Annotated in this window: 100 protein-coding genes, 1 tRNA gene, 1 other RNA gene and 1 pseudogene (1 of these 103 running past the window's edge); 69 read left to right on the plus strand and 34 right to left on the minus strand. The window is 74.7% G+C overall.

Annotated elements, in window-relative coordinates; translation table 11 throughout:
• Positions 1–232 precede the first annotated feature (232 nt).
• The 6 genes from ACI79G_RS10445 to ACI79G_RS10470 all read right to left on the minus strand — a co-directional run bounded on the left by ACI79G_RS10445 (position 233) and on the right by ACI79G_RS10470 (position 6,993).
• Positions 233–1,642, minus strand: a complete 1,410-nt coding sequence (locus ACI79G_RS10445; protein WP_456881062.1) for an acyl-CoA carboxylase subunit beta — start codon at positions 1,640–1,642, stop codon at positions 233–235.
• A gap of 138 nt (positions 1,643–1,780) precedes the next feature.
• Positions 1,781–3,022, minus strand: a complete 1,242-nt coding sequence (locus ACI79G_RS10450) for a beta-ketoacyl-[acyl-carrier-protein] synthase family protein (RefSeq protein WP_456881063.1) — start codon at positions 3,020–3,022, stop codon at positions 1,781–1,783.
• A 100-nt stretch (positions 3,023–3,122) separates the two neighbouring features.
• Complete coding sequence (locus tag ACI79G_RS10455; protein WP_012949533.1) at positions 3,123–3,362, minus strand: acyl carrier protein; 240 nt, start codon at positions 3,360–3,362, stop codon at positions 3,123–3,125.
• 75 nt (positions 3,363–3,437) lie between these two features.
• The gene (locus ACI79G_RS10460) at positions 3,438–4,406 is read right to left on the minus strand and encodes a beta-ketoacyl-ACP synthase III (protein ID WP_456881064.1); all 969 of its coding nucleotides are present in this window, start codon (positions 4,404–4,406) and stop codon (positions 3,438–3,440) included.
• Positions 4,403–5,614: an acyltransferase domain-containing protein gene (locus tag ACI79G_RS10465; RefSeq protein WP_456881065.1), complete on the minus strand. Its 1,212-nt coding sequence runs from the start codon at positions 5,612–5,614 to the stop codon at positions 4,403–4,405. The genes ACI79G_RS10460 and ACI79G_RS10465 overlap by 4 nt, the downstream gene beginning before the upstream one ends.
• Positions 5,615–5,814: 200 nt before the next feature.
• Positions 5,815–6,993 carry a PucR family transcriptional regulator gene (locus tag ACI79G_RS10470; protein ID WP_456881066.1) on the minus strand — a complete coding sequence of 393 codons (1,179 nt, stop codon included), beginning with the start codon at positions 6,991–6,993 and terminating at the stop codon, positions 5,815–5,817.
• A 46-nt stretch (positions 6,994–7,039) separates the two neighbouring features.
• On the opposite strand from ACI79G_RS10470, the gene ACI79G_RS10475 reads away from it, so the two are divergent.
• The 5 genes from ACI79G_RS10475 (at position 7,040) to ACI79G_RS10495 (ending at position 15,320) form a co-directional block, all read left to right on the plus strand.
• Positions 7,040–7,744, plus strand: a complete 705-nt coding sequence (locus ACI79G_RS10475; RefSeq protein ID WP_456881067.1) for a phosphatase PAP2 family protein — start codon at positions 7,040–7,042, stop codon at positions 7,742–7,744.
• A gap of 19 nt (positions 7,745–7,763) precedes the next feature.
• Positions 7,764–8,309 carry a pirin family protein gene (locus ACI79G_RS10480; protein WP_456881068.1) on the plus strand — a complete coding sequence of 182 codons (546 nt, stop codon included), beginning with the start codon at positions 7,764–7,766 and terminating at the stop codon, positions 8,307–8,309.
• A 19-nt stretch (positions 8,310–8,328) separates the two neighbouring features.
• Positions 8,329–9,534 (plus strand): M20 metallopeptidase family protein, encoded by a 1,206-nt coding sequence (locus tag ACI79G_RS10485; RefSeq protein ID WP_456881069.1) that lies wholly within the window; start codon positions 8,329–8,331, stop codon positions 9,532–9,534.
• A 102-nt stretch (positions 9,535–9,636) separates the two neighbouring features.
• Positions 9,637–11,742, plus strand: coding sequence for a CHAT domain-containing protein (locus ACI79G_RS10490; protein WP_456881070.1), 2,106 nt, complete (start codon positions 9,637–9,639; stop codon positions 11,740–11,742).
• Positions 11,739–15,320, plus strand: coding sequence for an nSTAND1 domain-containing NTPase (locus ACI79G_RS10495; RefSeq protein ID WP_456881071.1), 3,582 nt, complete (start codon positions 11,739–11,741; stop codon positions 15,318–15,320). The genes ACI79G_RS10490 and ACI79G_RS10495 overlap by 4 nt, the downstream gene beginning before the upstream one ends.
• Here ACI79G_RS10495 and ACI79G_RS10500 read toward each other — a convergent pair.
• From ACI79G_RS10500 to aceE, 4 genes are all read right to left on the minus strand, one after another.
• Entirely contained in the window at positions 15,296–16,636 is a 1,341-nt protein-coding gene (locus ACI79G_RS10500; RefSeq protein ID WP_456881072.1) for an alpha/beta hydrolase, read from the minus strand. The genes ACI79G_RS10495 and ACI79G_RS10500 overlap by 25 nt on opposite strands.
• Before the next feature lie 30 nt (positions 16,637–16,666).
• The gene (locus ACI79G_RS10505) at positions 16,667–18,091 is read right to left on the minus strand and encodes a hypothetical protein (protein ID WP_456881073.1); all 1,425 of its coding nucleotides are present in this window, start codon (positions 18,089–18,091) and stop codon (positions 16,667–16,669) included.
• A 62-nt stretch (positions 18,092–18,153) separates the two neighbouring features.
• Positions 18,154–19,074, minus strand: a complete 921-nt coding sequence (locus ACI79G_RS10510) for an FAD-dependent oxidoreductase (protein ID WP_456881074.1) — start codon at positions 19,072–19,074, stop codon at positions 18,154–18,156.
• 86 nt (positions 19,075–19,160) lie between these two features.
• Positions 19,161–21,974: a pyruvate dehydrogenase (acetyl-transferring), homodimeric type gene (gene aceE / locus ACI79G_RS10515; RefSeq protein WP_217636253.1), complete on the minus strand. Its 2,814-nt coding sequence runs from the start codon at positions 21,972–21,974 to the stop codon at positions 19,161–19,163.
• A 354-nt stretch (positions 21,975–22,328) separates the two neighbouring features.
• Here aceE and ACI79G_RS10520 point away from each other — a divergent pair, with 354 nt between their 5' ends.
• From ACI79G_RS10520 to ACI79G_RS10535, 4 genes are all read left to right on the plus strand, one after another.
• Positions 22,329–22,754: a DUF3052 domain-containing protein gene (locus tag ACI79G_RS10520; RefSeq protein WP_012949524.1), complete on the plus strand. Its 426-nt coding sequence runs from the start codon at positions 22,329–22,331 to the stop codon at positions 22,752–22,754.
• Between the two features lie 194 nt (positions 22,755–22,948).
• Positions 22,949–23,410 (plus strand): peroxiredoxin, encoded by a 462-nt coding sequence (locus ACI79G_RS10525; RefSeq protein ID WP_456881075.1) that lies wholly within the window; start codon positions 22,949–22,951, stop codon positions 23,408–23,410.
• Between the two features lie 77 nt (positions 23,411–23,487).
• Positions 23,488–23,562: transfer RNA gene (locus ACI79G_RS10530), tRNA-Val, on the plus strand.
• Between the two features lie 319 nt (positions 23,563–23,881).
• Positions 23,882–24,151 (plus strand): hypothetical protein, encoded by a 270-nt coding sequence (locus ACI79G_RS10535; protein WP_456881076.1) that lies wholly within the window; start codon positions 23,882–23,884, stop codon positions 24,149–24,151.
• Positions 24,152–24,414: 263 nt separating this feature from the next.
• Here the strand turns inward: ACI79G_RS10535 and ACI79G_RS10540 are convergent, their stop codons facing one another.
• Both ACI79G_RS10540 and ACI79G_RS10545 read right to left on the minus strand, forming a co-directional pair.
• On the minus strand, positions 24,415–24,741 hold the full coding sequence (locus ACI79G_RS10540; protein WP_456881203.1) for an alpha/beta fold hydrolase: 327 nt from the start codon (positions 24,739–24,741) through the stop codon (positions 24,415–24,417).
• 131 nt (positions 24,742–24,872) lie between these two features.
• Positions 24,873–25,667 (minus strand): esterase/lipase family protein, encoded by a 795-nt coding sequence (locus tag ACI79G_RS10545; RefSeq protein WP_456881077.1) that lies wholly within the window; start codon positions 25,665–25,667, stop codon positions 24,873–24,875.
• A gap of 185 nt (positions 25,668–25,852) precedes the next feature.
• On the opposite strand from ACI79G_RS10545, the gene ACI79G_RS10550 reads away from it, so the two are divergent.
• Complete coding sequence (locus tag ACI79G_RS10550) at positions 25,853–26,767, plus strand: alpha/beta fold hydrolase (protein WP_456881078.1); 915 nt, start codon at positions 25,853–25,855, stop codon at positions 26,765–26,767.
• Positions 26,768–26,882: 115 nt separating this feature from the next.
• On the opposite strand, the gene ACI79G_RS10555 is transcribed toward ACI79G_RS10550, so the two are convergent.
• The 4 genes from ACI79G_RS10555 to ACI79G_RS10570 form a co-directional block, all read right to left on the minus strand.
• Complete coding sequence (locus tag ACI79G_RS10555) at positions 26,883–27,881, minus strand: NAD-dependent epimerase/dehydratase family protein (RefSeq protein ID WP_456881079.1); 999 nt, start codon at positions 27,879–27,881, stop codon at positions 26,883–26,885.
• 78 nt (positions 27,882–27,959) lie between these two features.
• Positions 27,960–29,363 carry a WS/DGAT/MGAT family O-acyltransferase gene (locus ACI79G_RS10560; RefSeq protein WP_456881080.1) on the minus strand — a complete coding sequence of 468 codons (1,404 nt, stop codon included), beginning with the start codon at positions 29,361–29,363 and terminating at the stop codon, positions 27,960–27,962.
• 142 nt (positions 29,364–29,505) lie between these two features.
• A complete protein-coding gene (locus ACI79G_RS10565) occupies positions 29,506–30,420 on the minus strand; it encodes an alpha/beta fold hydrolase (protein ID WP_456881081.1) in 915 nt (304 codons plus the stop codon).
• Positions 30,421–30,449: 29 nt separating this feature from the next.
• Positions 30,450–32,432 carry an FUSC family protein gene (locus ACI79G_RS10570; protein WP_456881082.1) on the minus strand — a complete coding sequence of 661 codons (1,983 nt, stop codon included), beginning with the start codon at positions 32,430–32,432 and terminating at the stop codon, positions 30,450–30,452.
• Between the two features lie 25 nt (positions 32,433–32,457).
• On the opposite strand from ACI79G_RS10570, the gene ACI79G_RS10575 reads away from it, so the two are divergent.
• The 7 genes from ACI79G_RS10575 to nadA all read left to right on the plus strand — a co-directional run bounded on the left by ACI79G_RS10575 (position 32,458) and on the right by nadA (position 39,071).
• Positions 32,458–32,949, plus strand: coding sequence for a GNAT family N-acetyltransferase (locus ACI79G_RS10575; RefSeq protein ID WP_456881083.1), 492 nt, complete (start codon positions 32,458–32,460; stop codon positions 32,947–32,949).
• A 65-nt stretch (positions 32,950–33,014) separates the two neighbouring features.
• Positions 33,015–33,836, plus strand: coding sequence for a Nif3-like dinuclear metal center hexameric protein (locus tag ACI79G_RS10580; protein WP_456881084.1), 822 nt, complete (start codon positions 33,015–33,017; stop codon positions 33,834–33,836).
• A 65-nt stretch (positions 33,837–33,901) separates the two neighbouring features.
• Positions 33,902–34,177: a DUF3311 domain-containing protein gene (locus ACI79G_RS10585; protein WP_456881085.1), complete on the plus strand. Its 276-nt coding sequence runs from the start codon at positions 33,902–33,904 to the stop codon at positions 34,175–34,177.
• Positions 34,178–34,180: 3 nt separating this feature from the next.
• On the plus strand, positions 34,181–35,824 hold the full coding sequence (gene mctP, locus ACI79G_RS10590) for a monocarboxylate uptake permease MctP (protein ID WP_456881086.1): 1,644 nt from the start codon (positions 34,181–34,183) through the stop codon (positions 35,822–35,824).
• Between the two features lie 136 nt (positions 35,825–35,960).
• Complete coding sequence (locus ACI79G_RS10595) at positions 35,961–36,701, plus strand: zinc ribbon domain-containing protein (protein WP_456881087.1); 741 nt, start codon at positions 35,961–35,963, stop codon at positions 36,699–36,701.
• Positions 36,698–37,792 (plus strand): bifunctional RNase H/acid phosphatase, encoded by a 1,095-nt coding sequence (locus tag ACI79G_RS10600; RefSeq protein ID WP_456881088.1) that lies wholly within the window; start codon positions 36,698–36,700, stop codon positions 37,790–37,792. The genes ACI79G_RS10595 and ACI79G_RS10600 overlap by 4 nt, the downstream gene beginning before the upstream one ends.
• 247 nt (positions 37,793–38,039) lie before the next feature.
• On the plus strand, positions 38,040–39,071 hold the full coding sequence (gene nadA, locus ACI79G_RS10605; RefSeq protein ID WP_456881089.1) for a quinolinate synthase NadA: 1,032 nt from the start codon (positions 38,040–38,042) through the stop codon (positions 39,069–39,071).
• A gap of 34 nt (positions 39,072–39,105) precedes the next feature.
• Here nadA and ACI79G_RS10610 read toward each other — a convergent pair whose 3' ends face one another.
• Entirely contained in the window at positions 39,106–39,318 is a 213-nt protein-coding gene (locus tag ACI79G_RS10610) for a hypothetical protein (RefSeq protein ID WP_456881090.1), read from the minus strand.
• Positions 39,319–39,437: 119 nt separating this feature from the next.
• Positions 39,438–40,193, minus strand: coding sequence for a sulfite exporter TauE/SafE family protein (locus tag ACI79G_RS10615; protein ID WP_456881091.1), 756 nt, complete (start codon positions 40,191–40,193; stop codon positions 39,438–39,440).
• A 24-nt stretch (positions 40,194–40,217) separates the two neighbouring features.
• On the opposite strand from ACI79G_RS10615, the gene ACI79G_RS10620 reads away from it, so the two are divergent.
• The 3 genes from ACI79G_RS10620 to ACI79G_RS10630 are packed head-to-tail and all read left to right on the plus strand — an operon-like array spanning position 40,218 to position 42,372.
• Positions 40,218–40,577, plus strand: coding sequence for a DoxX family protein (locus ACI79G_RS10620; protein ID WP_456881092.1), 360 nt, complete (start codon positions 40,218–40,220; stop codon positions 40,575–40,577).
• Positions 40,574–41,365 carry an alpha/beta fold hydrolase gene (locus tag ACI79G_RS10625; RefSeq protein ID WP_456881093.1) on the plus strand — a complete coding sequence of 264 codons (792 nt, stop codon included), beginning with the start codon at positions 40,574–40,576 and terminating at the stop codon, positions 41,363–41,365. The genes ACI79G_RS10620 and ACI79G_RS10625 overlap by 4 nt, the downstream gene beginning before the upstream one ends.
• Positions 41,362–42,372 carry a methyltransferase domain-containing protein gene (locus tag ACI79G_RS10630; RefSeq protein ID WP_456881094.1) on the plus strand — a complete coding sequence of 337 codons (1,011 nt, stop codon included), beginning with the start codon at positions 41,362–41,364 and terminating at the stop codon, positions 42,370–42,372. Before ACI79G_RS10625 ends, ACI79G_RS10630 begins: the two co-directional genes overlap by 4 nt.
• Positions 42,373–42,398: 26 nt before the next feature.
• Here ACI79G_RS10630 and ACI79G_RS10635 read toward each other — a convergent pair whose 3' ends face one another.
• A complete protein-coding gene (locus ACI79G_RS10635) occupies positions 42,399–42,872 on the minus strand; it encodes a nucleoside deaminase (protein ID WP_456881095.1) in 474 nt (157 codons plus the stop codon).
• A gap of 52 nt (positions 42,873–42,924) precedes the next feature.
• Here ACI79G_RS10635 and ACI79G_RS10640 point away from each other — a divergent pair, with 52 nt between their 5' ends.
• The 6 genes from ACI79G_RS10640 (at position 42,925) to ACI79G_RS10665 (ending at position 50,559) form a co-directional block, all read left to right on the plus strand.
• Entirely contained in the window at positions 42,925–43,845 is a 921-nt protein-coding gene (locus tag ACI79G_RS10640) for a hypothetical protein (protein WP_456881096.1), read from the plus strand.
• Positions 43,846–43,894: 49 nt separating this feature from the next.
• Positions 43,895–44,614: a PIG-L deacetylase family protein gene (locus ACI79G_RS10645; protein ID WP_456881097.1), complete on the plus strand. Its 720-nt coding sequence runs from the start codon at positions 43,895–43,897 to the stop codon at positions 44,612–44,614.
• Between the two features lie 175 nt (positions 44,615–44,789).
• Positions 44,790–48,860: an nSTAND1 domain-containing NTPase gene (locus ACI79G_RS10650; RefSeq protein ID WP_456881098.1), complete on the plus strand. Its 4,071-nt coding sequence runs from the start codon at positions 44,790–44,792 to the stop codon at positions 48,858–48,860.
• A gap of 237 nt (positions 48,861–49,097) precedes the next feature.
• Positions 49,098–49,319, plus strand: a complete 222-nt coding sequence (locus ACI79G_RS10655) for a hypothetical protein (RefSeq protein ID WP_456881099.1) — start codon at positions 49,098–49,100, stop codon at positions 49,317–49,319.
• Between the two features lie 30 nt (positions 49,320–49,349).
• Positions 49,350–49,753, plus strand: an RNA gene (gene rnpB / locus ACI79G_RS10660) — RNase P RNA component class A.
• Between the two features lie 239 nt (positions 49,754–49,992).
• Positions 49,993–50,559 carry a dihydrofolate reductase family protein gene (locus tag ACI79G_RS10665; protein ID WP_456881100.1) on the plus strand — a complete coding sequence of 189 codons (567 nt, stop codon included), beginning with the start codon at positions 49,993–49,995 and terminating at the stop codon, positions 50,557–50,559.
• A gap of 282 nt (positions 50,560–50,841) precedes the next feature.
• Here the strand turns inward: ACI79G_RS10665 and ACI79G_RS10670 are convergent, their stop codons facing one another.
• The 3 genes from ACI79G_RS10670 to ACI79G_RS10680 all read right to left on the minus strand — a co-directional run bounded on the left by ACI79G_RS10670 (position 50,842) and on the right by ACI79G_RS10680 (position 53,668).
• The gene (locus tag ACI79G_RS10670) at positions 50,842–51,528 is read right to left on the minus strand and encodes a M15 family metallopeptidase (RefSeq protein WP_456881101.1); all 687 of its coding nucleotides are present in this window, start codon (positions 51,526–51,528) and stop codon (positions 50,842–50,844) included.
• A gap of 44 nt (positions 51,529–51,572) precedes the next feature.
• Positions 51,573–52,442: an SAM-dependent methyltransferase gene (locus tag ACI79G_RS10675; RefSeq protein ID WP_456881102.1), complete on the minus strand. Its 870-nt coding sequence runs from the start codon at positions 52,440–52,442 to the stop codon at positions 51,573–51,575.
• A gap of 320 nt (positions 52,443–52,762) precedes the next feature.
• On the minus strand, positions 52,763–53,668 hold the full coding sequence (locus ACI79G_RS10680) for a LysR family transcriptional regulator ArgP (protein ID WP_456881103.1): 906 nt from the start codon (positions 53,666–53,668) through the stop codon (positions 52,763–52,765).
• A gap of 72 nt (positions 53,669–53,740) precedes the next feature.
• Between ACI79G_RS10680 and ACI79G_RS10685 the strand changes: the two genes are divergently transcribed.
• Positions 53,741–54,373 (plus strand): LysE/ArgO family amino acid transporter, encoded by a 633-nt coding sequence (locus ACI79G_RS10685; RefSeq protein ID WP_456881104.1) that lies wholly within the window; start codon positions 53,741–53,743, stop codon positions 54,371–54,373.
• A gap of 62 nt (positions 54,374–54,435) precedes the next feature.
• The gene (locus ACI79G_RS10690) at positions 54,436–55,311 is read left to right on the plus strand and encodes an MOSC domain-containing protein (protein WP_456881105.1); all 876 of its coding nucleotides are present in this window, start codon (positions 54,436–54,438) and stop codon (positions 55,309–55,311) included.
• Positions 55,312–55,812: 501 nt separating this feature from the next.
• Here ACI79G_RS10690 and ACI79G_RS10695 read toward each other — a convergent pair.
• Positions 55,813–56,487: a response regulator gene (locus tag ACI79G_RS10695; protein ID WP_456881106.1), complete on the minus strand. Its 675-nt coding sequence runs from the start codon at positions 56,485–56,487 to the stop codon at positions 55,813–55,815.
• Between the two features lie 108 nt (positions 56,488–56,595).
• Between ACI79G_RS10695 and ACI79G_RS10700 the strand changes: the two genes are divergently transcribed.
• Positions 56,596–57,036 carry a response regulator gene (locus ACI79G_RS10700; protein WP_456881107.1) on the plus strand — a complete coding sequence of 147 codons (441 nt, stop codon included), beginning with the start codon at positions 56,596–56,598 and terminating at the stop codon, positions 57,034–57,036.
• Positions 57,037–57,063: 27 nt separating this feature from the next.
• Here the strand turns inward: ACI79G_RS10700 and ACI79G_RS10705 are convergent.
• Positions 57,064–58,629: pseudogene (locus tag ACI79G_RS10705) on the minus strand (sensor histidine kinase); the annotation flags it as partial.
• A gap of 217 nt (positions 58,630–58,846) precedes the next feature.
• Positions 58,847–59,452, minus strand: coding sequence for an ERCC4 domain-containing protein (locus tag ACI79G_RS10710; RefSeq protein WP_456881108.1), 606 nt, complete (start codon positions 59,450–59,452; stop codon positions 58,847–58,849).
• 407 nt (positions 59,453–59,859) lie between these two features.
• Here ACI79G_RS10710 and ACI79G_RS10715 point away from each other — a divergent pair, with 407 nt between their 5' ends.
• Positions 59,860–61,323, plus strand: coding sequence for a protein adenylyltransferase SelO (locus tag ACI79G_RS10715; RefSeq protein ID WP_456881109.1), 1,464 nt, complete (start codon positions 59,860–59,862; stop codon positions 61,321–61,323).
• A 30-nt stretch (positions 61,324–61,353) separates the two neighbouring features.
• Here the strand turns inward: ACI79G_RS10715 and ACI79G_RS10720 are convergent, their stop codons facing one another.
• Complete coding sequence (locus ACI79G_RS10720) at positions 61,354–61,791, minus strand: alpha/beta fold hydrolase (protein WP_456881110.1); 438 nt, start codon at positions 61,789–61,791, stop codon at positions 61,354–61,356.
• Between ACI79G_RS10720 and ACI79G_RS10725 the strand changes: the two genes are divergently transcribed.
• From ACI79G_RS10725 to ACI79G_RS10755, 7 genes are all read left to right on the plus strand, one after another.
• Entirely contained in the window at positions 61,697–62,626 is a 930-nt protein-coding gene (locus ACI79G_RS10725) for an NAD(P)/FAD-dependent oxidoreductase (protein ID WP_456881111.1), read from the plus strand. The two genes, ACI79G_RS10720 and ACI79G_RS10725, sit on opposite strands and share 95 nt — an antisense overlap.
• Before the next feature lie 104 nt (positions 62,627–62,730).
• Positions 62,731–64,008 (plus strand): multidrug effflux MFS transporter, encoded by a 1,278-nt coding sequence (locus ACI79G_RS10730; RefSeq protein ID WP_456881112.1) that lies wholly within the window; start codon positions 62,731–62,733, stop codon positions 64,006–64,008.
• A 45-nt stretch (positions 64,009–64,053) separates the two neighbouring features.
• Positions 64,054–65,301: an MFS transporter gene (locus ACI79G_RS10735; protein ID WP_456881113.1), complete on the plus strand. Its 1,248-nt coding sequence runs from the start codon at positions 64,054–64,056 to the stop codon at positions 65,299–65,301.
• Positions 65,302–65,366: 65 nt separating this feature from the next.
• On the plus strand, positions 65,367–67,700 hold the full coding sequence (locus tag ACI79G_RS10740; RefSeq protein ID WP_456881114.1) for a lysylphosphatidylglycerol synthase domain-containing protein: 2,334 nt from the start codon (positions 65,367–65,369) through the stop codon (positions 67,698–67,700).
• 275 nt (positions 67,701–67,975) lie between these two features.
• Entirely contained in the window at positions 67,976–72,262 is a 4,287-nt protein-coding gene (locus ACI79G_RS10745; RefSeq protein ID WP_456881115.1) for a PKD domain-containing protein, read from the plus strand.
• 300 nt (positions 72,263–72,562) lie between these two features.
• Complete coding sequence (locus tag ACI79G_RS10750) at positions 72,563–73,795, plus strand: hypothetical protein (RefSeq protein WP_456881116.1); 1,233 nt, start codon at positions 72,563–72,565, stop codon at positions 73,793–73,795.
• A 78-nt stretch (positions 73,796–73,873) separates the two neighbouring features.
• Positions 73,874–76,063 (plus strand): PKD domain-containing protein, encoded by a 2,190-nt coding sequence (locus ACI79G_RS10755; protein WP_456881117.1) that lies wholly within the window; start codon positions 73,874–73,876, stop codon positions 76,061–76,063.
• Between the two features lie 85 nt (positions 76,064–76,148).
• Here ACI79G_RS10755 and ACI79G_RS10760 read toward each other — a convergent pair whose 3' ends face one another.
• Positions 76,149–76,442 carry a hypothetical protein gene (locus ACI79G_RS10760; protein WP_456881118.1) on the minus strand — a complete coding sequence of 98 codons (294 nt, stop codon included), beginning with the start codon at positions 76,440–76,442 and terminating at the stop codon, positions 76,149–76,151.
• Between the two features lie 138 nt (positions 76,443–76,580).
• Here ACI79G_RS10760 and ACI79G_RS10765 point away from each other — a divergent pair, with 138 nt between their 5' ends.
• The 9 genes from ACI79G_RS10765 to ACI79G_RS10805 all read left to right on the plus strand — a co-directional run bounded on the left by ACI79G_RS10765 (position 76,581) and on the right by ACI79G_RS10805 (position 84,374).
• Complete coding sequence (locus tag ACI79G_RS10765) at positions 76,581–77,252, plus strand: prepilin peptidase (RefSeq protein WP_456881119.1); 672 nt, start codon at positions 76,581–76,583, stop codon at positions 77,250–77,252.
• A gap of 214 nt (positions 77,253–77,466) precedes the next feature.
• Positions 77,467–77,712 carry a Flp family type IVb pilin gene (locus ACI79G_RS10770; RefSeq protein WP_456881120.1) on the plus strand — a complete coding sequence of 82 codons (246 nt, stop codon included), beginning with the start codon at positions 77,467–77,469 and terminating at the stop codon, positions 77,710–77,712.
• Between the two features lie 99 nt (positions 77,713–77,811).
• Positions 77,812–78,207 carry a TadE/TadG family type IV pilus assembly protein gene (locus tag ACI79G_RS10775; protein ID WP_456881121.1) on the plus strand — a complete coding sequence of 132 codons (396 nt, stop codon included), beginning with the start codon at positions 77,812–77,814 and terminating at the stop codon, positions 78,205–78,207.
• The gene (locus ACI79G_RS10780) at positions 78,195–79,160 is read left to right on the plus strand and encodes a pilus assembly protein TadG-related protein (protein WP_456881122.1); all 966 of its coding nucleotides are present in this window, start codon (positions 78,195–78,197) and stop codon (positions 79,158–79,160) included. The genes ACI79G_RS10775 and ACI79G_RS10780 overlap by 13 nt, the downstream gene beginning before the upstream one ends.
• 9 nt (positions 79,161–79,169) lie before the next feature.
• Positions 79,170–79,904, plus strand: a complete 735-nt coding sequence (gene cpaB, locus ACI79G_RS10785; protein WP_456881123.1) for a Flp pilus assembly protein CpaB — start codon at positions 79,170–79,172, stop codon at positions 79,902–79,904.
• Positions 79,901–81,091, plus strand: a complete 1,191-nt coding sequence (locus ACI79G_RS10790; RefSeq protein ID WP_456881124.1) for an AAA family ATPase — start codon at positions 79,901–79,903, stop codon at positions 81,089–81,091. Before cpaB ends, ACI79G_RS10790 begins: the two co-directional genes overlap by 4 nt.
• A 60-nt stretch (positions 81,092–81,151) precedes the next feature.
• Positions 81,152–82,558, plus strand: coding sequence for a CpaF family protein (locus ACI79G_RS10795; RefSeq protein ID WP_456881125.1), 1,407 nt, complete (start codon positions 81,152–81,154; stop codon positions 82,556–82,558).
• The gene (locus ACI79G_RS10800; protein ID WP_456881126.1) at positions 82,558–83,487 is read left to right on the plus strand and encodes a type II secretion system F family protein; all 930 of its coding nucleotides are present in this window, start codon (positions 82,558–82,560) and stop codon (positions 83,485–83,487) included. Before ACI79G_RS10795 ends, ACI79G_RS10800 begins: the two co-directional genes overlap by 1 nt.
• Complete coding sequence (locus tag ACI79G_RS10805) at positions 83,487–84,374, plus strand: type II secretion system F family protein (RefSeq protein ID WP_456881127.1); 888 nt, start codon at positions 83,487–83,489, stop codon at positions 84,372–84,374. The genes ACI79G_RS10800 and ACI79G_RS10805 overlap by 1 nt, the downstream gene beginning before the upstream one ends.
• A 100-nt stretch (positions 84,375–84,474) precedes the next feature.
• Here the strand turns inward: ACI79G_RS10805 and ACI79G_RS10810 are convergent, their stop codons facing one another.
• Positions 84,475–84,837, minus strand: a complete 363-nt coding sequence (locus tag ACI79G_RS10810) for a hypothetical protein (protein WP_456881128.1) — start codon at positions 84,835–84,837, stop codon at positions 84,475–84,477.
• Between the two features lie 152 nt (positions 84,838–84,989).
• Here ACI79G_RS10810 and ACI79G_RS10815 point away from each other — a divergent pair, with 152 nt between their 5' ends.
• Genes ACI79G_RS10815 through ACI79G_RS10845 form a run of 7 tightly spaced genes read left to right on the plus strand, consistent with a single transcriptional unit; the run spans position 84,990 to position 88,848 of the window.
• Positions 84,990–86,123, plus strand: coding sequence for a baeRF2 domain-containing protein (locus ACI79G_RS10815; protein WP_456881129.1), 1,134 nt, complete (start codon positions 84,990–84,992; stop codon positions 86,121–86,123).
• Between the two features lie 10 nt (positions 86,124–86,133).
• Positions 86,134–86,391: a DUF2795 domain-containing protein gene (locus ACI79G_RS10820; RefSeq protein ID WP_456881130.1), complete on the plus strand. Its 258-nt coding sequence runs from the start codon at positions 86,134–86,136 to the stop codon at positions 86,389–86,391.
• Position 86,392: 1 nt separating this feature from the next.
• Positions 86,393–86,623 carry a hypothetical protein gene (locus ACI79G_RS10825; protein WP_456881131.1) on the plus strand — a complete coding sequence of 77 codons (231 nt, stop codon included), beginning with the start codon at positions 86,393–86,395 and terminating at the stop codon, positions 86,621–86,623.
• 26 nt (positions 86,624–86,649) lie between these two features.
• Positions 86,650–87,012 carry an acyl-CoA thioesterase gene (locus ACI79G_RS10830; protein ID WP_456881132.1) on the plus strand — a complete coding sequence of 121 codons (363 nt, stop codon included), beginning with the start codon at positions 86,650–86,652 and terminating at the stop codon, positions 87,010–87,012.
• 1 nt (position 87,013) lies between these two features.
• Positions 87,014–87,898 (plus strand): alpha/beta fold hydrolase, encoded by an 885-nt coding sequence (locus ACI79G_RS10835; protein ID WP_456881133.1) that lies wholly within the window; start codon positions 87,014–87,016, stop codon positions 87,896–87,898.
• Between the two features lie 48 nt (positions 87,899–87,946).
• Positions 87,947–88,396, plus strand: a complete 450-nt coding sequence (locus ACI79G_RS10840; protein WP_456881134.1) for a cupin domain-containing protein — start codon at positions 87,947–87,949, stop codon at positions 88,394–88,396.
• 29 nt (positions 88,397–88,425) lie between these two features.
• Positions 88,426–88,848, plus strand: coding sequence for a ChaB family protein (locus ACI79G_RS10845; protein WP_456881135.1), 423 nt, complete (start codon positions 88,426–88,428; stop codon positions 88,846–88,848).
• Between the two features lie 37 nt (positions 88,849–88,885).
• On the opposite strand, the gene ACI79G_RS10850 is transcribed toward ACI79G_RS10845, so the two are convergent.
• On the minus strand, positions 88,886–89,068 hold the full coding sequence (locus ACI79G_RS10850) for a hypothetical protein (protein WP_456881136.1): 183 nt from the start codon (positions 89,066–89,068) through the stop codon (positions 88,886–88,888).
• Between the two features lie 695 nt (positions 89,069–89,763).
• Between ACI79G_RS10850 and ACI79G_RS10855 the strand changes: the two genes are divergently transcribed.
• The 8 genes from ACI79G_RS10855 to ACI79G_RS10890 all read left to right on the plus strand — a co-directional run bounded on the left by ACI79G_RS10855 (position 89,764) and on the right by ACI79G_RS10890 (position 102,493).
• Positions 89,764–89,901, plus strand: coding sequence for a hypothetical protein (locus ACI79G_RS10855; protein ID WP_456881137.1), 138 nt, complete (start codon positions 89,764–89,766; stop codon positions 89,899–89,901).
• A 43-nt stretch (positions 89,902–89,944) separates the two neighbouring features.
• Positions 89,945–90,607, plus strand: a complete 663-nt coding sequence (locus ACI79G_RS10860) for a lasso peptide biosynthesis protein (protein ID WP_456881138.1) — start codon at positions 89,945–89,947, stop codon at positions 90,605–90,607.
• Positions 90,604–92,385, plus strand: coding sequence for an asparagine synthase-related protein (locus tag ACI79G_RS10865; protein ID WP_456881139.1), 1,782 nt, complete (start codon positions 90,604–90,606; stop codon positions 92,383–92,385). Before ACI79G_RS10860 ends, ACI79G_RS10865 begins: the two co-directional genes overlap by 4 nt.
• 479 nt (positions 92,386–92,864) lie before the next feature.
• A complete protein-coding gene (locus ACI79G_RS10870; protein WP_456881140.1) occupies positions 92,865–93,812 on the plus strand; it encodes an SIR2 family NAD-dependent protein deacylase in 948 nt (315 codons plus the stop codon).
• The gene (locus tag ACI79G_RS10875; RefSeq protein WP_456881141.1) at positions 93,809–97,390 is read left to right on the plus strand and encodes an nSTAND1 domain-containing NTPase; all 3,582 of its coding nucleotides are present in this window, start codon (positions 93,809–93,811) and stop codon (positions 97,388–97,390) included. The genes ACI79G_RS10870 and ACI79G_RS10875 overlap by 4 nt, the downstream gene beginning before the upstream one ends.
• A 225-nt stretch (positions 97,391–97,615) precedes the next feature.
• Positions 97,616–99,757 (plus strand): CHAT domain-containing protein, encoded by a 2,142-nt coding sequence (locus tag ACI79G_RS10880; RefSeq protein ID WP_456881142.1) that lies wholly within the window; start codon positions 97,616–97,618, stop codon positions 99,755–99,757.
• Between the two features lies 1 nt (position 99,758).
• A complete protein-coding gene (locus tag ACI79G_RS10885) occupies positions 99,759–101,216 on the plus strand; it encodes a lipase/acyltransferase domain-containing protein (protein ID WP_456881143.1) in 1,458 nt (485 codons plus the stop codon).
• A gap of 290 nt (positions 101,217–101,506) precedes the next feature.
• A complete protein-coding gene (locus ACI79G_RS10890; RefSeq protein ID WP_456881144.1) occupies positions 101,507–102,493 on the plus strand; it encodes an SDR family oxidoreductase in 987 nt (328 codons plus the stop codon).
• Here ACI79G_RS10890 and ACI79G_RS10895 read toward each other — a convergent pair.
• Both ACI79G_RS10895 and ACI79G_RS10900 read right to left on the minus strand, forming a co-directional pair.
• Positions 102,423–103,784 carry a M24 family metallopeptidase gene (locus ACI79G_RS10895; RefSeq protein WP_456881145.1) on the minus strand — a complete coding sequence of 454 codons (1,362 nt, stop codon included), beginning with the start codon at positions 103,782–103,784 and terminating at the stop codon, positions 102,423–102,425. The two genes, ACI79G_RS10890 and ACI79G_RS10895, sit on opposite strands and share 71 nt — an antisense overlap.
• A 56-nt stretch (positions 103,785–103,840) precedes the next feature.
• Positions 103,841–104,977, minus strand: a complete 1,137-nt coding sequence (locus ACI79G_RS10900; protein WP_456881146.1) for a diguanylate cyclase domain-containing protein — start codon at positions 104,975–104,977, stop codon at positions 103,841–103,843.
• Positions 104,978–105,094: 117 nt separating this feature from the next.
• Here ACI79G_RS10900 and ACI79G_RS10905 point away from each other — a divergent pair, with 117 nt between their 5' ends.
• The 3 genes from ACI79G_RS10905 (at position 105,095) to npdG (ending at position 106,934) form a co-directional block, all read left to right on the plus strand.
• A complete protein-coding gene (locus ACI79G_RS10905; protein WP_456881147.1) occupies positions 105,095–105,568 on the plus strand; it encodes a cupin domain-containing protein in 474 nt (157 codons plus the stop codon).
• Between the two features lie 319 nt (positions 105,569–105,887).
• Positions 105,888–106,073, plus strand: a complete 186-nt coding sequence (locus ACI79G_RS10910; protein ID WP_448619962.1) for a hypothetical protein — start codon at positions 105,888–105,890, stop codon at positions 106,071–106,073.
• A gap of 165 nt (positions 106,074–106,238) precedes the next feature.
• Positions 106,239–106,934, plus strand: coding sequence for an NADPH-dependent F420 reductase (gene npdG, locus ACI79G_RS10915; protein ID WP_456881148.1), 696 nt, complete (start codon positions 106,239–106,241; stop codon positions 106,932–106,934).
• Between the two features lie 106 nt (positions 106,935–107,040).
• On the opposite strand, the gene panB is transcribed toward npdG, so the two are convergent.
• The 3 genes from panB to ACI79G_RS10930 form a co-directional block, all read right to left on the minus strand.
• Complete coding sequence (gene panB, locus ACI79G_RS10920) at positions 107,041–107,871, minus strand: 3-methyl-2-oxobutanoate hydroxymethyltransferase (RefSeq protein WP_456881149.1); 831 nt, start codon at positions 107,869–107,871, stop codon at positions 107,041–107,043.
• Positions 107,872–107,944: 73 nt separating this feature from the next.
• Positions 107,945–109,780 carry an NAD+ synthase gene (locus ACI79G_RS10925; RefSeq protein WP_456881150.1) on the minus strand — a complete coding sequence of 612 codons (1,836 nt, stop codon included), beginning with the start codon at positions 109,778–109,780 and terminating at the stop codon, positions 107,945–107,947.
• 52 nt (positions 109,781–109,832) lie between these two features.
• Entirely contained in the window at positions 109,833–110,666 is an 834-nt protein-coding gene (locus ACI79G_RS10930) for a slipin family protein (RefSeq protein ID WP_456881151.1), read from the minus strand.
• A gap of 165 nt (positions 110,667–110,831) precedes the next feature.
• Here ACI79G_RS10930 and ACI79G_RS10935 point away from each other — a divergent pair, with 165 nt between their 5' ends.
• The 5 genes from ACI79G_RS10935 to ACI79G_RS10955 form a co-directional block, all read left to right on the plus strand.
• Positions 110,832–111,518: a helix-turn-helix transcriptional regulator gene (locus tag ACI79G_RS10935; RefSeq protein ID WP_456881152.1), complete on the plus strand. Its 687-nt coding sequence runs from the start codon at positions 110,832–110,834 to the stop codon at positions 111,516–111,518.
• 120 nt (positions 111,519–111,638) lie between these two features.
• Positions 111,639–111,770, plus strand: a complete 132-nt coding sequence (locus tag ACI79G_RS10940) for a hypothetical protein (RefSeq protein ID WP_456881153.1) — start codon at positions 111,639–111,641, stop codon at positions 111,768–111,770.
• Positions 111,771–111,874: 104 nt separating this feature from the next.
• Positions 111,875–113,215 carry a type I glutamate--ammonia ligase gene (gene glnA, locus ACI79G_RS10945; protein ID WP_456881154.1) on the plus strand — a complete coding sequence of 447 codons (1,341 nt, stop codon included), beginning with the start codon at positions 111,875–111,877 and terminating at the stop codon, positions 113,213–113,215.
• A gap of 103 nt (positions 113,216–113,318) precedes the next feature.
• Entirely contained in the window at positions 113,319–114,059 is a 741-nt protein-coding gene (locus ACI79G_RS10950; protein WP_456881155.1) for a type 1 glutamine amidotransferase, read from the plus strand.
• On the plus strand, positions 114,056–115,343 hold the 5' portion of the coding sequence (locus ACI79G_RS10955) for a bifunctional [glutamine synthetase] adenylyltransferase/[glutamine synthetase]-adenylyl-L-tyrosine phosphorylase (RefSeq protein WP_456881156.1). 1,841 nt of this gene lie beyond the right edge of the window; 1,288 of the gene's 3,129 nt are visible here — the first part of the coding sequence; its start codon is at positions 114,056–114,058; its stop codon lies off the right edge, out of view. Before ACI79G_RS10950 ends, ACI79G_RS10955 begins: the two co-directional genes overlap by 4 nt.

Here is a 115,343-nt window from a genome sequence, read left to right on the forward strand (position 1 = left end):
GCTGACGATGGCGTCGAAGAAGTCGGCCGCGAACGGCAGTGACCGGGCGTCGACGTGCAGCGGGTACACGCCGTCGGCCACCCCGGCGTCCTGGATGGGGGGGGGGGGGTGTGGGGGGGGGGGGGGCCCGCGGGGGGGGGGCCCCCCCCCCCCCCCCCCCCCCCCCCCCCCCCCCCCCCCCCCCCCCCCCCCCCCCCCCCCCCCCCCCCCCCCCGCCCCCGGTCGCGTGCGCTCACAGCGGGATGTTGCCGTGCGCCCCGCGGCCGGACGGCGCCGCTGCCAGGGCGGCCACCAGCCGCCGCCTGGTCCGCGCGGGGTCGACGACCTCGTCGACCACGCCGATCTGCAGGGCCCGGTTCACGCCACCGGCGATCCGCTCGTGCTCCGCGGCCAGCTGCGCGTGCAGCGCCTCGCGCTCGCCGGGCGGGACGGCGGCCAGCTCCTTGCGGTGCAGGATGCCGACGGCGGCCTTGGCGCCCATGACCGCGACCTCGGCCCCCGGCCAGGCGAAGACCGCCGTCGCGCCGAGCGAGCGGGCGTTCATCGCGATGTAGGCCCCGCCGTAGGACTTGCGGGTCACCAGCGTCACCCGGGGCACCACCGCCTCGGCGAAGGCGTGCAGCAGCTTGGCGCCGCGGCGGACCACGCCGTCCCACTCCTGGCCGACGCCGGGCAGGTAGCCGGGGACGTCGACCAGCACGACCAGCGGGACGCCGAAGGCGTCGCACATCCGCACGAAGCGGGCCGCCTTCTCCGCCGAGGCCGAGTCCAGGCAGCCCCCCAGCCGCAGCGGGTTGTTGGCGATCACGCCGACCGTGCGGCCGGCCAGCCGGCCCAGCGCGGTGACGATGTTGGGCGCCCAGCGCGGGTGCAGCTCCAGGGCCGGGCCGTCGAGGACGGCGGCCACGAGGGGCTTGACGTCGTAGGCACGGTTGGCCTGCTCGGGCAGCAGCGCCCCGAGGTCGACGTCCGGCTCGCCCTCGGCCGGCGCGAAGGAGCCCTGTGCGGCGAGCAGGTCGACGGCCTGCCGAGCGGTCCCCAGCGCCGCCTGCTCGGAGTCGGTCACCACGTGCACCACGCCGCTGCGCCGGCCGTGGGTGTCCGGTCCGCCGAGGCTCTCCATGTCGACGTCCTCGCCGGTGACCGAGCGGACGACGTCCGGGCCGGTGACGAACACCCGGCCGGCCGGGCCCATGATCACCAGGTCGGTGAGCGCCGGGCCGTACGCGGCGCCGCCGGCAGCCGGGCCGAGGACCACCGAGATCTGCGGCACGCGCCCGGAGGCCCGCACCATCGCCGCGAAGACCTCGCCGACCGCGTGCAGCGCCGTGACGCCCTCGGCCAGCCGGGCGCCGCCGGAGTGCCAGACGCCGACGACCGGCAGGCGCTCGCGCAGGGCGGTGTCGATGGTGTCGACGATGTGCCGGCAGCCGTCGACGCCCATGGCACCGCCCATCACGGTGGCGTCGGTGCAGAAGGCGACCGCGCGGGTGCCCGACACCGTGCCCCGGGCCGCCACCACCCCGGAGGTGTCGCGCGGCGCCAGCAGGGACATCGAGCCGGTGTCGAAGAACCGCGCCAGGCGGTCCTCGGGGTCGCGCGGGTCGGTGGTGGTCTCAGGAGCGGCTTGGAGCGTGGTCACGGGACCTCCACGGGCCGGACGCGGGCGTGCGGGGACGGCCCGGGCAGGCGCAGGGGCCGGCCCGGGCGGGTCGGTCGGCCCCGTCCGGAGGCTCGTCCCGAGCGTGCGAGGGGTGAGGGGGACGGGGTCCTTCGACTCTCAGGCGGTGGTGAACACCAGCGCGATGTTGTGGCCGCCGAAGCCGAACGAGTCGTTGACCGCGGCGGTGAGGGACGCCTTGCGCGGCTCCCGTCGGACGATGTCGAGGGCCTGCACGGCCGGGTCGTCGTCGGGGTCGTCGAGGTTGGCCGTCGCGGGGACGACCTGCTCGCGCAGCGCGAGGATGGTGAAGACCGACTCCAGCGCCCCGGCCGCGCCGAGCAGGTGGCCGGTCTGGCTCTTCGTCGCCGTCACCAGGGCGTGCTCGCCGATGGTGGTGCGGATGGCCGCGGCCTCCGCGGTGTCGCCGACCGGCGTCGAGGTGGCGTGCGCGTTGACGTGGCCGATGTCGGTGGGGGCCAGCCCGGCGTCGCGGACGGCGGCGGCGATCGCCCGGCCGGCGCCCTCGCCCTCGGGGTGCGGGGCGACCAGGTCGTAGCCGTCGGCGGTGCCGCCGGCGCCGGCCAGCCGGGCGTGGATGCGCGCGCCGCGGGCGCGGGCCGCGTCGCCGCGCTCGAGCACCAGCGCGGCCGCGCCCTCGCCGAGCACGAAGCCGTCGCGGGCCTTGTCGAACGGGCGGGAGGCGCGCTCGGGCTCGTCGTTGCGGGTGCTCATCGCGCGCATCGCCGCGAAGCCGGCCATCGGCAGCGGGTGCACGCAGGCCTCCGCGCCGCCGACCAGCACGACGTCCGCGCGATCGAAGCGCAGCAGGTCCAGGCCCCAGCGGATCGCCTCGGCGCCGGAGGCGCAGGCGCTCACGGGGGCGTGCACGCCACCTCGGGCGCCGATGGCCAGCCCGACCGCGGCGGCCGGGCCGTTGGGCATGAGCATCGGGATGGTGAAGGGCGAGACCCGCTTGGGGCCCTTCTCCTCCAGGACGTCGTCCTGGCCGAGCAGGGTCAGCGCGCCGCCGATGCCGGTGCCGAAGACGACGGCGACCCGTTCCGGGGCGACGCCGGCGTCGGCGGCCCCGGAGTCGCGCCAGGCCTCCTCGGCGGCGACCGCGGCCACCTGCTGGCTGCGGTCCAGCCGGCGGGCGCGGACGCGGTCGAGCTGCCCGGCCGGGTCGGCGGCCAGCCGGGCGACGAGCTGGGCGGGGAATTCCTTCACCCAGTCGTCGGTGATCCGGCTGACCCCCGACCGCCCGGCCAGCAGCGCGTCCCACGTGCTGGCGACGTCGCTCCCGAGCGGCGTGGTGGCACCGAGACCGGTGACGACGACGTCGCCGACGGACGTGCTCATGACGGGTTCCTCCTGGGACGAGCGATCAGGGGTCAGGCGTGGCCCCGCTGCAGGGTCCCGCCGCGAGCCTGCGAGCGGCGGGGGGCAGCGGGGTCCTCTCTCAGGCCTTGTTCTTCTGGATGTAGCTCATGGCGTCGCCGACGGTCTTGATGTTGGCCAGCTCGTCGTCGGGGATGGCGACGCCGAACTTGTCCTCGACCGCGGTGGCGATCTCGACCATCGACAGCGAGTCGACGTCGAGGTCCTCGGTGAACGACTTCTCCGGGGTGGCGTCGGCGGGCGCCACGCCCGCGACCTCCTCCAGGATCTCGGCCAGACCGGTCTGGATGTCCTCGCTCACGCGCGGTCCTCTCTCTCGGGTGGGGCGGGAGCTCCCGCCGTCGGGCCCCTGTGGCCCGGGGGTCTGTGGGGCCGGTCAGGGCAGGACGACGACCTGGCCGGCGAAGGTGAGACCGGCCCCGTACCCCAGGATCAGGGCGAGGTCACCACTCTTGGCCTCCCCGGACTCCAGCAGCGCCGAGAGCGCCAGCGGGACCGAGGCGGAGGAGGTGTTGCCCGACCGGACGATGTCGCGGGCGATGACGGTGCTCTCGGGCAGCCCGAGGCGCTTGGCCATCAGCTCGACGATGCGCAGGTTGGCCTGGTGGGGGGCGAAGACGTCGATGTCCTCGGGGCCGACGCCGGCGCGCTCCATGGCCGTCACCAGGGTGGCGGTGAGCCGGGTGGTGGCCCAGCGGTACACGGCCTGGCCGGCCATGCTCATCGCCTTCTCGCCCTCGGGGATGGCGATGGCGCTGGACTGGTCGCCGTCACTGCCCCAGACGACCGGCCCGACACCGGGGGTGTCCGACGCTCCCAGGACGGCGGCGCCCGCCCCGTCGGCGAAGATCACCGCGGTGGTGCGGTCGGTGAGGTCGGTGTAGTCGGTCAGCCGCTCGCCGCCGATGACCAGGGCGTTGCGCGCCGAGCCGGTGCGGATGGCGTCGGCGGCGGCGCTGAGTGCATAGCACCAGCCGGCGCAGCCGGCGTTGAGGTCGAACGCACCGGGCCGCTGGGCGCCCAGCCGGTGCGCGACCTCGGGTGCCAGGCCCGGGATCGGCCGCGGCAGGCTGGCCGAGGCGAGCAGCACCAGGTCGACCTCGGAGGCGTCCAGACCGCTGGCGGCCAGCGCCTTGCCGCCGGCGGCGACGCTCATCTCCAGCAGCGTCTCGTCGGGCTCGGCCCACCGGCGCTCGGCGATGCCCACCCGCGCCTGGATCCACTCGTCGTTGGTGTCCATGGTCTGCGCGAGCTCGTCGTTGGTGACCCGACGGCGCGGCCGGTAGCTGCCGAAGCCGAGGATCCGCGCGCCGGGCGCCCCGGTGGTCAGCTGGAGTCCGCTCATGACTGCACCTCCGGGTAGAGCCGCGCGATCGGGTCGCCGGCGTCGACGAGGTCGCCCTCCTGGACCAGCCACTCGGCGAGGACGCCGTCGTACCCGGCGGAGACGTCGGCCTCCGCACGGCGGCTGCGGACGCGACCCAGCGGCGTGCCGGCCGGCAGCTGGGTGCCCTCGGCGATCGCGGCGGGGCTGACCGTGCCGCGCACGGGGGAGACGACGACCCGCCAGTCGGGCAGGTGGTCGGGTTCGGGGCGGCCGCGCTCGGCCTCGATGAGGGCGCGGGCACGGTCGAGGTCGGCCGGGCGGCTGACCGCCAGCACCTCGATGTCGCTGTCCTTCCACTCGCGCTTGGCCAGGCCGGCCAGCGCGCCCGCGGGGGGCAGCTCGATGACCGCCGTGACGCCGAGGTCGCGCAGGGTCGCCAGGCACGCGTCGAACCGCACCGGGCTGGTGACCTGGCTGACCAGCCGGGACAGCACCTCCCGGCCGCTGGTCACCGCGGCGCCGTCGGCGTTGGAGAGCAGCAGCCGGCTGGGTTCGGCCGGGCGCAGGCCGCCGACCAGCCCCTCGAGCTCGGCGCGGGCGGGGGCCATGTACTCGGTGTGGAAGGCGCCGGCCACCGACAGCGGCAGAACGCGGGCCTTGGCCGGCGGGTCGGCCTTGAGCGCGGCCAGGCCGTCGAGGGAACCGGCCGCGACGACCTGCCCGCCGCCGTTCATGTTGGCGGGGGTCAGCCCGTGCTTCTCGAGCGCCGCGGTCACCTCGTCGGGGTCACCCCCGAGGACGGCGGACATCCCGGTCGGCGTCCGCGCGCACGCGGCGGCCATCGCCCGGCCGCGGACGGCGGTCAGCGCGATCGCCGCCTCGACGCTGAGCACCCCGGCCAGCGCGGCCGCGGTGAGCTCGCCGACGCTGTGCCCGGCGATGACGACGTCCCGGCCGGCCTGCGGCGTGTGCGCCACCGGCCCGGGCAGGCCGCCGAGCTCGCGGGCGACGAACAAGCTCATCGCGACCACCAGCGGCTGGGTGACCGCGGTGTCCTTGATGGCCTCGGCGTCGCCGGTGGTGCCCAGCGCGAGCAGGTCGGCGTCGGCGATCGCACCCGCCCAGCGGAAGAAGGACTCTGCCCCGGGCAGCTCGAGCCAGTCGGTGAGCATCCCGGGCTTCTGCGCACCCTGTCCGGGGGCGAGGACGGCCAGCACGTATCTCACCGTTGCAGACATCACGGCGCCCCGCCGTGGGGAGCGGCACGAAAGGACACCGCTGCTCTTTGGAGGGTCTCCACAACTGGACCGGGTTGTCGCCGGGTGTCACCCCCGGTGATGTGGTGGAAACCGCACTGTGCGCCGGTGGGCTCCGTGCAGGGGCCCGCCGCGGGCCCGCGAGCGGCGGGGGGCGGGGAGGTCCTCCCTCAGTGCCAGAGCGAGCGGTCCTGGTCGAGGGCGGCGAGGGCGAGGGCGACCTGCACCGTCCAGCCGCCGCGCGGGTCGGTGGTCGAGACCCCGGTGATCTCCGTGGCCCGCTTGAGCCGGTACCGGACGGTGTTGGGGTGCACGAACAGCGCGCGGGCGCTGGCCTCGAGGTTGCCCCCGCTGGCGAGCACCGCGCGCACCGTCTCGAGGACCTCGCCGCCGGCGGCCTGCAGCGGCACCGCGATCCGCTCCTGCAGCGTCGCGCGGGCGGTCGGGTCTCCGTCCAGGGCCCGCTCGGGCAGCAGTGCGTCGGCCGCCACCGGCCGCGGGGCGCCCGGCCAGGCGCGCGCGGCGCGCAGCCCGGCGAGCGCGGCGGCCGCGGAGTCGCCGGCCCGGCCGAGGCCGTCGACGACGGGCCCCATCACCACCGGACCGGGGCCGAACTCGTCGCTCACCCGCTCGGCGGCGGACTGCAGGTCCGACGACCCGCCGAGGACGACGACCAGCTGGTCGGCGTGCACGCCCACGAGCACCTCGCTGCGCACCTGCCGCGCGGCCCGGCGGGTGGCGCCGTGCACGTCGCCGTCCGACGGCGCCGCGCCGACCAGCACGGTCACCGGGCTCATCCCCGCCCAGCCCAGCGCCGAGGCCCGGCCGGAGAGCTCCTCGGAGCGCTCCCCGCGGACCAGCGCGTCGACCAGCAGGGCCTCCAGGCGGGCGTCCCAGGCGCCGCGGCTCTCGGCGAAGCTGGCGTAGACCTGCGCGGTGGCGAAGGCGACCTCGCGGCTGTACTGCAGCACCGCCAGCCGCAGCACGTCGGCGTCCCCCGGCTCGGCGACCGTCTCGACGAAGTCGTCCATCACCTCGACGGTCACCCGCACCAGGTCGACGGTGTGCTTGAGCGGCACGACGCGGGCCAGCTCACGTGGGGCGGCGCCGAAGACCTCGCCGGTCAGCCGCGGCCGGCGGTCGGGGCTGCGGCACCACTCGACGAAGGAGGCCAGCCCGGCCTGGGCGACGAGCATCACCCAGGACCGCTGGTCGGCGGGCATGGTCCGGAACCAGGGCAGCTCGTCGTCCATCCGCGCGACCGCGCGGGTCGACAGCGACCCGGACGCACGCTCCAGCCGCCGCAGGGTGGCGGCGGAGGGCGGGCGCCTGCTGACCCGGTCGGACACACCGGCCAGCCTGGCACGCACGGCGGTGTCGGGGAGAGTGGGTGGGGTGGACGTGGTGCAGCGGGACCCCCGGCGGACGACGGTCCGGCGATCACTGGCGGCGACCGGCGCGGGGATCGTGGTGCTGCTCGTCCTGGGCGCCGGGGTGCTGGCCGGCTGGGCGCCGCAGGTCCGGCTCGACGACGCGGTCAGCCGCGCGCTCTACGCCGGCGACGACCGCTCCGTCGCCACCGAGGTGCTGCTGGAGGTGCTGACCACCCCCGGCGTGGCCTGGTTCCGGGTGGTGGTCTCGCTGCCCGTGCTGTTCTGGCTGGGGACTCGCAGGGCGTGGCGGACGGCGGGCTGGGTGGTCGCGGCCAACGTGCTGGTGGGCCCGGTGACCGCGCTGCTCAAGGAGGCGTTCGGCCGGGTGCGCCCGGCGTTCGAGAACGGCGGAGCCGGCTACGACACCCTGAGCTTCCCCAGCGGCCACTCCTCGGGCATCGCCACGCTCGTGACCATCGCGCTCGTGCTGGCCTGGCCGCGGCTGACCGCCCGGCAGCGCCGGCTCGCCCTCGCGGCCGGGGTGGCCCTGGTCGTCCTCGTCGGGCTGACCCGGATGTGGCTGGGCGTGCACTTCCTCTCCGACGTCGTCGGCGGCTGGGCGCTGGGGGTGGCCTGGACACTCCTGGTGGCGCTCGTCTTCGACGCGCTGCCCGGCGGCCGCGGCGCTCTCCCACCCCGGGAGGACCATGAGCGGACAGGCGCGTGAGCATCGCAGCGAGGACACCGTGACCCTGACCTCCGACGTGCTGCTGGAGCCCGACGACGGCTCGCTGGGCCCGCTGCTGCGCCTGGCCGACGACCGGCTGGCGCCCGGCACCGGGTACGGGCGGCACCCGCACCGTGCGGTCGACGTCGTCGCGGTGGTGCTGGCCGGCTCGCTGCGGCACGCGTGGGGGAGCGGCGCGGTGCTGACCGCCGGGGACGTCGCCGTCCTGCGCGCCGGCACCGGCCTGGAGCACGACGAGGTCGCCGGGGACGGCGGCGCGCACGTCCTGCAGAGCTACCTGCGCAGCTCGCGTCCCGGGGACGACGCCGCGCACGAGGTGCACCCGAACGCGGACGGCTGGGTGGACCTCGGCCGGCCCGACGCCCGGCTGTGGATCGAGACGGTGGAGGACGGGACGTCGGCGACCGTGCCGCCCGGGCTGCTCGTGCTGGCCGGTCCCGACGGCGTCCGCGTCGAGCAGCAGGCGGGCGGCCCGGTGTCCGGTCCCGCGACCGCGGTGGTCTGGCAGCTGGACGTCACCCGCCCGGCATGGGCCGGCTCCTGAACCCTGGGAGAGTGGCGGCATGCCCATCCCCGCCGCGGACCTGCTGGCCGCCGCCCGTGCCGACGCCGACCGCACCGTGGACCTGCGCCGTCGGCTGCACCGCACCCCGGAGATCGGGCTGCACCTGCCGCGCACCCAGGCCACCGTGCTCGAGGAGCTCGCCGGGCTGCCGGTGGAGGTGACGACCGGGACGAGCACGACCTCGGTGGTCGGCGTGCTGCGCGGCGCCCGCCCCGGCCCCACGTACCTGCTGCGCGCCGACCTGGACGCCCTGCCCGTGCACGAGGACACCGGGCTGCCGTTCGCCTCCGAGGTGCCCGGCGCGATGCACGCCTGCGGGCACGACCTGCACACCGCGATGCTGCTGGGCGCGGGCCGGCTGCTCGCCGAGCGCCGGGACGAGATCGCCGGCCAGGTCCTGCTCATGCTGCAGCCGGGGGAGGAGGGCTTCCACGGGGCGCGGTACATGCTCGAGGAGGGGCTGCTGGACGCCGTCCCGGAGGCGCCGGTGGTCGGGGCATTCGCGCTGCACGTCTTCGCCAACCAGCCCAGCGGCGTGGTCAGCGTGCGGCCCGGGCCGATGATGGCCGCCGCCGACCACTGGGAGGTCACCGTCCACGGCCGAGGTGGGCACGCCTCCATGCCGCACGCCGCCGCCGACCCGGTGCCGGTGGCTGCCGAGATCGTGCTCGCGCTGCAGTCGATGGTCACTCGCCGCGCCCCGGTGTTCGACCCGACGGTGGTGACGGTGGCCAACCTGGTGGCCGGCTCCACCGACAACGTCATCCCGGACACCGCCTACCTGCAGGGCACCATCCGCACCCTCTCGCCCGAGCGGCGGGCCGACGTCGTCGCCTCGGTGCGGCGGGTCGCCACGCACGTGGCCGCCGCGCACGACATGCAGGTCGACTTCGTGCACAGGCAGGGCTACCCGGTCACGGCCAACGACCCGGCGGTCGCCGACCGGGTGCTGGCGATCGCGGGAGAGCTGGTCGGCCCGGAGCGCAGCGTCGTCGCCGCCGAGCCGCTCATGGGTGCGGAGGACTTCTCCTACGTGCTGCAGCGGGTGCCCGGCGCGATGGCGTTCCTCGGTGCCTGCCCGCCGGGAGCCGATCCGGCGAGCGCCGCCGGCAACCACTCCAACCTGGTGGTGTTCGACGAGGACGCGCTGCCGGCCGGGGCCGCCCTCTACGCCGCGATGGCGCTGGACGCACTCACCACTTGAGATCACTCCTGGGCGGAGAGCGACAGCCCCCTTTCCTACGCGGGCCGCGGAGAGGACCCTGGAGCGACTTCCCGATCGCCTCTCGTGTCTCGGCAGGTGCGCATGGTCGCCGTCTCGGGTCCCCACGAGTCGGTGAACGAGTGCGCCGACCTCGAGATCGGCCTCCACCGTCGAGACGCGGTCTCATGCACCGTCGAACTGCGCTTCTCGCTCCCGCGCACCGACGGCGAGGTGCAGCTGACCGCTCCCGGGCCCCTGCTGGCCGACATCGACCCACGCGCCCTCGACGCCGTGGACGACGACGGAGAGTACGGCCGCGCGCTCGGCTGCGGATTGTTCGGCCACGGCGTCGGTGCGGCGTTCCAGAAGGCGGTAGCAACGGCCCAGAGCCAGGACGTGCCCCTCCGCGTGCGCCTGGTCATGGGCAGCGGTGCCGCCGCGCTGCACGGGCTGCGGTGGGAGACGCTGCGCGACCCGCACGACGGCTCGACGCTGCTGACGAACGAGAACGTGCTCTTCTCGCGGTACCTCAGCAGCCAGGACTGGCGACCCGTGGGCGTGCGGGCCCGGGACGACCTGACGGCCCTCGCGGTGGTCGCCGGGCCGGACGACCTCGGCGCCTTCGACGCCGGGCGCCTCCTGGCGCCGGTGCGCGTCGAGGAGGAGCTGGCCCGCGTGCGCGAGGGGCTCGCCTCGCTGCGGCTGACCACGCTGCCCGGAGCCGCCGCCCCCACTCTCGCAAACGTGCTCGACCAGGTGCGGCGCGGGTTCGACGTCCTGTACCTGGTCTGCCACGGCTACGTCGCCAACGAGGAGCCCGTGCTCCTGCTCGTCGACCAGGAGGGCCACGCCGCGCCCCTCCTCGGCAGCGACCTGATCAGCCAGCTGCGGGACCTGTCCCGGCTGCCGCGGCTGGTCTTCCTCGCGTCCTGCCAGAGCGCCGGCGCGGGCGCCGACCGGAGGAGCGAGGACGCCGGGGTGCTGGCCGCGCTGGGGCCCCGGCTGGCCGAGGTCGGCGTCCCCGCGGTGGTGGCCATGCAGGGGAACGTCACCATGACCACCGCTGCCACCTTCACCAGGGCGTTCTTCCGGAGCCTCGACGCGGACGGGCTCGTGGACCGCGCGACGGCCGTCGGGCGGGCGGCCGTGCGGGACCGGCCCGACTGGTGGGCCCCGGCACTGTTCATGCGGCTGAAGAGCGGGCGGCTGTGGTACCAGCCGGGCGTCACCCCCGGCGGGGAGCCGTTCGACAAGTGGCCGACGCTGATCAGGTCGCTGAGCAGCGGCATGTGCACGCCGATCATCGGTCCGGGGATCAGCGACGCGCTGCTGGGCACCCGGCAGGAGATCGCCGCCGACTGGGCCCGCAGCTACGGCTTCCCCATGGCACCGCACTACCGGGAGAGCCTCCCGCAGGTCGCGCAGTACCTGTCGATCCACCAGGACCCGCCGTTCCTGCGCTCGGAGCTGGAGCGCCACCTGCGGCGCACCCTCCTGGAGCGCTACCGCGAGGACCTGCCAGCGGACCTGCTCCAGGAGCGCACCTCGCTCGAGGACCTCATCGCGGGCGCGTGGCAGGCGCGGCACCGGCGTGAGGCAGTCGAGCCCTACTCGGTGCTGGCGCAGCTGCCGGCTCCGGTCTACGTCACGACCCAACCCTCCCGCCTGCTCGCCCGGGCCCTCAGCGAGGCCGGGCGCGAGCCGGAGGTGCAGGTGTGCCACTGGTCCGGGGACGGCGACTGGTGGGACGTGGCGGCCGACCGGGACCCGTCCTACCGGCCCACGCCCGAGCGGCCGCTGGTCTACCACCTGCTCGGGACCCTGGACCAGCCCGACTCCCTCGTGCTCACCGAGGACGACTACTTCGACTTCCTCATCGGCGTCACCCAGAACCAGGACCTCGTCCCCTCCATGGTGCGCCGGCGGCTGGCGGACTCGGCGCTGATGTTCGTGGGGTTCCGCATCGACGAGTGGGACTTCCGGGTCCTGTACCGCAGCCTGATGAGCTCCGAGGGCGGCAACCGGCGGAAGGGCTACACGCACGTCGCCGTCCAGATCGACCCCGAGGAGGACGCCACCATCGACGCCGCCCGCGCGCGGAGCTACCTGGAGGACTACTTCCGGGACGCGCGTGTGTCGGTCTACTGGGGCACCACCGACCACTTCGTGCGGGAGTTGCAGGCGCAGTGGGAGGCGCGAAGGTCATGACCGCCTCGGCGCCTCCGCGGGTTGGCGACCCCTACGTCGGCCCGGTCTCCTTCAGGCTCGGCGACCCGCTCTACGGGCGGGACCGGGAGCGGCAGGACCTGCTCGACCTGCTGATCGCCGAGCGCATCGTCCTGCTGTACTCCCCGTCGGGTGCGGGGAAGACGTCGCTGATCGAGGCGGCCCTGGTGCCGGCCCTCCGCGAGGCCGCGTTCGAGGTGCTCCCGACCATCCGGGTCACCCACGCGCTGACGCCGGAGTCCGGGGTTCCCACGCCGCGCAACCGCTACGTGTCCAGCGTGCTGCTCTCCCTCGAGGAGGGCGTGCCCCCGGAGCGGCAGCGCCCCGTCGCCGAGCTGGCCACCATGACGCTGCACGAGTACGTCACGGCCAACGCCGACCGGGACGGCCAGCTGGGCAACGAGGTGCTGGTCTTCGACCAGTTCGAGGAGGTGCTGACCGCCGACCCCACCGACGAGGAGGCCAAGCACGAGTTCTTCCGGGAGCTCGGGCAGCTGCTGCGGGACCGGGACCACTGGGCGCTGTTCTCCATGCGGGAGGACTTCCTCGCCGCCCTCGACCCGTACCTGAAGTACGTCCCGACGCGGTTCCGGACCACCTTCCGGCTCGACCTCCTGTCGGTGACCGAGGCGCTCGAGGCGATCCGTCGCCCGGCCCAGGCGGCGGGTGTGGAGTTCACCGAGGAGGCCGCCCAGCAGCTGGTGGACGACCTGCGGACCGTGCGGGTGCAGCGGCCGGGTGGGGTCACGGAGGTGCTCGGCTCCTACGTCGAGCCGGTGCAGCTGCAGGTGGCGTGCCACCTGCTGTGGTCGATGCTCCCCGCCGGTGCCACGGAGATCACTCGTGCTGACGTCGACGCCCTGGGTCGGGTCGACCAGGCACTGGGGGAGTACTACGCCGAGCGGGTCCGCACCGCGGCGGAGCGGACCGGGGTGCCGGAGCGGGTGATCCGGGACTGGTTCGAGGAGCGGCTGATCACCCCGCAGGGGCTGCGCAGCCAGGTCCTGACGGGCCCGGAGCCGGCCACGGAGGCCGGGCACCGCCTGCTCGGCGAGCTGCTCGACGCGCACCTGGTCCGCGCCGAGACCCGTCGGCAGGCCACCTGGTACGAGCTGGCCCACGACCGGCTGATCGAGCCCGTCCGGCGGGACAACGCGGCCTGGCGCGCGCAGCACCTGTCTTCCCTCGAGCGGGCGGCCGTGCTGTGGGACCAGGAGGACCGGCCGGACCGGCTGCTGCTGCGCGGTGCGGACCTCGCCGAGGCCGAGCAGGACGACGCCGTGCGGACCGGCGTGCTCACCCCTCTGCAGCGGGACTTCCTCACGGCGTCCCGGCGGGCCGACGAGCAGGTGCGCCGTGAGCAGCAGACGGCAGTGGTCCTCCGCCGTTCGGCACGGCGGCTGTGGATCGCCGTCGCCCTGGTCACCGTGCTCGCCCTGACCGCCACCCTTTTCCTGCTCCGGTCGCGAGAGGCCGAGAGGCAGGCGCGCGAACAGGAGATCGTGTACAGACTGCTTGCCGGGGCCCAACGTGCCCTGACCTGGGACCAGGACCTGGCTGTCGCTCTCGCAGCAGCGGCAGCCAGACGGTCCGGACCCGAGGACCTCGGCCCGCAGGCCCGCGACGTGCTGTACCAGACCGCCTCCGCGTCCCCGGTGTCAACCGTCCTGCGCGGACAGGGGCCGGCGCTGGCGGGGGCCTTGTCCAGGGATGGTACGGCCGTGGTCACCGCGGGATCGGAGGGTCTGCAGATCTGGGATCGGGTGACGGGCGAGGCCGAGGGGCGACTGCCCCTGTCGGATGCCTCCGACGTCACTGTCGTGGACATCAGCTCCGATGCGTCCACCGTCGTCGCCGGCTTGGTGGGCGGCGGCATCCTCGTGTGGGACGTGGCCTCGGGCGGCACACAGCGATGGCAAGAGAGCAGCGGCTTCGTCTGGCAGGTGCTGCTCTCGCCGGACGGGAGCCGGGTGGTGTCTATCGGCTCCGGCCAGGCGCTGCAGGTGTGGGACCGCGGGGGGACTCCGCTCTTCGCGGTCGCGGATGAGAGCTCGACGAGCGCCTACGACGCTGCGTTCAGCGACGACGGCCGGACTCTGGCCACCGTCGGTGACGCGCCCTCTGCGGTCCTCTGGGATGCCACCACCGGGCAGGAGACGGGCCGGGTCCCGCTGCCTGAGGGCGCGTCGCAGGTCGTGGTCGGTCCGGCCGGGCAGACCTTGGCGACGATCACGTTCGACCAGGCGGTCACCGTCTGGGACGCGGCCACAGGCAGCCCCCGGCACGGGCCGTTCCCCGCGGACCCGGACACCGACTCGGACGTGGTGTTCCGCACGGTCGACGCGGAACTCTCACGGATCCTGACCTTCCAGGCCGAGGGCCACGTGACGGTGCACGACAGCTCCACCGGGCAGCTGGTCTCCCAGGTGACCGTTCCCGGGGCTGCGTTGAGGGAGGCGGTCTTCGACGTCTCCGACCCCAGCACGGTGCTGGCGTTGTCCCAGGACAGTGAGCCGGCGTTCTGGCAGCTGCGCCCCACGGGGGTCAACACCGCGGGTGCGCGGGCTGTGCTCACCTTTGTCGTGACCAGTGACCAGACCTTCACCATCGCGGAGGACTCGAGTCTCAGCGGGTGGGATCCCAGCGCCGGCCACCGCATGGTCTCCGGCGCGGAGGGGCGCCAGCTCTCCGCACTGGCGGCCTCGCCGGACGGACGCCGAGTGGGCGGGATCACCGAGGACGGACGGGTGCACGTCTGGGACGTGGGGACCGGTCGCGAGCTGGTTGTCCTGGGGCCGGACGACTACTCGTTGATGGACCTGGCGTTCACCCCGGACAGCGCGGAGATCGTCACCGCGAGCTGGGACGGGAGGTTGGTCCGGTGGGACGCCGGCACCGGCGAGCAGCTGGGCGACGTGATGAACGACCCGAGCCGCTCCATCTCTCAAGTCAGGGTCTCACCGGACGGTTCCCACGTCCTCGCGATCCTCGATGGCGTGTCCGAGGAGCCGTCGTCCCCGGTGAAGGCGCGGCCGATCGCCCTCGTGGTGCCCTTGTCCGGGGCGGGAGAGCCCGTGGAACTCCTCCTGGAGGAGGCGGCCGCGCGTGAGGTTCCGACGGATGCCATGTGGGAGACCGTGAACGATGCCGCGTTCACGGGCGACGGTCGCGACGTCGTCCTCGGGACCTCGAGGGGGCGGGTGGCCTCCTTCGACACCCGGAGCGGCGTCCTCGCCTGGTCGGAACCGGTGCACTCGGGTGCCGTCCTGTACGTCGTCATCGGTCCGGCCGGTGACGTGTTGACCACGGGCTCGGATCAGCAGGCGGTGCTCACCGACCCCGACACGGGGCTGCGGACACGGGTAGTCCCGACCGACTCGGACCTCGTGGCCGCGACCTTCATGCCCGGCGGCCGGCACGTCGCACTCTTCGACACCGGCGGTGACCGGAGCACCCTCCCGCTGCAGGACGACGACCTCTTGGACCTGGTCGAGTCCAAGGTCACCCAGGACCTGTCCGAAGCGGACTGCACCTTCTACGGGTTGGACCCCGACTGCTGACCCTGTCCCCCGGGGGTGCCGGCGGGCGTGGCCAGCGCGGCCTGCCAGACCGCGTGCGCCACCGCGGGCTTGGTGATGTCGCTGTGCGCCCCCATCACCCCGGCGCCGTGCCGGATCACCTCGTCACTGCGCAGGACGTGCACCACCCCGGGCTGCAGGTCGTACGACGCGTCGACCGCGTGCAGGTCGTCGTCCACCACCCGGATGCCGGGCCCGCGCACCCCGAAGGTGCCGATGGCGCCGTAGGTGGGCAGCCGGTCCGGCCCGTAGTCGACCTGGCCGCGCGCACCGGCACCGATTGGGTAGAAGGTGCGCACCGCGCGGTCGTGCACCGAGGTGGTGACCAGCACCGGGCCGGCGACGAGCCCGTCGGCCAGGACGCGGTGGAAGAAGCCAGGGCGCTCGGGCACAGACGGGATGGCCGAGCAGAAGGACCACAGCGACATCGCCCCCTGCACGAGGGTCAGCGAGGCGACCGGGCGGCGGGCAGCCGCCACGGCCGCGGAGACGACGATGCAGCCGAAGCTGTGTCCCATCAGGTGCACACGGGCGTCCGGCGCCGCCTCCTGCAGAGCCGACAGCAGCGTCGCTACACCGGAGGCGCCCACGTCGCGGGCCCGGCGCTTCATGTGCCAGAAGGTGAGCACCCGGAGCGGGGCGAGCAGTCCGCCGAGGGAGGTGCTCCCGAAGGAGGCCAACTCCTCCACGAGGCAAGCCTGGTAGACCGCCTCTGCGTCAAAGGGGGCGCGGTCGTCCCCGGGGGCGGCGCCCTCGCCGGCGGCACCCGGCCCGAGGGCCTCGTCCAGCCGCGCGTACGCCTCGCGTACCGGCGCCGGCAGCGTGACTGGGACGGGGTCCTCGAGGGCCGAGTCCACCAGGGTGCGCACCGCCTCTCGCACGACGGGCGTGTCGCCGAGGGCCGCCGCCGAGGAGTCCACGAGCCGGGCCACCCCGTTCTCCGCTGCCGCGGCTCCATCGGCCGGTAGCCCGAAGGACGTCGAGCCCAGGTCCTCGTCCCCCCACGCCCGGCTGGGCCAGTGGACCCCGACGACGACGGGTCGAAACCCACCGGGACGGGCGTCGGCGGCCGCCCGGTCCTCCGGGCACCCGGCCATGGCCGCCACCCAGGCGCTGTACTGGCGGTGGGCGGCGGGCACGTCGCCGTTCCACCCGTGGCTGAGGACGAAGACATCCGTGGGCGGCTCCCGGACCAGCCGCGCGTCGAGCTGCTGGCTGGACAGGCCCGCAGCCTCGGGCCGCTCCTCCCCACGGGCGTCGAAGGCCACCAGGTGGTAGCCAGGCTCGCCCCCAGGCACCGGTCCGGGTCCCACGGCGTCCTCCGTCTGTCAGCCCGCGAGCGGACCGGCGCTGCCCCGCGGCGCGATCCGGACCGCGGGGTCACCCAGGACCACGTAGGACCGGGCGTCATGCGTCGCCGTCCAGAGGCCAACCAGGTCGGCGTCGTCGATGCGCTTGCCGAAGCGGCGGAGCCCGTCCATCCGGCGGGTCAGCTCCGTCGCGATCTCCGCGTACCGCGAGGTCAGGCTCTCCATCGCCCACCCGAGACGAGAGCCGTCCATCAGCGCCAGGAGGGTGCTTCGGAAGGGCGTGACCTGCGCGGCCAGCCCCTTCCAGAGAAACGAACAGCTCCAGGCGCGGTCCACGTGTCCCACAAAGGCCAGCGCGCCACCGGGCGCCCCGAGAAGCCGCTGCGGCAGCCGCGCGGTGAACCCAGTGGCGGCCAGCGGCGCGGAGCTGTCCGGACCGTCCGGGTAGTCCGACTGCTGCGGTGTGCCGGCGCCGAAGCAGGCGAAGGAGAACACCACCCGGGGGCCGATCCCGCCTCCAGAGGGTAGGTGGTGCCCAGCCAAGTAGTGCCCCTCGTCGACCGGGCCGCGGGGGCCGAGCGGACCGGGCCAGTCCTGGCACAGCAGCGCGCCGGCGAGGTCTCGGTGCGCGGCCGTGCCCCCGACGCCGTGGCCGGCCGTGAAGAGCAGGTCCGGGGCGTCCGTCCCCGTCACTAGCTCCTCCAGCCGGGCTCGCGTGGCACCCTCCCCGACGTCGCTGCCGACCTCCCAGCCGCCGGTGGCGTCAGACAACTCCGCCTGTAGCGGCGCCACCAGCCGGGAGGAGCTCAGGGCCGTGGGCGTGTCCCCCGGGTGGCGGGGCGCGAAGAACCGCAGCCGATGGGCCGGGGGGCCGGGACTCTGCTCGGCCGCGACCGCGGTCGCCGCGTAGGCGGCGTAGGCCTCGGCGTCCTCGAGGTCGAGGCGCCCGACGGCGTAGGAGACGCCCAGCTGGTACTGGACGTCGAAGGGCACCTGCTCCGGTGAACCGAGGAGCAGCAGGTGGTAGGGGACCCTGCGGGGGTCGACGACCCCGGGACCCATCCCGTGGCGGGCCAGGAAGTCGTCCTTGTCCTCACCGGGGCGCAGATCGAGGCGCCGGAACAGATCGCCGGCTTGCTCCTTGCGCAGCCGAAGCAGGGGACCGAGCGCCTCCGGCACCGCCGGGTCCAGGTCCGGCGGCGCCACCACGCCCCAGCCGACCGAGCCCAGTTCCTGCGGGTCCCGCCCGTAGACGACTCCGAAGTGGTCCTCGTCCGCCTGCCTGCGCCGGCAGAGTTCACGGGCCCCGGGCGGGGACGCCGCGCCCCCGCGCAACGCGTGCGCCACGTCAGCCAGCACCAGCTCCGGCGTGAGGTAGTCGCCCGTGCCGACGTCGATCCCGTTGAGCACGAGCCGGAGTTCCTCGGTCATGGTCTCGGTCATGCCGCACCGCCTCGCGGCAGACGGTAGCCCCCGGCGTCACCTCGCGGCAACGACCCCGGCGCTCACACCAGGCCGATGGCCTCGGCCGCGCAGCCCCAGGAGAGGGTGACGCCGGCGCCGCCGTGCCCGTAGCAGGCCACCACCGGTCGCCCGCCGACGTCCAGCCGTTCCAGCCGGACGGTGGGCCGGCCCGGCCGCAGCCCCACCGCCCGCGACAGCACCGGCTGTCCGCGCAGCTCCGGGACCAGCGCGCACGCCCGCGCCAGGATCGCGGCCTCCACCTCGGGGTCGGGCTCCGTGCCGGTGGCGCCCTCCAGCGCCGTGCCCCCGCAGACAACGTCCCGCCCGCGGGGGACGACGTAGGTGAGCCCGGCCGGGTTGTCGTCGTCCAGCACCCAGTCGGTCAGGCCCGGGTCGGCCAGCCGCACCACCTGGCCCTGCACGGGTACGCAGGAGTCGTCGTCGAGGAGGTGCCCCGCGGCCAGTCCCGCGGCCACCACCACGACGTCGCCGGCCACCTCGTCGAGCGCGGCGACCCGGCCAGGCACGGTCTGCACCCCGGCCGAGGCGCACGCGCCGACCAGCCAGGGCAGGTACCGGCCCGTGTCCACCACCGGCAGCGTGCAGCGGGTGCCGGCGGGGACGCCGGGCGGGAGCTCCCCCGGGGTCGCCGGACGGACGTCGGCCACGCCGGGCGTCCACCAGAGGTCGGGCTCGGGCGTGCGGTGCACGAACGTCCCCGGCCGGAGCGCCACCCCGGTCGCCGGGTCGGCGGCCAGCCGGGTGAGGACCTCGAGCGAGGTGGCGCCCCACCGCAGGACGGCGTCCGCGGGCGCCGCTCGGTACGGGAACCAGATCGCGGCAGCCACCGCGGAGGTGGTCGCCGCGATCGGGTCGGCGGTGTGCACCCGGACCCGGTGCCCGGCGCGCGCGAGCTCGAGCGCGCAGGTCAGCCCCACCACCCCGCCGCCGACGACGGCCACCGCGAGGTGGCCGTCGCCGGCAGCTGTGGCCCCCGTGCCGGGTCCCGCCGCGAGCCTGCGGGTGGCGGGGGGCAGGGGGGCCTTCCTCAGGTCGCCGGGCTGGGGTCGGACCGCTCCTCCTCGGGCGCGGCCTGCACGTCGCGGATCTGGTACTTCTCCACCGCCTGGCGGACGACGTCGCGGTCGACCTCGCCGCGCTGGGCCAGCGAGGCCAGCACCCGGACGACGACCGACTCGGCGTCGACGTGGAAGTGCCGCCGCAGCGCCGGGCGGGTGTCGGAGAGGCCGAACCCGTCGGTGCCCAGCGTGGCCATCCCGCCGGGGACGTACGGCGCGATGAGGTCGGGCACCGCCCGCATCCAGTCCGACACCGCGACGACCGGCCCGGGGGCGTCCTGCAGCCGCTGGGTCACGTACGGGACCTGCGGCTCGTCCTCCGGGTACAGCAGGTTGTGCTCCTCGGCCGCGTCGGCCTGCCGCCGCAGCTCGTTCCACGACGTCACCGACCACACGTCGGCCGACACGCCCCAGTCGTTGGCCAGCAGCTCCTGCGCGCGCAGCGCCCACGGCACCGCGACGCCGGAGGCCAGCACCTGCGCCTTCGGGCCGTCACCCTGGCCGGGCGCGTACCGGTACATGCCGGCCAGCAGACCCTGGACGTCCAGACCCTCGGGCTCGGCCGGCTGGTTGTACGGCTCGTTGTAGACCGTCAGGTAGTACATGACGTCGGGCGAGCGGGAGCCGCCCAGCGGGGCGCCCGGGTCGTCGCCGTACATGCGCGCCAGCGCGTCCTTGGTGATGTGCCCGACCTCGTAGGAGAACGCGGGGTCGTAGCAGACGACGGCCGGGTTGGTGTGCGCGAGCAGCAGCGAGTGGCCGTCCTCGTGCTGGAGGCCCTCGCCGTTGAGCGTCGTCCGGCCGGCGGTGGCGCCGAGGACGAAGCCGCGGGTCATCTGGTCGGCGGCTGCCCAGAACGAGTCGCCGGTCCGCTGGAACCCGAACATCGAGTAGAAGATGTAAATCGGGACCATCGGCTCGCCGTGCGTGGCGTACGAGGTGCCGACGGCGGTGAACGACGCGGTGGAGCCCGCCTCGTTGATGCCCTCGTGCAGGATCTGGCCCTGCTCGGACTCCTTGTACGCCAGCATCAGCTCGCGGTCGACCGAGGTGTAGCGCTGGCCGGCCGGGTTGTAGATCTTCTGCGACGGGAAGAGGGAGTCCATCCCGAAGGTGCGGGCCTCGTCCGGGATGATCGGCACGAAGCGCGGGCCGAGCTCCTTGTCCTTGAGCAGCTCCTTGAGCAGGCGGACGAACGCCATCGTGGTGGCGACCTCCTGCTTGCCCGAGCCGCGCCGCAGGACGTCGAGGGCCTTGTCCTCGGGCGCCTTGAGCGTCTTGAACTCCGACCGGCGCCGGGGCACCGCGCCGCCCAGCTGCCGGCGCCGCTCGAGCATGTACTGCATCTCGTCGGAGTCCGGGGCGGGCTTGTAGTAGGGCGGCAGGGTCTTGTCGAGCTGCTCGTCGGGGATCGGCAGGTAGAGGCGGTCGCGGAACGCGGCGAGGTCCTCGGCGGTCAGCTTCTTCATCTGGTGGGTGGAGTTGCGGCCCTCGAAGTGGCTGCCGAGGGTCCAGCCCTTGATGGTCTTGGCGAGGATGACCGTGGGCTGACCCTTGTGCTCCACCGCCGCCTTGAACGCCGCGTAGACCTTGCGGTAGTCGTGCCCGCCGCGGGAGAGGTTCCAGACCTCCTGGTCGCTCATGTTCTCCACGAGCTTGCGGGTGCGTGGGTCCCGGCCGAAGAAGTGCTCGCGGACGAAGGCGCCGTCCTCGGCCTTGTAGGTCTGGTAGTCGCCGTCCGGCGTCTGGTTCATGAGGTTGACCAGCGCGCCGTCGCGGTCGGCGGCCAGCAGCGGGTCCCACTCCCGGCCCCAGATCACCTTGATGACGTTCCACCCGGCGCCGCGGAAGAAGGACTCCAGCTCCTGGATGACCTTGCCGTTGCCGCGGACCGGGCCGTCGAGCCGCTGCAGGTTGCAGTTGATGACGAAGGTGAGGTTGTCCAGTTCCTCGCGCGCGGCGAGGCCGATCACGCCCAGCGACTCGGGCTCGTCCATCTCGCCGTCGCCCAGGAAGGCCCACACGTGCTGGTCGGAGGTGTCCTTGATGCCGCGTGCGTGCAGGTACCGGTTGAACCGTGCCTGGTAGACCGCGTTCATGGGGCCGAGGCCCATCGAGACGGTGGGGAACTCCCAGAAGTCCGGCATCAGCCGCGGGTGCGGGTAGGACGACAGCCCACCGCCGGGGTGGCTCACCTCCTGCCGGAAGCCGTCGAGCTGGTTCTCGTCGAGGCGGCCCTCGAGGAAGGCGCGGGCGTAGATGCCGGGGGAGGCGTGCCCCTGGAACCAGATCTGGTCGCCGCCGCCGGGGTGGTCCTTGCCGCGGAAGAAGTGGTTGAAGCCGACCTCGTACAGGGACGCGGAGCTCGCGTAGGAGGAGATGTGCCCGCCGACGCCGACCCCCGGGCGCTGCGCGCGGTGCACCATGATCGCGGCGTTCCAGCGGATGTAGGCGCGGATCCGGCGCTCGACGTCCTCGTCGCCCGGGAACCACGGTTCCCGCTCCGGCGGGATGGTGTTGATGTAGTCGGTGCTGCGCAGGCCGGGGACGCCGACCTGCTGCTCGCGGCTGCGCTCCAGCATGCGGAGCATGAGGTAGCGGGCGCGGCCGCGACCGGCGTGGTCAACGACGGCGTCCAGCGACTCCAACCACTCGTTGGTCTCGTCGGGGTCGGTGTCGACCAGTTGGCTGGGGAGGCCGTCGGTGATGACCGCACGGGCCGGTCCGGTCTCGTTGCCGGCGTCGCGGGCGGGGTCGCCACCCGACTGCTGCGGAGCGCTCATGGGCACATCGTCCCCCGCGGGTGGGGTGCGCGTCACGCCGGTCGCCCACCAGTCGGGACGACGGCCGGTTCCGGACGTCCCTCGACACACTTGCACCTGACCAGGCATGCCCTACGCTTTCCGCCTACGCCGGCCGTGGCCTCGGACACCCGAGGCAGGGTGACCGGTGCGGACGGGAAGGGGTGACATGACCGGGCTGCGGGGGAGGTCTCCCGCTGGTCGTGTCCTGTCCACCTGCGGTCCGCCGCACCCCGCGCCCCGGGCCGCGCATCCCGTCCCCACGACACCCCGCCGGCGCGGGCACGGACGTGTCCCCCGGTCAGCCGCATCGGAACCCATGGAGGAACAGCAGGGATGAGCGTCGACTCGGGCAGCGCCAGCATGGCGGCCCGGCTGGGCATCAAGCCGGGCATGGTCGTGCAGGAGCTCGGCTGGGACGAGGACGCCGACGAGGACCTGCGGGACTCCATCGTCGAGGTCTCCGGCAGCGAGATGGTCGACGAGGACACCGACGAGGTGGCCGACGTCGTGCTCCTGTGGTGGCGGGAGGACGACGGCGACCTCTTCGACGCGCTGACCGACGCGATCACGTCGCTCGCCGACGACGGCGTCGTGTGGCTGCTGGTGCCCAAGTCCGGTCGCCCGGGTCACGTCGAGCCCGGTGACGTCACCGAGGTCGCCCCGACCGCCGGTCTGTCGCAGACCAGCAGCGTCTCCGCGGCCAAGGACTGGTCCGGCATCCGCCTGGTCACCCCCAAGGCGGCGCGCAGCCGCCGCTGAGGAAGGTCGGAGGACGCCCTCGACCCCCACCACTCGCCAGCTCGCGGCGGGCCCCTGCGAGCAGGCCGCCCCGACGCCTCGCACGCTCGGCGTGGGCTCCTGAGGGGTGGCCGTTCCGGTCCGTCACCGGACCGGCGGCGGGACCCCGCAGGGGGGCCGCCCGGTCCGCGCCGGCGATGCGGCACGATCGGCGCATGAGCCTCTCCGTCGGGGACGTCGCGCCCGAGTTCAGCCTGCCCGACCAGGACCGCCAGGTCGTGTCGCTGGCCGACCTGCGCGGGACGCCGGTCCTGCTGGTCTTCTACCCCTTCGCCTTCTCCCGGATCTGCACCGGCGAGCTGTGCCAGCTGCGTGACGAGCTGGCGACCTACACCGACGCCGGCGTGCGGGTGCTCGCGCTCAGCACCGACCCGGCCCCCGCCCTCAAGGCGTGGCGCGAGCAGGAGGGCTTCGACTTCGCGCTGCTGTCGGACTTCTGGCCGCACGGCGCCGTCGCCCAGGCCTACGGCGTGTTCAACGACAAAGCCGGCATGGCCGTGCGCGGCACCTTCCTCGTCGATGCCGAGGGTCGCGTCGCGTTCGCCGAGGTCAACGGCCCGGGGGATGCCCGCGAGCAGTCGGGCTGGAAGGACGCCGTGGCCGAGCTGGCCGCCTGAGGAAGGACCTCCTGCCCCCCCGCCACTCGCGAGCTCGCGGCGGGACCCTGCAGGGGGCCGCCTACTCTGGGCGCGCGGGGCGCGTAGCTCAGCGGGAGAGCTCTCGCCTTACAAGCGAGCGGTCGCCGGTTCGATCCCGGCCGCGCCCACCACTCCGCATCCGCTCTGTCGTGCCGGTCCGGCAGGCACCCGAGCCGGCCGCGGGCAACGCCGACACCTGCGGGGTCCGGTCGTCCTCCGCGGGCGGTGCGCCGCCTGGCCGACGTCCGGGCAGCACCGCCTGCCTCGTCTCGCCAGTGACGAGCCGGTGACGCTTCGGTGACGCAACTGCGGGTTCACTCTGTCCTGTCCCTCGAGCGGTCGCTGTGCCGACGCCGCCGAACGGTGCATCGAGCGGGACGCGACTGCCGGGGAGGTTCGAATCCTGCTGCGTGCGGCGAATCACTCGCCGGTCATGGGAGGGGACGCTCGATGACGACGCCGGTGGAATGTGTGATCCTCGACATCCCGAACGGACTCCGTCTCGACCTGCTGGGTCTCGTCGTCGAGATCGGTCGGGTCCGGATCCTGGCGGACCGGTCCGGCGTGCTCGGCGCGCTCCTCGCGTCCTTGACGTGCGGCGGCGCGTCGGCGGCGGACAATCTCGAGGCGATGGCGCAGATGCTCCGGGCATCGGACGGATCAGCGGCAGCGAGCGGCCCGCAGCAGGCGCAGGCGCCCCAGCCGGCAGCGGCCAGTTAGACCCCGTCCTCGAACCCTCCCCGCGCCGCCCGTCGAAGCGGGACAGCGCTTCCGCTGGATCGTCGCGCTGCGGGTCCCGGAGGGGCCTGGCGAATCCTCCGGGACGTCCGTCCCCTGCCACCCACGTGGACACCGCGGTGACACCTGCACCGTCGGTCTCACCAAGCGGCACAAGCTCTGGAGACCACGGCGTACGAGCCCCTGCCCGGGAGGTCCGGCCGAGGACCTCCCGGGCAGGGCGGTGCGGCCTGCAGCGGCCGCAGTCAGGCCTGGGCGGTGGCCGAGCGGGACCCGATCCGTTCCAGCGCCTGCAGCAGATGGCGCCGGAAGACCTCGTGGTTCTCGCTCATCGGGAAGTGGCCGATGTCCTCCATCTCGATGAAGTGGGCGTTCTTGATGTGGTCGGCGGTCCGACGCCCGTCGTCCGGGGTCGTGAGGTGGTCATAGGTGCCGGTCAGCATGACCACGGGGCACCGTTCCCGTCGATCAGGTCGTCGGCCAGGTGGTCGGCACGCCGCTCGGCACCGACCGGGGGAAGCGCCGCCTTGGTCGCGAGACGCGGGGGGAGGTCCGGGGGCCTGGTCCGGCAGTGTGCGGCCGAGGTCTCACCGAGGAGTGGTCGGCGACGGCGGACGCAGGACCGGGGACTCCCGTGGACGACGTCCTGGACGCACGAGGGCCCGGCGACCGTGCGGTCGCCGGGCCCTCGTCGTCGGTGCGGTCAGGCCGCGGCGGCCTCGTCGGCCAGCGGCGCCGGGACGTCCGGGCGGGGGAAGGCCGGGCGCAGGAACACCGGCGGCCGGAACGGCCGCCAGGCGCCCTCGGGCTGGGCGAGCCGGTCGGCGATGGCCCAGAGGGCGGCCGGGTGGTGGCCCAGCCCCAGGTGGCTGGCCATCACGGCGATGTTCTCCGCCCGCTCGCCGGGGGTCTCCAGGCAGGTCTGCCAGTGGACGATGCCGTCGAGGTGCGAGTAGATGGACGTCGCGGGCACCGGCAGCGGCGTGCAGTCGGGCTCCAGCGGCAGCGAACGGTGCTCGACGTGCAGGTGCGAGTACCGGTCGAAGACCCGCGAGGCGCGGCTCTGGCTGTGCCGCGTGATCCGGAACGGGCTGCCGAGGGTGATCACCTGGCGCACCGAGTCCGGTGTCCGGCGGGCCAGGTCGCGGGCGAAGATGCCGCCCAGGCTCCAGCCGACCAGGGACAGCGGCCGACCGTAGCGGTCGCTGAGGTCGTCGAGGCGGTCGCGCATACCGGCCACGCAGGCGGCGGTGGGGCCGATGTTGCGGCCCAGTTGCCAGCCGTGGACGCGGTAGCCCAGCCGGCGCAGCGTCGCGCGCAGCACCCGCGTCGAGGCGTCGTCGGCCATCAGCCCCGGCAGCACGAGCACCGGGTGCCCGTCGCCCTGCGGCAGCCGCGGCATCAGCGGCCGCGCCGCCAGGTACAGGCCGAAGTCGGCCATCGCCCGGCCGGGCTCGCTCAGGTAGAGCGGCAGCGCCGGCCCATCGCCTCGGATCACGTCGTCCTCCTCGTCAGCCGGCCTCCGTGGGCGGCCCGCCCTGCAGGTACCACCCGGTACTGCTCCTGACACTCCAGAGCGGCACCTGATACACCCATCGGCAGTCTGGCTGTGCGGTGTGACACGTCCCGGCGACCCCGCGCCCTGGCGCCGGGGCGGCGATCCGGGCGTGGCACGGTACGGACATGGACGGCCAGACCGACGCCCGGGACACCCCCGGGCACAGCCGCACCGTGGACATCGACGGCCCGGTGCACCACGTCGACTTCGGCGGCCGGGAGGACGGGCCGATCGTCGTCCTGGTGCACGGCCTGGGCGGCTCGCACCTCAACTGGGACCTGTTCGCCCCGCTGCTCACCCCGCACGCGCGGGTGCACGCCCTCGACCTGCCCGGCTTCGGCCGCAGCGAGCCGGGGCAGCGGACGGCCACGGTGCGGGACAACGTGGTGGTCCTGGACCGCTTCGTCCGCGAGGTGACCGGCGCGCCGGTGGTGCTGGTCGGCAACTCGATGGGCGGGATGGTCTCGGTGCTCGAGGCGCAGCGCTCGCCGGCGAAGGTCAGCGGCCTGGTGCTGGTCGACCCGGCGCTGCCCGGTCCGCGGGGGCGTCCGGACCCCCGGGTCGCGGCGGCGTTCGGGCTCTACGCCCTGCCCGGCGCGGGCCTGCGCTACCTGGCCGGCCGTCGCCGGAAGCTCGGCGCGCGCGGCACGGTCCGGGAGATGCTCGTGCTCTGCGGCGTCGACCCCGACGCCGTCCCGCCGGCGCTCGTCGACCGCTCGGTCGCGCTGGTCGACGAGCGGCGTGACGTCGTCGGCATGGACCGCGCCTTCCTCACCGCGGCCCGCTCGCTGCTCCTGCTCCTGGCCGACCCGCGGTTGATGCGCCGCGCGATGGCCGGCGTGCAGGTGCCGGTGCTGCTCGTGCACGGCGACCGCGACCGGCTGGTGCCGGTGTCGGTGGCGCGTGACGTCGCCCGGCGGCACCCGGACTGGCGCTACGTCGAGCTGCCGGGCGTCGGTCACGTGCCGCAGCTGCAGTGCCCGGAGCTGCTGGCCGAGCACGTCCTGGCGTGGCTGCCGACGGTCGCGCGGGTGCCCTGAGGCCCCTCCAGGCACCCGGCCCCGTCCCGAGCCCGGTGAGCGAGGTGCTGGAACGGCCCCGGTGCAGCGTCCCGCGCCGGGCTCGGGAGGCGTGGGGCACCGGGGGCCTCCTGCTTCAGGCCAGCGTCGCCCGCAGCGCCTCCCACCCGGTGAAGTGCGGCCGCCAGCCCAGCTGGGTCTTCGCCTTGGCGGTGTCCATGATCACCGGCCGGGTGAACGCCTCCACCCACTCGGCGACGGGCGGCAGGAACGGGACCCGGGTCACCGCGCGGGCGGCCAGCTCGGCGGGTGCGGCCGGTACCGGCACGGGGAGCGCGCCGAACTCGCGCAGCACGTCGGCGGTGGTCAGGACGCCGTCCCCGGCGATGTTGTAGGCGCCGGCCGGACCGGCGCCCACGACGCACAGCTGCAGCGCGCTGCCGACATCGTCCTCGTGGATGAACTGGAACCGCAGCTCCGGCGCGAGCACCGGCACCGGGACCGGCAGCCGTCGCGGGCGGCTGAACAGCGCCCGCCCGATCGGCGCGAGCGGGCCGGGCAGGACGTCCTTGGCGCCGATCGCGTGGGGGCCGAGCACCACCGGCGGGCGCAGCAGGTACAGCGCCAGGTCGGGGGTGGTGGCGGCCTCGGCCTCCAGCAGCTGCTCGAGCTCGGCCTTCTCCTGGCCGTAGAACAGCCGGGTGGCCGGGCGCACCGGCCAGTCCTCGGGGATCGGCTCGGGGTTGTCGGGGTGCCAGCCGTAGGCCGCCACCGACGAGGCGTGGACGAAGCGGCGGGCGCCGGCGGCGGCCGCGGCGCGGAAGACGTTCAGCGTGCCGTCGACGTTGATCTCCCGGGTCGTCTCCCGGGAGGCGTTGCCGGTGATGAGGAACGCCAGGTGGACGACGACGTCGGCGCCGGCGAAGGCCTCCTCCAGGGCCGCGGGGTCCCGGACGTCGCCGCGCCGGTACTCCATCTTCGTCCAGCCCCGCTCGGCCGGGTCGAACGGCCGCCGGGCGATGCCGACGACGCGCGCCACGCGGTCGTCGGCCTGCAGGAGCGGGACGAGGCCGCTGCCGAAGGTCCCCGTGGGACCGGTGACGGCGACGGTCAGGGCGGATTCAGGGACTGGCATCGCTCCACTCTCCCAGCTCGCTGGCCCCGTCCCGGGGTCCCGCCCTGAGCTTGCGAAGGGTGGGGAGGACGCGGTCCTTCAGGTCGCGGCGCTCGCCGGGGTGGCCTGCCGGGCCGCGGCGACCAGCTCGTCGATGCCGCGCCGGATCCCCTCGGAGAGGACGTCGACGTCGGGGAAGGCGTCGAAGTCGGCGTTGATCCCGAAGGTCATCGTGTTGAGGTAGGAGAAGATCCCGATCGACACGCGGGTGCCGCCGGCGATCGGCACGTAGGCGTGCGCCGAGCACATCCGGCGGCCCAGCACGTACAGCGGCACCCGCGGCCCGGGCACGTTGGTCGTGACGGCCTGGCACCACATCTGGCCGGCGGCCAGCGCGGCCCGCACGCCCATGGACAGCAGCGTCGGCGCCACGAAGTCGCCCATCGCGATGATCGAGCGGGCGTCGACGGCCTGCAGGACCTTCTTGTGCTCGTCCATCTGCCGGCGCACCGAGGTCAGCCGGGCCACCGGGTCGGGCTCGCCGACGGGCAGGTCGACGAACACGGCCGAGATCTGGTTGTCCAGCTGCCCGCGCTGGTCGGCCTGGCGCACCGAGATCGGCACCATCGAGCGCACGACCAGCCCCTGGCGCAGCGAGCCGCGCCGCTCGAGCAGGTCGCGGAAGCCGCGGGTGATGGCGGCGAGGACGACGTCGTTGACGGTGCCGCCGAGCGCCGTGCGGACGCTCTTGAGCTCGTCGAACTCCGCGTCGGTCCAGGCCCAGCGCCGGTGCGGGCCGATCGGACCGTTGAGCGAGCGAGCGGTCGGCGTGGCCAGCTGGCGGGCCATGGAGGGGACGCCGGTGGCGAGTGACCGGCCGGCCCGGACGGCGCTGCGGCCGGCACCCCGCAGACCCTCGGTACCGGACAGCCGGGTGAGCTCGCGCAGCGGGTGGGTGACGGCGTCCTGCACGGCACCGGCGACGACCTCGAGGGACGACGGGCTGCGCTGCGGCGCCCAGTCCTGGGGCTCGCCGTGCGTGGCGTCGGGCGTCAGGTCGAACATGAGCTGCATCAGGTCGGTCCCGGCGATGCCGTCGACCATGCAGTGGTGGACCTTGGAGATCAGCGCCCAGCGACCGTTCTCCAGGCCCTCGACCAGCCACAGCTCCCACAGCGGCTTGGCCAGGTCCAGGCGCTGGCCGAGGACGCGGCCGGCCAGGTTGCGCAGCTGCTCCTCGCCGCCCGGGCTCGGTACGGCGGTGTGCCGGACGTGGTACAGGACCTGGAAGTGCGGGTCGTCGACCCACAGCGGCCGGCCCAGGTCCAGCGGCACCCGCCGCACGCGCTGGCGGTAGCGCGGCACCAGGGGCAGCTTGCCCAGCAGCAGCCGCACGACGTCGCCGTAGGAGGGGGCCGGCCCCTCGAACACCGCCACGGAGCCCACGTGCAGCGGCGTGTCCTCGCTCTCCGCGTAGTAGAAACCGGCGTCGGTCGGGCTCATGCGGTCCACGGTCAGCTCCTCCCACCCCCGCCTCGTCCGGGCGGGCCATCGTCCCTGCTCCGCGGGGGCTCCCGGAACACCGCGACCCCCATCCGGGTGGCCCCCTACCCGACCACGTGGCCGAGGTCACGTCCACCGGGGCTCAGGCCGCGCGCGCAGCGCCCTCCGCCCGGTCGAGCAGCCGCAGGAACGCCGCGTCGACGACCGCGGTGCGGGTCAGGTTGACGCTGTGCCCGGCGCCGTCGACGACGACCAGCTCGGCCGACGGGCCGATCTCCTCCGCGAGCCGCCGTCCGTGGGGCAGCGGGGTGAGCCGGTCGTGGGTCGCGGCGACGACGGTGACCGGCACCCGCCCGAGCACCGGCAGCGCCGCCGACTCGTCGTGGTCGAGGAAGGTCGCGTAGAAGGCCATCGTGACCGGCAGCGGCGTCTCCTCCAGCAGGTCCTGCACCATCCGGACCTGCGCCGGGTCGGCGTCGTCCCGGCCGAACAGGTAGCGGCGGGTGTACCAGCGCCCGATCCGGGTGCCGCGGCGGCGGAAGCGCTCCAGCAGCGGCGCCCACAGCTGCAGCAGCCACAGGTAGACCGGCAGCAGGCCGAGCGCGCGCAGCAGCCGCACCGCGAGGCCGACGACGCCGGTGGTGACCAGCCCGCCGGCGGAGGTGGCCAGCAGGAAGGCGCCGACGACGCGGGTGCTGAACAGCTCGGGGCGCTGCCGGGCCAGGGCCATGACGCTCATCCCGCCCATCGAGTGGCCGGCCAGCACCACCGGTCCCTCGGGGACGACGGCGTCCAGCACCTGGCCCAGGTCGCGGCCGGTGCGGTCGATCGTCGCCCGGGTGAGCGGCGTCCAGCCGGAGCGGCCGTGCCCGCGCTGGTCCCACAGCACCAGCCGGGCGCGGCCGCGCAGGGCGTCGCGCTGCAGGTCCCACTCGCCGAGCCGGGCGGTGAACCCGTGGCTGAGGACGACGGTGAGCGGGGCGTGCTCGTCGCCGTCGGTCTCGACGTGCAGGTCGACGCCGTCGTCGGTGCGGACGGTCAGCTCGCGAGCGGTCACCCGGCCATCCTCACCCGGGCCGCGCCGGCCTACTCGTCGGCGACGGCGGTGCCGGGACGGCGGCCGGGGGCGGCGTCCCGGACCAACCGGCGGGCGGCGTCCACCTCGCGGGCGACCGGGGCGAGGACGCCGTCGGCGTGGATCTCGGCGTCGTCCGGCGGGCGGTGCGCGCGGATGTCGTCCTCCAGCTCGCGGATGGCGCGGCGCAGGACGGCGACCTGCGCCAGGTCGGGCGCCGGCTCGCCGTGCCGGGTGGCGATCACGGCCTCGGTCACGGCGTCCGACGTCCGTTCCAGCTGGACGATGACCGGCCAGAGGGCGGCGGCGCGGGTGCTGACCGGCGGCGGCTCGGCCAGCCGGCGCTGCAGCTGCGTCTGCAGCTCGGTGAGCGTGCGGTAGCTGCGCCGGCGGGCTCGGCGCCGCTCGGCCGGGCTGCCGGTGAAGGCCGCCTCGACGAACTCGTCGAGGGCGTGCGCGGCGTCGCGCAGCGCCTCGTCGAGCGGCGCCCGCCACGTCTGCGGCCACAGCAGGTAGCCGAAGACCAGCACGATCGCGCAGCCGATGAGGGTGTCGAGCAGCCGCGCGCCGACCAGCCCGGGGCCCCCGGGCAGGGCGATGTCCAGCAGCAGGATGATCACCGGCGTCTGGAAGACGGAGAACAGGCCGAAGTTGGCGCCGCGGGCCCACGGCAGCAGCGCGGCGGCCGCGGCCATGGCGACCAGCACCCATGCGTTCCGCGGCAGCACCGCCAGCAGCACCGAGCCGAGGAGGACGCCGAGCAGCGTGCCGGCACCGCGCTGGACCGCGCGGGTGAACACCGACCCGAAGTCGGGCTTGAGCACGATGGCGACGGTGAGCAGCACCCAGTAGGGCCGCTCGATGGGCAGGTACTGGCGGGCGATCTCGGCGATCGTCATGCACAGGGCCAGGCGGACGGCGAAGCCGCGGGTGTCGGGGCTGCCGAGCGTGCGGTCGGCGAGGTCGCGCAGGCGCAGCCGCCAGTCCAGCCGGATCGGGGAGACCGCCGCCCCGGCCCGCTCCTCGGGGTCGCCGACGACGTTCCACGCCAGCCGCAGCCCGTGGCGCACCGCCCGCCGGGTGGGCTCGCCCTCCTCCAGGGCCTCCGGCCGCTCCTCGGGCAGCTCCTCCCTGCCGGCCACCGCGGCGGCGAGGGCGTGCACGGCGCCGACGTCCTGCGGGTCGGCGGGCACCCCGGCGCGGGCGGTGGCCACCGCGCCCTCGACCAGCGGTGCGGCCGCGTTGAGGACGCCGGCCAGCTCGGAGAGCTCGCGGCTGCGCCCGGCGGTGTGGCTGCGCGAGCGGATGACCCGGTCGTAGGCGTCGTTGAGCGCGGTGGTCAGCTTGCGGCGCGCCTCCTCGGACTGCGGCGTCCCGGCCGCGGCGAGCAGCTCGCCGATGCGGGTGAAGACGGTCGCGACCGCCGTCCGGTCGGGGTCGCCCCGCTCGGTCGCGTACTGCACCAGCGTGGTGAGCGTCGCCCACGCCGTCCCGGCGACGAAGCAGCCGACCTCGGCCGCGGCGGACAGCGGGGTGACCAGGCCCGAGGCGAGGGCGGTGTAGACCAGCAGCTGGAGGGAGCCGAGGGACAGCGCGGCGTTGACCGCGCTGATGAACGCCGCCAGCGCAGCAGCGACCGCGACGACGACCACCGGCAGCCACCCGCCGCCGGAGGCGAACTGGCCGATGACCAGCCCGATGCCGCCGAAGACGGTCGCCGCAGCCGTGCGACGCAGCCGGTCGCGCAGCGGGCCGCCCTGCGGGGCGAGGCTGCCGGCGAGCGCGCCGGTCGTGGCGAAGACGCCCGCCCCGAGCACCGGCCCGGGCTCGATGCCGCCCTCGACCGCGACCGCCACGGCGAGGGGCGCGGGCACGGTCACGGCGAAGCGGACGACGTCCCGCCACGGCACCGGGGGAGGGGTCGTGCGCACCAGCTCCTCCAGCCAGGCCGGTGCACGCAGTGCCCGCTCCGCCACGGTTCCCGAGCTTTCCATCCCGCCGCTCTGGGACGCTCCGGGCGTGGCCGGTGTCGCTGCTGTCCGGGTCGCCTCGGCCGCGGACCTGAGGGAGGTCCCCGCGGTCGAGGAGGCCGCCGACGAGCTGTTCCGGGAGCGCGGCGTGCTGGACCTGCCGGCCGCGGCTCCGGCCGACCTGCGGGCCCGGGCGTGGCGGGTGCTGGTGGTCGGGCGGCCGGTGGTCGGGTTCGCCGTCCTGGAGCGGGTGGACGGCGACGTGCACCTGGAGCAGCTGTCGGTGCACCCGTCGGCGATGCGGCAGGGCGTGGGTGCTGCGCTGCTCGCGGCCTCGGTCGACGCGGCTCGGGCGGCCGGCGCCCGGCGGGTCACCCTGCTGACCTACGCGGACGTGCCCTGGAACGCGCCCTGGTACGCCCGGCACGGGTGGCGGGTGACCGATGACCTCGGTCCCGAGCTGGAGGCGCTCGCCGGGCACGAGGTGGAGCTCGGCCTGACCCGGCACGGCCGCCGCGTCGCCATGGCCCGGCCGGTGTAGCCGCCTCCGCGTCGAGCTCGTCGCACTCGCGCCGTCCGCCGGGTCGCTGACCTACTCTCCGGCCGGTGAGCGTGACACTGGGGGAGGTCGTCGCCGCGCTGGAGGCGCGCTACGACCCCGCGCTGGCCGAGGACTGGGACGCCGTCGGGCTGGTCTGCGGGGATCCGGACGAACCGGTGGAACGGGTGCTGTTCGCCGTCGACCCGGTGGCCACCGTCGTCGACGAGGTCGTCGAGAGCGGCGCCCAGCTGCTCGTGACCCACCACCCGCTCTTCCTGACCGCGGTCCACGGCGTCCCGGCCGACGACCCCAAGGGCCGCCTGGTGCACCGCCTCGTCCGCTCCGGCGCCGGCCTGTTCGTCGCGCACACCAACGCCGACAGGGCGCCCGACTCCGGCGTGAACGACGCCCTCGCCGCGGCCCTCGGCCTCACCGGCACCCGTCCGCTCCAGCCGGCCTCCACCGACCCCCGCGCCGGGCTCGGCCGCGTCGGCCGCCTCCCGGAGCCGGCGACCCTCGCGGAGTTCGCCGAACGGGTGGCCGCAGCCCTGCCGGGGACCGTCGGCGGCGTCCGCGCGGCCGGCGACCCGGGACGCCGCATCGAGACCGTCGCCGTCTGCGGCGGCAGCGGCGGCTCGCTGCTCCCCGCCGCAGCGGCGGCCGGTGCCGACGTCCTCCTCACCAGCGACCTGCGGCACCACCCCGTGTCGGAGGCGCAGGAGGTACCGGGTCCAGCGGTCTGTGACGTGGCACACTTCGCCTCCGAGTGGCCCTGGCTGCCCGTCGCGGCCGACGTCCTCGCCCGCGACCTGTCCGGCCGGGTGGACGTCGCCGTGTCCCGGCGGCGCACCGACCCGTGGACGACGCACGCCGGGGCCAGCCGCTGACCCGGTCGCAGCCGCGGCCGGACGACGACGCCCCCGGGGCCGTCCCCGGAGGAGGAGGCCGGCCGATGAGCGCGGGGACCAGACCGCCGGCGGACCCGCGCACGCGGGACGTCGCGCCCGCCCGCAGCGACCGCAGCCCGTGGAACTGGCTGCTGCTGGTCGCCGTCGTGGTCCCGCTGCTGGTCCCGCTCTACAACCGGGTCGAGCCCACGCTCTTCGGCTGGCCCTTCTTCTACTGGGTGCAGCTGGCGTTCGTGCCCCTCGGCGTCCTCGCCACGTTCCTCGCCTACCGCGCGACCCGGCGCCGCCCGACCGCCGGCCGCACGGCTCGGGAGCGCTGAGCGGTGGACGGGGTCAACGTCGTCGAGCTGGTCATCGTCTGCGTCCTGTTCCTCCTCGTGACGGTGATGGGGTTCGTCGCCGCCCGCTGGCGGCGCGCCGAGGACCTCATGCACCTGGACGAGTGGGGCCTGGGCGGGCGCAACTTCGGCACCTGGGTCACCTGGTTCCTGCTCGGCGGTGACCTGTACACGGCCTACACCTTCGTCGCCGTCCCGGCGCTGGTGTTCGGCGCGGGCGCGGCCGGCTTCTTCGCCGTCCCGTACACGGTCGTGGTGTACCCGCTGGTCTTCCTGGTGGTCGTCCGGCTGTGGTCGGTCAGCCACGTGCGCGGGTTCGTGACGCCGGCGGACTTCGTCCGCTCCCGGTTCGACTCGCCCACGATGGCGCTGCTGGTGGCGATCACCGGGATCGTCGCGACGATGCCCTACATCGCGCTCCAGCTGGTCGGCATCGAGGCCGTGCTCAAGGCGATGGGCGTGGAGGGCGAGCTGCCGCTCATCGTCGCCTTCATCATCCTGGCGCTCTACACCTACAACTCCGGGCTGCGGGCGCCGGCGCTCATCGCGTTCGTCAAGGACACCCTGATCTACCTGACGATCATCGTCGCGGTCATCGTCATCCCGTCCAGGCTCGGCGGCTGGGACGCGATCTTCGGCGCCGCCGAGGCGAAGTTCGCCACCACCGGCACCGGCGGCCTCGTGCTGGGCGAGGCCTCGCAGCTGAACTACGCGACGCTGGCCCTGGGCTCGGCGCTGGCGCTGTTCCTCTACCCGCACACGATCACCGGCGCGCTGGCGGCGAGCGACCGCGACGTCCTCAAGCGGAACATGAGCGCGCTGCCGCTCTACAGCTTCGCGCTGGCCTTCATCGCCCTGCTCGGCTTCATGGCCATCGCGGCGGGGGTGACGCCGATCGGCGGCGACGGGAACACCATCGTCCCGGTGCTCTTCCAGCAGATGTTCCCGAGCTGGTTCGCCGGCATCGCCTTCGCCGCCATCGGCATCGGTGCCCTGGTGCCGGCCGCGATCATGTCGATCGCCGCGGCGAACCTGTTCACCCGCAACATCTACAAGGAGTTCCTCAAGCGCGACGCCACCGCGCGGCAGGAGGCGCAGGTCGCCAAGGTCGTCTCGCTGATGGTCAAGCTGGGCGCGGTCGCGGCGATCATCTTCATCGACCCGCAGTTCTCCATCGACCTGCAGCTGATCGGCGGCGTGATCATCCTGCAGACGCTGCCGTCGGTGGCGATCGGCCTCTACACCCGCTGGTTGCACCGCGGCGGCCTCGTCGCCGGCTGGGTGGCCGGCATGGCCGCCGGCCTGCTGGCGCTCTACGTCACCCAGCGGGTCGGTCCGGACGGCACGGTGCTGCGCGAGCACTTCGGCGGGTCGGCGTTCGCGTTGTCCGACCTCGGTCTCGACACGGCCGTCACGGTCTACGCCGGCTTCGTCGCGCTGCTGGTCAACCTGGTGGTCACCGTCCTGGTCACCGCGGCGCTGCGGGCAGCAGGGGTGGACCCGGGCGTCGACGGGACGGCGGACACCGACTACACCGCCGAGCGGGACGACCCCACCTTCCGCGAGCTGCCCGACCCGCTGGAGTCGGCACCGCCGGGAGCGACGGGGGAGCGACCGGCCCGCAGGTGAAGGACCCCGTGGAGGACCCCCCTGCCCCCCACCGCTCGCGAGCTCGCGGCGGGCCCCTGCAGGGGGGCCGACGACGCTCGCGGCGGTGCCCCGTACGGGGGCCGGGACCGGGGCGGTGCCCCGGTAGGTTGGACGGGTGAAGGCCGACCACTTCGACCAGCAGAAGCTGCTGGCCCTCGCCGCCGAGGACGTCGCCCTGGGCCAGCTCGCCCACCGCCGGCGCACCCTCCCCGAGAACGCCGCGGTCGAGGCCGCGGCCGGGAAGGAGCGGGAGCTGGCCACCGCCGTGGTGCGCGCCGAGACCGAGGTCCGCGACCTGCAGCGGGAGGTCAAGCGACTCGAGGGCGACGTCGAGACGGTGCGCGCGCGGGTGACCCGCGACCAGGGACTGCTCGACTCCGGCAGCGTCTCGGCCAAGCAGATGACCGACCTGCAGCACGAGATGCAGTCGCTGGCGCGGCGGCAGTCGGACCTGGAGGACCAGGAGCTCGAGCTCATGGAGCAGCTCGAGACCGCGGAGGCCGCCCTCGCCGAGGCGCAGGAGGGACAGCAGACGGCCCAGGCCGAGCTGGAGCGTGCCCAGCAGCTGCGCGACGACGCCCTGGCCGACATCGCCGACGGGACGGCGCAGCACGAGGCCGCCCGCACCGAGGCCGCCGCCCGCATCCCGGCCGACCTGCTCGCGCTCTACGAGCGGATCCGCACCCAGACCGGCAGCACCGGCGCGGCCGTGCTCAAGGCCCGCCAGTGCCAGGGCTGCCGCATCGAGCTCTTCGGCAAGGAGCTCGCCGCCGTCCGCAACGCCGACCCCCACGAGGTGGTGCGCTGCGACAACTGCGGCCGGATCCTCGTACGCACCGCGGAGTCGGGGCTGTGACCCGCCGGCTGGTCGTCGAGGCCGACGGCGGCTCGCGCGGCAACCCCGGCCCGGCCGGCTACGGCGCTCTCGTGCGGGACGCGACGACCGGGAAGGTGCTGGCGGAGCGGGCCGAGTCGGTGGGCCGGGCGACCAACAACGTCGCCGAGTACGGCGGCCTGGTCGCCGGGCTGCAGGCCGCGCTCGACCTCGACCCGACCGCCGACGTCGAGGTGCGCATGGACTCCAAGCTCGTCGTCGAGCAGATGTCGGGTCGGTGGAAGGTCAAGCACCCCGACATGCAGAAGCTGGCGCTGCAGGCCCAGCAGATCGCCCGGCAGCTGGGCAGCGTCCGCTACACCTGGGTGCCCCGGGCGCAGAACGGCGCCGCCGACGCGCTGGCCAACAGCGCGATGGACGGCCGGCCGGTCCACCGCGACCTCGCCGCCGAGCCCACCACCGCGGGCGACGACGTCCAGCCGGTGACCCCTCGCGCGCCCGCCGTCACCACCGTCACGCACCTGCTGCGGCACGGGCGGACCGGGCACACGCCGGAACGCCGCTACAGCGGCCGCAACGACCTGCCGCTGTCGGCGATCGGCCGGGCCGAGGCCGAGGCGGCGGCGAAACGGGCCGCGGAGCTCGGCATCGACGTCGTCGTGGCCTCGCCGCTGCGCCGCACCCGGGAGACCGCCGAGGTGGTCGGCGCGGTGCTCGGGCTGCCGGTGCAGTACGACGACGACCTGGTCGAGCTGGACTTCGGCGACTTCGAGGGCCTCACCGCCGAGGAGGCCAAGCAGCGGCACCCGCTGGCCGCCCGCCGGTTCGCCGAGGACATCACCGTCGCGGCACCCGGCGGGGAGTCGGTCGCCGACGTCAGCGACCGGGTCGCCCGGGCCCGGGCCCGCATCCTGCGGGGGCACGCCGGGAAGACCGTGCTCGTCGTCTCCCACGTCACGCCGATCAAGCTGCTGCTCGCCGCCGGCCTCGACGTGCCCGACGACGTCGTCCACCGGGTGTTCCTCGAGGCGGCGTCCCTCAGCACCATCGCGTGGCGCTCCGACGGGCGGGCCGCCGTCCGCCTGGTCAACGACACCGGGCACCTCCGCTAGGAGCAGGACCCCGTCCTCCCCACCCCTCGCACGCTCGGGCGGAGGCGCCCGGCGGCGGGAGGCGACGGTGATGGCCGCGAGGACCCGCGGGAGGTGGAGGGCCGGCGGGTCACCCACCTCCTCCACGACGTCCGGCGGTGACGGGAAGCGCGGACGGGGGGACGGCGTTGGTCGGGGTGCCCCGCGCCACAGCCACCGTGTCACGCGGGGCATCATGTGGCCGCCGTCCACCCCGCCGAGGAGCCCCGTGACCGCCACCACCGCGCCCGCCACCCCCGCCGTCGCCGGCGACGAGCGCACCCTCTCGCCGGCCGAGTACGAGACGTGGGCCGCAGAGGTCCGCAGGCTGGCCGAGGAGCGCGGCGCGGTGATCCTGGCGCACAACTACCAGGTCCCCGAGATCCAGGACGTCGCCCACTTCACCGGCGACTCGCTGCACCTGTCACGGGTCGCGGCGCAGACCGACGCCCGCGAGATCGTCTTCTGCGGCGTCCACTTCATGGCCGAGACGGCGAAGATCCTCTCGCCGGACAAGACCGTGCTGCTGCCCGACCACGAGGCCGGGTGCTCGCTGGCCGACTCCATCACCGCCGAGCAGCTGCGCGAGTGGAAGGCCGAGCACCCCGGCGCCGTCGTCGTCAGCTACGTGAACACCACCGCGGCGGTGAAGGCCGAGACCGACATCTGCTGCACGTCGTCCAACGCCGCGGACGTGATCCGGTCGATCCCGGAGGACCGGGAGGTCCTCTTCTGCCCCGACCAGTTCCTCGGCGCGCACGTCAAGCGGGTGACCGGGCGGGAGAACGTCCACGTGTGGGCGGGGGAGTGCCACGTGCACGCCGGCATCAGCCCGTCCGACGTCCGCGCGCAGGTCGCCGCCCACCCGGACGCCGAGATCCTCGTGCACCCGGAGTGCGGCTGCACCACCTCGGTGCTCGACCTGGTCAGCCACGGCGACCTGCCGGCCGAGCGCACGCGGGTGATGTCCACCGGCGGCATGGTCGAGCAGGCCGCGACCACGCGCGCCCCCCAGGTCCTGGTGGCCACCGAGGTCGGCATCCTGCACCAGTTGCGGGCGCTCAACTCCGGGACGCAGTTCATCCCGATGAACGACCGCGCCGCCTGCCGCTACATGAAGATGATCACGCCGGCCAAGCTGCTGCAGACGCTGCGCACCGGCGAGGGCGCGGTGGACGTCGACGCCGAGACCGCCGCCCGGGCCCGTCGGGCCGTGGAGGCCATGATCGCGATCGGGGAGCCCGGCCGCGGCGGCGAGTGAGTCCCCGGGCCTCTCCGCGGAGATGGCCGGGGACTCACCGCAGGACGTCGTCGGAGATGTCGGCGACGATCGCCCGGAAGGTGCGGGTGTCGACCTCGTCGTCCACGGTGACGCGGACGATGTCGGAGACCTGCTGCTCGGAGGTCGGCCGCACGGCCGCGGCCCGCGCCGCGGCGATCAGGTGCAACTGCTGGACCCGGGCGGCGTCGTTCGCGTCCCGGACCGGGGAGAGTCGGTTCTCGCGCATGACCCGACGCTAGGCAGGGCCCCGCGTCCGGCGGGGAGGCGCGTGGCGTGTCCGCGTCAGGGTGGACCCCTCCGTCACACGTGTAACGCGGCCCACAGTGCGCGCGGGGCCCCGCGCGGTCAGATGCGCGTGAACAGGTAGACCGAGACCGCGACGCCGAAGACGACGATGAAGACCCGCAGCGGCCTGACCGGGATCCGGGTGGCGATGCGGGCGCCGAGGAAGCCGCCGAGCAGGCTGGCCGGCGCGGCGACGGCGACGACCTGCCAGGCGACCGGTCCGAACAGGCCGAACACGACGACGGTGACGGTGGCGGTGACCGCCGAGAGCGCCGACTTCAGCGCGTTGGCCAGCTTGAGCCGGTGCAGGCCCACCCCGAGGACGCCGACCAGGATGACGCCGAGCGCGCCACCGAAGTAGCCGCCGTAGACGGTGGCCAGGAACAGCGCCACGTACAGCCACCCCGGGTCGCGCCGCGGGCGGCCGTCCTCGGTCTGCTTCAACCGCCGGGTGAGCAGCGGCTGCACCGCCAGCAGCACGCTGGCCAGCAGGACCAGCACGGGGACGACGACGTCGAAGGCCTCGCTGGGCGTGGTGAGCAGCAGGACGCTGCCGGCGACGCCGCCGAGCAGCGCGACCAGGCCGAAGCGGAGCAGCCGTCCGCGCTGGCCGGTGTACTCCGAGCGGAAGCCGAGGACGCCGCCGAGGTAGCCCGGCCACTGGGCGATCGAGTTGGTGACGTTGGCGGCCACGGTCCCCAGCCCCAGCGCGACGAGCGTGGGGAAGAGGATCAGCGAACCGCCGCCGGCGACGGAGTTGATCGCGCCGGCGACGAGGGCGACGCCCGCCGCGATGGCCAGGTCGAGGGCGGACACGAACGGCGAGCCTACGGTGACCGCGTGGAGCTCACACGGACGGCGAGGGTCCTGGCGGCGGCGCTCGGCGGGTCGGGGGTGCTGCACCTGGTCCGGCCGCGCACGTACGAGTGGCTGGTGCCGCCGGAGCTGGGCGACGCCCGCGCCTGGGTGTACGCCAGCGGGGTGGCCGAGATCGGGACGGCCGGGCTGATGGCGGTGCCGGCGACGCGGCGGGCCGGGGGGTGGGCCGCGGCCGCGCTGCTGGTCGCCTTCCTGCCCGCGCACCTGCACACCTTCCGCGTCGTGCCGCGGCGGGCGCTGCCGATGACGGTGGCCGCCGTCCGGTTGCCGCTGCAGGCACCGCTGATCCGCATCGCGCTCGACGTGGCGCGGGGCCGGTGACCACCGTCGTCCTGGTGGCGGGGGCCTGGCACGGCGCCTGGTGCTGGGCGCGGGTGCTGCCGGCGCTGGAGCGGTCCGGGCACTCCGTCCTGCCCGTGCCGCTGACCGGGGTGGGGGAGCGGGCGCACCAGCTCTCGCCGGAGGTCACCCTCGCCACGCACGTCGAGGACGTCGTGGCCGCGGTGCGCGCCGCCGAGTGCTCCGGCGCCGTCCTGGTCGGGCACAGCTACGGCGGACTCGTCGTCACCGGTGCGGCCGACCGGCTGGGTGGGGAGGTCGGCCGGCTGGTGTACGTCGACGCCGTCGTCCCGACGCCCGGGCAGAGCTGGGCCGACGGCAACCCGCCGGAGACGCGGGCCGCCCGCCGCGCGGTGGTCGCCGAGCGCGGGCACATCCCGCCGCCGCCGGCGTCGGCCTACGGCCTCACCGGGGACGACGCCGCGTGGGTGGAGCAGCGGCAGACCCCGCAGCCCGGTGGGGTGTACGAGGACCCGGTGCACTTCGACGCCGACCGGTGGGCCGCCCGGCCGCGCACCTACGTCAACTGCACCGCGCCGGCGCTGCCGACCATCGACCCCTCGCGCCGGCTGGTGCGCTCCCAGCCGGGGTGGGAGGTCGTCGAGCTGGCCACCGGCCACGACCCGATGGTCAGCGCGCCGGACGAGCTGTCCGCCGTCCTGCTGGAGGTCGCCGGGCGCCGGGGTGCGGCGCCCGACGCCGTGGGAGACGGTGACCTGCACGTCCCGGCAGGTGCCGGGCCACCCCTGGAGCAGAGGGAGGGCGCATGAGCCGCCTCGTCGCCACCGCCAAGCTCCTCCGCGGCGGCGGGCTGCCGTGGCTGCGCGTCGCCCGGGACGGCCTGGCCGCCGTCCGGGTCGCGGTGGGCGCGGCAGGCCTGCACACCGGCGTGCTCGAGTGCCTGCGGGACGGGCCGGCCGACACCGCGTCCGTGCGCGCGCAGCTGGGCCTCGACGACGCCGGCCTGCTCGAGCCGTGGCTGCGGGTGCTGCAGGGCCACGGACTCGTCCGCGCCTCGACGGGCGGGTGGTCGCTGTCCCGGCGCGGACGGCGGCTGCTGGACGACGCGGTGCTGCGCGGCGCGTACGAGGGGTTCGCCGGCTTCCACACCGGGCTCTACCGCGAGCTCCCCCAGCAGCTGCACGGGGGACCGCCACGCCGCGACGTCGCGGAGCGGGGGGAGACGATCGCCCAGCTCACCCGCGCGATGGAGCCGGTCCTGCACGAGGCGCTGGGAACCGCGGTGCGCGAGGTGCACCCCGCGCGGGTGCTGGACGTCGGGTGCGGAGCGGGGCAGAACCTGGCCGCGATGCTGGCCGCAGCGCCGGCAGCGGAGGGCACGGGCATCGAGGTCGACGAGGCGGTCGCCGACATCGCCGAGCGGCTGCTCGCGCAGCGGGGGCTGGCCGGCCGGACCCGCGTGCTGCGCGGCGACGTCCTGGCCCTCGCGGCCGGCGGTGAGGCCGGCGGCCCCTACGACCTCGCGCTCCTCGCCAACGTCGTCTACTACCTGCCGCTCACCGAACGCGTCCGCCTGTTCCGGGCCGTGGCGGGACTGCTGTCGGAGGGCGGCGCGGTGCTCGTCACGACGACCGCCGCCACGCCGGACCCGTTCAGCCGGCACTTCGACCTGCTGCTCCGCGCCCAGGGCAGGGGCATGGAGCTGCCCGAGGTCGAGCCGCTGCGCCAGCAGCTCGCCGAGGCGGGGCTGCGGCCCGCACCGGCCCGGTGGCTCGTGCCGGGGCAGCCGCTGGTGGCCGTGCGGGCCCGGCGCTGACCGGCCGGGCTCCCGACGGTGTGGCCCTAGCCGAACCGTCGCCGGTGCAGCTCGTGGACCTCCTCGTCGAGGCCGGCCACCGGGCCCTCGACCGGCACGCCCGGGGCCACCTCGCCGACCGGCAGCGGGCGGACGGGTGCCGGCGGGACCCCGAGCTCGGCCAGCCAGGACGCGAGCTGCGCCGACGAGCTGGCGTAGACGATGCGGCCGAGCCCGACCCAGGCGTGCGCGGCGGCGCACATGGGGCAGTGCTCGCCGGAGGTGTAGACGGTCGCCGCGGTCCGCTCGGCGGGGGTCATGTGCTCGGCGGCCCAGCGGGCGATGGCGAACTCGGGGTGCTGGGTGGCGTCGCCACCGGCCACGTGGTTGGAGTCCTCGAAGCGGACCCGCCCCTCGGCGTCGACCAGCACCGACCCGAACGGCTCGTCGCCGGACTCGAGGGCCGCGCGGGCGAGCTCCACGCAGCGGCGCAGGCGGGCGAGGTCCGCGTCGTCGACCATGCGCCCATCCTGGTCCAGGACGCCGGGGCCCGGGCTCTGGCAGGGTCGCCGGATGGACGACGGCGCCCCGGTATCCCGCCGTCAGCGCGCGGTCGCGGCCGCGGTGGCCGCCGGGCGGGCGGCCGGCCTGGACGTGCGCGAGCCGGAGGTCCTCCACGACGTCTTCTCGGTCGTCGTGCACCTCGCGCCGGCTCCGGTGGTGGTGCGGGTGCCCACCGTGCTGCCCCGCACGGTCCGCGCCGACCCGGCCGGCCAGCTGTCGCAGATGGGGAGGGAGCTGGCCGTTGCCGGGTGGCTGGGTGACCGCGCGTACCCGGCGGTGCGTCCGGCGGCGCCGCAGCCGTGGGTGCACGACGGGCTGGCGATGACCGCGTGGCAGCTCGTGGACGTGAGCGCCGAGCCGGTGACCGACGAGGCGGCCGGTGCCGCGGCCGCGCGGCTGCACGCGACCCTCGCCGACTGCCCGGTGGAGCTGGACTGGTGGTTCCCGCTGGACGCGTCGATCCCGGACGGGATCGACCAGCTCGGCGGCCTGCTGCCGGAGGGAGACGTCGAGCGGGCACGCGCCGAGTGGACGCTGCTGCGGCCGCTGGCCGAGGACCCGGCCGCCTTCGCCGTCGCCTTCCCCGGCGCGCACGCACAACCGGTGCACGGGGACGCCCCGTTCTACAACCTCCTCCCGACAGCCGCCGGACCCGTGGCCTCGGACCTCGAGCACGTCCACTGCGGGCTGCGGGAGTGGGACCTGTCGGGCGCACCACCGGCCGTGCGGGCCGGCTACGCCGCCGAGGCCGCGCGCCTGGATCTCCCGCCGCTGGACGACCGGTTGGCCGCGCTGGCCGAGCGCGGTCGCGACCTCCAGCTGCTCGCCGTCCTGCCGCTGGACCCCGAGCTGCCCGGGCTGGCCGAAGGGCTGACCCCGCTGGTGCAGGCCTGGCGGGAGAAGCCGCCGCTGGCCGACGTGCTGGGTTGACGGCCCGGGACCTCGCCGATCGTCGTCCCCCCGGAGCAGACTGCCCGCCATGCCACCGCTCCCGATGCCCGACGACTGGCAGCGCGCCCTCGTCGTGGCCGCGCACCCCGACGACATCGAGTACGGCCTCGCGGCCGCCGTCGCGGCCTGGACGGCGGCCGGCAAGGAGGTGCACTACCTGCTGGCGACCCGCGGAGAGGCCGGGATGGCCGGCGTCCCGCCGGCGGAGGCCGGCCCGGTGCGCGAGGAGGAGGAGCGCCGCTCGGCGGCCGTCGTCGGGGTCTCGGAGGTGGAGTTCCTCGACCACCGGGACGGCGTCCTCGTCGCCGGACCGGAGCTGCGCCGCGACCTGGCCGCGGCCATCCGCCGGCACCGCCCCGAGATGGTGGTCACCGGGTACTTCGGCGCGACCTGGACCCCGCCCGGCGTCTCGCCGGCATACGTGAACTCCGCTGACCACCGCGCGCTCGGGCAGAGCACCATCGACGCGGTCGCCGACGCCGCGAACGAGTGGATCTTCCCCGACCTCCCCGAGGAGCCGTGGCGCGGCGTCACGTACATCGCCGTCAGCGAGTTGCTGGACCCGCCGCACGAGGTGGACGTCGCCGACCAGGTCGAGAAGGCGGTGGCGTCGCTGTGCGAGCACCGCCGCTACCTCGAGCTGCTGTCCGACCAACCGGTGGAGGAGCAGGCACGGCAGATCGTCGACATGGGGACGATGACCGAGGACGACCGGCGGCGGGTCGGCTTCCGCCTCTACTGGGGCTGAGGCCGGTCACTGGACAGCGGAGGCGGCTGCGCGCTGGCTGCACCCGGCTGCGTACGCGGGAGCAGACACGGCCGGAGTGCAGCAGCGTCCCGGCGCAGTGATCACCGGAGTCCTTGACACGTCCCGGGCAGCGGTCTGCGCTGACCCTCACTTCCCTCGGGGCAGAGGGGGACCGATGCCTGCGCTGTTTCTCAGTCACAGCAACCGCGACCGGATCGCGACGGAGCGAGTGAGCAGTTGGCTGCAGCGAGCCGGCTTCACCACGGTCTTCGTGGACTTCGATCCCGCACAGGGCATACCGGCGGGACGGAACTGGGAGCGTGAGCTGTACGCCCAGCTGCGTCGCACCGAGGCCGTGGTCTTCCTCGGAACCCATGCCGCGACGGCGTCCCAGTGGTGCTTCGCGGAGCTCAGTCTGGCGCGCTCGTTGGGACACCCCGTCTTCCCGCTGATCCTGGAGCCGGGGGTGAGGCTCCCGCTCCTGGCGGACGTGCAGTGGATCGACTTGGTCGACACCGATCTGACCGACCAGCATGACGGAAACGGGTACGGCGCGCCCCCGGGTCTGCTGAGGCTGCTGGCCGGCCTGCGGGCGGCAGGACTCGATCCGGCCGACGCGTTCTCCTGGGACCCGGCCCGTTCCCCCTATCCGGGGTTGGCTCCCTTCGATCCGGAGGACGCCGCGGTCTTCTTCGCCCGGGAACGGGAGACCGAGCGGCTGCTCGAGCTGCTGCACCCGACCCTGCAACGCGGCGCGGGCCGGTTCGTGGCCGTCGTCGGCCCCTCCGGCAGCGGGAAGTCCTCGCTCCTCCGGGCAGGGCTGCTGCCCCGCCTCGCCAGGTCACCCATGCGCTGGATCCTGGTGCCGCCGCTGCGGCCGGGAAGCCGCCCCACCCACCACCTGGCCACCTCCCTGGCAGAGGCCTTCGCCGAGCGCGGGCACCCCCGCTCCACCCCTGATGTCGAGGGCGTCCTCAGCCAGGGGCCGGAGGGGCTGGTCCTCCTCGCCCGGGAGCTGGCCGATCTGGCCGGGAAGGGGACCGGTCAGCCGGCCTCTCTCGTGGTGCTCGACCAGGCCGAGGAACTGATCACCGTCACAGGAACGCGAGAACAGCAGTCGTTCCTCAGACTGCTGGACGGTGCACTCGGCGAGGACACGCCCCTGTGGGTGGTGGCCTCCGTTCGCTCGGAGTTCCTCGCCACGGCACCGGAGCGGGCAGGGCTCGCCGAAGTGATCGACGACCCCCTCGTGGTGGAACCGCTCGGCCGCGGCCGGCTCGCCGAGGTGATCGCCCGGCCCGCCCAGCGAGCGGGGCTGGACCTGCAGGCGGGGCTGGTCGAGCGGATGGTGGAGGACACCGCCGGCGGGGACGCCCTGCCGCTGTTGGCCTACACGCTGCGGGAGCTCGCGGAACGGTCCGGGCCGGATGGCCGGATGAGCCTGGCGGAGTACGACGCCGTGGGAGGAGTGGTCGGTGCCCTCCAGCGCCATGCCGACCGCGTCTGTGACGAGCTCTCCCGCCGTGGGCTCGGGGCTCACGTCATCCCCACCCTGCTCAAGCTGGTCACCGTGAGCCCGGAGGGGGAGACGACCCGCCGCCGTGTGTCCTGCGGTGCGCTGGCCGACGAGGAACGCGCGGTCGTGAGCGCTTTCGTCGACGCCCGGCTGCTCGTGAGTCACGACGAGACCTCCGGTCCACCTGGTGATCGAGCCGCGGGAGATGCCGTGGTGGAGGTCGCGCACGAGGCGTTGCTGCGGCAGTGGCACCCGCTGCGGGACGCCGTCGAGGCCGACCGGTTTAGTCTGGAGCTCCGGTCCGAGCTGGAACGGCACGCCGCTGACTGGAAACACGGCGACCGCGACGAGTCCTACCTGCTGCGCGGCGGGCGGCTCGCGGTCATCGGCCAGTGGGCGGACGAGCACGCCGCTGAACTCGGTCCTGCTGAGAACCAGTACCTCCAGGCGAGCCGCGCGCTGGCGGCACGCGAACTGGAGTCGGCCCGGCGAGCGAACCGGCGGCTACGCGTGCTGGCCGCGAGCCTGGCGGTGCTCCTGGTGGCAGCCGTCGTCGCCGGAGGGCTCGCCCTGCACCAGAACCGAGAAGCGCAGGGACAGGCGCGGCTGGCCATGTCCCGTCAGATCGCGGCCGAGGCGGACGATCTGGTCCAGGGAAAGCCCGACACGGCGATCCTCGCCGGCCTGCAGAGCATGAGCCTGGCCGGCGGCGAGCAGCCGAACCCAGCTCCGCCGGATGGGCTGATCACCGGCCTGGCCCAGATGACGCACACGTCCCAGCTGTTGACCGGTCACACCGGCCCGGTGTGGGGAGTGGCGTTCAGCCCGGACGGTCGCCTGCTGGCCACAAGCAGCGGGGACCGGACCGTACGGCTGTGGGAGGCCGACTCCGGCCGGCCGGTCGGTGAACCGCTGACCGGGCACACGGCCGCCGTCAGGGACGTCGTCTTCAGCCCCGACGGGACACTGGTGGCCTCCGCCAGTGGAGACCAGACGCTGCGGCTGTGGGACGTGGCGACCGGGCAACCGCAGGGTCAGCCGCTGACCGGGCACACGTCCGGCCTGTGGGCGGTGGCGTTCAGTCCCGACGGGAGGCTGCTGGCGACGGCGGGTGCCGACCAGGTGGTGCGGCTGTGGGACGTGGCGACCGGACAAGCACAGGGCTCGCCCATGGCGGGGCACACGGACGAGGTCCGCGATGTGGCCTTCAGCCCCGACGGCAGTCGGCTCGCCACTGCAGGTGCCGATCAGACGGTGCGGCTGTGGGACGTGGCGACCGGTCAACCGCTCGGCGCGCCCCTGACGGGGCACGAGGGCGAGGTGTGGGGAGTGACGTTCAGCCCCAGCGGAGGTGAGCTGGCAACCGCCGGCGCCGACGCGTCGGTCCTGCGCTGGGACGTGACCTCCGGACAGCCTCTGGGACCGCCGCTCGTCGGCCACTTCGGTGAGGTGTGGGCGGTGGCGTTCAGTCCCGACGGTCGTCTGCTGGCGACGGCGAGCGCCGATCAGACGGTGCGGCTGTGGGACGCGGCATCGGGGCAGCCGTATGCCCAGGCGCTGCTGGGTCACACCATGTGGGCTGACGGGGTGGCGTTCAGCCCCGACGGGTCTCGGGTCGCCAGCGTGAGCCTCGACCAGACGGCGCGCATCTGGGACGTGACCGAGACGTACTCCGTCAGCCGGCCGCTCGCCGGCCACACCGACTGGGTGAACGGGGTGTCGTTCAGCCCGGACGGAAGCCTCCTGGCCAGTGCGGGCGATGACCAGATGGTGCAGATGTGGGACGTCGAGAGCGGCCAGTCGGACGGGCCGCCGCTGCTGGGCCACACCGGCTGGGTGAACGACGTCGCGTTCAGCCCGGACGGAGACCTCCTGGCCAGCGCGGGCGAGGACCGGACGGTGCGGCTGTGGGACGCGACGACCGGCGAGCCGTACGGCGAACCGTTGACCGGCCACACCGACTGGGTGTGGACGGTGGCTTTCAGCCCGGACGGGGACCTGCTGGCCAGCGCTGGCAGCGATCAGACGGTGCGGCTGTGGGACGTGGCGACCGGTGAGCCGTACGGTGAGCCGTTGACCGGCCACACCGACTGGGTGAGCGGGGTGGCGTTCAGCCGGGACGGCCGGCTGCTGGCCACCAGCAGTGGGGACCAGACCGTGCGGCTGTGGGACGCGACGACAGGCGAGCCCCGCGGTGAGCCGTTGACCGGCCACACCGGTTACGTGCAGGACGTGGCGTTCAGCCCTGACGGTCGTCTGCTGGCCTCGGGCAGCACCGACAACACCGTTCGGCTGTGGGACGTCGCGTCCGGTCAGCCACGCGGGGAGCCCCTGAGGGGTCACACCAACACCGTGCTGAGCGTGGCCTTCAGCCCGGACGGTCACTTGCTGGCCAGCGTGGCGGACGACCGGACGGTTCGGCTGTGGAACGTGGCGACCGGGCAGCAGCACGGCCCGTCGCTGACGGGACACCGCGGCGAGATCCGGACGGTTGCCTTCAGCCCGGGCGGTCGGTGGGTGGCGACCGGTAGCCGGGACGGCCTGGTGCGACTGTGGGACACCGAGTTCACGGCCTGGGTGGAGGCCGGCTGCAGGATGGTCAGTCGGAACCTCTCCATGACCGAGTGGGAGCAACTGGCGCCCGGGATGGCATACGAGCGGACGTGCCCCGAACTATCCGCGGGAGAGGGTGCGCCACCAGACGCCCCTGTCGCCCGCTACGCGAACTGACCCGTCACTTCCGGTCCGCCCGGCGCAACGGATCGATGGATCCTCACGATGAGAGGAACTCCGTGCTCGGTCGCGGGACGTCCGCCCACGAGGAGCCCATTGCCGCTCGGATCCAGATGGCAGGACACGTGGTGAGGTCCCGGGCGCTGGGTGCCGACGGCGCGTTGGCGGGCTCAGAGCCGGCTCCCACCGCTGATCTGCTGCTCACGCTCCACCGCCGGTCCGAACACCGGCTCCGTGCGGTCACCGCGAGAGGGGACACCGCTCAGCGAGCTGGAGCTGGTCGCCGGGGCGCTGATGGACGGCGGGGTGCTGCGAGAGGGGACCGTCGTCTGCTGGCGGTCGGAGCAGTCGGGGGTGGAGCCGACGGTCGGCGAGACCGTCCGGCTCACTGTGGACGGCGTCGGACGGCTGGGGCTCCCGGCGCTCGCCGAGGTGGAGGCGCAGTTCGTCGAGTGACCTGCCCACTAGACTGGTCGGCACGACGGACGAGTCGGCCGGGCGGTCGCGTCGGCGGGGGAGACCCCGTCGCCGAGGAACGTCCGGGCTCCACAGGGCAGGGTGGTCGCTAACGGCGACCCGGGGTGACCCGCGGGACAGTGCCACAGAGAACAGACCGCCAGCGGCTCGCCGCTGGTGAGGGTGAAACGGTGGTGTAAGAGACCACCAGCGCACCGGGTGACCGGTGCGGCTCGGTAAACCCCACCCGGAGCAAGGTCGAGAGGGACGACGGTCCGCCGCCGTCCTGCGCAGGCGTTCGAGGGCTGCCCGCCCGATGCCTGCGGGTGGACCGCTGGAGCCTGCCGGCAACGGCAGGCCTAGATGGATGGCCGCCCATCGGGATGCCGCGAGGCACCCGTGGACAGAACCCGGCGTACAGGCCGACTCGTCCGTCGTCCGCCCCGTGACCCGCGAGAACGCGGTCAGGGGTGGGCGTCGGTCCGCACAGCGTCCGCAACCAGGCCGAGCACGACGTCGACCCGCGGCTCGTATCCGGTCGTCAGGGGTCCTGCAGCCCTCCGGCAGGCGCATCCGCGACCGGCCGTGTCGAGCGGACGCCGGCGGGATCGATGAGAACGTCCGCGTCGGCCGGTCCGAGCTCCCGGACCGGAGTCGTGGACCAGGAGGACGCGTGCGGCAGATCGTCGTGCACATGATGCTGTCGCTGGACGGCTACTTCGAGGGGCCGGACCACGACCTGGGCTGGCACCGCGTCGACGAGGAGCTGCACGCGCACTTCAACGAGCAGCTCGCGACCAAGAGCGCCTTCCTCGAAGGCCGGGTCAGCTACGAGCTCATGGAGTCGTTCTGGCCGACCGCCGACCAGGACCCGGACAACCCGCCGGTCATGCGCGAGTTCGCCGGCATCTGGCGGGCGGTGCCGAAGATCGTGTTTTCCCGCACGCTGCAGGAGGTCGGCCCCAACGCCTCGCTGCGGGCAGAAGTGGACCCCGACGAGATCCGCGCACTGAAGCAGCAGCCCGGCGGGGACATGACGCTCGGCGGGGTCGACCTGGTCGAGACCTTCCGCCGACTGGACCTGGTCGACGAGTACCGGCTCTACGTCAACCCGGTCGTCATCGGCCGCGGTCGACGGCTGTTCGAGACCGCCGACGACCCGACCGACCTGGAGCTGGTGGAGAACCGGCGGTTCGGCAACGGTGTCGTCCTGCTGCGCTACGCCGTCCGACGGCCCTAGGTGTCCAGCCGTCTGCGGCCACCTGGCGTCAACCGCACACGGCTGGTCAGGGCCGCCGTTCGACGTTCGTCGATCATGGCAGGTGGCCCCACCACATCCCCCGGCGTACAGGCCGACCCCGTCCGTCGCTCCTCGCCGACCACCGCAACGCCACGACCGATGCCGTCGATGCTGCCAGCCGCCACCGTCAGGTCTGCCCCGCCCATCTGCGACCTCGATGCGGGATGGTGCGCGAGCGGTCAGGCGCGGTCGGGGCACGATGTCCGGTTCCGACCGGAGACGTCACCGGTTGTTGTGGGAGAAGTGCTGGTAGTCCTTGGGGCTCGTCCAGGCGCCGCCCCAGTACCAACCGATGTCGGTGAAGGCCTGCACCGTGCAGTCGCCGGCGTGGATCATCCCGGGTGCTGTCTTCGACCGGTCGACGTAGTCGGCGCCAGCAGGGGGGAGGACCGTGCCCCTGGACGAGATGTAGGGGTTCTGCACAGGGTTGATGTCGATGGCCCCACCGTAGGAGTGTTGCGACCACACCCCTGGGCGCCCGGTCACCTCCCGGCAGTTGAAGGCGGAGGTGTTGTTGGCCTCCATCGACAGATCGTCACTGCCCTGGTACTCGTCGACCAACTGCATGCGTGCGATCGGGAAGTCCTGGTCGTACAACTCGTGGAACACCGAGACCACCGGACTGGCCCAGTCCTCGTGTACGACCATCTCGCCCTGCGCGACCTGCCCGTCGAACGTGCGATGGCTCATGATCAGCAACCGCAGGTCTTCCGGCGGCACCGGACAGCCGGGACGGTAGGTGTGGGGGAGATCCGCGGCGGTGACCTCCTTGATCTCGTACTGGAAGGACGGCGAGGACGAGTCGGTGGCGGCTGCGGACGCGTCAGGCACCAGCGGCCCGCCGATGCCGACGGCCGTGGCAGCCACACCGAGAAGGGCTACGAGCTTGACCTGCTGATCGCCGGACATGCGGACCCCTTCCTTGCGAACCGGCCGTCATGCACCGTGCGTCGTCAGACGCTCGCTCCGGAAACCCGCGGTACATCGGGGGACGGGCTCTCCCCACGGAGCAGCGGTGTGCGCGTGTACTCGTCGCGCGACGAGCGCAGGGTGTCGGGCCAGCAGTAGTCTTCCAGCTCGGCCTCGCCTCGGCGACGGGCTGTCACACGGATGTAGCCGAGGTAGCGGCCGCGGTCGGCCTCGAGCGTCTCGATCTCGGTCTGGTTGTCGGGGGCGACCGCCCGCTGCCAGTCGAGCCAGAGCCGCCACCCGTCGGCGAGGGTGTCGGCGTGCTCGACGGCCACGATCCCGGTGCGCTCCCAGTGCCGCCGCCACCACGGCGCGGAGTGCAGGCACCACAGATCCTGGGTCCAGAAACCGCGCAGGTGCTCGGGGATCGCATCGTCGAGCTCCTGGCTCAGCCCGGCGCCGACGATGGCGATGGGGCCGTCCGGTTTCACGAAGTGTGCGAGGTAGTTCAGGTACAGGTCGTCAGTGCCGAAGTAGGGGTAGGCGTCGACGCTGACGATGGCGTCGAAGAAGTCGGCCGCGAACGGCAGTGACCGGGCGTCGACGTGCAGCGGGTACACGCCGTCGGCCACCCCGGCGTCCTGGATGCGCCGCGAGTTCTCCGTGGCGCTGGTCCACAGGTCGGTGGCCCACACCTGCACGCCGAACTCGCGGCGCAGGAAGACCGATGACGCCGCCCGTCCGGCGCCGAGGTCCAGCACGCGCATGCCCGGCTGCAGCGGCAGGGCCTGGCTGAGCCACTCGGTCAGCCACAACGGGTTGGCCCCGCCGCCAGCCGCGGCCAGGATCCATGCGGCGGAGTAACGGGAGGAGCGCGGAAAGCGGTCGCAGACCAGCAGGTCGGGTACGGACATGGAACCTCCCGCGCTCAGGATGCCCGGGGCTGCGCCGCCGTGCGTGCCCTGGGACCCCGGGAACCGGGCAGGGGCCGGTGTCGGCGCAGGGTCGGCCTCGCATCGGCGGCTGGACAGTCCGCGCAGAGTTCGCAACCGGCCGCAGGCAGCCGACCACCGCCATCACGTCCCAACGGCACACCAGCAGGACAGCCGCGTGATCCACATCGGTTCGATGCTTGCCGATCACCCTTCGACGGGCCCCGGCGTACGAGCCGACTCGTCCGTCGTCCTCCCCTGACCTGCGCGTGAGGGGTCGACGGCGGCCGTCACGGGGTCGATCAGCGCCTGGGCTCGCCAGGCTGGTCCAGGTGGCGGCCGGCGGCTGCGAGCACGGCCTCGCGGACGCGGTCGAGCGTGGGGGAGCGCAGCCGCCACTGCTGCCAGTACAGGACGACGTCCACCGCGTCGGTCGGGTCGAGGGTGACCAGCTCCGCTGTCACCCCTCGCGCCTGGAGGTCGGGCACCATGCCCCAGCCCAGGCCGAGGGTGATGGCGGCGACGTAGTCCGCCGCCGCGGGCACGTAGTGCACCGGTGGGGCGACGTCGGGACCGGCTTGCGCGTGCAGGTAGCGGTGCTGCAGGTCGTCCTTGCGGTCGAAGACGACCACCGGGGCGCGGGCGAGCGCCTCGGGGGTGGGGCCGCCGGGGAACCAGCGCCGGGCGAAGCCGGGGGTGGCCATCGGCCGGTAGCGCATGCCGCCCAGGCGGGTGGAGGTGCAGCCGGGCACCGGCTCGGCGTCCGCGGTCACCGCCGCCATGACCGTGCCGGCGCGCAGCAGGGCGCTGGTGTGCTCTTGGTCCTCGCGGTGCAGGTCGAAGCAGACGTCACCGGCCAGCGGTGTCAGGGCGGGCAGCACCCAGGTGGCCATCGAGTCGGCGTTGACCGCGATCGGCAGCGTGGGCACGGGCGCGGGCGCGGGCGAGGGATCGCCGCCGAGCTCGCGGGCGACGTCGGCGGTGAGCAGGTCGACCTGCCGGGCCAGGCGCAGCACGGCCTGCCCGGACTCGGTGACCTGCACCGGCTTGGTCCGCACCAGCAGGATCCGGCCGGTCGCGACCTCCAGGGCGCGCAGCCGCTGGCTGATCGCCGACGGGGTCACGTGCAGCGCCCGGGCGGCGGCCTCCAGCGTGCCCCCGCGGACGGTGGCGTCCAGCGCCCGCAACTGGCTCAGGTCGAGGTCCATGGACAGCAAGGCTAATGATGCATGAAAATCTTGAGCTGGACCGTCCGATCACGGGTTCCTAACGTCGACGGCGTGCTCACCACTCCGGCGCTGCTCGCCGTCGCGTCCGGGCTCGCGCTCGGCCTGGGCCTGATCGTCGCCATCGGTGCCCAGAACGCCTTCGTCCTGCGGCAGGGACTCCGCCTCGAGCACGTGGCCGCGGTGGTGGCGGTGTGCGCCCTCTCCGACCTCGCGCTGATCTTCGCCGGGGTGCTGGGCGCCGGCGCGGCCCTGTCGCAGGTGCCGTGGCTGATCCCGGTGGTCTGCTTCGCCGGGGCGGCGTTCCTGCTCTGCTACGGCGTGCTGGCCGCGCGGCGGGCGCTGCGTCCCGGCGCGCTGCTGCCGGACGCCACCGGTGCACGCACCGGGCTCGCGGTGACCGTCGGCACCTGCCTGGCGCTGACCTGGCTCAACCCGCACGTCTACCTGGACACGGTGGTCCTGCTCGGCTCGATGGCGTCGACCTACGGCGAGCACCGGTGGCAGTTCGCCGCCGGGGCGGGTCTCGGCAGCGTGCTCTGGTTCACCGGCCTCGGCTACGGCGCACGACTGCTCCGGCCGGTGTTCGCCCGCCCGGCGGCCTGGCGGGTCCTCGACGGCGTCATCGCCGTCGTCATGACAGCCCTCGCCGTCTCCCTGGCCGTCCGCGGCGTCGGCGGGGCCTGAGTGCTGTAGTGCTGAACGCCCCCGGTGCCGTGGCGGCACCGGGCCGACCTCCTGGAGGACCCGTGATCGACGTCGAACTGCCGCCCGGACCCGCCGCACGTGCGCTCGTCCGGGGGTTCGCCGCGTGCCTGGCGTCGGTCACCGAGGTGCCGGTGGCCGAGCTGCCGCTGCCCGACGAGGACCTGGCACACGCACTGGGCGCCTGGCGGACCTGGCTGGCCGAGCGCGGGTCGGGGCTGGTGCCCATCGCCGACCCCGTCCGCTTCCAGTGGGCGGGGTGGTGGATCGCCGTCGTGGAGCACCCGGCCGGCACGGAGGTGGCCGTGCTGGCGTTCGGCACGCCGCCGGGCGTCGTCCTCAGCCCGCAGGCGCCCGCGCTGCTGGGCCGAGCCACCGCGGACCTGCGCATCCGCGAGGCGCACGCCGTCGCCTCCCTCGACCCGGTGCTGCACCGGCAGCCGGCCGGGGCGGACCTGCGCGGCACCGTCGAGGGTCTCGCCGTGGCACCCGCCGCGGAGGCGCCGATGCAGCTGCTCGAGGTCGCGCAGGCCCGCGCCGGTCGCGGGCTCGACGGGGACCGCTACGCCGCGGGAGCCGGCACGTTCACCCCTCGGGCCGGACGCCGGCCCGGCTACGACCTGACCCTCATCGCCGCCGAGGTCCTCGACGAGATGGCGGCGGCCGGGCAGGCCCTGGACTTCGCCGGCACCCGGCGCAACGTCCTCACCCGCGGCATCGACGTCAACGCGCTGGTCGGGCGGCGGTTCCGCATCGGGGACGTGCTGTGCGAGGGGCGCCGGCTGTGCGAACCCTGCGTGCACCTCGACCGGCTCAGCGGACCGGGGGTCCTGCGGCCGCTCATCCACCGCGGCGGCCTGCGTGCCGACGTCCTCGCCGACGGGGAGATCCGCCTGGGCGCGCCGGTCTGCTCCGTCTGACCCGACCGGTCGCCTGCCGGGAGGTGTCCCGTCCTCAGGGGCGCCCGGGCTCGACCGGCGATCGACCGCTCCCGACGGCGGCGAAGATCCGGACCTGCTCCGCGCCGAGGTGGCAGCCGCGCGGGCAGTCGAACTCGACGGGCTGACCGTCCACCCAGCCCACCGCCGCCGCCCGACGGCAGCTCGGGCAGTCCTCCCACGTGACCCGCTCGCTCGGTTCCACCCTCGTTGCCCCTCCGTCCTCCGTGGTCGATCTCCGCGGTGCGGGGAGCCGCGGTCGCCGCGTCGGCCGGGAACGGCCCATCCGGTCCGAGCCGGACCCGGCCACGGAGCTGCTCCTGTGCGGGGGACGACCCGGCGCGCCACTGCGCACCGACCGGACCCCAGCGTGCGCGCGGAGGTGGCGCGCGGACCAGGTGCAGCCGTGCCGACCGCCTGGTGCGCGTGCACCAGACGCCCCGGTCCGCCGCTCGGGGCTGCGGGCAGGGCGCCGGTGGTGGGTCAGGTGCTGTCGACCAGGCCCTCGCGGACGGCGATCGAGAGGGCCTCGAGCTTCGAGTGCGCACCGAGCTTGGCCGAGAGGTTCGCCACGTGGTTCCGGACGGTGTGCACGCTGATGGTCAGCTCCTGGGCGATGTCGGCGTTGGACAGACCCCTCGCCAGGAGGTCGAGGATCTCGCGCTCCCGCCCGGTCAGCTCGGTCCCGCTGCCACCGCCCCGTCGGCGCAGGCGGGGCAGCAGCCGGGTGAGCAGCTTGGCGCTGACCACGGACTCGCCCTGCGCGGCGGCCCGCACGCCGTCGACCACGTCGTCCAGCCGCTGGGTCTTGGCGATGAACCCGGCAGCGCCGGCCTCCATGGCGGCGATGAGCAGGCGGTCGGAGGTCGTGGCGGTCAGCACCACGATCTTCGCGGGGGGCCGGATGCGGTGCAGTTCGGCGATCGCGCCCACGCCGTCGCCGTCGGGCAGCCGGTGGTCCAGGAGGACGACGTCCGGGGTGGTCGACGCCACCAGGCGCCGTGCCTCGCTGATCGAGGTGCCCTGCCCGACGACGCGCAGGTCGGGCTCGGACTGCAGCGCCTGCGCCAGGCTGGTGGCGAACATCTGGTGGTCGTCCACGACCAGGACCCGCACCGTGCCGGTCGTGGGGCCGCCCGGCGTGCCCGACCCCGTCACGTCCCGAGTCTGGCACGCGCTGCGCGGGGTGGTGCCTGGTACGCCCGCACCAGACGAGTGGTGCGCTCGCCTCACGACAACGACCGCGGCGTGGGCCAGCGTGCTCCTGTGGCGCCCCCGGTCCGCGGCGAGATCACCGTCGTCGTCGCCGACGACGACGCCCGCGTCGGGTCCGCCGTGGCCGCGCTGCTGGGCCAGGAGCCGGACTTCCGCGTCGTCGGGGAGGCGGCCGACGGCGACGAGGCGGTGACGATCGCTCGGGACCTCCGGGCGGCGCTCGTGCTGGTCGACGTGCGGATGCCGGGAGGCGGGCCCGAGCTGGTCCGGCGGCTGGTCGCGCTGCCGCACCGGCCGGTCGTCGCCGGGTTGTCAGCGCAGGCGGACCCGGCGACGTGGACGCGGGTGCTGGCTGCCGGCGGATCCGCCTACCTGCTCAAGGGGACCGTCACCGGCGACCTCCCCGTCCTGCTGCGCACGTGCATGCGGGGCCATCTCGTCGTGGGCGTGCCCGGCGCGGCCGACCTGCTCCGCCGGCTGCTGCCCGGCTGAGGGGACGCCGGTGGCGGGGACGGGGAGGTGGAACGACACGGCGGTGCCGGTCCCGCCCGGACCGGGCTGCGACCGCCACCAGCCGCCCGACGCCAGCGCCCGGTCGCGCATCGCCACCACGCCGGAGTGACGGCGGCCCGACCGCGCCGAGGCCGTGTGGTCGACCCCCCTGCCGTCGTCCACGACCTGCACCTGCACACCGCGCCCGGTCGCGTCGACGGTGACGGTGACCTGGCGGGCCCGGGCGTGCTTGCGGGCGTTGACCATCGCCTCGCGGGCGATCCGGTAGGCGGACACCCGCACCTGCTGCGGGAGGGGGGCCTGCCCCCGCTCCTCGACCGACCACGCCACGTCGCCGTCCTCGAACACCTGGGCTGCCGCGTCGCGCAGCCCGTCGGTCAGTGACGCGTCGAGGACCGGGGTCTCGAGTTCGAAGAGCAGGTGGCGCAGCCGCAGGCCGGCGTCGTGGACGGCGTCCATCACGGTCCGGACCGCGGCGGCCTCCTCGGGTGCACGGTCGCGCAACCGGTTCCTGAGGGCACCCAGGCGCAGGTCCACGGCCGCCAGCGCCTGGACGGAGTCGTCGTGGACGTCGGCGGCGATGCGGGCCCGTTCGTCGTCCTGGGCCTCGACGAGGCGTTCGCTCAGCGCGCGCTGGCGTGCCTCGGTGAGCACCCGAAGCTCGCGGAAGGTGAGGGCCGTCCGCCCGACCATGAGCACGCCGGCGGCCAGCCCGAGGACCGCGGCGACCGGGCTGATCCCGGAGAGGCTGCCGTGGAACAGCAGCCCGAGCACGGCGAGGCCGCAGACGCCGGGCAGAACGAGGAGGGTGACCCCCTCCAGGTCGACCGGGCGCGACTCCGTCCGGCGCAGCGAGGCCAGCGCCGCCCCGGCCAGCAGCAGCCGGGCCACGAGCCATCCCGCGTCGACCGGCTCCCCACCGACGTAGGCCCCCCTCTCGACCAGGTCCGCGTAGATCGCGTCGGTGACGAAGAACGTCACGAAGGAGGCGCACAACAGCCACCAGGACCAGCCGGCGCCCCTCCCGAGCATGGCGAGCGCGGCGACCGCCAGGGCCAGGAGCAGCAGGTCGGCGAACGGGTAGGCGGCGGTCAGCGTCGTGACGCCGTCCCGCTCGAGGGGCACGTCCGCCCCGTCGACGTAGTTCTCCGCCAGCGCCGCGGCCGTCAGACCGGCGATCAGCCCGTCCAGCGAGAGGCTCACGGGCATGCTGCGGGCCCGGGTGCGCAACCTCAGGACCAGCCCGACGGCGAGCAGCGCGTAGAAGAGCAACCACCCCGCGTCGGCCCACGACGGGCTCGGGATCGGGTCGAGGTGCTGGTAGTACGCGAAGTAGGTGGTGCTGCCGGCGAAGGCCGCCACGAGCCCGGCGACCATGGACAGCCAGGCCGCCCGGTCCCGGCGGTCGGCCGCGACACGCAGGGCCAGCACGAGGACCACGAGGGCGTCGACGGTCATGTTGAGCCACCAGTCGAGCGCCGCCCGGTAGCCCGGTGCCGAGCGCACCCCGGGCACGAGGGTGACCCCGTAGACCGCGCCGAGCGCCAGCATCAGCCAGGTGGTGGTGCGCATCAGCGAGGTGGTGGAGTGCGGCACGTCGCCTCCCCCATCAGGCCCGCGGGTCGAGCCGGACGTCGGGCGAGGGACCGCGGACGCCGCGCTGCTCGACGGGGCAGTCCCCGGCGTCGCCTCGTGGGGACGGTGGGCAGCAGTATAGGCGGTGCGGCTGGGGGGCCGGGGCCGCTGGTGGTCCGCCCCGTGCGGCACGCGCCGGCTGCAGCAGCCGAGGTCACCGCTCCACGCGGCCGCCCTCGTCCCGGTCGCAGTGCTGACCCGCGAGGGACTCCGACAGCCGCTTCGCACGGACCGGGCCGATCCCCGGCACCGCGGCGAGCTCCCGCTCGGTGACGGTCCAGGCGATGGGCAGCCCCTGGAAGTGCTCGACGATCCTGCCGGCGAGCCGGGGGCCGATGCCGGCGAGGCCCTGCAGGACGTGCAGGGCGGCGGTGTCCGCACCGCGCCGTCCCGGCCGCCTGTCCAGCGTGTCGTGGGTGGCCTTGCCGGCCCAGCGGTGCAGTGACAGGACCGCGGCCACGGTGCCGTCGACGTCCGGCACCGCCTCCACCCAGATGCCGCGTGCGCGGACCGACCAGAGCAGGCTCCGGTAGGCGTCCCGGTGCCACGAGGTGACCGGACGGCCGGTGGGGCCCGTCGGCTCGGCGAACCCCTCGGCGTTCCACCGCACCTCGCCCTCGATGACGAGGACGGCGACGTCGAGGGCGCTCATGGCGGACACCGAACGGGTCAGCCGGCCGTCGCGGATCGAGGCGAACAGGTCGGGGACCGTCTTGCGCTGGACCCCGACCCGTCCCAGCGGCCGGACGTCGAAGAGCACGTCCGCCCCGTACCGCTCGGGCAGCGACGACGTCGCACCGAGGTCGCGGATCCGCGCCGGCTCGGTGGGGGAGACCAGGAGTCCCGGCAGGGCAGGCCCGGGGGTCAGCGTTCCTCCAGTACTGCCTCGAGCAAGGCTCGGGTCCGGTCGTGCTCCGGCGCGTCGAGCGGTGCGGCGACCGAGCGGCCCCGCGCGTCCGAGCGGGCCCGCCGACGCACCTCGTCGCCCTGGTCTGGGCCGCGTCATCGTGACCTCGGGCGCAGCGCCCTGTCCACACCCGCCGGCCGGGCGACCCGGCCCCGAGGAGACCCCGAGCAGGGGCCGCTGCCCACGGCAGGATGCGACGGACCTCCGTCGCGGTGTGTCGATGCGGGAACAGCAGCGGCCGGGATCGCGCTCACCCCCGTGTGAGCGTCGCCCCCGCACCGACCGCCTCCTTCGACGACCGCTTCGCCCGCGAGCTGCCGGAGCTGGCGGTCCCGTGGCAGGCCGACGAGGTGCCGGCCCCGCAGCTGCTCGTGCTGAACGAGGCGCTGGCCACCGAGCTCGGCCTCGACCCCGACACGTTGCGCAGCCCCGAGGGCGTGCGCCTGCTCGTCGGCAACGCCGTCCCCGACGGCGCCAAGCCGGTGGCGCAGGCCTACGCCGGGCACCAGTTCGGCGGGTTCGTCCCGCGCCTCGGCGACGGGCGGGCGCTGCTGCTCGGGGAGCTCACCGACGCCGAGGGCCGGCTGCGCGACCTGCACCTCAAGGGCTCGGGCCGCACGCCGTTCTCGCGCGGCGGGGACGGGCTGGCCGCCGTCGGCCCCATGCTGCGCGAGTACGTCATCAGCGAGGCGATGCACGCGCTCGGCATCCCGACCACGCGCTCGCTCGCCGTGGTGGCGACCGGGCGCAAGATCCGCCGCGAGACCCTGCTGCCGGGCGCCGTCCTGGCGCGGGTGGCGAGCAGCCACCTGCGGGTGGGCAGCTTCCAGTACGCCCGCGCCACCGGGGACGTCGAGCTGCTGCGCCGCCTGGCCGACCACGCGATCGGCCGGCACCACCCCGCCTCGGCGGACGCCGAGAACCCGTACCTCGCCCTGTTCGAGGCCGTGGTCGCCGCCCAGGCGTCGCTGGTGGCGCGGTGGATGCTGGTCGGCTTCGTGCACGGCGTCATGAACACCGACAACACGACGATCTCCGGCGAGACCATCGACTACGGGCCCTGCGCCTTCCTGGACGCCTTCGACCCGGCCACCGTCTTCAGCTCGATCGACACCGGCGGGCGCTACGCCTACGGCAACCAGCCGATCGTGGCCGAGTGGAACCTCGCCCGGTTCGCCGAGGCGCTCCTGCCGCTGCTCTCCGACGACCAGGAGCAGGCGGTCGCCCTCGCGGTCGCGGCGCTCGAGCGGTTCCGCCCGCAGTACAACGCCGCCTGGTCGGCCGGCATGCGCGCCAAGCTCGGCCTCCCGGAGGGGCTGGACGACGCGGTCGCCACGTCGCTCGCCGAGGACCTGCTCGCGCTCATGCAGGAGAGCCGCGTCGACCTGACGTCCTTCCTCCGCGCGCTCGGCACCGCGGCCCGCGGCGACGCCGAGCCCGCGCGCCTCGTCGTCCTGGACCTCGCGCGGTTCGACGCCTGGCTCGAGCGGTGGCGCGCCGTCGGTCCGGACGCCGAGGCGATGGACCGGGTCAACCCCGTCTACACCCCCCGCAACCACCTCGTCGAGGAGGCGCTGCAGGCGGCGACCGCCGGTGACCTGGCCTCGCTGCAGCAGCTGCTCGAGGTGCTGGCCGCCCCCTACGAGGAGCGGCCGGGCCTCGAGCGCTACGCGGCCCCGGCCCCGGGCGGCACCGGCCCCTACCGCACCTTCTGCGGCACCTGAGCCGCCGTCCCGCGGCGTCCGCCGGCCGGCTCAGGACTCCGCGGCCGCCCGTTCCAGGACCTCCGCGAGCCGCCCGGGCACCGACAGCACCGGCCAGTGGGAGGAGGGCAGCCGCTCGACCCGGTCGGCGCCGGACGCCATGGCCTCCTGCGCGACCGGCGGGACGGCCCGGTCCTGGTCGCAGACGACGTAGGTCGTCCCGTGCCCGGCGGCGGGCGCCGAGCAGACGTCGGCCAGGCCCCTGCATCCCGGGAGCGCCCCGTGGCTTTGCCGGTACGGCAACGATCCTTGCCGCATCGGCGCCGTCCGTCGCACTGTCGCCGCGGAGGTGGTCACGGTGACCGACGAGCTGAGGAACGAGTACGACGTCGTGGTGGTCGGCGGGGGCGCCGCGGGGCTGAACGGGGCGTTGGTGCTGGCCCGCTCACGGCGGTCGGTCGTGGTGGTCGACGCGGGCGCGCCCCGCAACGCGCCGGCGGCCGGCGTCCACGGCCTGCTGGCCCGCGAGGGCATGCCGCCCGGCGAGCTGCTCGCGCGCGGGCGGGCCGAGGTCCGCTCCTACGGCGGCTCCGTCGTCGACGGCGAGGTCGTCCGCGCGGACCGGGACGGGAACGGCTTCGTCGTCGGGCTGACCGACGGGCGGACGGTGCGGGCGCGCCGGCTGCTGGTCACCACCGGGCTGGTCGACGAGCTGCCCGACGTCCCCGGCCTGCGCGAGCGCTGGGGCCGCGACGTGCTGCACTGCCCGTACTGCCACGGGTGGGAGGTCCGCGACCAGGCCGTCGGCGTGCTGGCCTGCGGCCCCATGGCCGTGCACCAGGTGCTGCTGTTCCGGCAGCTCAGCGCCGACGTCACCCTGTTCGCGCACACCCAGCCGGCGCCCTCCGGCGAGCAGGCCGAGCAGCTGGCCGCCCTGGGCGTCCGGGTGGTGACCGGCGAGGTGGCCGGGCTGGAGGTCGCCGACGACCGGATCGTCGGCGTGCGGCTGGCCGACGGCACGGTGGTCGAGCGGGCGGCGGTCGCCGTCCAGTCGCGGATGGTCGCCCGCGCCGACTTCCTCGCCGGTCTCGGCCTGACCCCGGTGCCGCACCCGTCGGGGATGGGGGAGCACCTGGTCGCCGACGCCGCCGGGCGCAGCGCCGTCCCCGGCGTGTGGCTCGCCGGCAACGTCACCGACCTGTCCGCGCAGGTCGGCTCGGCCGCGGCCGCGGGGGCGTCCGCAGGCGCGCAGGTCAACGCCGACCTGGTGGCCGAGGACGCCCGCCGGGCGGTCGCCGCCGCCCGGGAGCCGCTGGGGGTCTGAGCGGCGTCCGCCACAGCCAGGAATGGACGGCACCGACGCCGCCTTGGCCCCTGACATCCGGCCAGCGTGGGCCGCTGTCAGACCGCCTGGACGAATGGACGACCGTGACCGACCTGCAGGACCGCGCCGCGACCGCGACGCTCGCACCGACCCCCGAGGCCGCGCCGCCCAACCGGGCGCTGCTCGCCCTCCTCCTCGGCGCGTTCGTCGCCATCGGGCCGCTGACGATCGACATGTACCTGCCGGCGCTGCCCACCATCACCGCCGAGCTGGGGACGACGTCGGCGATGGTCCAGCTGACCCTCACCGGCACGCTCGTCGGCCTGGCGATCGGCCAGCTGGTGCTCGGCCCGCTCTCCGACACGTTCGGCCGTCGCGGGCCCCTGCTGGCCGGCACGGCGCTGTACGTGGTGGCGTCGCTGCTGGTGCTGGTCGCCCCGACCATCGAGGTGCTCGGCGTGCTCCGCCTGCTGCAGGGGGTCGGGACGGCGGCCGGCGCGGTGGTCGCGATGGCGGTGGTGCGCGACCTGTTCACCGGACGGGCGGCGGCCACGATGCTGTCCCGGCTGTTCCTCGTGCTCGGTGCCGCGCCGGTGCTGGCCCCCACGCTGGGCGGGGAGCTGCTGCGGGTCACCAGCTGGCGCGGCATCTTCGCCGTCCTCGCGGTCTACGGGCTGCTGCTGCTCGCCGTCGGGTGGTTCGGCCTGCGCGAGACGCTGCCGCCGTCCCGCCGCAGCGGCCGTGGTGTCGCGGGCACGCTGCACACCTACCGGGGGCTGCTGCGCGACCGGACGCTCGTCGGCCTGGTGCTGGTCGCCGGGCTGACGATGGCCGGGCTGTTCAGCTACGTCTCGGGTTCGTCGTTCGTCTTCCAGCGGCAGTACGGCCTCGACGAGCAGCAGTTCGGGCTGCTCTTCGGCGCCGGCGCCGTCTGGCTGATCGCGGCCACCCAGCTCAACCCGGTGGTGCTGCGGCGCTGGTCCCCGGCCCAGGTGCTGGTCGCCGGCACGGTCGCCGGGGCGCTCTCCGGCGCGGCGCTGCTCGTCCTGGCCGTCACCGGCACCGGCGGGCTGCTCGGCGTCGTCGTCCCGCTGTGGGCCATGCTCTTCGCCACCGGCCTGGCGCTGCCGAACGCCCCGGCGCTGGCGCTGTCCCGGCACGGGGAGTCGGCCGGCTCGGCGGCGGCGCTGCTGGGCGCGGTGCAGTTCGGTGTGGGCGCCGCGGTGTCGCCGGTCGTCGGCCTGCTGGGCAACGACGCCGCGGCGATGGGCACGGTCATCCTCGCCGCGCTGGTGCTCGCGATCGGAGTGCTCGTGACCGTCGTCCGGCCCTGGCAGCTGACCGACGCGCCGGAGGAGCCCGCACCCGCCGGCGCGCACTGACCTCTGCCGGTTGACGACCGGCGCCGGCGCGGCCACGGTCGCCTGGTGCGGAGCGATCGCCGGGGCGGCCGGCCGGCCTCGGACGGGCGCGTGGTCGACCGCCGCGGGCTGGCCCTGCTGACCCTCAGCCACGTCGTGGACGACCTGTACCAGGGGGCGGTGCCCGCGCTGCTGCCGTTCCTGGTGCTGGAGCGGGGGTACTCCTACGCCGCGGCCACCGGCATCACGCTCGCCGCCACGGTGCTCTCGTCGGTGGTGCAGCCGGCCTTCGGCGTCCTGGCCGACCGGCGGCCCCTGCCGTGGCTGACCCCGCTGGGCCTGCTGGTCGCCGGGGTCGGCATCGGACTGGCCGGCCTCGGCGACTCCTACTGGTGGACCTGGGCGGCGGTGGCCCTCTCCGGCCTCGGCGTGGCCGCCTACCACCCGGCGGCGGCCCGGGCGGCCCGTGCGGCTGCCGGCGCCTCGGCGCAGGGCATGAGCTGGTTCGCCGTCGGTGGCAACGCCGGCCTCGCCCTGGGCCCGGTCGTGGTGACGCCGGTGCTGCTGGCGTACGGCGTGGCGGGGACGCCGCTGCTGGCGCTGCCGGCCCTGGTCACGGCCGCCGTCCTCCTGGCTCTCGGCCGCCGGGCCCGCGCCCGCCCACGCCCCGCCGCCGCGACCCGCGGGGCGCCGCAGCGGGAGGACGACTGGCGGTCGTTCGGCTGGCTGACCGGGCTGGTGGTGATCCGCTCGGTCCTCTACTTCGGGGTCTCGTCGCTGGTCGCGCTGTACGTCATCGACCGCTTCGGCGTCCCCGCCTCGGCCGGCTCCGCGGCGCTGGCGACGTTCCTCGCCGTCGGGGCGGTCGGCACCCTCGCCGGCGGCTGGCTCGCCGACCGGTGGGGCCGGGTGCCGGCCATCCGGCTGGGCTACGCGGTCGCCGTGCCCGGTCTCGTCCTGCTCGTCGCCGCGCCGTCCTGGCCCGCGGCCCTCCTCGCCGCCGTCCTGCTCGGCGTGGGGCTGTACCTGCCCTTCTCCGTGCAGACCACCCTCGGGCAGGAGCTGCTCCCCAACCGGGTCGGCACGGCCTCCGGCGTCACCCTCGGCCTGGCCGTGTCGGCCGGCGGTGCCGTCACCCCCCTCTTCGGGGTGCTGGCCGACGCGCACGGCCTGGGGTGGTCGGTGGCCGCCCTCCTCCCCCTGCCGCTGCTCGCGCTGCTGGTCAGCCTGCGGCTGCCCGGAGCGACCACGTCAGCGCGGGGAGCGGCCAGCGCGGTGGGGGCCCCGGCCGAGCGGGCCGCCCCGCACCGCTGACGCCTCGTCCACCAGGGGCGCGACCCGGCGCGGCGGCCCTGCCGGGACCTGCGAATACTGGCCGGGTGACGGAGGGGGGCGCGGACCGGCGGACGTCGTTCTGGCCGCGGACCCGGGTCCGCCGTCCCGCCGACGGCGTCGCGCTGGGGCTCGCGGCCGGCGCGCTGCTGCTCCTGGTCCTGCTCGCCGTCCAGGCGCCCCGGGTGCCGGCCGCGGACGCCGACCTCGCCGACACGGCCCTCGGCGGACTGCCCGGCACCGTGCTCTCCATCGCCAACGGCGTCGCCTCGCTGGCCGTGCTCGCCGTCCTGGGTGCCGTCCTACTCGACGCGCTGCGGCGGCGCCGGTTCGCGGTCACGTCCGCGGCCCTCGCCTGTGCCCTGGCGCTGGGCGCGGGCGAGGCCGCGGAGTGGCTGCTGGGCCGGCAGGACCTGCTGGGGACGGCCGAGGACGCGGCGGTCACGCCGATCGCCGCCGCCGTCGGCCTGCTCGTCGGAGCCGACCTGCAGCGGCGCCCGCGGTGGACGACGCCCGCCCGGGTGGTGCTCGGCGCGGCACTGCTGTGCGCGCTCGCACTGGGCAGCCTCACCCTGCTCAGCGGAGCGGTCGCCCTCCTCGCCGGGACCGCGGCGGGCCTGCTCGTCCGGGTGCTGGTCGGCGTGGTGCCCGCCCGCCCGGACGAGGAACGGGTCCGCGCGGTCCTCGCCGCGGCCGGACTCCCGGTGGACGAGCTGTGCCCGCTGTCGCACCCGGCGGAGAGCCTGCGCTACGTCGCCACCTCGCCCGCCGGTGTCCTCGAGGTGACCGTCGTCGACCCCGACCGCCGCGGCGTCTCGCTGGCCCGCCGCGGGGTGTCGCTGGTGCGGCTGCGGTCGTCGGTCGTCGGCCGGCCCGCCCTCACCCTGCGCGGCCGGCTCGAGCGGGAGGCGCTCTGCGCCGGCATCGCCCGAGCGGCCGACGTCCCCGCGCCCACGGTGGTGACGCTGCTGTCCGCGGGGCCGGCCCTGCTGTCGGTGGCGCGGCCGCTCGCCGGAACCCCGCTCGCGGACGCGGACGGCACGGCGCCCGAGGTGCTCCGGGCCGCGTTCACCGCGCTCCGGCGGGTGCACCGGGCCGGCGTGGCCCACGGCGCGCTCAGCCCGCAGTCCGTCGTCCTGCTGCCCGACGGCCGGGTGGGCTTCACCCGGTGGCGGTCCGCGCAGCCGGCGGCCAGCGAGCTGCAGCGCGAACTGGACGTCGTGGCGCTCCTGGTCACCGCGGCCGCGCACGCCGGTGCCGAGGCGGCGGTGGCCGCCTTCCGCGACGGGTACGGGGCCGGCGCGCCGGCCGAGGCACGGCTGGCGGCGCTGGCCCAGCCGCTGGTGCTGCCCCCGCCCCTGCGCGAGGCGGTGCGCCGGACCGCGGTCGTCGGCGACCTGCGCACCACCCTCGCCGGGCCCTCAGGGGCGGTCCCGGCCACGGCGCCGCGGCTGGAGCGCGTGCGGCCGCGGACGATCGTCACGATGGTGGCGGCGACCGTCGCCGCGTACGTCCTGGCCTCCCAGCTCTCCGAGGTCAGCCTCGGCAGCACGCTGGGCGCGGCCCGCTGGCAGTGGCTCGCGGTCGCGGTGCTCGGCTCGGCGGTGACCTACGTCGGCGCGGCACTGGCCCTGCAGGCCTTCGTGCCCGTCGACCTGCCCCTGACCCGCACCACGTTGGTGCAGGTCGCGACCGCCTTCGTCACGCTGGTGACCCCGCCGACCGTGGGGCACGTCGGGATCGGCATCCGCTACCTCCAGCGCGCCGGCGTCCCGCTGGCGACGGCCGCGGCCAGCGTCGCCGTCAGCCAGGTCGTCACCGTCGTCGTGACGGTGGTCGTGCTGCTGGTGTGCAGCTGGGTGAGCGGCGTGTCCGCCTCCCGCCCGACGCTCCTGCCCAGCGGCGAGGTGCTCGTCGTCCTGCTCGTGGCGACGGCCGTGCTCGTCGCGGTGGCCATGCTGCCGCCGACCCGGCGGTTGCTGCACCGCCGCGTGGAGCCGCTGCTGCGCCAGACGCTGCCCCAGCTGCTCACCGCGCTGACCCAGCCGCGCCGCCTCGGGACGGCGGTGCTCGGCATCCTGCTGCTCAACGGCGGCTACGTGCTGGCGCTCGACGCCTCGCTGCGCGCCTTCTCCGCGTCGCTGTCCTTCCCGACGCTCGTCGTCGTGTACCTGGCGGCGTCCACGATCGGGTCGGCGGCGCCCACCCCCGGCGGGCTCGGGGCGGTCGAGGCCGCCCTCGTCGGCGCCCTGACCGCGACGGGTGTGCCGGTGACCGCCGCGCTCACCGCCGTCCTCGCCTTCCGGGCGGCGACGTTCTGGCTGCCGGCGCCGTTCGGCTGGCTCGCCTTCCTGGTGCTGCAGCGCCGGCAGCAGATCTAGCCGGTCGGCAGGCGGCGCAGGACGCCCGACCCGGCCGCGGACGGCGACCCGGCGACCGGCGAGCGGCGAGCGGCGACGCACGGTGGGCGGCACCCGTCCGGTCCGACCCGTGCATCCGATCGGGTGGACCCGCGCCCGTGTGGGTGCGGGCGCCTTGACCGGCATAACGCTGCGTGGTCGGTTGTGTCTGCCAGTCACCGGTCGGGGGATCGAGAGCACGTGCGCGACGCCCACGGAGACGGCGGTCCGCGCCCACGAGCTCCCGGAGATCCCGCATGTCCTCAGTCCCCGTGCCGCACGACCGGCGCACTCGCCGGCGGAGGGCAGGGTCCACGGCCGTCGCCGGCCTGCTGACCGCAGGCCTCGCCCTCCTCGGCCTCGCCGTCCCCGGCACCGCGGCGGCCGACACCCGACCCGTTCCGCCGGGTGAGCCGGCCACCGTCGCCGCCGACGCGCTGCCCACCGTGCAGGTGAACGGGGTCGTCTGGTCCCAGGTCGTCGTCGGCAACACCGTCTACGCGGCCGGGCGGTTCAGCACCGCTCGCCCGGCGGGCGCCGCGGCCGGCACCCAGGAGACGGTGCGCAACAACCTGCTCGCCTACGACATCCGCACCGGCGCGCTCATCACGTCCTTCGCCCCCGACCTCAACGCCCAGGCGCTGACCCTCGCGGCGTCCCCGGACGGCCGGCGGCTCTACGTCGGCGGCGACTTCACCCGCGCCAACGGTCAGGTCCGCAACCGCGTGGCCGCGTACGACACCGTGACCGGGGCGCTCGTCCCGTCGTTCGCGCCGAGCGTCAGCTCGCAGGTGCGCGCGCTGGCCGCCACGAACGACACCGTCTACCTCGGCGGCAACTTCTCCGCCCTCGGCGGCGTCAGCCGCAGCCAGCTGGCCGCGGTCCGGGCCTCCGACGGTGGCCTGCTGCCCTGGGCGCCCGTCCCCGGCCCCGGCTCGACGGCCGGCAACCGCGACGGCAACACGGCCACCAGCAGCGAGGTGATGGCCCTGGTCGTCACCGGCGGGGGCAGCCAGGTGGTGGCCGCCGGCCGGTTCGACACCCTCAACGGCGCCAAGGCCACCGGTGTCGGTGCCCTCGACGCGGCGACCGGCGCGACCCGGCCCTTCGCGATCAACCAGCTGATCACCAACCAGGGCGTCAACTCCGCGGTCTACAGCCTCTCCACCGACGGCACCGCGGTGTACGGCACCGGCTACGACTACTTCGGGCCGGGCAACTTCGAGGGCTCCTTCGCCGCGCGGGCCGACGGCGGCGCGGTCATCGCGGTCAACGGCTGCCACGGTGACTCCTACTCGAGCTACCCCGTGGGCGGCGTCCTCTACATCGCGACCCACGCCCACACGTGCGAGCCGATCGGCGGCTACCCGGAACAGACCCCCCGGGTGAACAAGTTCGCGACCGCGGTCACGACCACCGCCACCGGCACCACCACGGACCCGTCGCTGCGCAACACCAACCTGCGCGGCCAGCCCGCCCCGACGCTGCTGCCGTGGTTCCCGACCATGTCGGCCGGCCAGGTCACCGGTCAGCTGCAGGCCGGCTGGTCGGTCAGCGGCAACAGCCAGTACGTCGTCTTCGGCGGCGAGTTCCCGCGGGTCAACGGCGTCGCCCAGGAGGGGCTGGTCCGCTACGCCGTCTCCTCGCTGGCCCCCAACGACCGGGGGCCGGAGACGACGGCGGCGGCGCTGCGGCCCAACGCCACCTCGACCACGGCCGGGCAGGTCACCGTCACCTGGCCCGCCGCGTGGGACATGGACAACGCCGAGCTGACCTACCAGGTCCTCCGGGACGGCGGGACGACCCCCGTCCACACCGTCACGGCCACGTCCTCGTGGTGGGACCGGCCCGAGCTGACCTTCACCGACCCGCGGCCGGCCGGCTCCACGGCGTCCTACCGGGTCGTCGTCACCGACCCGTTCGGCAACACGGTCACCAGCTCGCCGTCGAACACGGTCACGGTCGCGTCGGCCACCAGCGCCTACGCCAACCGGGTCCTGGCCGACGCCCCCGACCAGTACTGGCGGCTCGGTGAGCCCTCCGGTACCACGGCCCTCGACCACGCCGGCACCACGAACCTGACGACGGGTACCGGGGTCACCCGGGGCACCGCGGGTGCCGTCGGGGGCGACACCGCGGTGACCGCGAACGGGACGGCCACGGGCATCGCCTCGACCCGCGCCGCCACCGTGCCCACCCCCGCCAACGCGTTCAGCGTCGAGGCCTGGGTGCGCACCACCTCGAGCGGGTTGATCGCCCAGTACAGCGACTCGCCCACGGCGGCGGCCACGAACCCCGCGGGCGCGGCCACCGCGGTCGACCGGTCGCTCTACGTCGACGCCGAGGGCCGGCTGACCTTCGGCACCAAGCGGGGGACCACCTACCGGACCGTCCGCAGCCCCGGGCGCGTGGACGACGGCGCGTGGCACCACGTGGTCGCCACCGTCTCCGGCACGGGCGCGGCGCTGCACGTCGACGGCGCCCGGGTGGCCACCGAGCCGACGTTCACCACCGCCAACGCGAACCTGGCCGGGTACTGGCACCTCGCCGGTGGCTCGTTGACCGGCTGGCCCGGCGCACCGGCGAGCGCGTCGCTGGCCGGCTCGCTCGACGAGGTCGCGATCTACTCGACGACGCTCACCGCCGAGCAGGTGCAGGCGCACCACGCCACCGCCACCGGCGCGCCGACGCCCAACGCGGCGCCGACGGCCCGGTTCACCGCCACCACCGACGGCCTGCGGGTCGCCGTCGACGCCGCGGCGTCGACCGACCCCGACGGCACGGTCGCCGCGGTGGCGTGGGACTTCGGCGACGGGGGCACCGGCACGGGGACGACGGCATCGCACACGTATGCCGCCGCCGGCACCTACCCGGTGACGGTCACGGTGACCGACGACGACGGCGCCACCGCGAGGACCTCGCAGCAGGTGACGGTCACCGCGCCGCCGCCGACCGCCCCCGCGGCGATCGCCTCGGACGCCTTCGGCCGCACGGTCTCCGGCGGCCTGGGCACCGCCGACGTCGGCGGCCCGTGGACGGCCACGGCCGGCGCCACCCGGCTCTCGGTCGCGCCCGGGACGGCGACCCTCGCGCTGCCGGCAGCGGGCAACAACACCGGTGCGTACCTGGGCCAGGTCGCCCAGACCGGGGTCGACGTCCGCACGTCGTTCTCGCTGAGCTCGATGCCCACCGGCGGGGGCACGTACGTGTACGTCACCGGCCGGCGGGTGTCCGCGGGCAACGAGTACCGGGTGCTGGTCAAGGTGATGGCCGACGGGCGCGTGTCGCTGACCCTGTCCCGGCTGGCCGGCGGCACGGAGGCCTGGCCGGGCGGCGAGGTCGTCGTCCCCGGGCTGACCTACCGCGCCGGGACCACGCTGCACGCCCGCGTGCAGGTCACCGGCACCGGCACGACCGACGTCGCCGCGACCGTGTGGGCCGACGGCACCGCCGAGCCGGCCACGCCGCAGCTGGTGCGCACCGACACCACCGCGGCGCTGCAGGCCCCCGGCTCGGTCGGGCTGGCCGCCTACCGGCCGACCAGCGCGACCGCGTCCACCGCCGTCCGGGTCACCGGCTTCGCGGCCACCGCGCCCGGGGCCGGCGGCGGGCAGCCGCCGGCGCCGAACCAGGCGCCGACGGCCACCGCCACCGCCGCGACCAGCGGGCTGTCGGTGAGCGTGGACGGGTCGGGCTCCACCGACCCCGACGGCACGGTGCGCTCGTACGCCTGGACCTTCGGCGACGGGGGGACGGCGACCGGGGTCACCGCGACGCACACCTACGCGGCGGCCGGCACCTACCCGGTGACGCTCACCGTGACCGACGACGACGGCGCCACGGCGACGACGAGCCGCGCGGTCACCGTCGCCGCCGGCACCCCGCCGCCGGGCCCGGTGGACCCGGCGGTGATCGCCGCCGACGCCTTCGGGCGCACGGTCACCGGCGGGCTCGGCACCGCCGACGTCGGCGGCCCGTGGACGGCCAGCGCCGGGGCGACCCGCCAGTCGGTCACCCCCGGGACGGCGACGCTCACGGCCGGGCCGGGCAACAACACCGGCTCGTACCTCGGCTCGGTCGCGCAGACCTCGGCCGACGTCCGGACGTCGTTCTCGCTGGGCTCGGTCCCGACCGGGGGCGGCACGTACGTGTACGTCACCGGCCGCCGGGTGTCGGCGGGCAACGAGTACCGGGTGGCGGTCAAGGTCGGCTCGGCCGGCCAGGTGTCGCTGGTGCTCTCGCGGCTGAGCGGCGGCACGGAGGCCTGGCCGGGCGGCGAGGTCGTCGTCCCCGGGCTGACCTACCGCGCCGGGACCACGCTGCACGTGCGGGTCCGCGTCTCGGGCACCGGCACGACCGACGTGGCGGCGTCCGTGTGGGCCGACGGCGCGGCCGAGCCGGCCACGCCGCAGCTGGTGCGCACCGACACCACCGCGGCGCTGCAGGCGCCCGGCTCGGTCGGGCTGGCCGCGTACACCTCGGGCACGGCCACCGCGCCGGTCGCCGTGCGGGTGACCGCGCTGGAGGTGCGCCCGGCCGGCTGAGCCGACCTCCCCCTGAGGGCCCCCGACGGCCGCAGTCCGCTGCGGCCGGCGGGGGCCCTCGCGCGTCCGGACCCGCCCCCGCCCGCCACCCGGTCGGGTGTCCCGGTGAGCCGCGCAACCTCACAAAGAGTCACGAAGGGGGCCGAATCCATGCGGGGAACGGCCTGCTCACCACCGGATCGAGTGGGATGAGAACCACTGTGATCCTGCCGATCGTCACGCTTAGTGTTCGCCGACCGGCCCGGGAGAGGCCGGCTCACGGGGAACGACGGGGGAACACCCATGCACGCGAGAAGGCTCTTGGCGGGGCTCGTCAGCACGCTCCTGCTCGGCACCGGGCTGGCGGTCCTGCCCGCCACCGGGGCGCTCGCGGACTCCGCGCCGCTGGACCCCGCCGACCCGGCCACCCCGGTCACGGTCACCGCCGACCCGCTGCCCACCGTGCAGATCAACGGCGTCGCCTGGTCGCAGGTCGTCGTCGGCGACGTCGTCTACGTCGCGGGCCGGTTCACCACCGCACGCCCCGCAGGCGCGCCGGCCGGCGTCAACGAGGTGCCCCGCACCAACGTCCTCGCCTACGACATCCGCACCGGCGCCCTGATCCCGTCGTTCGCGCCGTCGCTCAACGGGCAGGCGCTGAGCATCGCGGCGTCCCCCGACGGCTCCCGCATCTACGTCGGCGGGGACTTCACCCAGGTCAACGGCCAGCCCCGCAGCCGCATCGCCGCCCTGACCCCGGCCGGTGAGCTGGTCGCCACCTGGCGGCCCGCCGTCCAGGGACAGGTGCGCGCCATCGCCGCGACCAACGACTTCGTCTACTTCGGCGGCAACGTCACCGCCGTCGGTGCCGTGAGCCGCACCCGGCTGGCCGTCGTCACCGCCGTCGACGGCTCGCTGACCAACTGGGCGCCGGTGCCCGGCTACGGCAGCACCGCCGGCAACACCGACGGCAACCGGACGCTGACCAACGAGGTCCTCTCGATGGTCCTCACGAACGGCAACACCCAGCTCGTCGTCTCCGGCCGCTTCGACTCGATGAACGGCGTCCGGGCGACCGGCGTCGCGGCGATCGACGCGTTCACCAGCGTCACCCGGCCCTTCGCGATCAACCAGCAGATCACCAACCAGGGCGTGAACTCGGCGATCTGGAGCGTGTCCACCGACGGGACGACGGTCTACGGCACCGGCTACAACTTCTTCGGCCCGGGCAACCTCGAGGGCTCCTTCGCGGCCGACGTCACCGGGGGCCGGGTGCGGTGGATCAACGACTGCTGGGGCGACTCCTACGCCACCCACCCGATGGGCGGCGCCCTCTACCAGGCCAACCACGCGCACGACTGCGACGACATCGGCAGCTTCCCGGAGCAGACCGAGCGGGTCTGGAAGCGGGCGACGGCGCTCAGCACGGCGTCCACCGGCATCGTCGGCAACCTGCACCACCCGACCTGGCAGCGGCAGCCGGCGCCGACCGTGCTGCCCTGGTTCCCGACCATGGCCGCCGGCACCGCCACCGGGCAGGCGCAGGCCGGCTAAAGCGTCAGCGGCAACGGCCGCTACGTCGTCTACGGCGGCGAGTTCCCCACGGTCAACGGGGTCGCGCAGCAGGGCCTGGTGCGCTACGCGCTGCCGTCGATCGCGCCGAACCGGGTGGGTCCGGACGTCGCCGGGTCCACGCCGACCGCCGCCGTCCTCGGTGCCGGCACGGTGCGCGTGGCCTGGCGGGCCGCGAGCGACCTGGACAACGAGCACCTGACCTACCGCGTGTACCGGGACGGCGGGGTGACGCCGGTCGCCACCCTGACCCGCCCCTCGCAGTGGTGGGACCGGGCGGTGCTCGGCTGGACCGACACCGGCCTGACCGCCGGAGCGCACAGCTACCGGGTCACCGTGGCCGACCCGGCCGGCAACACCGTCTCGATGCCCCTGGTGTCGGTGCAGGTGCCGACCGCCGGCACCTCCGCCCGGGCGTACTCGTCGGCGGTGCGGGCCGACGGGGCGACCTCCTACTGGCCGCTGGGCGAGGGCTCCGGCGCGACCGGCTTCGACCGGGCCGGTGGCAACGACCTGCAGGCCTTCGCCGGGGTGACCCGCGGGCCCGGCGCGGTCGCCGGTGACCCCGACGGCGCCGTGCGGCTCAACGGCACGACCTCCGGCTACCTGGCCACCACCACGCCGACCTCGGCGCCGCAGACCTTCAGCGCCGAGTTCTGGTTCAGCACCACGACCACGGCCGGGGGCCGGTTCCTCGGCTTCGGCAACCTGCGGACCGGCAGCAGCGTCCACCACGACCGGCTGGTGTACATGGACACCGCCGGCCGGCTGAACTTCGGCGTGTGGCCGCTGGAGACCAAGCTGCTCACCGCGCCCACGGCCTACAACGACGGCCGCTGGCACCACGTCGTGGCCTCCCTGGGCCGCACCGGCATGCAGCTCTTCGTCGACGGCCGGCTCGTCGCCTCCCGCGCCGACGGGACCCGCGGCCAGCACAACGTCGGCTACTGGCGGGTGGGCGGTGACCGCACGTGGGCCGGCGCCGAGTACGCCAACGGGCTGGTCGACGAGGTGGCCCTCTACCCGACGGTGCTGTCCGCGGACAAGGTGGCGAACCACTTCACCCTGGGCACCACCGGCCGGCCCACCGACACCGCGCCGACCGCGTCGTTCACCGCGACCCCGCGCGACCTGACCGTGGCCGTCGACGGCAGCGGCTCGACCGACACCGGCGGCCGGGTCACCGCGCACGCCTGGAACTGGGGCGACGGCACCCCCACCGGCTCCGGCGCCACCGCCACGCACACCTACGCGGCGGCCGGCACCTACACCGTCACGCTGACCGTCACCGACGACGGCGGACGGACCGGCACGACCTCGCGCCAGGTCACCGTGACCGCGCCCCCGGCCAACCGACCGCCGGCGGCCGCCTTCACCGTGGCCACCAGCGGGACCACCGTGGCGGTGGACGGCCGGGGCTCGGTGGACACCGACGGCTCCGTCACCTCGTACGCCTGGTCCTTCGGCGACGGCGGGACGGCGACCGGTGCCACCGCGCCGCACACCTACGCGGCGGCGGGCACGTACACGGTGACCCTGACGGTCACCGACGACGACGGTGCCACCGGCAGCAGCGCGCAGCAGGTGGCGGTCACCGCGCCGCCGGTGGGCGCGCTCGCCCGCGACGCCTTCGACCGGACGACGACCGGCGGCTGGGGCACCGCGGACCTCGGCGGCGCGTGGACGACCTCGGCCGGCGCGGCCCGGCTGTCGGTGCGCCCCGGCACGGGGGAGCTCGCGCTGCCGGCCGCGGGCACCAACACCGGCGCGTACCTGGGCCAGGTCGCCCAGACCGGGGTCGACGTCCGCACGTCGTTCGCGCTGAGCTCGATGCCCACCGGCGGGGGCACGTACGTGTACGTCACCGGCCGGCGGGTGTCCGCGGGCAACGAGTACCGGGTGCTGGTCAAGGTGATGGCCGACGGGCGGGTGTCGCTGACGCTGTCGCGGCTGGCCGGAGGAGTCGAGGGCTGGCCGGGCGGCGAGGTCGTCGTCCCGGGCCTCACCTACGCACCGGGGATGCGCCTGGAGGTGCGGGTCCGGGTGTCCGGCGCCGGCAGCACCGACGTCGCCGCCACGGTGTGGGCGGCCGGCACCGCCGAGCCCACGACGCCGCAGCTGGTGCGCGCCGACACCACCGCGGCCCTGCAGGCGCCGGGTGCGGTCGGGATCGCGGCCTACCGGCCGGCCAGCGCCACCGCGGCGACGGCGGTCCGGGTCAGCGGGTTCGGGGTGACCACCGGGCGCTGAGCGGCGCCTCCACCCCGGCGGCGCCGGGACGGGGAGCCGCTCCCCGCCCCGGCGCCGCCGTCCGCCCCACGGCCGGCCGATCCGGTCAGAGCGCCAGGAACCAGCCCAGCGCACCCGCCACGACGCCGACCAGCAGCAGCACGATGGCGGCAGCACGGTCGAACCGGTTGCCCAGCAGGGAGTCCAGCAGGCTGGTGAGCTCACCGAGCCGCACGGGCGCCTCCCGATCGCGTCCTGCCGTTCCGCCGTCGCGCCAGCGACGCAGGGCGGAGCCGGTCCGTCGGGCGTCTGCGACCAGCAGCGCCAGGCCGGTGACCTGAGCGAGCAGCGCCACGGAGAAGCAGACGACGGCCAGGGCGACCTGCGCGGTCTCGCTCATGCCGCCGAGCGTGCCGGAAACACCGGTCGAGTGGGACGAGGGGTCCGTGCACCGATCAGGCCGACGACGCACCACCGCCGGCGCCCCGGACCGGTGGCGTTCCCGCGCCCACGGACCCGGCCGTGTCATCGTCGCCCCGTGCTCACCGCCCTCGCCGTCGTCGCCCTGCTCCCCGGGGCGGGCGCGGGCCTGCTGGCCAACCGCGCCGCCGGGCGCTTCCCCTGGCCGGCGGGTGCCGGCGCCCGGGAGCTGCTGCGGCCCGGGCCGGTCGCCGTCCGCCCGCCGGTGGTCGAGGTCGCGACCGCGCTGCTGACGGTGCTCACCGTCCTGCGCACCGGGCTCTCCTGGGAGCTGCCGGCGTTCCTGCTGCTCGCCGTCGTGGGCGTGCTGCTCGCCGTGGTCGACCTGCAGCACCGGCTGCTGCCCAACCGCGTGGTGCTGCCGGCGCTCGCCGCGGGGACGGCGCTGCTGCTCCTCGCGGCCCTCGCCGACGGCGCCTGGGACGCGCTCCTGCGCGCGGTGCTGGGCGCCGCGGCCCTGTTCGCGGTGTACCTCGTGCTCGCGCTCGTCTCGCCCGGTGGCCTGGGCATGGGCGACGTGAAGCTGGCCGCGCTCCTCGGCCTGTACCTGGGCTGGCTCGGCTGGGCGGCGGTCGTGCTGGGCGCACTCGCCGGCTTCGTCGTCCAGGCCGTCGTGGCGCTGGGCCTGCTGGCGACCCGGCGCATCGGGCTGCGCGGCGAGCTGCCGTTCGGCCCGGCCATGCTCGCCGGCGCCGCCCTCGTCATCGGCGGGACCGCGCTGCTGCCCTGAGCGTTCCGGCCATGTCCGCGGAGATGGCCGGATCCAGGCCGTCACGGGGGGTGACCCCGGCGACGGAGCGGTCCCCCGGGCAGGTGGGCGGTGTCCGCCGACCGGGTGGACGGGGCTCAAGCCGGACATCCGACGGCTCGACACCCCCTGGCAAGTGCCGCGACGTCGGGTCGCCCGACCCGGACCGGCCGGCACCGTCCCCCAAGGAGTCCCCGTGCTGCACCTCGTCACCACCCCGCTCGCCACACTCGCCACGCTCTACGCGTTCGCCGAGGAGCGCCTCAAGCGCGAGGAGAAGGGCGCGACCGCCGTCGAGTACGGCCTCATGGTCGGCCTGATCGCCGTCGCGATCATCGGTGCGGTCATCTTCCTGAGCGACCAGCTCGAGGCCCTCTTCAACAGCATCGGCGGCGACCTGGAGGACGCCGCCACCACCCCGGCCGCCCCCGCCGCCGGCTGACCCGGTCCAGCACGCCACGGCGCAGCGGCCCCGTCCCCCCGGGGCCGCTGCGCCGCGCCGCACCCGGACGACGACCGCGGGAGAGGAGGTGGGGGAGGAGTGCGCACCCGACTGCGCGACGAGCACGGCGCGAGTGCCGTGGAGTTCGCCTTCATCGTGCCGCTGCTGCTGGTCCTGGTGCTCGGCATCGCCGAGTTCGGGCACGCGTTCCAGGTGCAGGGCACCCTGTCCGCCGCCGCCCGCGAGGGCGCCCGGGTGATGGCCCTGCAGAACGACCCCGCCGCGGCGCGCGCCGCCGTCCGCGACGCCGCCCCCACCCTCGACCCGGCGGTCACCGACGCGCAGATCACCGTCGCGCCGACGGCCTGCCCGCTCACCAGCACGACCACCACGAACGTGCGGGTGACCGTCGACTACCCGATGCCCTTCCTCACCGACTTCTTCGGCGCGGACATCGACCTGACCGGGACGGGGGTCATGCGGTGCAACGGCTGAGGAAGGACCTCCCTGCCCTCCGCCGCCGGCTCGCCGGCGAGCGCGGCGGCTCCGCGGTGCTCCTGGCGCTGCTGATGGTGCCGGTCCTCGGGTTCACCGCGATCGCCGTCGACATCGGCGCCGTGTACGCGGAGAAGGCGCGGCTGCAGACGGCGGCCGACGCCGCGGCCCTCGCGGTCGCGCGCGACTGCGCCCGCGGGGCCTGCGGCGACATGCGGGCCACCGCGCAGGCGCTGGTGGACGCCAACCTCGGCGACGCCACCGCCGCCCCGCCGGTGCTCGCCCACGACCCGCTGCGGGTCACGGTGACCGGCAGCACGCCCGAGGAGCACTGGTTCGCGCCGGTCATCGGCCACGACTCGACGCAGGTGGTGGCCAGCGCGACCGTCGCCTGGGGCGCGCCCACCGGTGGGACGGCGATGCTGCCGTTGATCTTCTCGTGGTGCGAGTTCTCGGCCCAGACCGGTGGCGGCCTGCCCTCGACCACCACCGCGCGCACCATCGAGCTGCCCAAGAAGTCCGGCACCGGGTGCACCGGGCCGTCGGACATGTTCGTCCCCGGCGGCTTCGGCTGGCTCACCACGGACGGCGGGACCACCTGCCGGGCCACCAGCCGGGTGGGTGGCCGGTTCACCTCCGAGCCGGGCAACAACCCGTCGCAGGGCTGCGACACCGACGACGTGGCCGCGCTCGTGGGCCGGACCGTGCTCCTGCCGATCTTCGACGAGGCGGGCGGCACCGGCAGCAGCGCCTGGTACCGCGTCTACGGGTACGCCGCGTTCACGATCACCGCCTACCACTTCGGCGGCCAGTACGACGCCGGCCAGCCGTGCAAGGGCGAGGACCGCTGCATCCGCGGCTACTTCACCCGCTTCGTCGACGCCGGCGACTCCTTCACCTCCGGCCCCGGCGCGCCCTCCCTGGGTGCCTGGGTCCTCCGACTCGTCCGATAGGGGACCTCGTTGAGACGCCGACTGCTCGCCGCCCTCGCGGCGCTGCTCCTCGCCGCCACCGGCGCCGTGGTCCTCCTGGCCTACGTGCGCGGCGCCGACGCCCGCGCCCTCGCGGGGGTGCAGACCGTGGACGTGCTCGTGGTCGACCGGCCGGTCGCCGAGGGGACGCCGGGAGACCAGCTGACCGAGCTGGTCCGCACCGAGCGGCTGCCGGCCAAGGCCGCGGTCCCCGGTGCCGTGACCGACCTCGGCGAGCTGGCCGGCCGGGTCGCCACCGTCGAGCTGCAGCCGGGCGAGCAGCTGCTGGCCGCCCGCTTCGCCGTCCCGGAGGACCTCGGCGTACCCGGCACGGTCCCCGCCCCCGGGGGAGCCGCCGAGGTCAGCCTGCTGCTCGAGCCGCAGCGCGCGGTCGGCGGCCGGCTGGCGGCCGGGGACACCGTGGGCGTCCACGTCTCCCTCGAGGGACAGACCCACGCCGTCCTCAGTCGGGTCCTGGTCACCCAGGTGCAGGGTGCGCCGGTCGCCGTCGCGGACGGCGAGGGGACCGACACCGCCTCCTCCGGCGGCGCGGCGCCGTCGGCCAGCCTCATGGTCACCCTCGGGCTGCGCCCCGAGGCGGCCGAGGCGGTCGTCTTCGGCATGGAGCACGGCACCGTCTGGCTCTCCCTCGAGCCGAAGGGCGTCGACCCGACCGGCACCGAGGTCCTCACCCCGGCCAACGTCTACGACAAGGACTACTCATGAGTCGCGTGGTGCTCGGCGCAGCCGACGAAGAACTCGTCCTGCGCGTCAAGCAGGCGACCGACGGCGACGTGCACGTGCTGCCCGCCGGCCGGCTGCCCGCCGACCCGGCCCGGCTGTTCGAGCAGCTCGTCGACGGCGAGCTGCCCGAGGTCCTGCTGGTCGGCCCGCTCGCGCCGCCGCAGGAGGTGTTCTCCCTGGCCGCCCGGCTCGACGTGCAGTGCCCCGGCATCAGCGTCGTCCTGCTCGCCGACCCGGCGCCGCAGACCTGGCAGGAGGCGATGCGGGCCGGCGTCCGCGACCTGCTCGCGCCCACCGCGGACGCCGGCGAGATCCGCGCCGCCGTCGAGCGCGCCGGCTCGGCCGCGGCCGGACGTCGGCGGGTGCTGCGCCCGGTCGAGGAGACCGCCCGTTACACCGGGCGGGTCATCGCCGTGGCCTCCCCGAAGGGCGGCGTCGGCAAGACGACCGTCTCGGCCAACCTCGCGATCGGCCTCACCGCGGCCGCGCCCCAGTCGACCGTGCTCGTCGACCTCGACGTCCAGTTCGGCGACGTCGCCTCCGCGCTGGGCCTGACGCCCGAGTACGCGCTGCCCGACGTCGCGCACGGCCCGGCGGCCGAGGACACGATGGTGCTCAAGACCTTCCTCACCCAGCACCCCAGCGGCCTGTACGCCGTGTGCGGCGCGGAGTCCCCGGCCGCAGGCGACACGGTGAGCGCCGCCGACGTCAGCCGGCTGCTCGCCTCGCTGGCCCGCGAGTTCCGCTACGTCGTCGTCGACACCGCGCCGGGGCTGTCGGAGCAGACGCTCGCCGCCCTCGACCGGGCCACCGACGTCGTCATGCTCAGCAGCATGGACGTCCCGGGCGTCCGCGGCCTGCGCAAGGAGCTCGACGTGCTCCGCGAGCTGTGCATGATCCCGGCCGGCCGGCACGTGGTCATGAACCTCGCCGACCCCAGGGGCGGGCTGTCGGTGCGCGACGTCGAGACCGCCATCGGCACCGGGGTGGACGTCGTCCTGCCGCGCTCGGCCGCGGTGCCGGCGTCGACCAACCAGGGCGTGCCGATCCTCGCCTCCGGTCGCCGCGACCCGGTGGTCAAGGAGCTGCGGAGGCTGGTGTCCCGGTTCGCCGCGACCCCGATCGTCAAGCCCGGCCGCTACCGCGCCAAGCACCGGGCGGCGTCGTGACCTCCACCTCCGTGCACCGGGCGGCGTCGTGACCTCCGCCTCCGTGCACCGGGCGGCGTCGTGAACCTCGCGTCCCGGCTGGCCGCGGCCCAGGGGCGGCACGCCGCGCCCGAGACCGATGCGCCCGCTCCGCTCCCTGCACCGCGGGCCGCCGCCCCGGTGGCCGTACCGCCTCCCACCGACGCGCTCACCAAGCTCAAGGACCGCGTCGCCAAGGCGCTGTTCGAGCGCATGGGCAACCGGATGAACGACCCGTCGCTGTCCGAGGAGCAGCTGCGCGCCGTCGTCCTCGGCGAGCTCGACGAGGTGGTCGAGGAGGAGCGCGTCCCGCTGTCGGCCGAGGAGCGCGCCCGGCTGACCGCGGAGCTCGCCGACGACGTCCTCGGCTACGGCCCACTCCAGCGGCTCCTCGACGACCCCGGCATCACCGAGATCATGTGCAACGGCCCGGACGCGGTCTACGTCGAGCAGGACGGCCGGCTGGTCCGCACGGCCGCCCGGTTCACCTCCGAGGGGCACCTGCGCCGGGTGATCGACCGGATCGTCTCCCGGGTGGGACGGCGGGTCGACGAGTCCTCGCCGCTGGTCGACGCGCGGCTGGCCGACGGCTCCCGGGTCAACGCGATCATCCCGCCGCTGGCCTTCAGCGGGTCGACGCTGACCATCCGCAAGTTCGCCAAGGACCCGTTCACCGTCGACGACCTGATCGGCTTCGGCACCCTCTCCCCGGAGATGGCCGAGCTGCTGCGCGCCTGCGTCGAGGCCCGGCTCAACGTGATCGTCTCCGGCGGCACCGGCACCGGGAAGACCACGCTGCTCAACGTGCTCTCCTCCTTCATCCCCGAGGGGGAGCGGATCGTCACCATCGAGGACGCCGTCGAGCTGCAGCTCCAGCAGGACCACGTCGTCCGGCTGGAGTCCCGGCCGCCCAACATCGAGGGCCGGGGCGCGATCACCATCCGCGACCTGGTGCGCAACTCGCTGCGGATGCGCCCCGACCGGATCGTGGTCGGGGAGTGCCGCGGCGGTGAGTCGCTGGACATGCTGCAGGCGATGAACACCGGCCACGACGGGTCGCTGTCGACGGTGCACGCCAACTCCCCGCGCGACGCCATCGCCCGGCTGGAGACGCTCGTGCTGATGGCGGGCATGGACCTGCCGCTGCGCGCCATCCGCGAGCAGATCGCCTCGGCCGTCGACGTCGTCGTCCAGCTGACCCGGCTGCGCGACGGCACCCGCCGGGTCACCCACGTGACCGAGGTGCAGGGCATGGAGGGGGAGACGGTCACGCTCCAGGACGCGTTCCTCTTCGACTACTCCGCAGGCGTCGACGCCGCCGGCCGCTTCCTCGGCAAGCCGGTGCCCACCGGGGTGCGGCCGCGGTTCACCGACCGCTTCGACGAGCTCGGCATCCGGGTCTCGCCGCGGGTCTTCGGCACCGTCGAGCCGCGGCGGGGGTGGGCCTGATGCTCGTCGCGGGCCTGCTCGCGGTCACCGGCGCGCTGCTGCTGCTCGCCCTCGTCGTCCTCCCCGCCGGGCCGCGGCGGGTGCCGCTGTCCCGGCTCGACCCCGCCGTTCCCCGGCCGGCGTCCCCGCTGGCCGGGGCGTCGGCCGCCGCCGGCGCCGCGGTGGAGCGGGTGCTCGCCCGGCGCGGGCTGGTGGCCCGCGGCACCGCCGCGCTGGAGCGGGCCGGGGTGGCGACGGCGCTGCCGGACGTCGTCCTGCTGGTGGGCCTGGGCACCGTCGTCCTCGGCGCTCTGGGACTGCTGCTCGGCGGGGTACTGCTCGCGCTCGTGTGCGCGGCGCTCGTCCCGCTGGGCACGAAGGTGCTGCTCGGGCTGCGGCGGGGACGGCGGCAGGCGGCCTTCGCCGACCAGCTCGACGACTCGCTGCAGCTGATGGCCTCCAGCCTGCGCGCCGGGCACAGTCTGCTGCGCGCCGTCGACTCGGTGTCGCAGGAGGCCGCGTCGCCGACCGCCGAGGAGTTCGCCCGCATCGTCAACGAGACCCGGGTGGGCCGCGACCTCGGCGACGCCCTCGACGAGGTGGCCGAGCGGATGGCCAGCGACGACTTCCGCTGGGTCGCGCAGGCGATCGGGATCCACCGCGAGGTCGGCGGCAACCTGGCCGAGGTGCTCGACACCGTCGGCCACACGATCCGCGAGCGCAACGCCATCCGCCGTCAGGTCACGGCACTGTCGGCCGAGGGCAAGCTGTCCGCGGTCGTGCTGATGGCCCTGCCCTTCGGCATCGTCGGCTTCCTGTCGGTCACCAACCCCGCCTACCTGGCCGGCTTCACCGAGGGCCTCGCCGGCTACCTGATGATCGCGGCCGTCGTCGTGCTGCTCACCGCCGGCGGGCTGTGGCTCAAGAAGACCGTGGCGATCCGGTTCTGATGCCGCCGACCCCCGTGCTCGCGGCCGCCCTGGCCGTCGCCCTCGCCGTCCCGCTGCTGGGCTGGGCGCTGCTGGCGCGCCCGCAGGACGCCGCCGCCCGCGCCCGGGCCAACCTCACCCGTGGCCTGGACCTGCCCGGCGCGGCCGCTGCCCGGCCGCGGGCCCGGTTGCTGCCGCGGCTCGCCCGCGCGCTCACCCCGGCCGGCACGATCGCCCGGCTCAACCGGCTGGCCGGCGCGGCGGGGCGCCCGGCGGAGTGGCCGGTGCCCCGGCTGGTGGCGGCCAAGCTCGTGCTCGCCGTGATCGCGGCGGCGTTCGGGGTGCTGGTGGTGGCGGCCAGGCCGGGGCCGCTGACCGTGCTGATGGCCGTCGTCGTGACCGGGGTGGCCCACGTCGTCCCGGAGCTGCTGCTCCACAGCCGCGGGCAGGAGCGGCAGCAGGCGATCGCGCTGGAGCTCGCCGACACCCTCGACCAGATGACCATCGCGGTGGAGGCCGGGCTCGGCTTCGAGGCGGCGATGGCGCGGGCCGGGCGCAACGGCCGCGGCCCGCTCGCCGAGGAGCTGGTGCGCACGCTGCAGGACATCGCCGTGGGCCAGCCCCGGCGCGAGGCCTACCTGGCGCTGGCCGAGCGGACGGCGGTGCCCGACCTGCGCCGCTTCATCCGTGCCGTGGTGCAGGCCGACGCGTACGGCGTCTCGATCGCCGACGTGCTGCGCACCCAGGCTGCCGAGATGCGGCTCAAGCGCCGGCAGCGGGCCGAGGAGAAGGCGATGCAGATCCCGGTGAAGGTGATCTTCCCGCTGATCCTCTGCATCCTGCCGACGCTGTTCATCGTGCTGCTCGGCCCCGCCGTCCTGGACATCGCGGAGGCCTTCGGCGGCTGACCGTCCCGAGCCCCGGTCCGCGACTCCTGCGCACTCGTGGCGATCAGCCGCTGATGGCCACGAGTGCGCAGGACCCGGCGTGGGCGAGGGGCGCAGGCCCTCAGCCGCTCTTCTTGTGCGAGCCGCTGGAGCGGGGCTGGGCCGGGTTGGTCGGGTCGCCCTGGGACGGCGGGTTCATCGCCGGGCCGCTGGTGGCCTCGGAGACCTTGGAGCCGGCGGTGGCGGGCACCGGGTCGTCGGCGGCCGGGGTGGCGGGGTCGCCCCCGGAGGGCTGGGCGCCCTCGCGCAGCGCGGCCAGCCGGTTCTCCATGATCGTCACCACCTGCAGCCGGTCGGCGTGCGCCCGCTCGTACTCCAGCAGGGTCTCCACGCCGGTCGCGTCCAGCATGCGGATCCGGGAGGCGAGCCCGTCCACGGGGAGGTGGTCGTAGTCGGGCAGCGGCAGTTGGTCGTGCTCGGTCATGCCGACCGCCTACCCGTGCTCCGGCCGATCGACACCGGGGTGTGAGGTCACGGCCGGTGGGTAGGCGGCGGAGGCGGGTCAGCCCGGGTCGCAGCCCCCGCGACCCGAACCGCCAACCCGACCCACAGCGATCGAGGAGTGGTCCCACCCCCATGGACGTGTCCTTCCTGGAACCGGTCTTCACCGCCTCCGGGCCCTACGCCACCGTGTGCGCCGACGTCACGCACACCACCGAGAACGCCGACACCGAGGTGGAGCTGCGGGTCCGCGCCCTCGCCGAGCAGCTCACCGAGCAGGGCGCGCCGGAGACCGTGGTCGAGGCGGTCCGCAGCCGGCTGCTCGAGGCCAACGAGGGCGGGGAGATCGCCACGTTGCGGGGCCGGGCCCTCGTCGTCGCGGCCGACGGCTCCGTCGTCCTCGACCAGCCGCTGGTGGACTCGCCGCGGCAGGAGGTGGCCGAGTGGTCGCCGACCCCGAACCTGCTCCCGATCCTGCGGCAGCTGCCCGGACGGGTGCCGCACATCGTCGTCATCACCGACCGGGTCGGCGCCGACATCTCGGTGGCCACCCTCGTGGGCAAGCCCGAGATCGAGGACGAGGTCGAGGGCGACAGCTTCCAGATCCGCAAGTTCCAGGGCGGCGGCTGGGCCCACCACCGCTACCAGCACAACGCCGAGAACAAGTGGATCCACAACGCCGACAACGTCGCCGAGCGCATCGCCTCACTGGTGCGCCGGCTGCACCCGCGGTTCGTGCTCCTCGCCGGCGACATGCGGGCCCGGCAGATCCTCACCGACCGGGCCAGCGACCTCTGGTCGGAGCTCATCGTCTCCATGGACGAGGGCGGCCGGGCCGCCGGCGCCGACCGCGAGCCGGTCGACCAGCGGGCCGCCGAGCTCGTGGCCGAGCACGAGGCCCGCGAGGAGGCCGACGCGGTGGAGAAGCTGGCCTCCGCCGGCGCCCACGGCCTGGCCGTCACGGGCAAGGCCGCGGTGGTCGAGGCGCTGCGCAAGGGCCAGGTCGAGACCCTGGTGCTCGCCGACCAGCAGGACCCGGACGACACGCTGATCGTCGGCAACTCGCCGCTCGAGCTCGGCGTCGACCAGCACGACATGGACGCCCTGGGCACCCACGGCACCGTCGTCCGGGCCGAGGGGGCGCTGCTCGCCGCCTCCGTGGCGAGCGCGGCCGGCGTCGTCGTCGTCCCCCGGGCGGCGATGCCCGGGGACATCCCGGTCGCCGCGATCCTCCGCTACACCGACGACTCCACCCCCAAGGCCCAGTGAGGACACCGACATGACCGACCCGCACCAGCCCGCCACCTCACCCGGCACCTCCACCGGCGACGTCGAGCGCCGCGCCGCGCTCGCCGAGGCCCTCGGCAAGGAGGTGTGGCCGGCCGACAAGGACGCGCTCGTGGCCAAGGCCCAGGAGGGCAACGCCCCCGACCGCGTGCTCTCCGACCTGCGCCGGCTGCCGTCCGGCCAGCAGTTCGACAACGTGCAGGACGTCGCCCGCGCCCTGGGCATCGGCACCGAGCAGCAGCGGTTCTGAGGTGACCACCAACAAGGAGCCCAGCCCCGAGGCGCTGGCCAACGTCACCGAGCACAACGTCCACACGCGGGCGGACCTGCTGCCCGAGGAGGAGGAACTCCGCGGCAGCGGCATGGAGGAGGTCGCCGCCGAGGTGATCCTGGCCGAGTCCGAGGAGCGGACCGTCCACCCCGACCCGGACGACGCCCAGGGCGCCCACCGCCAGTCCGCAGAGACCGCGGACCTGCCCTGAACGCCCCGCACGAGCACGCCGTCCAGTTGCGCTGGTCGGACCCGGACTCCCTCGGCCACGTCAACCACGCCCGCGCGCTGAGCCTGGTCGAGGACGCGCGGCTGGCGATGGCCGAGGGAGCGCCGGGGGACCGGGGGCTCATCCTGGCGCGGCTCGAGGTCGACTACCTGCGCCAGCTGTACTACCGGGTGGGCGAGCGGCTGTGCGTGCGCAGCACGGTGACCCGGCTGGGCACCAGGTCGCTCACCCTGCGGCAGGAGCTGGTGCAGGACGACGAGGTCGCCATCCGCGCCTCCGTGGTGATGGTCCTGTTCGACTTCGCCACCGACACGAGCCGGGCGATGACCGACGACGAGCGCGCCCACTGGTCCCGGTTCGCCGAGGGCTGAGGTGGCGTTCTTCCCCGGGTTCGCCGAGACCACGGCCGAGGGGGCGGACGGCGTCCGGCTGCGGGTGCGGGCCGGTGGCGAGGGCCCGCCCGTCGTCCTGCTGCACGGCCACCCGCGCACGCACACCACCTGGCACCGGGTCGCCCCGCTGCTGGCCGCGGCCGGGCACACCGTCGTCTGCCCGGACCTGCGCGGCTACGGGCAGTCGTCCACGCCACCGACGACGGACGACCACGCGCCCTACGCCAAGCGGGCGATGGCCCGCGACGTGGTCACGCTCATGCGCGGCCTCGGGCACGAGCGGTTCGCCGTCGTCGGGCACGACCGCGGCAGCTACGTCGCGCTGCGCACGGCCCTCGACCACCCGGCTGCCGTCACCCACCTCGCCGTCCTCGACTGCATCCCGATCGTCGAGCACCTCGACCGCGCCGACGCCCGCTTCGCCACCGCCTGGTGGCACTGGTTCTTCTTCGCCCAGCCCGACAAGCCCGAGCGGGCCATCGGCGCCGACCCCGCCGCCTGGTACGGCGCGCTGGCCCCCGGGAGGGCCGCGCAGATGGGGGAGGAGAACCACGCGGACTTCCGCCGCGCGATCGCCGACCCCGCCACCGTGCACGCCATGCTCGAGGACTACCGCGCCGGTCTGACCGTGGACCGCGCCGCCGAGGAGGCCGACCGGGCCGCCGGACGGCGGGTCGCCTGCCCCACGCTGGTGCTCTGGTCCGCCCGCGACGACCTCGAGGACCTGCACGGCGACCCGCGCGCCATCTGGACGGGGTGGACCGACGACCTGCGCGGCGGCGGCCGCATCGACAGCGGGCACCACATGGCCGAGGAGGCCCCCGAGGAGCTGGTCGCGGCGCTGGTCCCCTTCCTGACGAGCTGATCGCGACAGGTCGGTGACGGGGGAGGCAACCCGGCGTAGCGTCCCCGCATGGCCGCTCCCTTCGCCGTGGACCACGACAGCGGGGAGCGCCTGGAGCTCTGGGGGACGACGATCGTCGTCCGCGCGTCCGCGGATACCACCGGTGGGGCCTTCACCCTCTTCGAGGAGGCGACACCGGTGCTGGACACCTCGCGCCACGTGCACCGGGAGACCGACGAGCTCTACTACGTCGTCGAGGGCGAGCACGTCTTCGTGTGCGGGGACCAGGAGCTGACGGTGGGTCCGGGCGGGACGGTGTTCCTCCCGCACGGCGTGCCGCACTCCCACCGGCGCGTGGTCCCGCGCACCGGCCGGCTGCTGTGCGCGACCTCCCCGGCCGGCTTCGAGGGCTTCTTCCGCGTCCTCGCCGAGGCCAGCCGCACCGGGGCGTCGCCCGGCGAGGCCTACGAGCGGGCCTCCCGGGAGCACGGCGTCACCTGGCTGGGCGACGGCGACTGACGCCCACGGGCGGCGGGTAACGGCCCGGCATGCCGAAGACGACGAAGAGCGGGGACGCGAAGCAGGACGAGATCCCCAGCACCCTGCAGCGCTCGGACGAGAAGGCGCAGCGCACCTTCGCCAAGGCCCACGACTCGGCGATGGACTCCTACGACGACGAGCGGCGCGCCAACCAGGTCGCCTGGGCCGCGGTCAAGCACACCCACGAGAAGGTCGGCGACCACTGGGAGCCGAAGGACCGCAAGGGTCCCAGCGACGCGCAGGCCGAGGGCGGCCGCGACACCGACCGCGAGACCAAGGGCGGGGTCGACGCCAACGCCACCAAGGAACACCTGATGGACGTCGCCAAGCGGCTCGACATCAGCGGCCGCTCCTCGATGACCAAGGACGAGCTGGTCGACGCCATCCAGAAGGCCAACGACAAGGCGACCGCCGAGGCGCGGGAGAACTAGTCCTCACCTCCTCGGGGGCGGGGGCGCGAGGTGAGGCCTACGTGATGGGGCGACCCGCGTCGTCCCGTGCCCGCGGTGTCGCGTCCTCCACCAGGCCGACCGTGCCGAGCAACGCGACCACCGCAGCTGCCGCCCACAGGAACGGGGAGACGTCCCTGTCGCTGTGCCACGCCGAGACGGCGAGGGCTGCTGCCCCGGCCAGGAGGGCCACGCCGAGCACGACTCCGACGACGTCACGCCGCTTCCTGTCCTCCTCCTGGATGATGCGCGCGACCTCCGCGTCCAGGTGCCCCAGCAGGCGCTCGTACGCGGCGCTGTCCGGGGGAGCTTCGCGAGCAGGTCCGCGTCGCCGACCAACCGACCGCGGCGCCCCTGGACCGCGCCCCGGAGCAGCTTGGCCACGGCGCCCACCACCGGGATCACCGCGAGCACGACCTTGGACCAGTCGTCCGGGTCCACTACGGGTGCTCGACCCACGGGCGCCGGCCGCTGCGGCCGCCATCGGCGGACCACGCGATGGGGATCGTGCCCACGGACGGACTCTAGCGACCGCGCCGGCCGCCCACGCCAGGGAGAAGTGCCTGATGGCGTCGCGGGGTGGCTGGACGCCCGCAGGGGACCGACCGCCCGGCCCATGGCTCTCACGCTCGGGCCCGACGAGCGCAGCTCTGGTGCCTCTCACCGTTCGCGGAGCGTCCTCGACGGCGGCACGGACTCCGGTGTCGCATGCGGCCTCGGGACCTTCGGCAGGGTCACAATGCCTGGGCGATGACGTACAGTGACGAGAGTCACATCAGGCGTGTGACCTCACCGATGGGTTGGCCGACCGTCCAGGTCCTCAGGAGGCACCCCGTGTCCGTCACCGATGCACGTCAAGACAGCGGCTTGGCCGAGTCGGGCCCTCGCGAAGAGACCGTGACTCGTGATGCCGCCGAGCAGCGGGAGTACTCCCGACCGCGGGCGTTCTCCGTCGGCCCCGCCACCAAGCTCGTCCGCGGGGACCTCACCGGCAAGTACAGCGACGCCTTCACCGGCTACTACACGGAGGCCTGAGGGAGCCTGCGCGGCCATCCGCCTCCGCCCCGACGTCCTGCTGGTGCGGGCGCCGGACGGCAGTGGCAGGCTCCTCGACCTCGCAGGGTCGTTCCACGTCCTCGACCAGATCGCGGCGGAGCTGCTCTGGGAGGTGGCGAGCCGGGGCCGGTCCGAGGCCGTGCGCACCACGGCGCGGCTCTACGGGGTCCCTGAGCAGCGGGTCGCGACCGATCTCGACGAGCTGCTGGAGCAGCTGCCTCAGGGCATCGGCACCGTGGAGGCGGTCCGACGCGGCGAGTGGGTCGATCCGTTCGTCGTCGCAGGGCTGTCCCTCCTGCGCCGAGTCGGGCACCCCCGCCTGAGGGCCTGGGTGCTGCTGGCGGCTGCACGGGTCTGCTTCGCCACGGTGGGGTGGTCCCGGACGCTCGGCTGGTGGACGGCGTTGCCGACCCGGGACCCTCCGGGCGGCTCGTCCGGGGCCGAGATCGACCGACGGGTGCGCCGCTCCGCCACGGGCAGCGTCCTCGGGCACACGTGCAAGGAACGGGCCGTGGTCTGCCTGGCCGAGGCGCGGGCAGCAGGGCTGGGGGCTGCCGTGGCGCTCGGGCTCAGCTTCTACCCGTTGGCGACGCACAGCTGGTGCGTCCTCGACGACGGCGGCGTCGTCCTCGGTGACCTCCCCGACGTGTGCGCTGCCTTCGACACCGTGGCCCTCTACCGGTGAGCGGTGGTCTGCTCGTCGCGACGGTCGACGCGGCCGGCGCCGCCCTCGCGGCGACGGGCAGGCTGGTGTCCAGGTTCTCCGGTGGTGGACTCACCGTGGTGCTGCTCGGTGAGCTGCACTACCGGGCGGACCTGCAGGTGGGGCCGGGCCGGCCCGACGACGCCGAGCGGGTCGCTCGCGTCTACCGCCGTGGGGGGCGGGCGGGTCTCGCCGCTCTGGAGGGCGACTTCGCCTTCCTGCTGTACGACCGGCCCGCCGGTCGACTCGTCGCGGCGCGTGATCCCATGGGGGGGCATCGGCTCTACCACGAGCGTCTCGGCGCGCACGTGGTCGTGGCGACCGACCTCGCCGCGCTGCACGGCAGGCGGGGCCACCGGCCGGACCTGGACCTCGACCATCTCGCCGACTACCTGGCGGGGCGGTCCCCGGTGAACGAGCCGGCCGGGACGAGCACTCCGTTCCGGGGGGTCGAGCGGGTCCCGGCCGGTGCGTCGCTGCAGATCGACCTCCCGGCGTTGACGGTCTGCGTCCAGCCCCTGTTCCCGTCGATCGAGGTGCCGACCGGGCGAGGCGGAGCACTGCCCGACCTCGCAGCCGAGTACCGCGAGGTGCTCGCTGCCGCGGTGGAGGAACGCGCGGTCGGTCGCGTCGCATGTCACGTCTCCGGCGGTCTCGACTCGTCGGCCGTGCTGCGCTGCGCGGCCGACGTCGCCGCGCAGGGCCGGTGCGCGCTGGTGGCCGGGGTCTCGGTCGTCTACCGGGACCTGCGCCTGCTCGCGCGCGAGACGCCGTACGTCCAGCACGCGCTCGGCATCGCACCCGGCATGCCCTCCGTGCGACTCGACGGGGACGACCTGCTGGACTTCGACGCCTTCGCCGACCCACCGCAGCACGACGAGCCCCACCCCGGGCTGTGGCGCATGAGCATGGACCGGGCGCTGACCCTGGCGGCGTCCGATGCGGAGGCCGAGCGGGTCCTCACCGGCATCGGGGCCGACGAGGTGCTCGACGTCCATCCCTTCCACCTGGCCGACGACCTGCGGCGATGGCGGCTGGCCGGGGCGTGGCGGGAGGCGCGTCGCTGGGCGGCAGCGGACAACACCAACCCCTGGACGGTGCTCCGGCCCTTCGGGGTCGACCCCCTGCTCACTCGCCGGCGCCGTCGCGTATCCGATGTCCCCTCGTACGTCAGGCCGGAGTTCGCCCGGCACACGGCTCTCGTCGAGCGCCTCTCGGAACGAGCTGCGTCCCAGTCCGCCCCGCATCCCGTGGCCGCGGTCGAGTTCGCCTTGGCCGGCATCCGCAGCCGGATCGGCGACCCGGTCCGGTGGGCGGTGGCGCACCCCGTCGGCCTGGTCGTCGCGCACCCGTTCCTCGACCTGCGGGTCCTGCGGACGGGGCTGAGGGTCATATCGAACACCCGGCCGGACCCGGAGCCGAGCAAGCCGCTGCTGCGTGCCGCGATGCACGGCGCGCTGCCCGAGCCCATCCTGACGCGACGGCGCAAAGGTCACTTCAACGAGGTCTACTACCGTGGGCTGCTGCGCAACCGGGACCGGCTGGTCGAGCTGGTCCGCGATCCCGCCGTCGCCGATCTGGGCATCCTGGACGCCGAGGCCGTGGTGGCCACCCTCGATCGCGGTGCCCTGGGTGGACTCGCCGTTCCGGACATGCACCAGCTCAACCTCGCGCTGACCCTGGCGCGGTGGCTGCTCCAGGAGGCGCAACGGATCCCGACCGCGACGGGTGGTCCACGGAGTGGTGGACCGTCGGCGTAGCCGGCTCGCAGGCGCGGATGGGTGCTCGCTCGTGCCGCCCGGCCGAACCCCGCCGCAGTTGCCACCAGACGCAGCCGGTGGTCGGCACGTCGACGACCGCAGGTGTCGACACGGTGGCTCTTCGCCTGTTGCGCACAGGAGTCATGACTCTCCGTGCTGAGGAGGTCATGTGTCGTCAAGGAACGCCGCCCCGGGAGGACGCTGCATCCGCCATTGCATCTGAGGCGACCTGCGTGACTCTCTAGCCCGCATGAGATCGGATGATTTGCGCTCGGACGGAGGTGTCCACGTGGATTGCGCGCTCATCCCGGAGTCGATCACGACTCGTGTGGATTGGCGGCGTGACTCCGGGCGGTCGAACGCCCGAACAGACCAACATTACGCGGCCGAACTCCTGCTCCGTTGTCGGAGCCGGAGGGTGAGGGGTCGCCCGGTCCGAGCGGAAATGCGACCGGGTGACCACAAGGGGGAGACGCGAGATGACCGGCGACCCGGTTGACGTGTACGGGCTCATCGCCAAGCGACTGCTGAAGGGCAAGGTCGTCCCGGTGCTGGGGGCGGGGGTGAACCTCTGCGAGCGGCCTCCGGATGCCGTCTTCAAGCCGGGTCGCTACCTGCCCAGCGGGTCGGAGCTGGCCGCGGTGCTGGCGAGGGACTACCCGATGATCAAGACGCGGGACCTCGCCCAGGTGGCCCAGTACGTCGCCGCTCTGGCCGGTCAGGGGCCGCTCTACGACGAGCTCCACGACGTCTTCGACGCCGACTACCCCCCCACCCGTCTGCACCGGTTCCTCGCCCGGATGTCCCGGCACACGCGCACGGCCGGCCGCGGCGGCATGCTCTTCGTCACGACCAACTACGACGACGCTCTCGAGCGGGCCTTCGCCGACGAGGGGGAGCCGTACGAGCTGGTCACGTACATCGCCGAGGGAAAGGACCGGGGCCGCTTTCGTCATTTCCGTGCCGACGGCAAGGTCACGGTCATCGACCGGCCCAACAAGTACAACGAACTCCGGCTCGACCGGTCCTCCGTCATCGCCAAGATCCACGGCGCGGTGGACCGCCGCAGCCACCTGGACAGCTACGTCATCACCGAGGACCACTACATCGACTACCTCACGCGCGCGGACGTCGGCGGGCTCTTCCCCGTCAATCTCGGCATGAAGCTGAGGGCCAGCCATTTCCTCTTCCTCGGCTACAGCCTGCGGGACTGGAACCTCCGGGTGATGCTGTACCGGCTGTGGGCGGAACAGCAGGGCATGACGTATCACTCCTGGGCCGTCCAGGCTGACCCCGATCCCATCGACGAGCGCGCGTGGGACGAGCGTGGTGTCGACATCCTCCCCGTCTCCTGTCAGGACTTCGTCAGTGCGCTCGAGGTCGAGGTCGAGAAGCTGCTCGAGGCCGAGGGGACGGAGGCGGCGTGACCAGCGCGACGCGGCCTCCTCGGCAGTCGGCCGCCGAGGACGCCGTCCCGGCCTGCCCGTACGTCGGGCTGGTGCCCTTCCACGAGCGCGATGCAGCGTTCTTCTTCGGGCGCGAGAACGAGATCGAGCTCATCGCGGCCAACCTGGTGGCGGCCCGGTTGACGCTGCTGTACGCGCCGAGCGGGGTCGGCAAGACGTCGGTCCTGCGTGCGGGGGTCGTGCCGCGACTGCACCTGATCGGTGAGGAGGACGACGACCTCGGGTTGCGCCGCGCGGCCGTGGCCTACGTACGCGACTGGAGCGGGCAGCCGCGCGAGACGGTGGCGGCAGAGCTCTGTCGGGCGCTGCGGGCGACAGGCGCGAGCGTGGACGGGCCGGCACCCGCCGAACCACTGGTGACCTGGTTACGTGGCCTCCCGGAGCGGGCCAGCATCCCCGTGGCGTACCTGATCCTCGACCAGTTCGAGGAGTACTTCCTCTACCACCCCGACGACGAGGAACTGCCCGGCGAGCTCGGCGAGGTCCTCGCCGCAGGGGACCTCAACGTGCACGTCCTGCTGTCGATCCGCGAGGACGCCGTCGCCGCTCTCGACCGGTTCGAGGGCCACGTGCCTCACCTGTTCGAGAACTACTTCCGGCTCGCCCACCTCGACCTCGAGTCCGCCCGAGCGGCCATCGAGGGCCCCCTGGACCGCTACAACGAACTCACCGCACCGGACACGCGGGTGTCCGTCGAGCCGGAGCTCGTCGAGGCCCTGCTCGAGCAGGTGCGCGCCGGCCGCCTGCAGATGGGTGAAGAAGCAAACCTCCCCGATCGGCTCGGACCCGCGGACCGCAGCGACATCGAGGCGCCCTACCTGCAGCTCGTGCTCACCCGGCTGTGGGACGAGGAACGAGCTCGGGGCTCGACGGTGCTGCGACGGGACACGCTGACCGAACTCGGCGGTGCGCAGACCATCGTCCAGTCCCACCTGGACGCCGTGATGGCCGCCCTGTCCCCGCAGCAGGCGCAGGTGGCCGCCGACGTGTTCCACCACCTCATCACGGCCTCCGGGAGCAAGATTGCCCTCACGGCCGAGGACCTCGCCGCCTGGGCCGATTCGCCGTCCGACCGCGTCCGGGATCTGCTCGAGGCCCTGTCGTCGGGGCCCCGGCGCATCCTGCGTCCGGTTCCCCCGACCACCGGCGCCGAGGGGCCGCCGCGCTACGAGATCTTCCACGACGTCATGGGCGCCGCGGTCCTCGACTGGCGTCGCAGATACGTCGCCAAGCAACAGCAGGTGGCCGCGGAACGGGAGATCGCGCAGGCACGGGCAGCGGAGCGGAACGCCCGCCACCGCCTGCGTCTGGCACGCCTGATCGCGGCGGCCATGGCCCTGCTGCTGGTCATTGCCGGCGTGGCCGGGCTTGCCGCCTGGAGATACGCCGTGAACGCGAGCAAGGCGTCCGCTCTGGCCTCGAAGGCCTCCGCACTGGCCTCGGCGCGGGAGCTGGCGGCCCATGCCGACCGGATGGTGAGCACCCGACCGGATCTGGCCATCCTGCTCGGCCTGGAGAGCCTGAGCCTGGCGCGCGGCCAGGGAGAGGACCCCCCGCCCGGACTGATCTCCGGGCTGGCCGAGCTCACCCACAGCAGCAGGGGACTGCTGGGCGGCCACGACGGCGCGGTGAACGCCGTGGCGGTCAGCCTCGACGGCGCCCTGCTGGCCACCGCCGGCCAGGACGGCACGGTGCGGCTGTGGGACACCGCCACCGGCCGACCGCACGGCCAGCCGTTGACCGGCCACCGCGGTGCCGTGCGGAGCGTGGCGTTCAGCCCGAACGGGGCGCTGCTGACCAGCACCGGTACCGACCGGACGGTGCGGTTGTGGGAGATCGCCACCGGCCAGCAGCGCGGCGCGCCACTGGAAGGCCACACCGGCGCGGTGAACGCCGTGGCGTTCAGCCCCGACGGCACCCTGCTGGCCACCACCGGCGGCCTGGCCACTGCCGGCGAGGACGGGACGGTGCGGCTGTGGGATGCCGCCACCGGCCAGCCTCACGGCGCGCCACTGGAAGGCCACACCGGCGCGGTCAACGCGGTGGCGTTCAGCCCCGACGGCGCCCTGCTGGCCACCGCCGGCAGCGACCGGACGGTGCGGCTGTGGGATGCGGCCACCGGCCGGCCGCACGGTGCGCCACTGACCGGCCACACCGGCGCAGTGACCGCGGTGGCGTTCGACCTCGATGACGCGCTGCTGGCCAGCGCCGGCGAGGACGGGACGGTGCGGCTGTGGGATGCCACCACCGGCCAGCCGCACGGCGCGCCACTGGAAGGCCACACCGGCGGGGTGCGGAGCGTGGCGTTCAGCCCCGACGGCGCGCTGTTGGCCAGCGCCGGCGCCGACGGAACGGTGCGGCTGTGGGATGCCCCCACCGGCCGGCCGCACGGTGAGCCGCTGAGGGGCCACGACGGCGCGGTGACCGCGGTGGCGTTCAGCCCCGACGGCACCTGGCTGGCCAGTGCCGGCACCGACCGGTCGGCGCGGATCTGGGAGGTCGCCGACACCTACACCGTCCGCCGGCCGCTGACCGGCGATCCCGGCGGTGCGGTGCGGAGCATGGCGTTCAGTCCGGACGGGGCCCTGGTGGCCGGCGCCGACGGAACGGTGCGGTTGTGGGATCCCGCCACCGGCCGGCCGCACGGCGCGCCGCTGGAGGGCTCCACCGGCCCGGTGACCGCGGTGGCGTTCAGCCCCGACGGCACGCTGCTGGCCGGCGCCGGCGCCGACGGAACGGTGCGGTCGTGGGAGACCGCCACCGGCCAACAGCGTGGTGCGCCGCTGACCGGCTCCACCGGCGCGGTGACCGCGGTGGCGTTCAGCCCCGACGGCGCCCTGTTGGCCTCCGGCGACGCCGGTGGGACGGTGCGGTTCTGGGATGCCGTGACCGGCCGGCCGCGTGGTGAGCCGCTGATCGGGCACGCCAGCGCGGTGACCGCCATCGCGGTGACCGCCATGGGGTTCAGCTCCGACGGCGCGATGCTGGCCACTGGCGGCACCGACGGGACGGTGCGGTTGTGGGATGCCGCCACCGGCCAGCCGCGCGGTGAGCCGCTGACCGGCCACACCGGTCCGGTGTCGGGCGTGGCGTTCAGCCCCGACGGCGCCCGGCTGGCCAGCGCCAGTACCGACGCGACGGTGCGGCTGTGGGATCCCGCCACTGGCAAGCAGCAAGGCGAGCCGCTGACCGGCAACCGCGGCCCGGTGTTGGGCGTGGCGTTCAGCCCCGACGGCGCTCGGCTGATCAGCACCGGTACCGACGGAGCGGTGCGGCTGTGGGATCCCGCCACCGGGAAGCTGCGCAGCGAGCTGGCCGGCACCCGCGGCGAGGTGGTGCGCGTGGCGTTCAGTCCCAATGGCGGCTGGCTGGCCAGCGCCAGTCGGGACGGAACGGTGCAGGTGTGGGACCTGAGCTGGTGGGATCGGCCGCCCGCGGACTGGGCCGAGACCGGCTGCGGGCTGGTCAACCGCAACCTGTCCCGAGCCGAGTGGAACCAGTTCGCCGGGGACCAGCCGTACCAGCAGACCTGTCCGTGATTCCCCGAGGGGGAAGGCGCACCGGACGATGCCGACGCGACTGAATACTGATCCGAGCCGCCCTCGACATCCGCGGAGCATGACGGTGTCGACCCACCCGGTGACGGAGACGTGACACACGGGTGACGGTCGCGCTGCCACCGTGACAGGTCCATGATCAGCTCACGGCAGATGCGACGGAGGGACCGCGGACCCGGGCGGTCGGCCTCCGCGGATGGAGCGCTGATGACCGAGACGACCGTCAGCGACCTGCTCCCCAGCCCACCGGTGTCGTCGGCGGCACCGGCCGTGGACCTGCACGAGGGCAGTGCACCCCTCCCGGTGGCTCCTCCGCTCCTCATCGACGTCGTCTGGGGTCATCTCGCGCGCACACCCGGGGACATCCACGTCACGGGTCACTACCTCGGCGTCATGCCCACTGCCGCGGAGCGGGCCCTCGACGAGGCCATCTCGGTGCCCGGTGGTCGACAGCTGATCGCTGAGCACACTCGCCGTCGTTGGTTGGTCGGTGCCCTCGGGGAGGTCTCGTACTTCCCCGGGCACACCCCTGGGGGAACCGGCCACTCACTCGTGGTCCGAGCCGCGGTGGCGGGCATGGGCCGCGTCGGCACGTTCAGCGAGAGCAACGCCGTGCGGCTGTACGCGTCGCTGGTGCGTGAGCTCGCGGGCCTGGCCTGCGTCGAGCGCGCGGTCACCGTCCCCATCGGATCGGGAGCGGGCAACCTCTCCATCGACCAGGTCGCCCGGGCGCTCGTCGTGGGATGCGGTGAGGGCCTGGCCGGCCTGCCACCGGAGGACCGGCGCCTGCGGCAGGTGTCGGTCGTGGAGGTGAACCGACTCCGGGCGGAGAAGCTGCACGCCGCCCTGACCGAGGCTGCCCGCATCGAGGCCGCACGGGCAGAGGCAGCTCACGGACGGGAACGAGTCCGGGTCCTCCCCGAGATGGCCACAGCACCTGGTGGTGAGGTCGGGCCGGACGCTGTCGTCCTCTACCTGGCGAGGTCGCTGCTGACCCGACTCACCCGGCACCACGGGGACGAGGAGACCGGGCGGCTCCTCGACGACGTCCGCGCGGACCTCCCTGGCGAGATCAGGGACCAGATGGCGGCCAAGTTGGCGGAACTGGCTTCCGAGCCCGCAGAGGTCGTCGACGTGCGACTGCGCGCGACCGAGGACATCGATCCGCTGGTCAAGGGCTCCCCCCCGGACCGCGCCGTGCCGACCAGGATCACGGCGCTGCAGCCGACCGACGCAGGGGGGGTGAGCTTGTCGGCACTGACCGCCCGGGCGACGGTGCCGGAGCGCGAGATGCGCCTGGACCGCAACCTGCTGGCCGAGCTGATCCGACGCCTGACCGCCCCGGAGGAGCGGGACGCCGAGGAACTGCCGCACTTCCTGACCCGCTTCCTGGTCCCGCTGGACCTCTGGGCCTACCTGAGCGGCGACGCTCCCCTGATCGTCGAGGTCGACCCTCGGACGGCGCGGGTGCCGTGGGAGTTCCTCATGCCGACCTCCGAGGCCGGGGAGAACCTCGAGCCGCTGGCCGTTCGACAACCCCTGGCCCGTCAGATGCGAACGACCTACGCACGCACCGACATCGACGCCCCGGCGCCTCAGGAGATGCGTGCGCTGGTCATCGGTGACCCTGGCGGCGGCGACCTGAGCCTGAACGGCGCGCGCGAAGAGGCCATCGCGGTGGCGGCCGTGCTGAAGCGGCACGGCATCCGGGTCGAGGCCTACATCGGCAGCGCCGACTCCCCGCCCTCAGAGGAAGCACGGCCCGCCACCAGGCTCGACGTGCTGGCGAAGGTGCTCACCGGTCGATACGACCTGATCCACTATGCGGGACACGGCGTCTTCGACCCCGAGAAGCCGGAGCTGTCGGGATGGCTGTTCGCCGACGGCCTGCTCACCGCACGGGAGCTGACCCAGATGTCCCGAGCGCCCTGGCTCGTGATGGCCAACGCGTGCTGGTCGGCCGCCAGGCCGGACACCGGCAGCCTCGATGCGGCCACCACGCGACCGGCCCGGGGCCGCGAGGGGGAACTGGCACCCGTGCTGGCCGACGAGTTCCTGCGGGTCGGCGTCGGTCACTTCATCGGAGCATCCTGGCGCGTGCCCGACGGGAACGCCCGGGAGTTCGCCGTCCGCTTCTACGAACGACTGCTCGGGGAGGGGGAGGCCGCGCGGGAGAACGTCGGACAAGCCCTCCTCGAGGCCCGGCGGGACCAGTGGACCTCCTCCCGCAGCAGGCCCCAGGCCACGCCGGAACAGCGGACAGCGTGGGCGGCCTATCAGCACTACGGCGACCCCGGCGACGGCCTGCGGACGCGGGTGCTCTCCAGCAACGACGTCACGAGGGGTTGAGATGTCCCGGTCGACGTTCGGCGACCTCGTCGTCCTCCTGCCCGGCATCACCGGGAGCGTCCTGGTGCAGGGGGAAGGCCCGCGCGCGAAGGAGATCTGGGCCCCGAAGCCCCGGGCCGTCCTCCGCGGACTGCTCAGCCTCGGTCGCTCGCTGCAGGCCCTCACGGTCGAGGACGACGACTGGCGGGTGGACGACCTGGGGGACGGCGTGCACGCCACCGCGCTCGTCGACGCCGCCCACATCATCCCCGGGCTCTGGAAGATCGACGTCTACTCCGGGGTGGAGACCGCCCTGATCCAGGGGCTGGGGCTCACCCGAGGGCAGAACTACTTCCCCTTCCCCTACGACTGGCGCCGGGACAACCGCGCCAGCGCACGTCGTCTCCAGCAGCAGGCCGACGCCTGGCTGCGCTCCTGGCGGGACCGGTCCGGCAACGCCGACGCCCAACTCGTGCTCGTGGCCCACAGCATGGGCGGCCTCGTCTCCCGCTACTTCGTCGAGGCCCTGGGCGGATGGGAGACGACGAGGGCAGTCGTCACGTTCGGCACCCCCTTCTACGGCTCGCTGAACGCCGTGGACTTCCTCGTCAACGGCTACCACAAGGGCCTCGGCCCCTTCCGGTCCGACCTGACGCCGTTGCTGCGATCGATGACCTCGCTCCACCAACTCGTGCCCTACTACCGGTGCATCGACGCAGGAGGGGCGAGGGCGGTGGCCCCCGGCGACGCCGGGCTACCGCACTGGCGCCGGGACTGGACCGATCACCTGGACGGGTTCCAGCGCGAGATGGAGGACGCGGCGCGCAGCAACCGCGGAGATCCTCGCTTCGAGGGCAACCCCGTCGCCTACCACCCCATCGCAGGTTGTGATCAGCAGACTCGTCAGTCGGCCCGGCTGCGGGACGGCAACCTGGCCGTGCTCTTCGACCGGGACGGCCAGGACGAGGGCGGGGACGGGACGGTACCGCTCATCTCCGCGGCACTGTCGGGCACGGAACCGCTGCGGACCTTCGGACCGGAGCGGCACTCCCGCCTGCAGGGCAACGACGGACTCCTCGGTCACCTCAGGGGACTCCTCAGTTCCCTCCACGACCCCAAGGTCTCGGACCTCCGCGCCGTCGACACCCGGTTCAGCCTGGTCCTGGACGACGTCGTCCTGCCCGGTGAACCCGTCCGGGTCGGCGTCGAGCCGATCAGCAGCCTGCCCTCGCAGGTCCTCCGACCCGAGGTCGAGGCGGAGGTCACCCTCCGCCTCGAGGGCGGCGGCACCGTCATCCGGCGCCAGGTGTCACTCACCCGGGACGCCGTCAACGACGTGGAGCTGGGCGAGGTGGCTCCTGGCACGTACGTCGTGCAGGTCACCGCGGTCAACGCGGCTCCCGTCTCCGACGTGCTGGCAGTGGCGTCCCCCCAGGACGTCGAGGGTGAGCTGAGCACGGTGACCACCGCAGCCGGCTGAACCGACTCGCGGCACGCCGGCCGAGGCCCCTCTGCCCGCCGTGCCGCCGGGGACCCCGGAACGGGGAACCCGTTCGTGCCCGCGGTCCCCGCCCGCGGCGCCGCGGCCCCAGGCGCTCCGCCGGGAGATCGGCGAGGAGGCGTTCGGCACCCTGCTGCGCCGGTGGACGACGGAGAGCGCCGGCGGCAACGTCAGGGCACCTGGTGAGCCCGTGCGGCGCGTCCGCCTGCCCGCCGGGTCGGCGCGTCGCACGGCGTTCCGGACCCGGGCCTCGCGGGTAGCCCGACGGCATGGCCGACACCCGACGTCCCGTCAGCGAGCAGGCGGTCGTCGTCCTCGGTGCCTCCAGTGGCATCGGCCGGGCGACGGCGCTGGAGTTCGTGCGGCAGGGCTGCACCCGGATCGTCGTCGCCTCCCGCGGGGAGGAGGCCCTCGGCACGCTGGTCGAGGAGCTCACGCGGGAGGGCGCGGAGGCGGTCGCCGTCCCCACCGACATCACCGACCAGGCCGCCGTCCGGGCGCTGGTCGACGCGGCCGAGGCCCGCTTCGGCCGGATCGACACCTTCGTCACCGTGCCCGGCGTCGGCATCTGGGGGTCGGTGCAGCAGATCGACCTCGACGAGTTCCGCCGGGTCACCGAGGTGAACTACCTCGGCCACGTGGCCGCCGCGCAGGCCGCCGTCCCGGCGCTGGAGCGGGCCGGCGGGGGCGTGCTGATCGGCATCGGCTCGGTCGAGGGCTACCGCGCCGTCCCGCTGCACGCGCCGTACTCGGCGAGCAAGTTCGCGCTGCGCGCCTTCTACGACTGCCTGCGGATGGAGCTGGCCGAGGGGAAGTCACCGGTCGAGGTGAGCCAGATCCTGCCCGCCGGCATCGCCACGCCGTTCTTCGAGCACGCCCGCACCAAGCTCGGCTCGATGCCCAAGCCGCCCCCGCCCGTGTACGCGCCCGAGCTGGTCGCCGAGGCCGTCGTCCGCGCGTCGGTGCACCCGCGGCGGGAGGTCCCGGTGGGCGACGCCGCGCTGGGCTTCATCGCCGGGCAGCGGTTCAGCCCCGCGCTCACCGACGCGCTGCTGTCGGTGACCGGCCGGCAGCTGCAGACCACCGACCGGCCCGACGACGGCACCGACATCCTCGACACCCCGACCCCGGGCCCCGGGCGGGTGCGCGGCGCCTTCGCCGACCAGGTGCTCACCACGAGCCCGGTCACCCGGGTCGCCGGCGCCGTCGCGCGGCCGGGCGAGCTCCTCCTGCGGGCCATCCGGCGCCGGGGATGAGCAGCAGCTCCGTCTGCCGGTCGCCCAGGTAGGTCACGCCGTCGTCGGTCAGGGCCACGCCCTCCTCCAGCGCCATGCGCACCGGCTGGCCGCCCCACTCGGGCACCGGCACCCGCACGCACAGCTCCAGGGCGTAGACGGTGTCGGGGTGCAGCACCCGGTCACCGGCGCCCGGGACGCCGTCCTGGTCGTCCCAGCGGCCGATCGCCGGGCCCGCCCCGTGGCCGTGCACGCCGACCGGGTGCGAGTAGATGACGCCGTCGATGCCCTCGGCCGCAGCGGCGCGCCGGGCCGCGGCCAGCACCTCGTTGCCGGTGCGGCCGGGCACCAGCTGCGCCGTCGTGAGGTCCTGCAGCCGGTTGCCCACGGCCAGCGCGCGGCGCAGCCCCGCCGGCGCCTCCGTCTCGCCCCGGCGCAGCACGTAGCCGTTGCGCTGGCTGTCGGTCTTCAGGCCCAGGCTCGACAGGCCGACGTCGCAGTGCACCAGGTCGCCGGGCTCCACCGGCACGTCGTAGGGGACGGCGGGCAGCAGCGCCTCCCCGCGCAGCGGCGCCACCCCCGCGCGCTGCACGTCGACCACCGGGTGGAACCACGGCTCGACGCCCAGGTCGGTCAGCCGCTGGCGGATCCACCAGGCGAGGTCGGTGGCGGTGGAGAGCCCCGCGGTGAGGACTGCGGGGGAGAAGGCCTCCTCGACCACCTCGCGCGCCCGGTGGTTGAGCCGGTCGAGCGCGGCGATCTCCTCGGGCAGGCGCGTCTCCAGCCAGCCGACCGCCAGGTCCTCGGCCGGGACCAGCCGGTCGGCCCACGGTCCCAGCGCCTCGGTGAGCAGCCGGTGCTCGGTGTGGGACAGGCCGTCGGCGAGCGCGAAGTCGGCCGAGACGTCGATGCCGATCCGCTGCGGCGCCGCCTGCTCGACGATGCGGCGCACCTCGGCCCACTGGGTGTCCTCGGTCGGGAGGCGGCCGCCGTCCTCGGGCGACCAGGCCGGCAGGAACTGCCCCACCGGGTAGCGCGAGACCGCGGCCGCGGTGACGCCGTCGTCGCTGCGGTGCAGCGCGAGGATCGTGCGTCGGCGGGCCGAGAGCCAGGTGGCCGGCAGCAGCGTGGCCAGCACCGGGTCCTCGTTGTACTCGCGGCCCACCACCAGCCACAGGTCGATGCCGGCGCGGTCCATGAGTCCGGGCAGCAGGTCCAGCAGCCGCTGGGTCAGCCACCGGTCGCGGACGTCGGCCTGCTCGCGGAGCGGCAGGGGTACCGTCCGGGTCGGGTCCGGCGCGACGAGCGTCATGGGAAGAGTGGAGCAGAGAACCGGCGTCCCCACCGGTCGAGTGGAGGAGTGGCTGCTCAACCGGCCGCGCGGCCGGCGGACGGGACGATGCCGGCCGGCCGCACGGAGCGCTGCCGCGGCACCACCGCGGCCACCCGGTCGCGGCCGGCCTGCTTGGCCTCGTACATGGCCCCGTCGGCGCGGTCCACCAGCCGCCACATGGCGTCGGCGGCGTCCTCGCCGTCCACCGGCCGGGTCAGCGCGATGCCGATCGAGGCGGTCACCGAATGGCCGTCGTCCGTCCGGCTGTTCCGCACCGCCGCGCGCAGCCGCTCGGCCAGCCGGTGGGCCTCGGCCGGGTCGCTGACCAGGCCGAGCACGATCATCTCCTCGCCGCCGGTGCGCGCCAGCACGTCGGTGGGCCGCACCGTGGCCGCCAGCGACGACGCCACCGTGCGCAGCACCGCGTCCCCGGCGGCGTGCCCGTGGGCGTCGTTGAGCTGCTTGAAGTGGTCGAGGTCGAGGACCATCGCGGCCACCCGCGACCCCTCGCGGCGGGCCTGCCGCCACACGCGCGGGGCCTGCTCGACGAGGAAGCGGCGGTTGGCCAGCCCGGTGAGCGGGTCCTGGTGGGAGAGCGCCTGGGTGGCCTCCAGCAGCCGCTGCACCCGGCGGCGCAGCACGTAGACGCCGAGGGCGGCGGTGTTCAGCACGCCGGCACTGATGACCACCTGCACGGCGATCGACAGGGCGCCGTCGTACGTGCGGCCCAGGGCGACGGTGCAGGCCGCCACCGTCGCCAGCATGGTGGCGCCCAGCATCCAGGGGCCGAGGAACCAGGCCGCGACGAAGGAGGGGAACAGCAGCATCAGCGGGGTGGCCTGCGCCGGCTGCGACACGCTGAGGACGACGATCACGTAGACCACCTCGGTCAGCGCGACCAGCCCGAGGGTCTGCCACCGGCCGGCCCGCTGGCGGACCGCCAGAGCGGCGGCGGCCACCAGGCACGCGGCCATCGCGACCGTGTAGGTGGTGCGGGTGGCGCCCTGGTGCAGCGTCCCGTCGACGCAGAGGTTCACCGTGCCGATGAGGCCGGCGACGAAGGTGAGCGCGGCGAGGATGAGTGCCGCGATCCGGTGTTCCGGCCCCCGGCTGACGGAGGTGTCGTACCTCCCCAGCAGTGTGTCGGTGTCCTTACGTCGCGGCCCGCTCACGAAGGCAGCATGCCGTACTCGGCAGTTCCGTTGGAACCCCGTTGCACTTCCGTCACCATGCGTCCCAGTGGCCGGGACGGGTCGACGCCGCCGCACGCCGGTGCCAGGGTGACGGCCGTGTCCCACCCCGAGCCCGGCACGGTCGTCGTCCGCACCCTCGCCGAACACCCGATGGTGGAGGCGGGGGGTCCCAGTGCGCTGCGCATGGTCGCGCCGGGCTCGCACACCGCGGGCCGCTTCGGTCTGGTCGAGTACCGGCTCGCGCCGCGCAGCCCCGGCGCCGCGCCGCACTACCACCAGACGTTCTCCGAGTCGTTCTACGTGCTCTCCGGCCGGTTGACGGTCTACGCCGACGGTGCGTGGCGGCCGTACTCGGCCGGTGACTTCGCGCTGGTGCACGAGAGAGGGGTGCACGGCTTCCGCAACGACGGGGACGAGCCGGCCGACTTCCTCATCCTGTTCGCGCCGGGCATCGCCCGGGAGCACTTCTTCGCCGAGATGGCCGAGCTGCGCCGCAGCGGCCGGACCCTCTCGCCGGAGGAGATGACCGCCTTCTACGCCCGGCACGACCAGGTGATGGTCGACGTCTGACCCCCACCGGCGAACGCTCCGCGATCCGACACGCCGGGTGCGCACACCCTCCCGCGGCCCGCCTCGTTGAGCCGGACGGGACCGATCGCGGTCCCGGCAGCCCGACCGGGGCCGGACGGCGGCCTCCGCGAGGCGCCGACGACGTTCGACTGCAGCAGCGGCTGCACCGTGACCGACCTGCAGGTCGCCCACTGGTCCGGCGGGCGTAGCGCCGGTGGGGCCGGTGCCCGGCTCCGGTGGGGATCTGCACTGTCCCGTCCTGCTCGGCTGCGCCTACGGTCGAGCGTGACGTCGGAAGGCCACGCACCGGGAGGACGACATGGCGCAGGGGCCGTGGTTCTACTGCCTCAAGCACCACACCGTGGAGGACCGGGACGGGTGCGCCGAACGGCACCGCCTGGGCCCGTACGCCACCCGCGAGGAGGCCGAGCACGCGCTGCAGTCGGTGGCCGAGCGCGAGGAGCGGCTGACCGCCGAGGACCGTGCCTGGCGGGAAGGCGACTGAGGAAGGACCCCTGCCCCCGCCACTGGCAGGCTCGCGGCGGGGCCCTGCAGCGGCCGTTCCCGTGCGTCACCGGGCCGGCAGCGGGACCCTGCAGGGGGGCCGCGCGTCGCCCGGGCATGATCCCTCCGGGACGCCGGGGGGTCCGGCGCGCGCAGGAGGTGGGACGTGTCGGACGGACGCTCGGTGGAGGACCTGGTCGTCGGCGTGCTGGGCGGCACCGGTCCGCAGGGCCGGGGGCTCGCCGTCCGGCTGGCGGCGGCCGGGCAGCGCGTGCTGATCGGCTCGCGGGACGCCGAGCGGGCCGGTGAGGTCGCCGCGCAGGTCGCCGAGCGGGCCACCGCCGCGGCCGGGGGCTGCGAGGTCTCGGTGACCGGCGGCTCCAACGTCGACGTCGCCGGTGCAGCCGACCTCGTCATCGTGGCCGTCCCGTACGCCGGGCACGCCGACACCCTCGCCGAGCTCGCCACCCCGCTGGCCGGGAAGGTCGTCGTCGACTGCGTCGTCCCCATGGCCTTCGACGAGCTCGGGGCCTACGTGCTCGACGTCCCCGAGGGCTCGGTGGCCCAGCAGGCGGCCGCGCTGCTGCCCGACTCGCACGTGGTGGGCGCGTTCCACCACCTGTCGGCGCGGCTGCTCGAGGACCTCTCCAGGCCCACCCTGGACGGCGACGTGATGGTGGTGGGCGACGTCCGCGAGGCCACCGACACCGTCCAGGCGCTGGCCGGCCGGCTGCCGGGCATGCGCGGCATCTACGCCGGCCGACTGCGCAACGCCCGCCAGGTCGAGGCGCTCACCATCAACCTGGTGTCGGTCAACCGCCGGTACAAGGCGCACGCCGGCATCCGCGTCACCGACGTCTGAAGCGGCGTCACCGGCTCGAGTGAGCAGTTGCGGTCGCCCACGGCGGCGTGTCCGACCGTGTCGGCGACCGCAACTGCGCAGTCGGCGGAGCGCAGCCGGAGGACGATCAGTCGAAGGAGTGCTCGGGACCGGGGAAGACGCCGCCGCGCACCTCGTCGGCGTACTCGCGCGCCGCGCGCAGCAGCTCACCGCGCAGGTCGGCGTACTTCTTGACGAAGCGCGGCACCCGCCCGCTGGTCAGCCCGGCCATGTCCGGCCAGACCAGCACCTGGGCGTCGCAGTCGACGCCGGCGCCGATGCCGATGGTCGGGATGGTCAGCTCCTTGGTCACCTGCGCCGCGATCTCCGCCGGCACCATCTCCAGGACGACGGCGAACGCGCCGGCCTCCTGCGCCGCGTGCGCGTCAGCCAGCAGCTGCTCGGCCCCGGCGCCCCGGCCCTGCACCCGGTACCCGCCCAGGGCGTGCTCGCTCTGCGGTGTGAACCCGACGTGCGCCATGACGGGGATGCCGTTCTCGGTCAGCATCCTGGTCTGCGGGGCGACCCGGACCCCGCCCTCGAGCTTGACGGCCTGCGCGCCGCCCTCCTTCATCATCCGGACGGCGGTCGCGAACGCCTGCTGCGGTGACGCCTCGTAGCTGCCGAACGGCAGGTCGGCCACGATGAGCGACCGCTTCGTCGAGCGGGTGACCGCCTTGGTCATCACCAGGATGTCCTCGACGGTGACCGGCACGGTCGAGGGGTGCCCGAGGACGACGTTGCCGGCGGAGTCACCGACCAGCAGCACCGGGATGCCGGCCTCCTCGAAGATGGCCGCGCTGAAGGTGTCGTAGGCGGTGAGCATCGCCCACTTCTCGCCGCGCTCCTTGGCCTGCTGCAGGTGGTGCACCCGCACCCGGGCGGTGGACTTCCCGCCGTACAGGACAGATTCGGTCATGACTCCTCCTCGCCGGCGCTCGTCGGCCTCATGCCCGGCGGTGCTGTGTCCCCGCATGAGCTCGCCAGCTCGCTCATGGGTGTGATGCCGCTCCCTCGCGGACGGTGGGCAGCGTCTCCCGCCACCGGTTGGTGATGGGCAGCCGCCTGTCGCGTCCGAACGCCTTGAGGCTGATCTTCGTTCCGGGCGCGGACTGGCGGCGCTTGAACTCCGCGGCGTCCACCAGCCGCAGCACCCGCGCCACCACCTCGGGGTCGTGGCCGCGCTCGAGCAGGTCGGCCATCCCGAGGTCGCGGTCGACGTAGTCGGCGACGACCGCGTCGAGCTCCTCGTAGGAGGGCAGCGAGTCGGTGTCGACCTGGCCGGGCGCGAGCTCGGCCGACGGCGGCTTGTCGATCGAGTTCTGCGGGATCGGCTCGGTCTCCCCGCGGTCCCGCGCGTACTCGTTGCGCCACCGGGCGAGGGCCCAGACCAGCGTCTTGGGCACGTCCTTGATCGGCGCGAACCCGCCGGCCGAGTCGCCGTAGAGGGTCGAGTAGCCGACGGCGACCTCGCTCTTGTTGCCGGTGGTCAGCAGCAGGTGCCCGTGCTGGTTGGACAGCCCCATCAGCAGCGTGCCCCGCACCCGGGCCTGCAGGTTCTCCGCCGCCACGCCGCTGAGCTCGACGGAGGAGTGGTAGGCGTCGACCATCGGCGCGATGGGGACGACCGAGTAGTTCAGCCCGGTGCGCCGCGCGAGGTCCTCGGCGTCGGCCAGGGAGTGCTCGCTGGAGTACGCCGAGGGCAGGCCGACGCCGTACACCCGGTCGGCGCCGAGCGCGTCGACGGCGAGGGTGGCGCACACGGCGGAGTCGATGCCGCCGGAGAGGCCGAGCACGACCGAGGGCATGCCGTTCTTGTCGATGAAGTCCCGCAGGCCCAGCACCAGCGCCCGCCAGACCTCCTCCGGGTCCGACAGCGGCTCGGCGACCGGCGCCGCCCGCGGCTCGAACGCCGGCACCGGCTCCTCCGACAGCACGTGCCGGGTCACCGTCATCGGCCCGATCCGGCCCGTGCGCCGCTCCGGCACGGACGACGGGTCGATCCGCAGGTCCACGCACATCAGGTGCTCGACGAACTGGGGCGCCCGGCCGAGCAGCTCGCCGTCCGCGGAGACGGCCATGGAGTCGCCGTCGAAGACCAGCTCGTCCTGGCCGCCGACCTGGTTGCAGTAGACGACGGTGGCCCGCGCCTCGGCCGCCCGGCGGCGGACCAGCGGCAGCCGCAGGTCGTCCTTGGCCCGCTCGTAGGGCGAGGCGTTGGGGGAGAGCACCAGGTCGACCCCGGCCTGCCCGGCGACGCCGCACGGCCCGCCCTCGACCCACAGGTCCTCGCAGACGGTCAGCGCGAGGTCCACGCCGTGCAGCCGCACCACCGGCAGCTCGGTGCCGGGCACGAAGTACCGGGCCTCGTCGAAGACGCCGTAGTTGGGCAGGTGCCGCTTGTAGTAGCGGACGACGACCTCGCCGCCGTGCAGCAGCGCCGCGGCGTTGCGGGGGGCGCCGTGGCGCGGGTTGGCGTCGGCCGGGCGGTCGTCCTCGCCGGGCATCGACTCCGCCGGCGCCGGGCCGCTGCCCTCGGTGTGCGCGAGGTAGCCGACGACGACGGCGGTGTCGCCCAGACCCCGGTCGGCGAGGTCGGCGGCGAGGTCGACCAGCGCGGTCTCGCTGGCGCGGGCGAAGGACTCGCGGAGCACGAGGTCCTCGGCCGGGTAGCCGGTCAGGGTCATCTCGGGGAAGACGACGACGTGGGCGCCGGCCTGCGCCGCGTCCGCCGTCCAGCGGGTCACCAGCTCGGCGTTGCCGCTGATGTCGCCGACCCGGGTGTCGACCTGGGCCAGGGCCACGCGGAGCTGCACGGGTTCGCTCACGGGCCCATCCTGGTCCGCGCCCCCGATCCGCGGCCAGGCGGGGGACGGACGGTCAGCCGGTGGTCACCGGCGGGACCGTCGTCCGGGGCACGGGCAGCCCGTCGGCCGGGGGCGCGGTGGCCGGCGGCGGGGGAGTGGCGTGCTCCAGGAAGCGCAGCAGCTCGACCGGGAACGGCAGGACGACCGTCGAGTTCTTCTCCGCGGCCACCTCGACCATCGTCTGCAGCAGGCGCAGCTGCAGCGCGGCGGGCTGGGCGGCCATCACCTGCGCGGCCTGGGCCAGCTTCTGCGAGGCCTGCAGCTCGCCCTCGGCGGTGATCACCCGTGACCGGCGCTCGCGCTCGGCCTCGGCCTGGCGGGACATCGACCGCTTCATCGACTCGGGCAGGGCGACGTCCTTGATGTCGACGCGGTCGATGTGGATGCCCCAGTCGACGGCGGGGCTGTCCATCATCAGCTCCAGCCCCTGGTTGAGCCGCTCCCGGTTGGACAGCAGGTCGTCGAGCTCGCTCTTGCCGATGATCGAGCGCAGCGACGCCTGGGCCACCTGACCGATGGCGGCCTGGTAGTTCTGCACGTCCACGACGACGCGGACCGGGTCGTACACCCGCCAGTACACGACGGCGTCGACCTTCACGGTGACGTTGTCGCGGGTGATCCCCTCCTGCGCCGGCACCGGCATGGTGACGATCTGCATGTTGACCTTGTGCAACCGGTCGATCCCCGGGGCGATCAGCGTCAGGCCGGGCGACCGCGCGTCGCCGAGCAGCCGGCCGAACCGGAGGACCACCCCGCGCTGGTACTGGGTCACCACCCGCACGCTCGCGCCCGCGAGCACCAGCAGCCCGAGGACCACGACGACGACCAGTGCGAGAACGACGTCCATCTCGCCCTCCGCCAGCGGCGTCGCGGCCGGACGCGCCGGTCGTGCCCGTGGCCGCGCCGCCCTCGTGATGGCGCTCCCAGCGTAGATCGACAGTTGCGGCGACGGGGCTCCGACGAACGCGCCGGGAGCTCTTTCGACAACGTCCGTTGGTCTTAGCATCTGGCCGTGGACGCCGACCGGGACGCACAGGTGGCCGCGGTCGCCGCGCTGGCCGAGCCGACCCGCCGCCGGCTGTACGACCACGTCGTCCGCCAGCCGCAGCCGGTGGGCCGGGACGAGGTGGCCGGCGCGCTCGGGATGGTCCGCGCGACGGCGGCCTTCCACCTCGACCGGCTGGTGGCCGAGGGGCTGCTCGACGTGCACTACGAGCGGCGGTCCGGGCGCACCGGGCCCGGCGCCGGCCGCCCGGCGAAGTTCTACCGGCGGGCGGCGTGCTCGGTCGCGGTCTCGCTCCCCGAGCGTCACTACGACCTCGCCGGCGAGCTGCTCGCCGGTGCGCTGGAGGAGGCCGACGCCACGGGGGAGTCCCCGCGCGTGGTGCTCGAGCGGCGCGCCCGCGAGCGCGGCCGGGAGCTCGGCGCGCGGGCGGCCGGCGGGGACGGCGCAGAGCCGGCGCTGCGGGTGCTGGACGAGCACGGCTTCGAACCACGCCGCGAGGGTGCGGCGATCACGCTGGCCAACTGCCCGTTCCACGCGCTCGCGCAGCGCCACACCACCCTCGTCTGCGGCATGAACCTGGGCCTGCTCGAGGGCCTGCTCCACGAGCTCGCCGGCACCGGGCTCACCGCCCGCCTGGCGCCGGCGCCGGACCGCTGCTGCGTCCGGCTGGAGGCCCGTGCCGACAGCGGTTGACACGGGCGTGCGGTGGGTCCCCACCGCGAGTCGTCCGTCGTTCCCGACGGGGTGCCCCGCTCCTGCCGCGGGAACCCGGACGGCGGTGCGTGCACCGCCTCCTGGACCGCCGACGGGCGCGTGACCGCCGGCATGGACGTGCACGTCCGGGACGTCCCCGCGCCCATCCAGCAGCTGGTCCGGGCGCGGCGGCGGGTGCAGGCGGCCGGGCTCGTCGACCCGGACACCTCGCTGGAGACCCTCGCGAGGTAGCCGCACGCGCATCGGGCGCGCCGGTGGGTGTCGCCGGGCCGCAGAGGGGGCAGGCTGGGAGCGACGTCATCTTCCGGAAACGACTGGACGCGATCATGCCGAGCATGGACCGACAGCAGGAGTTCGTCCTGCGCACCCTCGAGGAACGCGACATCCGCTTCGTGCGGCTGTGGTTCACCGACGTCTCGGGCTACCTCAAGGCCGTGGCCGTGGCGCCGGCCGAGATCGAGGCGGCCTTCGCCGAGGGCATCGGCTTCGACGGCTCGGCGATCGAGGGCTTCGCCCGCGTCTACGAGTCCGACATGCTCGCCAAGCCCGACCCCGCCACCTTCCAGGTGATGCCGGCGGCGAAGGGGCAGGCCAGCGACACCGCGCGGATGTTCTGCGACCTCACGCTGCCCGACGGCTCACCGTCCTGGGCCGATCCCCGGCACGTGCTGCGCCGGGCGCTGTCCAAGGCCGCCGACATGGGCTTCACCTTCTACACCCATCCCGAGGTCGAGTTCTTCCTGCTCAAGGACCTCCCGACCGACGGCAGCCCGCCCGAACCGGCCGACACCGGCGGCTACTTCGACCTCTCCACGCACAACGTCGCGCACGACTTCCGCCGCGAGGCGGTCTTCGCGCTGGAGGCCATGGGCATCTCGGTGGAGTTCAGCCACCACGAGGTCGCGCCCGGCCAGCAGGAGATCGACCTGCGCTACGCCGACGCGCTGTCGATGGCGGACAACATCATGACCCTGCGGCACGTCGTCCGGGAGGTCGCGCTGGCCCAGCAGGTGCACGCGACGTTCATGCCCAAGCCGTTCACCGAGCTGGCCGGCTCGGCGATGCACACCCACCTGTCGCTGTTCGAGGGCGACCGCAACGCCTTCCACGACCCGGCCGATCCGATGAAGCTGTCGACGACCGGCAAGCAGTTCATCGCGGGCCTGCTCATCCACGCCAAGGAGTACACCGCCGTCACCAACCAGACGGTGAACTCCTACCGGCGGCTGCTGGCCGGCACCGAGGCGCCGACCGCGGCCACCTGGGGCCGGGCCAACCGCTCGGCGCTGGTGCGGCTGCCCTCGTACAAGCCGAACAAGGGCCAGTCGGCGCGGGTGGAGGTCCGCTCGCCGGACTCCGCGTGCAACCCCTACCTGACCTTCGCGGTCCTGCTGGCCGCCGGGCTGCGCGGCATCGAGAAGGGCTACGAGCTGCCCCCGGAGGCCGAGGACGACGTCTGGTCGCTCACCGACACCGAGCGCCGCGCCGCCGGCTACGAGGACCTCCCGGTGTCCCTCGGCGAGGCCCTCACCGCGATGCAGGGCAGCGAGCTGGTCGCCGAGACCCTCGGGGAGCACGTGTTCGAGTTCTTCCTGCGCAACAAGTGGGCCGAGTTCAACGCCTACCGGCAGAACGTGACCCCGTGGGAGCTCAAGCGGTACCTGCCCGGCCTCTGAGGGAGGGGCACCCTTCCCCCACGCTCGGCGCGGGACCCAGGAGGGTGGCCACTCCGGCGGTTTCCGCGGAGGTGGCCGGAGGGACGCCAACTACGCTCGGCGCGTGGCCCGCCTGCTCGTCGTCGTCCCCTCCGAGACCGATCCGCCGGCCCGGCTCGGCGCCTGGCTGGCGCAGGCCGGACTGGAGCTCGACGAGCGCCGGCTCGGCGCCGGCGACGACCTGCCGGAGACCCTCGACGGGTTCGACGGGCTGCTCGTCCTCGGCGGCCCGCAGTCGGCGATGGACGACGAGCGGACCAGCCCCGAGCTGGTCGGCGTCCGCCGCCTGCTGGCCGAGGCGCTGGCCGGTGACGTCCCGACCCTGGCCGTGTGCCTGGGCGCCCAGCTGCTCGCCGAGGTCGGCGGCGGCCGCGTGCGGCAGGGGGTCGACGGCCCCGAGGTCGGCGCCACCCTCGTCGCCAAGCGGGACGCCGCCGACGCCGACCCCCTGTTCCGGCCCCTGCCGCTCAGCCCCGACGTGATCCAGTTCCACCACGACGAGATCGCCGAGCTGCCGCGCGGGGCCACCCTGCTGGCCAGCAACCCCTCCTACGCCCACCAGGCCTTCCGCGTGGGCCGGCACGTCTACGGCCTGCAGTTCCACATCGAGACGACCCCCGAGATGGTCGCGCAGTGGGCCGAGCAGGACACCGTCGGCGTGGCCGCCAGCGGGCTGGACCGCGAGACGATCTGCGCCCGCGCCGCCGCGGTGCACCCGGACCTCGAGGAGGCGTGGGCGCCGTTCGCCGGCCGCTTCGCCGACCTCGTCCGCAGCCGCGCCACGGCCGGGGCGGGGACGGCGTGACCAGCGCACCGGAGATCCCGCGCCGCGCGGTCGTCCGGCTGGTCCGGTTCGGCTTCCTCGACGGCGAGCGGGCCGCCCGGATGCTCTCCGAGCCGGAGATGGGGCTGTGGGACCTCGAGCGCAACGAGCCCGCCGACCCCGAGGCCGGCCCGGTCGTCTCCGCGCTGGCCCGCACCGGCGACCCCGACCTCGCCGTCCGCTCGCTGCGCCGGCTGATCGAGTCGCTGGACCAGGCCGACCCCACCGGCGGTTCGGCCGCCGCCCTGCTGGCCCGGCTGCGCGGGTCGGCGCTGCTGCGCGCCCGGTTGCTGAGCGTGCTGGGTGCCAGCTCGGGCCTGGCCGACCACCTGGCCGCCCACCCCGGTGACTGGACCGTCCTCGACGGGGACGGCGACGGCGCGTCCAGGGGACCGACCCGGCCCACGCCCCAGGCGCTGGAGCGGCAGATGCTCGTCGCGGTCGGCGCCGACCCCGACGACCCGCCGTGGGGCGTGCGGCTGGGGAAGGCCGCGCCGGACGCGAGCCCGCAGCGGGTCGCCGACCTGCGGCTGGCCTACCGGCGGGCGGTGCTCTCCGTCGCCGGCCGCGACCTGGGCGAGGGCCTGGCCGCCGAGGACGTCGCCGCCGAGCTCGCCGACATCGCCGCCGCGGTGCTGACCGCCGGGCTGGCCGTCGCCGTCGCCGAGCAGCCCGCCGACGCCGCGGCCTGCCGGCTGGCGGTCATCGCGCTGGGCAAGACCGGTGGCCGGGAGCTCAACTACGTCAGCGACGTCGACGTCGTCTTCGTGGCCGAGCCGGTCGGCCCCTCGGGGCAGGCCGGCGAGGAGGTCGACGCCGGCCCGGCCGTGAAGAGCGCGACCCGCGTCGCCGCGGCGCTCATGCGGATCTGCCGCGAGGCGGCCTGGGAGGTCGACGCCGCGCTGCGGCCCGAGGGCAAGGCCGGCGCGCTGGTGCGCACGCTGGCCAACCACGCGGCCTACTACCGCAGCTGGGCCAGCACGTGGGAGTTCCAGGCGCTGCTGAAGATGCGCCCGGTCGCCGGCGACCCCGACCTCGGCCGGGCCTACGTCGAGGAGCTGTTCCCGCTGGTCTGGAAGGCGGGGGAGCGCCCCGGCTTCGTCGCCGAGGTGCAGGCGATGCGCCGCCGGGTGCTGGAGAACATCCCGCCGGCGCAGGCCGAGCGCGAGCTCAAGCTCGGCCGCGGCGGGCTGCGCGACGTCGAGTTCGCCGTCCAGCTGCTGCAGCTGGTGCACGGGCGGGCCGACGTGCGGCTGCGGGTCGGCG

The sequence above is a fragment of the Geodermatophilus sp. SYSU D00779 genome, from assembly GCF_054050595.1.

Excerpts from the sequence above, each read along its gene's own strand:
- ACI79G_RS10450 (WP_456881063.1), bottom strand. The coding sequence starts at position 3,022 with ATGAGCACGTCCGTCGGCGACGTCGTCGTCACCGGTCTCGGTGCCACC.
- ACI79G_RS10460 (WP_456881064.1), bottom strand. The coding sequence starts at position 4,406 with ATGAGCGGACTCCAGCTGACCACCGGGGCGCCCGGCGCGCGGATCCTC.
- ACI79G_RS10485 (WP_456881069.1), top strand. The coding sequence starts at position 8,329 with ATGCCCATCCCCGCCGCGGACCTGCTGGCCGCCGCCCGTGCCGACGCC.
- ACI79G_RS10490 (WP_456881070.1), top strand. The coding sequence starts at position 9,637 with ATGGTCGCCGTCTCGGGTCCCCACGAGTCGGTGAACGAGTGCGCCGAC.
- ACI79G_RS10495 (WP_456881071.1), top strand. The coding sequence starts at position 11,739 with ATGACCGCCTCGGCGCCTCCGCGGGTTGGCGACCCCTACGTCGGCCCG.
- ACI79G_RS10505 (WP_456881073.1), bottom strand. The coding sequence starts at position 18,091 with ATGACCGAGACCATGACCGAGGAACTCCGGCTCGTGCTCAACGGGATC.
- aceE (WP_217636253.1), bottom strand. The coding sequence starts at position 21,974 with ATGAGCGCTCCGCAGCAGTCGGGTGGCGACCCCGCCCGCGACGCCGGC.
- ACI79G_RS10520 (WP_012949524.1), top strand. The coding sequence starts at position 22,329 with ATGAGCGTCGACTCGGGCAGCGCCAGCATGGCGGCCCGGCTGGGCATC.
- ACI79G_RS10525 (WP_456881075.1), top strand. The coding sequence starts at position 22,949 with ATGAGCCTCTCCGTCGGGGACGTCGCGCCCGAGTTCAGCCTGCCCGAC.
- ACI79G_RS10535 (WP_456881076.1), top strand. The coding sequence starts at position 23,882 with ATGACGACGCCGGTGGAATGTGTGATCCTCGACATCCCGAACGGACTC.
- ACI79G_RS10550 (WP_456881078.1), top strand. The coding sequence starts at position 25,853 with ATGGACGGCCAGACCGACGCCCGGGACACCCCCGGGCACAGCCGCACC.
- ACI79G_RS10555 (WP_456881079.1), bottom strand. The coding sequence starts at position 27,881 with ATGCCAGTCCCTGAATCCGCCCTGACCGTCGCCGTCACCGGTCCCACG.
- ACI79G_RS10560 (WP_456881080.1), bottom strand. The coding sequence starts at position 29,363 with ATGAGCCCGACCGACGCCGGTTTCTACTACGCGGAGAGCGAGGACACG.
- ACI79G_RS10570 (WP_456881082.1), bottom strand. The coding sequence starts at position 32,432 with ATGGAAAGCTCGGGAACCGTGGCGGAGCGGGCACTGCGTGCACCGGCC.
- ACI79G_RS10585 (WP_456881085.1), top strand. The coding sequence starts at position 33,902 with ATGAGCGCGGGGACCAGACCGCCGGCGGACCCGCGCACGCGGGACGTC.
- ACI79G_RS10610 (WP_456881090.1), bottom strand. The coding sequence starts at position 39,318 with ATGCGCGAGAACCGACTCTCCCCGGTCCGGGACGCGAACGACGCCGCC.
- ACI79G_RS10630 (WP_456881094.1), top strand. The coding sequence starts at position 41,362 with ATGAGCCGCCTCGTCGCCACCGCCAAGCTCCTCCGCGGCGGCGGGCTG.
- ACI79G_RS10635 (WP_456881095.1), bottom strand. The coding sequence starts at position 42,872 with ATGGTCGACGACGCGGACCTCGCCCGCCTGCGCCGCTGCGTGGAGCTC.
- ACI79G_RS10640 (WP_456881096.1), top strand. The coding sequence starts at position 42,925 with ATGGACGACGGCGCCCCGGTATCCCGCCGTCAGCGCGCGGTCGCGGCC.
- ACI79G_RS10645 (WP_456881097.1), top strand. The coding sequence starts at position 43,895 with ATGCCACCGCTCCCGATGCCCGACGACTGGCAGCGCGCCCTCGTCGTG.
- ACI79G_RS10650 (WP_456881098.1), top strand. The coding sequence starts at position 44,790 with ATGCCTGCGCTGTTTCTCAGTCACAGCAACCGCGACCGGATCGCGACG.
- ACI79G_RS10670 (WP_456881101.1), bottom strand. The coding sequence starts at position 51,528 with ATGTCCGGCGATCAGCAGGTCAAGCTCGTAGCCCTTCTCGGTGTGGCT.
- ACI79G_RS10675 (WP_456881102.1), bottom strand. The coding sequence starts at position 52,442 with ATGTCCGTACCCGACCTGCTGGTCTGCGACCGCTTTCCGCGCTCCTCC.
- ACI79G_RS10680 (WP_456881103.1), bottom strand. The coding sequence starts at position 53,668 with ATGGACCTCGACCTGAGCCAGTTGCGGGCGCTGGACGCCACCGTCCGC.
- ACI79G_RS10745 (WP_456881115.1), top strand. The coding sequence starts at position 67,976 with ATGTCCTCAGTCCCCGTGCCGCACGACCGGCGCACTCGCCGGCGGAGG.
- ACI79G_RS10760 (WP_456881118.1), bottom strand. The coding sequence starts at position 76,442 with ATGAGCGAGACCGCGCAGGTCGCCCTGGCCGTCGTCTGCTTCTCCGTG.
- ACI79G_RS10790 (WP_456881124.1), top strand. The coding sequence starts at position 79,901 with ATGAGTCGCGTGGTGCTCGGCGCAGCCGACGAAGAACTCGTCCTGCGC.
- ACI79G_RS10800 (WP_456881126.1), top strand. The coding sequence starts at position 82,558 with ATGCTCGTCGCGGGCCTGCTCGCGGTCACCGGCGCGCTGCTGCTGCTC.
- ACI79G_RS10805 (WP_456881127.1), top strand. The coding sequence starts at position 83,487 with ATGCCGCCGACCCCCGTGCTCGCGGCCGCCCTGGCCGTCGCCCTCGCC.
- ACI79G_RS10810 (WP_456881128.1), bottom strand. The coding sequence starts at position 84,837 with ATGACCGAGCACGACCAACTGCCGCTGCCCGACTACGACCACCTCCCC.
- ACI79G_RS10815 (WP_456881129.1), top strand. The coding sequence starts at position 84,990 with ATGGACGTGTCCTTCCTGGAACCGGTCTTCACCGCCTCCGGGCCCTAC.
- ACI79G_RS10820 (WP_456881130.1), top strand. The coding sequence starts at position 86,134 with ATGACCGACCCGCACCAGCCCGCCACCTCACCCGGCACCTCCACCGGC.
- ACI79G_RS10840 (WP_456881134.1), top strand. The coding sequence starts at position 87,947 with ATGGCCGCTCCCTTCGCCGTGGACCACGACAGCGGGGAGCGCCTGGAG.
- ACI79G_RS10845 (WP_456881135.1), top strand. The coding sequence starts at position 88,426 with ATGCCGAAGACGACGAAGAGCGGGGACGCGAAGCAGGACGAGATCCCC.
- ACI79G_RS10870 (WP_456881140.1), top strand. The coding sequence starts at position 92,865 with ATGACCGGCGACCCGGTTGACGTGTACGGGCTCATCGCCAAGCGACTG.
- ACI79G_RS10880 (WP_456881142.1), top strand. The coding sequence starts at position 97,616 with ATGACCGAGACGACCGTCAGCGACCTGCTCCCCAGCCCACCGGTGTCG.
- ACI79G_RS10885 (WP_456881143.1), top strand. The coding sequence starts at position 99,759 with ATGTCCCGGTCGACGTTCGGCGACCTCGTCGTCCTCCTGCCCGGCATC.
- ACI79G_RS10890 (WP_456881144.1), top strand. The coding sequence starts at position 101,507 with ATGGCCGACACCCGACGTCCCGTCAGCGAGCAGGCGGTCGTCGTCCTC.
- ACI79G_RS10895 (WP_456881145.1), bottom strand. The coding sequence starts at position 103,784 with ATGACGCTCGTCGCGCCGGACCCGACCCGGACGGTACCCCTGCCGCTC.
- ACI79G_RS10910 (WP_448619962.1), top strand. The coding sequence starts at position 105,888 with ATGGCGCAGGGGCCGTGGTTCTACTGCCTCAAGCACCACACCGTGGAG.
- panB (WP_456881149.1), bottom strand. The coding sequence starts at position 107,871 with ATGACCGAATCTGTCCTGTACGGCGGGAAGTCCACCGCCCGGGTGCGG.
- ACI79G_RS10930 (WP_456881151.1), bottom strand. The coding sequence starts at position 110,666 with ATGGACGTCGTTCTCGCACTGGTCGTCGTCGTGGTCCTCGGGCTGCTG.
- glnA (WP_456881154.1), top strand. The coding sequence starts at position 111,875 with ATGGACCGACAGCAGGAGTTCGTCCTGCGCACCCTCGAGGAACGCGAC.